The following is a 109,673-nucleotide window of genomic DNA, read 5'->3' as shown; positions in this document are numbered from 1 at the left end:
AACCGCGCGCTGTGGTTCCTGGTCAGCGGCGAGGGCAAGGCCGAGGCCGTGGCCCGCGCGCTGGCCGGGCGGACCGGCGCCGGCGGCGAGGCCGCCGACGTCCACGACGTGCCGGCCGTGGGCGTCACCGGCGGCGAGGAGACCATCTGGTTCCTCGACCGCGCCTCGGCCTCGCGCCTGTAGCCGGCCACCCAAGGACAACGTCCTCGGCCCGCACCGCGGACCGAGGACGTTGTGCACTCAGAGACCAAGTCCCAGAGACGGACCTTCAGAAGATGAGGTCGCCCGACTTCCGGCGCGACCGCAGCAGCTGCAGCGCCTCGTCGAGGATGTCGGCCGCCTCCTTGTCGGAGCGCCGCTCCTTCACGTAGGCCAGGTGGGTCTTGTAGGGCTCGATCTTCGGCGCCGGCGGCGGGTTGTCGGAGTCGACACTCGCCGGCAGGCCGCACTTCGGGCAGTCCCACGACTCGGGGACGGTCGCCTCGACGGAGAACGTCACCACCGAGCGGTGGGCGTTGGAGCAGAAGTAGGTGATCGCCTGACGAGGCGCGGCCTCGCCACGCTCGGCCTCGCCCATCGGGCCAGCACCGACCCGACTCCCGCGAATCGCGTTTCCTCCACCAGCCACGTGCGTACTCCCTTTCCGGAGCTTCTAACCCTGGTAGGCCAAGAGAAGGCCCAGGGCGATGACGGTCGCGAACCAGATCACACCGATGCCGACGGTGAGGCGGTCGAGGTTGCGCTCGGCGACGGACGAACCGCCCAGCGAGCTGGAGACGCCACCACCGAACATGTCGGACAGACCGCCGCCACGACCCTTGTGCAGGAGCACGAGGAGGATCATCAGGGCGCTCGTGAGCATGAGGATGACGGTGAAGAGGAGTTCCACGGCTGGGATCCTACGTCAACGGCTGCCGGTCACAGGACCGGCATGTCGTAGAAGCGGCAGATCCCGGCGAACTCCTCGGCCTGCAGGCTAGCCCCGCCGACCAGGCAGCCGTCCACGTCGGGCTGCGTCATGATCCCGGCGACGTTGGCCGCCTTGACCGAACCGCCGTAGAGCACGCGGACGCCGTCGGCCGCCTCGTCGCCCAACGAGCCGCGGATGCTGGCACGGATCGCCGCGCAGACCTCCTGGGCGTCGTCCGGCGTGGCGACCTCGCCGGTGCCGATCGCCCAGACCGGCTCGTAGGCGACGACCAGGCCGGCGACCTGCTCGGCGGTGAAGCCCGCGAGCGAGCCGGTGACCTGGGCGACGCAGTGCTCGACCTGCTGGCCGGCCTGGCGGACCTCCAGGCCCTCCCCGACGCACACGATCGGCGTCATGCCGGCCGCGAGCGCCCGGTGGGCCTTGGTGTTGACGACCGCGTCGGTCTCGGCGTGGTACTCGCGCCGCTCGGAGTGACCGACGACGACGTAGGAGCAGCCGAGCTTGGCCAGCATCCCGGCGGAGATCTCGCCGGTGTAGGCGCCGGACTCGTGGACCGAGACGTCCTGGGCGCCGTACTTGATCGAGAGCCGGTCGCCGTCGACCAGGGTCTGCACCGACCGGAGGTCGGTGAAGGGCGGGACCACGACGACCTCGGCCTTGGCGTAGTCGTGGCGCTTGTCCGAGAGCGTCCACACGAGCTTCTGGACCAGCACCACCGCTTCCTGGTGGTTGAGGTTCATCTTCCAGTTCCCCGCCATCAGCGGGGTGCGCTTGGCTGCCATCACTCGTCGTCCTCCAGGACCTGGATGCCGGGCAGCACCTTGCCCTCGAGGTACTCGAGGCTGGCGCCACCGCCGGTGGAGATGTGACCGAAGGCGGCCTCGTCGAACCCGAGGGTGCGCACCGCGGCCGCGGAGTCGCCGCCGCCGACGACGGACAGGCCGCCCTCCGCGGTGACCTCGGTCAGCGCCTGGGCGACCGCCCGGGTGCCGTCGGCGAACGCGGCCACCTCGAAGACGCCCATCGGGCCGTTCCAGAAGACCGTGCGGGCGCCGACCAGCGCGCCGGCGAAGGCGCGGGCGGAGTCCGGCCCGATGTCGAGGCCGAGGGCGTCGGAGGGGATCTCCGAGGCGGCCACGACCCGCGGCTCGGGCGTCCGGTCCCCGGAGGGGAACGCGGTGTCGACGACGACGTCGGTCGGGAGGATCAGCTGGACGCCGCTCTCGGCGGCGCGCTGGAGGTACTCCCGGCACACGTCGACCTGGTCCTCCTCGAGCAGGCTCTTGCCGACCTCGTAGCCCTGGGCCTTGAGGAAGGTGAAGACCATGCCGCCGCCGATGAGCAGCTTGTCGGCCTTGCCGAGCAGGTTGTCGATGACGCCGAGCTTGTCGGAGACCTTCGACCCGCCGAGCACGACCACGTAGGGCCGCTCGGGCTCCTCGGTCAGCCGCCGCAGCACGTCGACCTCGGCCTGCACGAGCCCACCGAGGGCGTGCGGCAGCCGCTGCGCCACGTCGTACACCGAAGCCTGCTTGCGGTGCACGACGCCGAAGCCGTCGGAGACGAACGCGTCGCCGAGCGCCGCGAGCCGGTCGGCGAACGCACCCCGCTCCGCGTCGTCCTTGCTGGTCTCCCCCGCGTTGAAGCGGACGTTCTCGAGGACCGCGACCTGACCGTCCTCGAGGGCCTGCACGGTCTCGTGGGCCGACTCGCCGACGGTGTCGCCGGCGAAGGCGACCTCCTGGCCGAGCAGCTCACCGAGGCGCGCGGCCACCGGACGCAGGGAGTACGCCGGGTCCGGGGCGCCCTTGGGACGCCCGAGGTGGGCGGTCACGACCACCCGCGCGCCGGCCTCGGCCAGCGTGCGGATGGTCGGGACGCTGGCGCGGATGCGCCCGTCGTCGGTGATCGTGCTGCCGTCGAGGGGGACGTTGAGGTCCGAGCGGACGAGCACCCGCTTGCCCGCGACCCCCTGCGCGACGAGGTCGGCCAGGGTGGTGTAGCGCGCCACGGTCAAAGGGTCTCGCCGACGTAGGAGATGAGGTCCGCGAGGCGGTTGGAGTAGCCCCACTCGTTGTCGTACCAGCCGAGCACCTTGACCTGGTTGCCGATGACCTTGGTCAGCGGGGCGTCGAAGATGCAGGACGCCGGGTCGGTGACGATGTCGGTGGAGACCAGCGGGTCGGTGGAGTACTTGAGGAACTTGCCGTCCGCGGCGGCCTTGACGATCTCGTTGACCTCCTCGACCGAGGTCTCGCGGGAGGCCTCGAAGGTGAGGTCGGTGGCCGAGCCGGTGGGCACGGGGACGCGCATGGCGTACCCGTCGAGCTTGCCCTTGAGCTCGGGCAGCACCAGGCCGATGGCCTTGGCGGCACCGGTGGAGGTCGGGACCATGTTGAGCGCGGCGGCCCGGGCGCGGCGCGGGTCCTTGTGGATGTTGTCCTGGAGGTTCTGGTCCGCGGTGTAGGCGTGGATCGTCGTCATCAGGCCCTTGTTGATGCCGAGGCCCTCGTGCAGCGCCTTGGCCATCGGGGCGAGGCAGTTGGTGGTGCAGGAGGCGTTGGAGATGACGGTGTGCGCCGCGGGGTCGTAGGACTCGTGGTTGACGCCCATGACGACCGTGACGTCCTCGTTGGAGGCCGGCGCGGAGATGATGACCTTCTTGGCACCGCCGGCGTCGACGTGCGCGCGGGCCTTGGTGGCGTCGGTGAAGAAGCCGGTGGACTCCACGACGACGTCGACACCCAGGTCGGCCCAGCGCAGGTTGGCGGGGTCGCGCTCAGCGAAGGTCTTGATGACCTGGTCCCCGACGCGGATCTCGTCCGCGGAGGCCGTCACGTCGGCGTCCAGCCGGCCCAGGATCGAGTCGAACTTCAGCAGCGGGGCGAGCGACGTGTTGTCGGTCAGGTCGTTGACGGCGACGATCTCGATGTCGAGACCGGACGCCCGTACGGCGCGGAAGAAGTTGCGGCCGATCCGGCCGAACCCGTTGATGCCTACGCGAACAGTCACTGCGGTTGCTCCTGTTTCCTCGGGTGTGCGGTGTGACCGAGCCTACCGAAGCGGGCCGGTGCCGGGACCGCCGCGTCCGTCGTACGACGCGGCCCGCGGCCGGGGTGCGGCCGCGGCCCCGGCTCAGACCTCCTCGGCCAGCATGTCCGGGGTCAGCGAGGACTCCGTGTCGGGGATGCCGAGCTCCTCGGCGCGCTTGTCGGCCATCGCCAGCAGGCGGCGGATCCGCCCCGCGATGGCGTCCTTGGTGAGCACCGGGTCGTGCAGCTGGCCGAGCTCCTCGAGCGAGGCCTGCTTGTGCTCCAGGCGCAGCGCGCCGGCCATCTTCAGGTGGTCGGGGACCTCGTCGCCGAGGATCTCCATCGCCCGCTCGACCCGGGCGCCCGCGGCGACCGCGGCGCGGGCCGAGCGGCGCAGGTTGGCGTCGTCGAAGTTCGCCAGCCGATTGGCGGTGGCCCGGACCTCGCGCCGCATCCGGCGCTCCTCCCAGGCCATGAGCGACTCGTGCGCGCCGAGGCGGGTCAGCAGCTGGCCGATCGCGTCGCCGTCGCGGATGACCACGCGGTCGACGCCGCGCACCTCGCGCGCCTTGGCCTGGATGCCGAGCCGGCGGGCCACGCCCACGATCGCCAGGGCCGCTTCGGGGCCCGGGCAGGTCACCTCGAGGGCAGAGGAGCGGCCGGGCTCGGTGAGCGAGCCGTGCGCGAGGAACGCCCCGCGCCAGGCCGCGACCGCGTCGCAGCCACCACCGGAGACGACGGCCGGCGGGAGCCCGCGCACGGGCCGGCCGCGCTGGTCGAGCAGGCCGGTCTGGCGGGCCAGGGACTCCCCGTCACGCACGATGCGCACGAGGTACCGGCTGCCCTTGCGGATGCCGTTGCCCTGGACCATCACCACGTCGGACTGGTGGCCGTAGACCTCGGCGACGTCCTTGCGCAGCCGGCGGGCGGCGGCGCCGGTGTCGAGCTCGGCCTCCACGACGATCCGCCCGCTCACGATGTGCAGGCCGCCGGCGAAGCGGAGCATCGAGGCGACCTCCGCCTTGCGACAACAGGTCTTCGTGATCTGGGTGTTCGCCAGCTCAGCCTTCACCTGTGCCGTCATCGCCATGGGCGCATCCTCCCACGCGGGTCAACGACCGCAGGCGGCAACCGCCTCACCCGGCGGCGAAGATCCGCTCGTAGGCCGCGGCCAGCTTCGCCGGGTCGTGCCGCGGCGTGCCGTCGCCGACCGCGACGTCGTCGACGACCAGCTTCGCGCCGTGCGCGGCGACGACGTGCTCGAGCTCCTCGAGGCCGTCGCCGACGCCGGCGCGGTCGGCCAGGACGGTGTGGACGACCAGCTCGGGGGCGTGCTCGGCGAGCACCGCGAGGTGGTCGGCCGGGCCGAAGCCACCGGTCTCCCCCGCCTGCTCGGCGAGGTTGAGGTTGACCACGACCCGGGCCCGCGTCCGCACGAGTGCCTCGCGCAGGGCCGGGACCATCAGGTGCGGGATGACCGAGGTGAACCAGGACCCCGGCCCGAGCAGCACCCAGTCGGCGGCCTCCACGGCGGCGACCGCCTCGGGGCAGGCCAGCGGGTCGGCCGGGTCGAGCCGGATGGAGTCGATGACCCCGTCGGTGGTCGCGACCTCCACCTGGCCCCGCACCGTGGTCAGCGCGTCGGGGTCGCCGGGGCGCAGCCCCCGCACCTCCGCGGTGATGTCCATCGGGGTGAGCGCCATCGGCAGCACCCGGCCCTTGGCCTCCAGCAGCCGGCCGACCCAGTCGAGCGCGTCGACGTGGTCGCCGAGCAGCTCCCAGAGGCCGACGATGAGCAGGTTCCCGACGACGTGGCCGCGCATCTCGCCGTTGCCGGCGAACCGGTGCTGCAGCACCCGCGCCCAGGTGTCGCCCCACTCGTCCTCGCCGCACAGGGCCGCCAGCGCCATCCGCAGGTCGCCCGGGGGCAGCACCCCGAACTCACCGCGCAGCCGGCCGGAGGAGCCGCCGTTGTCGGCGACGGTCACCACCGCGGTCAGCTCGTCGACGGTGAGGTCGTCGACGAGCCGCCGCAGCGCGCTCAGCGACGCGTGCAGCCCGTGCCCGCCGCCGAGCGCCACGACGGCCTGGGCGCGGTCGGTCGACGACGGGTCGACCGGGACGCCCGCCGGAGTGCTCACTCGCGCCCCAGGTCGCGGTGGATCGCCCGGGCGTCGTACCCCAGCTCGCACATGCGGCGGGTGATCTCCTCGGTCATCGCGACGCTGCGGTGCTTGCCGCCGGTGCAGCCGATCGCCACCCGCATGAAGCGCTTGCCCTCGCGCAGGTAGCCCTTGGCGACCCCGGCGAGCACGGGCACGTAGCCGTCGAGGAACTGCTCGGCGCCGTCCCGGGTCATCACGTAGTCGGCGACGTCGGCGTCGCGGCCGGTGTGGGGCCGCAGCTCGGGGATCCAGTGCGGGTTGGGCAGGAAGCGCATGTCGGCGACGAAGTCGGCGTCGATGGGGATGCCGTACTTGAAGCCGAAGCTGATCACCGCGACGCTCAGCCGCACCTTGTCGGCCTTGCCGAAGGAGCTGGCGATGGCCCGGGTGAGCTGGTGGACGTTGAGGGCGCTGGTGTCGATGACCAGGTCCGCGCCGCTGCGGAGGTCGGCGAGCACCTTCCGCTCGCGCTGCAGGCCGTCGAGGAGGCGGCCGGTGCCCTGGAGCGGGTGCGGCCGCCGGACGGCCTCCTGCCGGCGGACCAGCACCTCGTCGTTGGCGTCGAGGAAGATCAGCGTGGCGTGCCGCCCGGTCGCCCCCTGGGCGAGGTTGGCCTGGAGGGTCTGGAAGAACGACCCGGAGCGCACGTCGACGACGACCGCGATCGGCTGACCGGGCCCGGAGCTCTCGTCGACCAGCCGGACCACGTCGCGCAGCAGGCTCGGGGGCAGGTTGTCGACGACGTAGAAGCCGAGGTCCTCCAGCTCCTTGGCCGCGGTGCTCCGGCCCGCGCCGGTCATCCCGGTCACGACGACCAGCTCACCCGGTGGGGTCTGCTCGCTCATGCGTCCTCCTCGGTGATCTCGCCGGTCGCGGTGTTCACGCTCATGGTGGCCCCTGCCGCGCGTCCGGAGCCGGACGCCGCGACGGCGTCCTTGATCGAGGTCGCGGTCCGCTGGCCGATGCCCGGCACGGTCGCGATCTCCTCGACGGTCGCCTCGCGGAGCTTCTTGAGCGAGCCGAAGTGCTTCATCAGGGTCTTGCGGCGCACCTCGCCGAGACCGGGGACGTCGTCGAGGACGCTCTCGACCATCGACTTCGACCGGCGCGAGCGGTGGTGGGTGATGGCGAAGCGGTGCGCCTCGTCGCGGATCCGCTGGAGCAGGTAGAGGCCCTCGGAGGACCGGGCCAGGATGACGGGGTCCTCCTGCCCGGGCAGCCAGACCTCCTCCAGGCGCTTGGCCAGCCCGCAGACCGGTACGTCGTCGATGCCGAGCTCGTCGAGCGCGCGCTGCGCGGCCGCGACCTGCGGCGGGCCGCCGTCGACGACCACGAGGCCCGGGGCGTAGGCGAACTTCCGCGGCCGGCCGGTATCGGGGTCGACCAGCATCGGGCCGCTCGTCCCGTCGCCGGGACGCAGCTCGGAGCGGGCCTGCTCGTCGAGCAGCCGGCGGAAGCGGCGGGTGATCACCTCGTGCATCGAGGCGACGTCGTTCTGTCCGTCGACGCCGCGGATGACGAACCGGCGGTACTCCCCCTTGCGCGCCAGGCCGTCCTCGAAGACCACCATCGACGCCACGACCTCGGTGCCCTGGAGGTTGGAGACGTCGTAGCACTCGATGCGCAGCGGGACCTCGTCGAGCTCCAGGGCCTGCTGGATCTCCTCCAGCGCCCGGTTGCGGGTCGTGAGGTCGCTGGCGCGCTTGGTCTTGTGCAGCGCGAGCGCCTGGGAGGCGTTGCGCGCCACGGTCTCCTGGAGCGTCTTCTTGTCGCCGCGCTGCGGCACCCGGATGGCGACCTTGGCGCCGCGCAGGTCGGAGAGGAGCTCCTCGAAGATCTCCACGTCCGGCGGCAGGGCCGGCACGAGGATCTCCCGGGGCACCGACTCCGGGTCGCCGGCGTAGAGCTGGAGCAGGAAGTCCGAGACGAGCTCGGGGGTGTCGCCCTCGTCGACGCGGTCGGCGACCCAGCCGCGCTGGCCGCGGATCCGACCGCCGCGGACGTAGAAGATCTGCACCGCCACCTCGAGCGGGTCCTCGGCCAGCGCGATCACGTCGGCGTCCGCACCGTCGCCGAGCACCACGGCCTGCTTCTCCAGCGCGCGCTGCATCGCCCCGAGGTCGTCGCGCAGCCGCGCGGCCTTCTCGAAGTCCATCGCGTCGGACGCGGCGTACATCTCCTTCTCGATGCGGCGCATGAACGGGCGGGTCTGGCCGCCCATGAAGTCGCAGAAGTCCTCGACGATGCGGCGGTGCTCCTCGGCGCTGACGTTGCCCACGCACGGCGCCGCGCACTTGTCGATGTAGCCGAGCAGGCAGGGCCGGCCGATCTGCGCGGAGCGCTTGAAGACGCCGTTGCTGCACGAGCGCATCGGGAAGACCCGGAGCAGCACGTCGACGGTCTCGCGGATCGCCCACGCGTGGCTGTAGGGGCCGAAGTAGCGGGTGCCCTTCCGCTTCGCGCCGCGCCCGACCATCACGCGGGGGTATTCCTCCCCCACGGTCACCGCCAGCCACGGGTAGGACTTGTCGTCGCGGTACTTGACGTTGAAGCGCGGGTCGTACTCCTTGATCCAGGAGTACTCCAGCTGGAGCGCCTCGACCTCGGTGTTGACCACCGTCCACTCCACGCTCGCGGCGGTGGTGACCATGGTGGCGGTGCGCTGGTGGAGGTTCCCGATGTCCTGGAAGTACGACGACAGGCGGGACCGCAGGTTCTTGGCCTTGCCGACGTAGATCACGCGGCCGCGGGAGTCGCGGAACCGGTAGACGCCGGGCTGGGTCGGGATGGAGCCGGGCTCGGGACGGTAGGACAACGGCCCGCGGGCGGAGCGTGGGGATGGAGCGGCAGGCACCCCACAACCCTACGGTCCGGGACCGACAGCACCGGTCCCGGCGCGTCCGGCCTGTCCGTTCTGAGTCGACTGGAATACTCTGCTTTCATGCCGGTCCGCGACACCCATGGGCACGCGCTCGCCACCTCCTCCGTCGCCGCGGAGGCCTACACCCGTGGCGTGGGCCGGGTGCTGCGCCTCCAGCCGGGTGCCCCCGAGGCGGTCGCCGAGGCGCTCGCCCACGACCCGACCTTCGCGCTCGCGCACGCGGCGCTGGCCCTGCTGGGCCACGAGCAGTGCGCCGAGGTCGACGTCGCCGCGCGTCTGCGCGATGCCCGGTTGCACGCCGCGCGCGCCACCGAGCGCGAGCGCAGCCACGTCCACGCGGTGGCCCGCCACGTCGCCGGCGACAGCGCCCCGCTGGTCCGGCACCTCGAGGACTGGCCGACCGACGCCCTGCTGCTGGCCACCGCCGTGCCGACGATCGCCTTCGCGGGCGTCAGCGAGGTGCCCGCGGATGCCTGGCGGATCGTGGAGCGGGCGGCGCCGGCGTACGGCACGGACTGGTGGGCGACCGGGCTGCTCGCCTTCGTCCGCCAGGAGCAGCACCGCTTCGAGGAGGCGATGGAGCTCTCCTGCCGGGCGCTGGCGATCGAGCCGTCCGCCGGCCACGCCGCCCACGCGCGGGCGCACGCCCACTACGAGACCGGCGACCACGCCGACGGGCTCGGGTGGATGGACTCCTGGCTCGCCGGGCCCGGCGCGGGCAACGACGGCCGCAGCCACTTCGTCTGGCACGCGGCGCTGCACGAGCTGTCGATGGGCGACCTGGACGCGGTGCGCGCCCGCTACGAGGCGCAGCTGCTGCCGGCTCCCGCGCTCGGCTGTCGCGCGCTCGTCGACACCGGGTCGCTGCTCCACCGCTGGGCGCTCACGCCCGGCGCGACCGACGTGCCCGCGCTCGACCCGGTGGTCGCGGTGGTGGGCCGGCGGACCCTGGAGGAGCCGGCGACGCCGTTCGTCGCGATGCACGCCGCCGTGGTGCTGCTCGCCACGGGCGACGGCCCGGGCCTGCGTCGTCTGGCCGAGCGCTCGGCCCGCCACGACCACCCCACGCACCGCGAGGTCGTCGCCCCGCTGGCGCGGGCGCTGGCGCAGATGCACGCCGGCCGGTGCTCGGCCGCCGCCGACGCGCTCGCCGCACTCGAGTCGTGCCTGTGGCGGCTCGGCGGGTCCGACGCCCAGCGCGAGGTCGTCGAGGAGACGCGGATCGCCGCCCTCCTCCGCGCCGGGAGGTACGACGAGGCGCGGGCGCTCCTCGACCGCCGGCTGGACCGGCGGCCGGCCGAGCGCGACCGCCGCTGGCGGGCGACGGCCGTGCCGCGACCCGCGGCCCTCGCCTAGGCGCTCGCCTGGGCCCTCGCCAAGTCGCTTGCCTAGAGGAGCGTGATCTGGCCGTCCTCGACGCTGATCGCGCGCTCCTGCAGCGGCGCCGTGGCCGGTCCGGTCTGCGGGGAGCCGTCGCTGATCGAGAAGATGCTGTTGTGGCAGGGGCACACGATGCCGTCCTCGGAGACCTCCGAGACCGCGCAGCCCTGGTGGCTGCACACGATCGAGAAGGCCTTGAACTCCCCCTCGCTCGGCTGGGTGACCACGACCTCCTCGTTGGGGTAGATCGCACCGCGGCCGACCTCGATGTCGCCCGTGGCCGCCAGTGCCTCGGCGCCGCCGCCCGTGTCGCCGGACCCGGCACCGGCTCCGCCTGAGCCCGAGGACCCCTTGCTCGCCGGGTCGGTGGCGGTCGCACCCTCGTCGTCACCGCCGCAGGCGGCGAGCACGGGCAGGGCGATGCCGATCCCCGCGGCGCCGGTGAGCGCGCGGCGGCGGGTCAGCGGGTCGAGCGGGAGCTTCTCGGACACGAGGTCGTCCTTCCGAGGCAGGAGTCTGGTTGAACACGACACTAGCCAGCGCCGCCTGTGCCCGCCCCCGGCCCTCCCTGTGGAGTCGCTGAGAATCGACTCCCCCGGCGGGATAGTCCGACACGCATGCGCCCTTCCGAGCGTCCGAAAGGGCGCAGGTGTGGCGGACTACCCCGGTTCGGCAGGGTCGTGTGCCCCAGCACGCGCTCGAGCGCGTCCTCAGGCACACGACCCGCGAGCCGGACCGGACGGACCGGACCGGACCGGACGGAGGAGGACCTCCTAGGCGGAGGTCTTCGAGGCACTCGCCTTCTTGGCCGGCTTCTTCGCGGCCGCCTTCTTGGCCGCGGTGGCTGCCTTCTTCGCCGCGGCCCGGGCTGCGGTGGCGTCGGCCTTGGCCTTGGCGGCCGCCTCGCCACGGCTCAACGGCGCGGAGGAGGCCGGCGCGCGGCCCTTGGGCTGCTCGGCCTCCTTGCCCTCGAGCAGCGGGGCGAGGTACTGGCCGGTGTAGCTCTCCGGCACGGCGGCAACCTGCTCGGGGGTGCCCTCGGCGACGACCGTGCCGCCTCGGGAGCCGCCCTCGGGGCCCATGTCGACGATCCAGTCGGCGGTCTTGATCACGTCGAGGTTGTGCTCGATGACCAGGACGCTGTTGCCCTGGTCCACGAGCCGCCCCAGCACGAGCAGCAGCTTGCGGATGTCCTCGAAGTGCAGGCCCGTGGTCGGCTCGTCGAGCACGTAGAGGGTGCGGCCGGCCGAGCGCTTCTGGAGCTCCGCGGCGAGCTTGACCCGCTGCGCCTCGCCACCGGAGAGGGTGGTCGCGGGCTGGCCGAGGCGGACGTACCCGAGGCCGACCTCGACCAGGGTCTTCAGGTGCCGGTTGATCGCGGGGACGGCGGCGAAGAAGTCCACCGCCTCCTCGATCGGCATGTCGAGGACCTCGGCGATGGTCTTGCCCTTGTAGTGCACCTCGAGCGTCTCGCGGTTGTAGCGCGCGCCGTGGCAGACCTCGCACGGGACGTAGACGTCCGGCAGGAAGTTCATCTCGATCTTGATCGTGCCGTCGCCCGAGCACGCCTCGCAGCGACCGCCCTTGACGTTGAAGGAGAACCGCCCCTGCAGGTAGCCGCGCATCTTGGCCTCGGGGGTCTGCGCGAACAGCTTGCGGACGTGGTCGAAGACCCCGGTGTACGTCGCCGGGTTGGACCGGGGGGTCCGGCCGATCGGCGACTGGTCAACGTGGATCACCTTGTCGATGTGCTCGAGCCCGGTGATCTTGCGGTGCCGGCCGGGGACCGTGCGGGCGCGGTAGAGGTGCTTGGCCAGCGAGGTGTAGAGGATGTCGTTGACCAGCGTCGACTTGCCCGACCCGGAGACGCCGGTGACCGCGACGAACAGCCCGAGCGGGAAGGTGACGTCGACGTCGCGCAGGTTGTGCTCGCGGGCGCCGACGACGGTGAGCTCGCGGCCCACGGTCCGCGGGCGGCGTACGGCCGGGACCGGGATCTCGCGGCGACCGGAGAGGTACTGGCCGGTCAGCGAGTCGGGGTGGGCGTAGAGGTCCGCGACCGTGCCGGCGTGGACCACCTGGCCGCCGTGCTCGCCGGCGCCCGGGCCGATGTCGACGACCCAGTCGGCGACCTTGATCGTGTCCTCGTCGTGCTCGACGACGATGAGGGTGTTGCCGAGGTCCTTGAGCCGGATGAGGGTCTCGATCAGCCGCTGGTTGTCGCGCTGGTGCAGCCCGATGGACGGCTCGTCGAGGACGTAGAGGACGCCGACCAGGCCGGCGCCGATCTGGGTCGCGAGCCGGATCCGCTGCGCCTCGCCGCCCGACAGCGAGCCCGAGGGCCGGTCGAGGGAGAGGTAGTCGAGGCCGACGTCGAGCAGGAAGCGGAGCCGCTCCTGGATCTCCTTGAGCACCTGCTCGGCGATCTGCCGCTCGCGGGTGCTGAGCTCGAGGCCGCGCAGGAACTCCGCGGTCTCGTTGATCGGCATCGCGCAGACCTCGGCGATGTTCTTCCCGCCGCCGTCCTTGGAGCCGAGGGTGACCGCCATCGACACCGGCTTGAGCCGGCTGCCGGCGCACGCGGGGCAGGGCACCTCGCGCATGAAGCCCTCGAACCGCTCGCGGCTGGTGTCGGACTCCGCCTCGCGGTGGCGGCGCTCGACGTAGGTCCGCACGCCCTCGAACTCCGCGTAGTAGGCGCGCTCGCGGCCGTAGCGGTTGCGGGTGACGACGTGGACCTTGGTGGAGTGCCCGTCGAGGAGCGACTTCTGCGCCTTCGGGGTCAGGTCACGCCACGGGGTGTTGAGGTCGAAGCCGAGCTCCTTGCCGAGCGCCCCCATCAGCCGCAGGAAGTAGTCGGCGACGTGCGCCTGGCTCCACGGCTGGATCGCGCCCTCGCCGAGGGTCGCGGAGGTGTCGGGGACGACCAGCTCGGGGTCGACCTCCATCCGGGTGCCGATGCCGTGGCACTTGGGGCAGGCGCCGAACGGGGAGTTGAAGGAGAACGACCGCGGCTCGAGCTCGTCGACGTCGATCGGGTGCTCGTTGGGGCAGGCCATCTTCTCGCTGAACCGCATCTCGCGGCCGGGGTCCTTGGCGTCGAGGTCGACGAAGTCGAGCAGGACGAGGCCGCCGGAGAGGTTCAGCGCGGTCTCCACCGAGTCGGTCAGGCGCCGCTTGGAGGACTCCTTGACCGCGAGCCGGTCGACGACCACCTCGATGGTGTGCTTCTTCTGCTTGTCCAGCTTCGGCACGTCGTCGAGGGCATGGGTCTCGCCGTCGACACGGGCGCGGGAGAAGCCCTGCGTCTGGAGCTGGCGGAACAGCTCGACGTACTCGCCCTTGCGGGCCCGGATCACCGGCGCGAGCACCTGGAACCGGCGCCCCTCCTCGAGGGCGAGCACGCGGTCGACGATCTGCTGCGGGGTCTGCCGCTCGATCGGCGCGCCGCAGGTCGGGCAGTGCGGCCGCCCGGCCCGCGCGTAGAGCAGGCGGAGGTAGTCGTAGACCTCGGTGATGGTGCCGACGGTCGAGCGCGGGTTCTTCGAGGTCGACTTCTGGTCGATCGAGACGGCCGGCGAGAGGCCCTCGATGAAGTCGACGTCGGGCTTGTCCATCTGGCCGAGGAACTGACGGGCGTACGCCGAGAGCGACTCGACGTAGCGGCGCTGGCCCTCGGCGAAGATCGTGTCGAACGCCAGCGAGGACTTGCCGGACCCGGAGAGCCCGGTGAACACGATCAGGGAGTCACGCGGCAGGTCCAGCGAGACGTCCTTGAGGTTGTGCTCCCGGGCGCCCCGGATGATGAGCTGGTCAGCCACGAATGTTCCCTCGGGTGTCGGCAGTGGTCGTTCGAACACGCGTTCGTCGATGGTAGCGGTCGTGCGGCGGACCGCGCGGGTCCGGGCGCCGGTGCTGGCGCCGGTGCTGGCGGCCCGACCGGTGACCGGCTTGGATGACAACCATGCCGGACCCCCGAACCTTCCCCGCCGAGCCGGCCCCGAGGGACCCGCTCGCCGAGGCCACCGCCCGCCTCATCCGCACCGTGGACGCCATGGGTGAGGACGACTGGCGCGCACCCAGCCTGCTGCCCGGCTGGTCGCGGGCGCACGTCGTCGCGCACCTCACGCTCAACGCCGAGGCCCTCACCGGTGTCCTCGACGCCGCCGGCCGCGACGAGCCGGCGGCGATGTACGTCTCGCCGGAACGACGCGACGCCGACATCGACCAGCTGGCCGCCGCGGGCACCACCGAGCTCCGCGACCGCTTCCTCGCCTCGACCACGACGTACGCCGACGCCGTCGCCGGGCACCCGGAGGAGGGCTGGCGCGGCACGTTCGACCGCACCCCGGGTCTGCTCCCCCGTCCCCTCGCCGACGTGCCGGCGATGCGGCTGCGCGAGGTGGAGATCCACCACGTCGACCTCGGCCTCGGCGCGACGCCGGCCGACTGGCCCCGGCCGTTCGCCACCGCGCTCGTGGAGACGTTGACCGCCCGCGCACCGGGCGGGCGGCCGCTGCGCCTGGTGGCGACCGACGCCGACCTGACGTGGGACACCGAGCCGGATGCCCCGACCACCCCGGCCGCCGCGACGACCGTGCGGGGCAGCATCGCCGACCTGGCGTGGTGGCTGACCGGACGCCCGCCGCTGGCGGGCACCGAGGGACCGACGACCGACGACGGCGACCTGCCGAGGATCGAGGAGCTGTGAACGACTACACGGGCCAGGTGCGCACCGGCGGGCCCGCCGACGTACGTGAGCTGGCAGGCCTGCGCATCGCGAAGGTCGCCGTCGACGAGAAGATGTCGAACAACTGCTACCTGCTGACCTGCCGCGCCACCGGCGAGCAGCTGCTGGTCGACGCCGCGGACGACGCGGGGACGCTCCTGGCGCTCGCCGGCGAGGCCGGCCTGGCGACGGTCGTCACGACCCACCAGCACTGGGACCACCACCGGGCGCTCGCCGAGGTCGTGGCCGCCACCGGCGCCGCGGTGCTCGCCGGGGAGCCCGACGCCGCCGCCGTCACCGAGCAGACCGGCGTCGAGGTCACCCGCCCCCTGCGGCACGGCGACACCGTCGCCGTCGGCGACTGCACCCTCGAGGTGATCGCCCTGGCCGGGCACACGCCCGGCTCGGTCGCCCTGCTGTACGACGACCCGGCCGGCCACCCGCACCTGTGGACCGGCGACTCGCTGTTCCCCGGGGGCGTCGGCAACACCTTCGGCGACTCGGACGCCTTCCGGCAGCTGCTGGACGAGGTCTCCACGAAGGTCTTCGACCGGCTCCCCGACGACACCTGGTTCTACCCCGGCCACGGGAACGACTCGACCCTCGGCGCCGAGCGCCCGCACCTGCCGGAGTGGCGCGAGCGGGGCTGGTAGCCGGCGCCGCGCGGGCTCAGGAGCCGGCGGGGCCGACGGGGGCGACGGGGGCGCCGCTGCGCGCGCCGAGCTCGCCGGCCAGGGAGGCCGTGAGGAGGACGAACCCCGCGGCGACCCCGGTCGCCGCGGGGGCACCGGTGAGCCCGGCCACGACCCCGGTCGCCCCCGCCAGCGCGACGAGGACCAGCGCGGCCGCGAGCCGGGCGAAGACGGGTGCGGCGAAGACCCGGGCGAAGGGCCAGAAGTGCAGGCCCACGACGCCCACCACCCACGGCAGGGTCAGCTCGGACCGGTCGACGAGCGCCAGCAGGCGCGCCCCCAGCACGATGCCGAGCACCATCAGCACCACGCACCAGCCGTAGGTGCGCACGGCCGCACGCGTCGGCGGCGGCACGTCGCTCCGGGACCGGATCCCCGCGACGAGCGTGGCCACGGCCAGGGCCACGGCGAGGACCACCGCGACCGCGCGCAACGGCCAGGCGCCGGCCAGGCCGGCGGCGTTCACGAGGACGAAGGCCAGTCCCCCGGCCGCGCCCACCAGGCTGCCCACCGTCCGTCGCCGCATGCGGGTCGGCTCAGCCGTGGGACCAGGTGCGGGTGAAGCCGTCGAGGTACTGCCGGACGGTCTCCCGCTCGCTGACGACGAGGCTCACCCCGTCGCCGGACAGCGCGCGGTCGGACCAGGCCGGGCCGCCGACCCAGGCCTTCTGCACGTTCCTGCGCTTGCCGAAGCGGCCGTCGATGACGACCAGGTTGCCGGCGACCTTCACGTTGCGGGTGGCGACGCCACCGCGGTCCAGCGTGCGCCGGACGCCACTGAGGACGTGGGGGCCGAGGAGCGCGGCCACGTCGCAGCCGCGCTTGCGGAGGTCGACCAGCCGCTGGGCGATCCGCTTGCCCCGGGCGCCGGCCCAGGACCGGACCATGACCCGGACGTTGGTGCGGCCGTCGCCGGTGCGCAGGCCGTCGGCGTTCTTGCAGCCGACCGCGGCGAGACCGCGGAGGACGGGGTCGCGGCGGGGCACGTCGGGCACGGGGTAGAGCTGGGCGACGTACCGGCCCCAGCCCAGGACGCGGGTCCGCGTGGTGTCGGTGCCGTCGGTGGCGAGCCGGGTGAAGATCCGGCCGTAGCCGGCGTACAGGGCGGGGTCGGAGGAGACGTAGGTGCTCGACCACTGCCGGCGGCCGGCCTGGACCATCGAGCCGGAGCCCACCATGGTCAGGTCGGTGGTGCCGCCGGCGCGGCTGACGAGCAGGACGTTGGTCTCCATCCGGCCGGAGCCGCCCAGGCAGCTGTCCTGGCAGCGGACGACCCACGACGGCGCGGAGCGGTCGGTGCCGACGGCCGCGGCGAGGCGGCGCTCGCCGTCGGTGCCGGCGCCGTCGCCGAGGACGACCTGCACCCGCACGCCCTCCTCGACCGCGCCGACCAGGGCCGTGCCGAGCGCCGGCTCGTCGAGCCGGGCGGTCGCGAGCCGGACCAGGTCGCCGGGCTCGGCGTTCATCACGGCGCGCGCCTGCCGGTCGCCGATCCGCTTGCGGTCGGCGCCGGTGCCGTCGACGGGGCGGTTGTGCAGCGCGCCGGTCGCGAACAGGTCGGTGGTCCGGTAGCTGAGCACGACGGCGTCGTGGTCGGAGTTGAACCCGCGGACGACCGTGGCACCGGAGCGGGTGTAGCCGCTGCCCTTGCGCAGCGTCATCGCGTAGTCGAGCAGCGAGCCCGGCCCGCGGGAGCCGGTCAGCGGCATGTCGAAGCTCACCAGGTCGCCCAGGGCGTCGGTGGGCAGGCCGGGCAGCCGGCGCCGGCGGTCGGCGAGGTAGTTGACGTTCAGGTCACCCGCGGCGAAGACGTGCTCGGTCATCGACGCGAGCCGCTTGATCTCCTGCCGGAGCATCCGCAGGTGCTTGCGCAGCCGCGGGATCCGGTTCATGTTCGACAGCTGGGCGTCGCGGGAGGCCTGAGCGATCGTGTGGGTGTTGATGAACCCGAAGACCTTGCCGGTGGCCAGCTCGCGCAGCCGGACGGTGTTGATGTAGCGAGCGGGGGTCACGCGGTTCTGCGGGCCGTGGGTCATCACCGAGCGGCCGTCGATCATCCGGAAGCGCTGCCGGTCCCAGACGATCGGGATGGCGACGCCGGCGCCGGTGGGCATGTACCAGCCCCAGTCCTGGGCGGTCAGCAGCTTGATCAGGTTCTGCCGGTCCTCGAGCTGGGAGAACTCCTGCAGCCCGCCGGCGTCACCGAGGGTCAGCACCCGGCGGACGTCGGCCATCGCCTTCTTGGGGCCCAGGCAGTGGCAGACGTTGAGGGTGAAGGTGCGGTACGTCGCGCTCGGCACCGCGGCCGCGGCCGGGACCAGTGCCGGCGCGACCGTCGTCGCGGCGGGCGGACCGTCCGGCACCCCGGCCCGGGGGCCGGCCAGCGCCAGGCCGAGCCCGAGGACGAGCACGCCGACGAGGGTCGTCGCGAGCGTGCGACGCACGACGTGCGCGACCGCGGTCGGGACTCCCACGCGAGCTCCTCGGGACGATGTTCGGGCGCGCCCACGGGGCGGGCGCGAGGGAATCACATCAGCCACATGAGTCACACGCAACGCTTCTGCGACAACTACAGAACTGTAATTCTCCCCGCCCCGCCTGGCCGCCCGGCCACGGGGTCACCCGGTGGACCCGAGATGCCCTCAGCTGTAGGTGGCGCGCACCGTGTCGGTCACCGGCACCGACTGGCAGGCCAGCCGGATGCCGTCGGCGAGGTCGTCGTCGTCGAGCACGTCGTTGTGGAGCATCTCCACCTCGCCCTCGAGCAGCCGGACCGCGCACGCCGAGCACTCCCCCTCGCGGCAGGAGTACGGCGCCTTGACCCCCTTGGCCTCGAGGTGGTCGAGCATCCGGGTGCCCGGCGCCCAGTCGTCGAAGGCGTGGGTCTGTCCGTCGAGCTCGACCTCCAGCCGCACCGGCCCGGCGGGCCCGCCGCCGTGGCTGGCCGGCTCCAGCGCGGCGTCGTCCTCCTCGTGCTCGGCCGCGTCGATCTCCTGCTCGGCCACCTCGACGTCGTGGAGGTCACCGAACGGGTTGCCGCCCAGCGACACGAACTTCTCCTGGTGGCGCCGCTCGCGGGGGAACTCCAGCTCCTTGAGCGCCGCGACCGTCATCTTCATGAACGGCGCGGGACCGCAGACGAACGCGTCGTACGACGGGTAGCCGGCGGCGAACGCCTTGACCTGCTCCTGGGTCGGCAGGCCCTGCACCGACTCCAGCCAGTGCACGACGACGAGCCGGTCGGGGTGCTCGGCGGCGAGCCGGGCCAGCTCGCCGGCGAAGATGACCGACCGCTCGTCGCGGTTGGCGTAGAACAGCACGATCCGGCCCGTCCCCTGCGCCAGCGCGGTGCGGGTGATCGACATGACCGGGGTGATCCCGCTGCCGCCCGCGAACAGCAGCAGGTCGGCGCTGAGGGAGGCCGGGGTGAAGATGCCGCCCGGCGGGAGCACGCGCAGGGAGTCGCCCGGGGCGAGGTTGTCGCAGATCCAGTTCGAGGCGTACCCGCCGTCGGTCCGCTTGACGGTGATCGTCAGCGGTCCGCCGCCCACCGGGCTGCTGCACAGGGAGTAGCAGCGCGCCGCGACTCCCGTCTGGTCGCTCGGCACGGCCACGGTGAGGAACTGGCCGGGCTTGTAGGCGAAGTGCTCCTCGGCGCCGGGGGGCACCTCGAAGCTGAGGGAGCGGGCATCGGCCGTCTCCTCGACGATGTCGAGGATCTTGAGCTCGAAGGAGTCGGTGTCCACGGGGTCTCTCTGGTCGGGGGTCAGGAGGGAGCGGCTCAGTATCCGTCCTCGGCACCGATGGGCACCGTGCCCTCCCGCACAGCGGTCTCGATGCTGGCCAGCATCCGCGGGCAGCCGACGTGGCTCTCCCGGCCGCCGGCGCGCCGGGTGAGCTCGGGGCAGTGCGCCCGCGCGTCGGTGCTCCACTGGATCGAGGTGTGGTGCTCGCTGTTCTTCTTCACCCCCACCTGCGCCAGGCAGTCCAGGCAGGCGACGTCGGTCAGCCGGGCGGAGGTGTAGAGCCGCTGGTCCTCGAGGGTGTCGGCGCGCAGGGGGACGAACGAGGCCACCTCAGGTGCCCGTCATGATCTGGGGCTTGCCCTCGGCCTCGGGGTCGGCGACGCCCGCGGCGGCCGCGTCGTCCTCTGCCGCCTTGCGGGCGAGGTTCTCGGCGACCTCGGCCTGCCAGAACTCGTTGGCCTTGGTGGTGTCGACCTCGAACTCGAACCGGTCGACCATCTCGGGGGCGACGTCGGCGACGTCGACGTAGAACTGCTCGTACCAGCGACGCAGCTGGTAGACCGGCCCGTCCTCCTCGCACAGCAGCGGGTTCTGCACCGGCACCTTGTTCTTCCAGATGTGCACGTCCTGGAGGAAGCCCTCGCCGAACATCGTGGCGTACTTCCGCGCGATGTACTGCGCGGTCTTCTCGTCGAGGCCCTCGGGCTTCTTGACCGCGATGCCGTACTGCAACGTGAAGGAGTCGGGGCCCGTGGGCAGGTGGCAGTTGATGAGGACGACCTCGGTGACGAAGCCCTTGTAGTCGACCTCGAGCCAGTTGATCATGTACGACGGCCCGTAGTAGGTGGCCTCGGACTTCAGGAACATCTCGGCGTCGCCGTAGCCGCCGGTCACGTCGGGCCGGCCCTTGGAGCCCATGTACTGCGTGGCCCGGGTGCCCTCGAAGACGTTGCGGAAGCTGGTCGGGAAGGACAGGTGCACGTAGTAGAAGTGCGCCATGTCGACGACGTTGTCGATCAGCTCGCGGCAGTTCGACCCCTCGATCGGCACGACCTCCCAGAACCAGTCGGTCCACGCGTCGGTGCCGATGCCGGGCAGCTCGGGCGGGAGGATGTCGTGGTCCGGCGCGCCGCCCTCGACGTCGTGCCAGATCAGCACCTGGCCGTTGCGGATGACGACCGGGTAGCGCTGGGTGCGGGCGCGCAGCGGGACGCGGCGGGCGTAGGGGATCTGCTTGCACTTGCCGTCGCCGCCCCAGCGCCAGTCGTGGAACGGGCAGGCGACCTCGTCGCCCTTGACCGACCCCTGGGTGAGGTCGCCGCCCATGTGCCGGCAGTAGCCGTCCAGGACGTTGATGGCGCCCTGGGTGTCCTGCCAGACGACGAGCTTGGTCCCGAAGGCCTCGATGCCGTGGGGCTTGCCGTCGGCGAACGCCGACGCCAGACCCAGGCAGTGCCAGCCGCGCGCGAAGCGCTCCGGAGGCCTGCCCTGGTCCAGGATCCGCGTGCTGGAACCGGTGTCACTCATCGCGTGCCTCCACTCGTCGATGGCCGAACCGCGAGCCGGTGGACCAAAACAAGAACAGGTTATAGTTTTCCCACCGGTCTTTCCACCACTAGCCGCCACTAGCCGCCACTCGGCAGGAGTCCGTCCATGCACCTTGCACTGTCCGAGGCGGAGCTGCGGCTGCGCGAGGAGCTCCGCGAGTACTTCGCCGCACTGGTCACCCCGGAGGTTCGGGCCGGTCTCGCGGCCTCGACCGGGGAGTTCGGCGAGGCGGGTGTCTACAAGGACGTGATCCGCCGCCTCGGCAGCGACGGCTGGCTCGGCATCGGCTGGCCTGAGGAGTACGGCGGCCAGGCCCGCTCCATGGTGGAGCAGCTGATCTTCACCGACGTCGCCGCCGACCACGGCGTACCGATCCCCTACCTGACGCTCAACACCGTCGGGCCGACGATCATGCGCTACGGCACCGCGGAGCAGAAGGACCACTTCCTGCCCCGGATCCTCGCCGGCGACCTGCACTTCTCGATCGGCTACTCCGAGCCCGGCTCCGGCACCGACCTGGCCTCGCTGCGCACGCGTGCGGTCCGCGAGGGCGACGAGTGGGTGATCAACGGGCAGAAGATGTGGACCTCGCTCATCCAGTACGCCGACTGGGTCTGGCTGGCCTGCCGCACCGACCCCGACCTCCCGCGGCACAAGGGGCTCTCGATGATCCTGGTGCCGACCGACGCGCCGGGCTTCTCCTACACCCCGGTCCACACCGTCGCCGGGGTCGGCACGAGCGCGACCTACTACGAGGACGTGCGGGTCCCGGCCTCGAACCTGGTCGGGGAGCTGAACGGCGGCTGGTCGCTGATGACCAACCAGCTCAACCACGAGCGGGTCGCGCTGACCTCCTCCGCGCCGCTGACCCAGTCGCTGCGGCTGGTGCGGGCCTGGGCCCAGGAGACCAAGACGGCCACCGGCGAGCGGGTGATCGACACCGAGTGGGTCCAGATCGCGCTCGGCCGCGCCCACGCGCGCATCGAGATGCTCACCCAGCTGAACTGGAAGCTCGCCTCCGACGCCGACCACGGGGTCGACCTCTCCCCCGCCGAGGCCTCGGCCACCAAGATCTACGGCTCGGAGCTGGCGACCGAGGTCTACCGCTCGCTCATGGAGGTCGTCGGCCCGAACGCCGCGCTCCCGGGCTCCACCGAGGGCGCCGTCCTCGCCGGCCGGCTCGAGCGGATGTACCGCTCCTCGCTGGTGATGACCTTCGGCGGCGGCACCAACGAGATCCAGCGCGACATCATCGGCTACGTGGGCCTCGGGCTGCCCGCGGCGAAGAGGTAGGGCACCGGCATGGACTTCTCCTTCACCCCCGAGCAGGACGAGGCCGCCGAGCTGGCCGCCCGGATCCTCACCGACCGGGCGACGCCCGAGCGGATGCGCGCGGTCGAGCAGGCCGGCGACCGGTTCGACCGCGACCTCTGGCGCGACCTCGGCGAGGCCGGGCTGCTGGGCCTGGCGCTGCCCGAGGAGCACGGCGGCGCGGGGCTCGGCATCCTCGAGCTGTGCCGCGTGCTCGTCGAGGTCGGCCGCACGGTCGCGCCCGTCCCGTTGGCCTTCCACGGCCCGGCCGCCCGCCTGCTCGCCGAGCACGGCTCGCCCGACCAGCAGGCCGCCTGGCTCCCCGGCGCCGCGACCGGGTCGTCGGTGCTGAGCGCCGCCGTCGCCGAGGACCGCTCCTTCGCCCCCGAGCGGCCGACCACGGTGGCCTCCGCCGACGGGTCCGGCTGGCTCCTCACCGGCGCGAAGGCGGTCGTCCCGGCCGGTGCGTACGCCGACCTGCTGCTCGTCCCGGCCGACACCCCCGACGGGGTCGGGGTGTTCCTCGTCCGGCCCGACGACGCGGGGGTCACGCTGACCCCGCAGCGCTTCACCGACGGCGACTCGGTCGCGCGGCTCGAGCTCGACGGGGCCCCGCTGGCCGCGGACCGGCTGCTGGGCCCGCCCGACGGCTCGGTCGACCGTCGGCTGCGGCAGCTGCTCGTGCTCGCCGCGGCCGCCGAGCAGCTGGGCGTCACGGAGGGCGCGCTGGCGCTCACGGCGGCGTACGCGAAGGTGCGCGAGCAGTTCGGCCGCCCGATCGGCACCTTCCAGGCGGTCTCGCAGCGGCTGGCCGACGGCTACATCGACATCCTCGGCCAGCGGCTCACCCTGTGGCACGCGGCCTGGCGGCTGGCCGAGGGGCTGCCGGCCGAGACCGAGGTCGCGATCGCGAAGCTGTGGGCGGCCGACGCCGGGCACCGCCTCGCGCACACCACCATCCACGTCCACGGCGGGGTGGGGATCGACCTCGACGGCGAGGCGCACCGCTACTTCACCACCGCCAAGCGCTTCGAGTTCCTGCACGGCGGCGCCACCGAGCAGGCGCTGCTCATCGGCCGTCGCCTGGCGGCCGAGCCCGCCTGACCCACCCCCCACCCCGCCGAGTCGGCACTTCTGACCCGCCGAGTCGGCACTTCTGACCCGCCGAGTCGGCACTTGCGGTCGGGCGTCCCCACAACTGCGTACTCGGCGCGCCACAAGTGAGCACTCGGCACGCCCGAAGTGAGCACTCGGCGTGCTCAAAGTGCCGATTCGGCGAGCAGGAAGTGAGCACTCGGCGGGGTGGCGGGGATCCTCCGATCGGTCAGACCTGGCCCGAGCGGCGGCGCGATCGGCCGGGGGGCGCCTAGCCTCGCCCCCATGTCCCCCCGGCCGCCGCTGCTCCCGCTGCTGCCTGCTCTCGCGGTGGCGCTCCTGCTCGCCCTGGTCCCGGCCGCGCCGGCGGGGTCCTCCTCGGCCGGCTCCGCTGCCGCGCGCTCGTCGGAGGCCGCGGCGGGCGACAACCCGCTCGCCGGTGGCACCTGGGGCGTCTACCGCGGCGGCGCGGAGATGGCGTGGGCTCCCTACGAGCGCGCGAGCGGCCGCAAGCGCGACCTGCTCGGTCGGATCGCGCACGCACCGAAGGCGAAGTGGTTCGGCGACTGGATCGCCGACCGCGACATCGCCGCGAAGGTGCGGGAGTACGTCGCGAACGCCCAGGGCGGCGACCGGGACGCGCTGGTGCAGCTGACCGTCTTCCGGATGGTCCCCTGGGAGCACGAGGCGTGCACCCGGCTGCCCACGGCGGCCGAGAAGGCGTCGTACAAGCGGTGGATCCGCAGCTTCGCCGGCGCCCTCGGCGACACCCGCGCCGCGGTCGTCCTCCAGCCCGACGGGCCGTTCGCGCTGTGCGCGCCGCGCGGGTCGACCCAGCTCTCCCGGCTGGTGGGGTACGCCGCGCGCACCCTGGCCGCGCTCCCCCGCACCAGCGTCTACATCGAGGTCGGCTCGGCCGGGTGGAACCACCTCGACCCGCAGCTGGCCGTCACCCAGCTCGTCCGCGCCGGGATCCGCAAGGTCCGCGGGTTCCACCTCAACACCACGCACTACGAGACGACCGCCCGCCAGGTCCGGTTCGGCGCCCGGGTCGTCGAGGCGCTGGCGGCGCGCGGAATCACCGGCAAGCACTTCACCGTCGACACCGCGCAGAACGGCCGCGGCTTCACCTGGGAGTACAACCGCAAGCACCACGGCGGCCGGTTCGACCACGCGCCGGCCTGCCGGACCGCGAAGCAGCGCCGCTGCGTCACCCTCGGCATCCCGCCGACCTGGCGGGTCGCCGACGAGCGCTGGGGCCTGCCCGACGACGTACGCCGCCTGGCGGCCGAGCACGTCGACGGCTACCTCTGGGCCGGCCGCCCGTGGCTGCGCCGCCAGGCCAAGCCGTTCGACCTCGGGCGGGCGCTCGCGGTCGCCCGCACCACGCCGTACCCCGCCGGCTGACCCTGGCTGGAGCTAGCCGCCCAGGCCGTCGAGCCGCTTGACGGTCGCCTCGAACTCCGCGACCAGGTCGGCCATCACCTCGGCGACCGGGCGGACCTCGTTCATCCGGCCGACGATCTGGCCGACCGGCATCGAGATGACGTCGGGGTCGTTGGAGGCGACGATCCGGTTGTGCGCCTCGGCGACGAGGAGGTTCTGCAGCGGCATCGGCAGCGGCTGCGGGGCGCCCTCCTCGGCCCACGCCTCGACCCACTTGGTCTTCAGCAGCCGCGCGGGCTTGCCGGTGTAGACGCGGGTGCGGACGGTGTCGCTGGAGGTGGCGCGGGTGAACGCGGTCTCCCAGGCGGAGTGGTTGGCCGAGAGGTTGCGGTACTCCTCGGTGCCGAGCCAGATCGACCCGGTCCACACGCCCTGCGCGCCGAGCGCGAGCGACGCGGCGACCTGGCGGCCCGAGCCGATCCCGCCGGCGCCGAGCACCGGGACGTCCGGCCCGACCGCGTCGACGATGTCGGGGGTCAGCACCATGCTGGCGACCTCGCCGGTGTGGCCGCCGGCCTCGTAGCCCTGCGCGATGATGATGTCGACGCCGTTGGTGACGTGGCTGAGCGCGTGCTTGGCCGCGCCGGCGAGCGCGGCGACCTTCACGCCGTGCTCGTGGCACTTGTCGATGACGTCCTTGGGCGGGGAGCCGAGCGCGTTGGCGATGAGCACCGGGCGGTGCTGGAGCGCCACGTCGAGGTGGCTGCGCGCGACCGAGTGCAGCCAGCCGAGCACGCCCTCGCGGCCCTCGCCCTCGGGCAGCGGCGGGACGCCGAGCTTGAGCAGCGTCTGGTCGACGAACTGCTTGTGCTCCTCGGGGATCATCGAGGAGACGTCGAGCCCCTTGACCTCGTCCGGCACCTTCATCGGCATGACGATGTCGACGCCGTACGGCTTGCCGTCGGTGTTCTCGTCGAGCCAGCTCAGCGTCCGCTCGAGCTCCTCGGTCTCGTTGAACCGGACGCAGCCGAGGACGCCGAGCCCGCCGGCGCGCGAGACCGCGGCCGCGACGTGCTCGGAGGGGGTGAAGGCGAAGATCGGGTAGTCGATGCCGAAGGCGTCGCAGAGGGGGGTACGCATCAGGTGCTCAGGCTCCCGTGGGTGCGGTGGACGTCGGGGTGGACGTCGGGGCGGACGTCGGGGTTGACGGGGTGGCGGAGGTGGCCAGCGCCAGCTCCTTGGCCTTGGGGTACTGCGCCTTGCCGGTGGCGTTGCGCGGCACCCGGTCGACGAGGGTGAGCGCGCGGGGCAGCTTGTAGCCCGACAGGTGGGCGCGCAGGTAGGAGCGCAGGTCCTCCAGCTCCAGGGCGTGGCCCTCGCGGAGCTCGACCACCGCGGCGACCGCTTGGCCGTAGCGCTCGTCGGGCACGCCGACCACGAGCACGTCGTACACCGCCGGGTGGCCCTTGATCGCCATCTCCACCTCCTCGGGGTAGACCTTCTCCCCGCCGGTGTTGACGCAGTTCGAGCCGCGGCCGAGGAGCGTGACCTTGCCGCCCTCCTCGATCCGGGCGTTGTCGCCGGGCACGGAGTAGCGCTCGCCATCGATGGTCAGGAAGGTCGCGGCGGACTTGGCCTCGTCCTTGTAGTAGCCGACCGGGACGTGCCCGCCGCGGCCGAGGCGGCCGACCTTGCCGATGTCCTGGGCGACGTCGAGCAGGCGGTTGTCCTCGTCGATGACCACGCTGGCCGGGCCGAGCGCGACGACGGGGCCGTCGGGGCTGATGTTGTCCTTCTCCTGCATCCCCATGCCCTGGAAGCCGGTCTCCGAGGCGCCGATGGAGTCGGTGAAGACGGCGTTGGGGAAGGCGTCCATCCACCGCTTCTTGACCGGCGGGCTGAAGATCGCGGCGCTGCTGGAGATCGCGAACAGGCTGGAGCCGTCGAAGTCGCCGGCCTCGTAGGCCTCGATCAGCGGGCGGGCCATCGCGTCGCCGGTCATGAAGATCAGCTGGACCTTCTCGCGGTCGATGATCTCCCAGGTCCGCACGGGGTCGAACTTGGGCTCGAGGATCGTCAGGTGGCCGGCGAAGAGGTGCATGAGCAGGCCGGCCTGCGCGCCGCCGTGCATGAGCGGGCTGAGCGGGAAGGTGACCATCCGCGGGTCCGTGGCCTGCTTGGACTGGTCGTACTCGTCGAGCCGGGCGCCGCTGTAGAAGTCGATGCCGCCGCCGAGCACCCGCCAGAAGTCCTCGTGGCGCCACATGACGCCCTTGGGGAAGCCGGTCGTGCCGCCGGTGTAGATGATGTGGAGGTCGTCGCCGCGGCGTTCGCCGAAGTCGCGATCGGCGGACTGCCCCGCCAGCGCGTCCGCCCACAGGACGCCGCCGTACGACGAGACGTCGCTGGTGTCGTCGGCGTCGATCGCGTCGGGCATCACCACGGCCACCCGCAGGTTCTCGTGCTTCGGGAAGCACGCGGCGACGAGGTCGGCGTAGGGGCGCTCGTGGATCAGCGCGACCACGTCGGCGTTGTCGAAGAGGTAGTTCAGCTCGCCCTCGACGTACCGGTAGTTCACGTTGATGTTGACCGCGCGGATCTTCACCACTGCCAGCACCGCCACGACGTGCTCGATGCTGTTCTTGGCGTAGATGCCGACGTGGTCGCCGGGGCCGATGCCCTGCGTCTGCAGGTAGTGGGCCAGCTTGTTCGACTCGGCCTCGAGGTCGGCGTACGTGGCGACCCGGTCCCCCACCTTCACGGCGAGGTTGTCGGGCGCGGCGTCGACCGCGTGCTCGAAGAGGTCAGCGATGTTGTGAGCCACGGCCCGGAGACTAGAACACGTTCTCGTTTTTGGCTAGCATCCCGCCATGACCAGCACGGACGCCCCCCAGCCCACCTCGTCGGCCGCCGCGGAGGAGCCGCACTGCCTCGTCGAGCAGGACGGTCACAAGCTGGTGGTGACCATGAATCGGCCGGCCTCGCGCAACGCGTTGTCGGGCGAGATGCTGGCGATCATGGAGCAGGCCTGGGACCGGGTGAACTCCGATCCCGAGATCCGGGTGTGCATCCTCACCGGCGCGGGCGGCTACTTCTGCGCCGGCGCGGACCTGAAGTCGATGTCGAAGCGGCCGCCGTCGGAGAGCTTTGAGTCCGGTGAGTACGACCCGACCGTGATCAAGGGGCTGCTCAAGGGCTTCCGGCTCACCAAGCCGCTGATCGCCGCCGTCGAGGGGCCCGCGATCGCCGGCGGGACCGAGATCCTCCAGGGCACCGACATCCGCGTGGCCGGGGAGTCGGCGAAGTTCGGCATTTCCGAGGCCCGCTGGAGCCTCTACCCGATGGGCGGCTCCGCAGTGCGGCTCGTGCGGCAGATCCCGTACACCGTCGCCGCCGACCTGCTCCTGACCGGCCGGCACATCAAGGCCCCCGAGGCCAAGGAGATCGGCCTGGTCGGACACGTCGTCCCCGACGGCCAGGCGCTCGCCAAGGCACACGAGATCGCGGACATGATCGCCGCCAACGGCCCGCTCGCCGTCCAGGCCATCCTGCGCACGATGCGCGAGTCCGAGGGCAAGCACGAGGACGAGGCCTGGCGCGACGACGCCCGGGTCGGCGCCGCCGTCTTCGCCTCGAACGACGCCAAGGAGGGCCCGCGCGCGTTCGCCGAGAAGCGCCCGCCGCAGTTCACCGCCTCCTGAGGCTCCGTCGCCTGCCTCCGCCCGAGCCCACCGCATCTGATCCGCGGCTCGCGACCTTGTGGCTCGTGGCCAGTGGCCGGGCGCGCCTCTACCCCGGCGGCTCGTTGCTCCGGCGGATCGCCAGGCGCTGACCCGACAGGCGGCGGTGCGCCGGCGCGCGCTACGGGCGTGCCTGCGCCCCGCCAGCTGGTTGCTCCGGCGGGGACGTGGCGGTGGGGCTATCGGAGGGGCGCTTCGTGCGGCTGGGGTGGTGGTTCGGGCCCCAGGTCGTGGGTGCCGTGGTGGTCGACCCGGTACGTCAGTCCGGTGGGGCTGCGCCACTCGAACGTTCCTGGCGACGGTGAATGCTGCGACCAGCCGGCGTGGGTCTTGGCGCGGTGGTGGCGTCGGCACAGGGGCGCGATGTTCTCGGTCGCGGTCGGTCCGCCGCGGCTGTGCGGTGTCACGTGGTCGTCGTCGACCCGGCTGTTCGCGTGGGCGGGGCGGGTGCACCAGGGGAAGACGCAGTGGTGGTCCCGGAGCCGGGTCTGGGTCGAGAGGCGGTCGGGGACCTCGTAGGCCTCGACGTGGATCCGCTCGCTCAGGTCGATGACCGGCTTCACGATGATCGTGTTCGCCGCGGTGCTGCGGGCGGCGCGGGTGCACCAGTCCGCGAGCTGGCTGGTGAGGACGAACCCGCGGACGTTCTCCACGCGCGTGATGTCGTCCAGCGTCCCGTCGGGGTGCTGGTGCACGTGCACGACCAGGGGCTTGGGGTCGGTGTCGAACTCCAGGCTCAGCTGCCGCCGCGCCATGTCGCCGAGCGCCACGGAGCGGCGGGCGTCGAGGGTGTCGGCGCACCCGAGGGCCTCGAGCCTCGCCGCGCCCTTGGTCAGGGCGTCGTCGAGGTCGAGCGCGTCGGCCAGGTCGAGGGTCGCCCACACGTCCACGTGCCCGTCGAAGGAGACCTGGCGGGACTGGATGGTCACGTGCCGGGCCTCGGCCCGTTCGGTGGCGACACGTTGGGCTTCGTCGGGGTCGAACCGGACCAGCGCTTCCTCCAGCAACCGCTCCAGAGCCGCCGGCCCGATGGTGGATGCGACGGGTGCGAGGTGGGTGTCGACGAACGCCGCGCCCTTCTTCGGCAGGTGCAGCGTCCGACGCGCCAGGGAACGTGCCTTCCAGGCCGGCAGATCCAGGGAGGTCACCTTGGCCCAGAGCTTCGGGAGCCGGTACCGCAGCTCGAGCGCCTCGGCGAGATAGGCCCGGCCGGCGTCCTCCGACTTCCCCAGCCCGGCCGCGAACTCGACCACCGCGAACTCCGTCACGAACGGAGCACCCTCACCCGCCAGGCAGACCGGCTTGTCACCGAACCCGCGGAACACCGACCACGTCGCCGCATCGTCCAACGACTCGGCAGGGTGCAGCACGCACCACTGGACCGCCGCTTCGAGGAGCTCGGCCTCGGCCGCGTTGGCCGCACGCTGCTTGGCCCGCGCGAGGCTCAGCACGTCGGCTGGGGTGTCCAGCGGGTGCTCGAGCGTCGCGATCAAGGCCATGCCTCATTCTAGTCGAACATCTGCTCGAATGAAAGAGGTGCGCCCGAAGATCTTGTCGAACTGGTCGGACGCGCCAGACCGGAGTGGCGGCCGGTGAGCCGGCGACGCCGCGCAACCCACGACGTACCTCGCCCCGTAACTGCCAAGGACCACGACCACCCACGGCCCCCGGGCCGAAGTCCACCTCACGGGGCCTCGACACGTCGGCGCCAGGGCGCCTCCTGCTCGACCAGCGGAAGGCGACGACCAGAGACCCGGCAGCGAACCGCAACCCACGACGTACCCGGTCCCATAACTGCCAGAACCGCAACCACCCGCTGCCCGCAGGCCGAAGGCCGGCTCACGGGGCCTCGACACGTCGGCGCCAGGGCGCCGGCGGGGGCCCGCAGGCCGAAGCTCGGCTGGCGGGGGCCTCGACACGTCGGCGCCAGGGCGCCTCCTGCTCGACCAGCGGGCGGGCCCGAAGGCCGAAGCTCGGCTCACGGGGCCTCGACACGTCGGCGCCAGGGCGCCTCCTGGTCGACCAACAGCGGCGTCCGTGGCGCTGACCCGAGGCCACTGACCCCGAGGCACTGTGTGACGGGACTCGCGTCGCCGTCGGCTTCGCGGTGAGGGAGGGGCTCGGCGCAGGATGGATGACGCGCCGATGTTGCCCGCCCCGGGACCCCCGAGGTCCTCGGTCCCCGGGCCCGTGCGCCGTGGGTCGTCCCCGGAACGACCTCCGCTCCCCCACCCGTACGGCCGTCGAGCCGTGCCCAGCCTCCGTCTGTGTCTTTCGTCTTGCTCTCTGCTGCTGCCTTCTGTTCCGTCGCCATCACCCTCTCCCTGCTCACCCAGCTCCCCCAGGTCCTCCGGTCGCTCCGCACCCGCGCGACCGAGGGGCTCTCGACCGGCACGGTCGCTCTCTCGCTGCTGTGCTGCGCGTCGTGGTGCGCCTACGGGCTCGCCGTCCTCGACGTCGCCCAGGTCGCCAACAACGTCGTGAACCTCGCCCTGCTCGCGGTCCTCGCCCACGCCCTCGTCCTCGCCGGTGCGCTGCGCCCGTGGCAGGGCGTCGCGCTGGTGGCCGGCGCGATCGGCATCGCGACCGCGGTCGTCGGGCTGACCTCGCCGTTCGCGGCCGCCACGCTCGCGGCGGTCATCGGCTTCGGCGCGAAGGTGCCCCAGGTCCGGGTCGCGCTCTCGGGTGCGCCGTTGGGAGGCCTGGCGCCGCTCAGCGTCGTCCTCGGCTTCGTCAGCCCCACACTGTGGGCCGGTTACGGCCTGGCCGTCGGCGACCCGGTCGTGCTCGTCGCCAGCGTCGTCTCCGGCGCGCTGTCGGCGGTCATCCTCTGGCGCCGCCTGCCCCCGCGCCGCACCCTCGGCTCGCTGTCGGCCGGCCGCCTCGGCCCCCGGGTCGCCCGGGTGGTGGTCGCGGTCGACACCCGTCTCCCGCAGGCCTGGCGCGTCGCCACCGCCTGACACCGCCCGCCGCCCCACCACGGGCGTGCGGTTGCCCACAGCGGATGGGGCCGTTGCCGACGCGGCGGTCGGGTACCAGCCCGGCATGACCAGCGACATGGAAGCAACGACCGACGACCTGCAGAACACGATCCGCGCGCTGTGGCAGCAGGCCCAGGGCGGCGCCGGCGAGGAGCTCGCCCCGCCGGACGGCTTCGGCCAGTCGGTGACCTCGGTCAAGGACACCGAGATCGCCGAGGCGTCCGGGCTCGACCTGGAGCCGGTGCGGGAGTACCTCGAGAACGCCGACGGCACGCTCTTCGTCGTCGGCCGCGACGGCGAGAGCCGCTCGGTGCAGGGCCTGCTCTAGCCAGCAGCCGGGGGTACGGCGCCGTCGACCAGCGCCTGGACGGCGGCGCCGTACCACCGCACCAGCTGCTCCCCCGGCGCGCCCAGGACCACCGGGTCCTCGAGGATCGCGACCGCCTCCAGCAGGCCGCCGACCTGCGCGGCCACGAGCCGCGCGCGGAGCGCGACGTCCGGGCCCGACAGCCGCTCGGCCAGCGGTGCCGCCAGGGTCGCGTCCATCGCGGCCAGCAGGTGCGCGCGGACCTGGTCGCTGTCAGTGGCCCGGATCATCGCGCGGTACGTCGTGCGGAACACCCGCCCGAGCCGGTCGTCGAGCACCAGGGCGACGAGCCGCTCCCCCAGCCGGTCCAACGGACCGTCCAGCGCCTGCTCGAAGGCGCCCTCGACGTCGACGGTCTCGAGGAAGAGCTGCTCCTTGGAGCCGAAGTGCCGGATGACCAGCGCGGCGTCGACCCCGGCGTCGGCCGCGACCGCACGCACCGACGTGGCGGCGTACCCCCCGGCCTGGAACCGGCGCCGCGCCGCCTCCGCGATCGCCGCGCGCGTGCTGGTGCCGGTCACGCGCCGCAGGCTAGTGCCTCAGCCGACGGCGCGGTCCCCGGTCCAGTACTGCGCGCGCAGCGCCTTCTTGTCCGGCTTGCCCAGTGCGGTCAACGGGAGCGCGTCGGCGACGACGACCTGCTTGGGCGACTGCACCGAGCCCTTGCGCTCCTTGACCATCTCCTGGATCTCGGCGGTCATCCGGGCGACCGACTCCTCGTCGCGCGGCGCGTCCTCGCGCAGGACGACGATCGCGGTGACCGCCTCGCCGAACTTCTCGTGCGGGGTCCCGATGACGCCGACCTGCGCGACCGCCGGGTGCTCGGCCACGACGTCCTCGACCTCGCGGGGGAAGACGTTGAAGCCGCCGGTGACGATCATGTCCTTGGTCCGGTCGACGATGTACCAGAAGCCGTCCTCGTCCTCGCGGGCCACGTCGCCGGTGTGCATCCACCCGTCGCGGAAGGTCTCCGCGGTCGGCTCGGGGAGCTTCCAGTAGCCGCCGGCCAGCAGCGGCCCGGCCACGCAGATCTCCCCCGGCTCACCGGGGGGCACCGGCTGCCCGTCCTCGCCGAGCAGCGCGGCGCGCAGGAACGCCGAGGGCCGCCCGCAGGAGGAGAGCCGACGGTCCCCGCCGGACACGTGGTCCTCCTTGCCGAGGTAGGAGATGACCATCGGCGCCTCGGACTGGCCGTAGTACTGGGCGAAGATCGGCCCGAACCGGTCGATCGCCTCGCGCAGCCGCACCGGGTTGATCGCCGAGGCGCCGTAGTAGACGGTCTCCAGCGAGGACAGGTCGCGGGTGCGCGAGTCCGGGTGGTCCATCAGCGCGTAGAGCATCGAGGGCACGAGCATCGTCGCGGTGATCCGCTGCTCCTCGATCGTGCGCAGCACCTCGGCCGGGTCGAACTTCGCGAGCACGTAGAGGCAGCCGCCCTTGAGCACGGTCGGCACGAAGAACGCGGCGCCGGCGTGCGAGAGCGGGGTGCACATGAGGAAGCGGGGCGACTCGGGCCACTCCCACTCCGACATCTGGATCTGGGTCATCGTGTTCATCTGCCGCGCGGTGCCGATGACGCCCTTGGGCTTGCCGGTCGTGCCGCCGGTGTAGGTGATCGAGACGACGTGGTCGTGCGGCAGCGGCACGGCCTCGAGGGGCCGCGGGTCGAACTCCGCGGCCTTCGCGGTGAGGTCGGCGACCTCCGCGCGGGTCGAGGCGAGCGCCTCCGGGACCGGCCCGAGGGTGAGCACCGTGGTCAGCTCGGGGCAGCGCTCGAGCAGGCCGAGCGCCCGCTCGACGAACATCGGGTTGGGGTCGATGACCAGCGTGGTGATCTCGGCGTCGTTGATGACGTAGGCGTGGTCCTCCAGCGAGCCGAGCGGGTGCAGCGACGTACGCCGGTAGCCCTGCGTCTGCCCCGCGCCGAGGACGAAGAGCACCTCGGGCCGGTTGAGCGCGAGCAGCGCGCCCGCGGTGCCGCGGCCGGCGCCGAGCGCCTCGAACGCCTGGACGTACTGGCTGATCCGATCGGCCACTTGGCCGCCCACCAACGTCTCGGCAAATCCCTCGCCAGACGACGGTGACAACATCATGACGGGCTTGGTGCGGTGCTTCTTCAGCGCCGCGACCATGAGGTGGCCGTTGTGGGTGCCGAGACGCAGGAGGTCCTCGGTGGCCGGGGCGTCGATCGTCGGGGCGCTCATGCGAGCACCTCGGCGACGCGGCGGACCTCGTCCGCGGAACGGCAGCTGAGCAGCAGGGTGGTCACTCCGGTCTCCTCCCACTGGGCGACGCGCTCGCGCACCTCGCCCGCGGTTCCGATGATGTGCATGTCGTCGACGAGGTCGTCGGGGATGAGCGCGGTGGCCCGGTCCTTCTCCCCGGCGAGGTAGAGCTCCTGCACCTCGTCGGCCAGGGCGGCGTGGCCCATCCGCTCGAAGACCTGCTTGTGGAAGTTCTGGTCCTTGGCGCCCATGCCGCCCATGTAGAGCGCGACGAACGGCTTCATCGCGTCGATCACGGCCTGCTTGCCGGCGGCGTCCTCGACGATCTCGAGGTGGCAGGTCGCGGCGATCTCGAAGTCGGCCCGGGTACGCCGCGCGCCGGGTCGTGCGAAGCCCTCGTCGAGCCAGGGCTGGTACATCCCCGCCGAGCGGGGCGTGTAGAAGATCGGGATCCAGCCGTCGGCGATCTCGGCGGTCTGCGCGACGTTCTTGGGTCCCTCGGCGCCGAGCCAGATGGGGATGTCGGCCCGCAGCGGGTGCACGATCGGCTTGAGCGGCTTGCCGAGGCCGGTCGCCCCAGGTCCGGCGTACGGCATGGGGTGGTGCGGCCCGTCGTTGGTCACCGGCGCCTCGCGGGCGAGGACCTGGCGGATGATGTCGACGACCTCACGGGTGCGGGCCAGCGGCTTCGCGAACGGCTGGCCGTACCAGCCCTCGACCACCTGCGGCCCGCTGACGCCCATGCCGAGCACCACGCGGCCGCCGCTGAGGTGGTCCAGGGTCAGCGCGTGCATGGCGATCGAGGTGGGCGTGCGGCCCGACATCTGCACGATCGAGGTGCCGAGCCGCAGGCGCGTCGTCTCCCGCCCCCACCAGGCCAGCGGGGTGAACGCGTCGGATCCCCACGCCTCGGCGGTGAACACGGCGTCGAAGCCGGCGTCCTCGGCCGCCGCGACGAGCTCCGCGACCCCCGTGGGCGGCTGGGCACCCCAGTAGCCGAGCTGCAGTCCGAGTTTCATGTCCGCCACCCTGGCAGACCCTTGCCGCGATTTCTAGAACGTGTTTCACTTCCGGACCATGTCCCGAACCTTGTCCGCTCCGGTCACGGTCGCCTTCGACTACACCCGGTCCACCGGCCCCGTCCTGGGTCGGTTCCTCACCGGGCTGCGCGACCAGCGCGTCGTCGGCGGCCGCACCTCCGAGGGCCGCGTCGTGGTCCCCCCGCCCGAGTTCGACCCCGTCACCCACCGACAGCTCGACGACTTCGTCGAGGTCGCCGACACCGGCACCGTCACCTCGTGGACCTGGGTCCCCGAGCCGGTCGCCGGCCAGCCGCTGGACCGGCCGTTCGCCTTCGTCCTGGTCACCCTCGACGGCGCCGACGCCCCGCTGGTGCACGCGCTCGACGTCACCTCCCCCGACCAGGTCCGCACCGGCATGCGCGTGCGGATCCGCTGGGCCCCCGAGCGGGTCGGCGCGATCACCGACATCGCCTGCTTCGAGCCCGTCGTCGAGCTCGACGAAGTCGAGATCGGCGCCGGCGGGCCAGATCGAGCGCGACCGCAGCCGAGGGACGAGGCTGCGACGGAGCAGTCGAGATCCGGTGACGGGCCCGCCGCCGTGACCACAGTCATCACCCCCGTCGAGCTCGACTACCTCTACGCCGCCTCCCCGGAGGAGTCCGCGTTCTACCGCGCGCTCGCCGAGGGCCGGATCATCGGCCAGCGCTGCCCCACCTGCGGCAAGGTCTACGTGCCGCCGCGCAGCGCCTGCCCCGCGGACGGGACGCCGACCACCGACGAGGTCGAGCTCTCCCAGACCGGCACCGTGACGACGTTCTGCGTGGTCAACGTGCCCTTCCTGGGCCAGCGGATCAAGCCGCCGTACGTGTCGGCGTACGTGCTGCTCGACGGCGCCGACATCGCCTTCCTCCACCTGATCCTCGACATCCCGGCCGAGGAGGTCCGGATGGGCATGCGGGTCGAGGCGGTCTGGAAGCCCCGCGAGGAGTGGGGCACCACGATCGAGAACATCAGCCACTTCCGTCCCACCGGCGAGCCGGACGCGGACTTCGACACCTACAAGCAGCATTTGTGACCCACCTCACGCCGTTGCTCGCTGGCGCTCGCAAGCGCCGCGGGGACCCCGGAAGCCCCAAGGAGTTGTCTTGAGAGAAGTTGCCGTCGTCGGGTTCGCCCAGCGGCAGATGGAGGAGTTCGACGGGTCGCCCACGTGCGTGGAGCTGCTCGTCCCGCTCTTCGCGGAGTGCTACGAGCAGACCGGGTGGACCCGGCGCGACATCGGCTTCTGGTGCTCGGGGTCCTCCGACTACCTGGCCGGCAGGTCCTTCTCCTTCGTCCAGGCCGTCGACGCCATCGGCGTGATCCCGCCGGTCAACGAGTCGCACGTGGAGATGGATGCCGCGTGGGCGCTCTACGAGGCCTGGCTGAAGATCCAGACCGGCGAGGTCGACACCGCGCTGGTCTACGGCTTCGGCAAGAGCTCCGCAGGCGTGCTGCGCCGCACGCTCGCGCTCCAGCTCGACCCGTACACGATGACGCCGCTGTGGCCCGACACCGTCTCCCTCGCCGGCCTGCAGGCCCGCGCCGGCATCGACGCCGGGCTGTGGGACGAGCGGGCGATGGCCGAGGTCGTCAACCGCTCGCTCACCGACGCCGAGAAGAACGAGTACGCCGTGCGCAAGGGCGGCTCCTCGGTCGAGGAGCTGCTGGCGCGACCGGTCTACGCCGACCCGCTGCGCAAGCACGACTGCGCGCCGGTCACCGACGGGGCGGCCGCGATCGTGCTCGCCGCCGACGACCGGGCCCGCGAGGTCTGCGACCGGCCCGCCTGGATCACCGGCCTGAGCCACTACGTGGACCCGATCAGCATGGGCACCCGCGACCTGACCCGCTCCCCCTCGGCCGCCCGCGCGGGCGCCGGTGTCGACCTCGGCGGGGTCGAGGTGGCCGAGCTGCACGCGCCGTTCAGCCACCAGGAGCTGGTGCTGCGCCGCGAGCTCGGCCTGCCCGCCGACGTCGCGGTGAACCCCTCGGGCGGCGCGCTCGCGGGCAACCCCATGTTCACCGGCGGCCTGATCCGCTTCGGCGAGGCGGCCCGCAAGGTCTGGCAGGGCGAGGCGACCAAGGTCCTCGGCCACGCCACCAGCGGCCCGGCCCTGCAGCAGAACATCGTGTGCACCATGGAGGGCAGGAACTGATGGCCAAGCAGCCAGCCGCGATCGTCGGCGTCGGCCAGACCCACCACCGCGCCAAGCGCGAGGACGTCTCGATGGCCGGCCTGTGCCGCGAGGCCATCGACCGGGCCCTCGAGGACGCGAACCTGTCCCTGGACGACATCGACGCGATCGTCGTGGGCAAGGCGCCGGACCTGTTCGAGGGCGTGATGATGCCCGAGCTCTTCCTCGCCGAGTCGCTCGGCGCGGCGGGCAAGCCGCTCCTGCGCGTGCACACCGCCGGCTCGGTCGGCGGCTCGACGGCGATCGTGGCCGCCTCACTCGTCCAGGCCGGCGTGCACCAGCGCGTGCTCACCGTGGCCTACGAGAAGCAGTCGGAGTCGAACGCCATGTGGGCGCTCTCGGTGCCGGTGCCGTTCAACATGCCCGTCCACGCCGGCGCGGGCGGCTACTTCGCCCCGCACGTGCGCTCCTACATCCGGCGCTCCAACGCCCCCACCCACGTGGGCGCGGTCGTCGCGGCCAAGGACCGGCAGAACGCCCTGAAGAACCCCTACGCCCACCTGCGCAACCCCGACACCACCGTCGAGTCGGTGCTGGCCTCGCAGATGCTGTGGGACCCGATCCGGTACGACGAGACCTGCCCCTCCTCCGACGGGGCCTGCGCGATGGTGATCGTCGACGAGGACACCGCGGCCGCCTCGCCGAACCCGGCCTGGATCCACGGCACGGTGATGCGCTCGGAGGCCACCACGGCGGCCGAGCGGGACCAGGTCAACCCCCAGGCCGGCCGCGACGCCGCGGCGTACCTGTGGAAGCAGGCGGGGATCACCGACCCGCTGCGGGAGATCGACGCCGCCGAGATCTACGTGCCGTTCTCCTGGTTCGAGCCGATGTGGCTGGAGAACCTCGGTTTCACCGCCGAGGGCGAGGGGTGGAAGCTCACCGAGTCCGGCGGGACCGCGATGGACGGCACGCTGCCGGTCAACTGCTCGGGCGGCGTGCTCTCCTCCAACCCGATCGGCGCCTCGGGGATGCTCCGCTTCGGCGAGGCCGCCCTGCAGGTCCGCGGCGCGGCCGGCGAGCACCAGGTCGACGGGGCGCGGCGCGCGCTGGGCCACGCGTACGGCGGCGGGTCGCAGTTCTTCGCGATGTGGGTCGTCGGCGCGGACAAGCCGACGAGCTGACCCCGCACCGTGCCCGACGTGGAGCGACCCGCCTGCGGAGATCGTCCGAGCACCGCCCGGGGCCACCGCGCGCCCCGGGCGGTCCGGCGCCCGCGGGCCGTCTAGGCTCGGACCCGTGATCGAGCTCCGCACCCCTGCCCAGATCGAGGAGATGCGCGCCGCCGGGCGCTTCGTCGCCGATGTCGTGACCGCGCTCGCCGAGGCCGCCGACGTGGGGGTCAACCTGCTCGAGCTCGACGCCCTCGCGCACCAGATGATCCGCGAGCGCGGCGCGGAGTCGTGCTACATCGACTACCACCCGTCCTTCGGCGCCTCGCCCTTCGGCAAGGTGCTGTGCACCTCGGTCAACGACGCGGTCCTGCACGGGCTCCCCCGCGACTACGTGCTCCAGGACGGCGACCTGCTCAGCGTCGACTTCGCCGCGAGCGTCGACGGCTGGGTCTCGGACTCGGCGTACTCCCTGGTCGTGGGCACCGCCCGACCCGAGGACCTCGCGCTCATCAACACCACCCAGCGCGCGCTCGAGGCCGGCATCTCCGCCGCCCAGCCGGGCGCGAAGGTCGGCGACATCTCCCACGCCATCGCCTCGGTCGCGCGCGAGGCGGGGCTGCGGATCAACACCCAGTTCGGCGGGCACGGCGTGGGCCGGACGATGCACGGCGACCCGCACATCCCCAACGACGGTCGGCCCGGGCGCGGCTTCACGCTGAAGCCGGGGCTCGTCATCGCGATCGAGCCGTGGTTCCTGCACACCACCGACGAGATCTTCACCGACGCCGACGGCTGGACGATCCGCAGCCTCGACGGCTCCCGCGGCGCCCACATGGAGCACACCATCGCGATCACCGCCGACGGCCCGCTCGTGCTGACCGCGCGCGAGCGCGAGCCCGTCCTCAAGGGCGGGCTCGCGCCGGCTCAGGCGTAGCGGACTCCGCCCGAGCAGCTCGGGCGGATCGCCTCAGGCGTAGCGGACCGGGAGGTCCTTGAGCCCGTTGATCCAGGAGTGGCGCAGCCGTCGCGGCTCGCGCTCCTTGGCGATGTCGGGCGCGTGGTCGGCCAGGGCGTCGAAGATGACCCGGATCTCCTGGCGGGCCAGGTTCGCGCCGAGGCAGTAGTGCGCGCCGTGGCCGCCGAACCCGAGCTGCGGGTTGGGGTCGCGGGTGATGTCGAAGCGGAACGGGTCGGCGAAGACGTCCTCGTCGAAGTTGGCGCTGGCGTAGAACAGCCCGACCCGCTGGCCACGGGTCACGGTGACGCCGCCGATCTCGACGTCGCGCACCGCGGTGCGCTGGAAGACCGTGACCGGGGTGCCCCAGCGGACCACCTCGTCGATCATCGTCGCCGGCCGCTCGGCCTTCCACAGCTCCCACTGGTCGGGGTTGTCGAGGAAGGCGTTCATGCCGTGCGAGATCGCGTTGCGGGTGGTCTCGTTGCCGGCGACGGCGAGCAGGATGACGAAGTAGCCGAACTCGTCGTCGGTGAGCCCGCGCTCGCCCTTGTGGGCGTTGAGCAGGCGGGTGATCAGGTCGTCGCGCGGGTTGGCCTGTCGTTCGGCGGCCATCGTCATCGCGTAGCCGAGGATCTCGGCGGCCGCGACGTCCGGGTCGCCCGGGTAGTCGGGGTCGTCGGAGGCGAGCATCTGGTTGGACCAGTCGAAGAGCTTGAACCGGTCCTCCTGCGGGACGCCGATGAGGTCGGCGATCGCCTGGAGCGGCAGCTCCGCGGCCACCTCCTCGACGAAGTCGCCGGTCCCGCGCTCGACCGCCCCGCGCACGATCGTCTCCGCGCGCTGGCGCATGAGGTCCTCGAGCTCGTTGATCGAGCGCGGGGTGAAGGCGCGCGAGACGATCTGGCGGGTCGTCGGGTGCTCGGGGGCGTCCTGGTTGAGCATGATCACCCGCTGCATCTCGACCTGCTCGCGGAGCATGCCCTCGGAGAACCGGATGATCGCGCCGTTCTCGGCGTTGGACCAGTCCTTGGAGTTCTTCGAGACGGTGGAGACGTCGGCGTGCCGGGTGACGGCCCAGTAGCCGTTCCCGGACTCGGGGGCCATGCCGTCGTACGTTCCGGGCGCCTGCTCGACCCAGGTGAGCGGCCCGGCCTGGCGCATCGCGCGGAACTGCTCGTGCGGGACGGCCGTCTCGTTCACGAGGGGGTCGGTGGGGTCGAAGCCCTCGACGAGGACGTCGGATGCGGTCACTGCGTTCTCCCTAACCTGAGTGGTCGAGCCGGCCCCGAGGACGTCACCGGTAGGCGACGCGCAGCTCCTTGACCCCGTTGATCCACGAGCTGCGCAGCTTGCGCGGCTCGGACAGCTGGGTGAGGTCCACGCCCCGGTCGGCCAGGGCGCGGAAGATGAGGTCGACCTCCAGCCGGGCCAGGTTGGCGCCGATGCAGTAGTGCGCGCCGTGCCCACCGAAGGCCTGGTGGGGGTTGTGGTCCCGCATGATGTCGAAGCGGAACGGGTCCTCGAAGACGTCCTCGTCGAAGTTGGCGCTCGCGTAGAGCAGCCCGACCCGGTCACCCTTGGCGATGGCCTGGCCGCCGATCTCGACGTCGTTGATCGCGGTGCGCTGGAAGACCGTGACCGGCGTGGCCCAGCGGATGATCTCGTCGACCGCGGTCGCGGGGCGCTCGCGCTTGTAGAGCTCCCACTGGTCGGGGTTCTGCAGGAAGGCGTGCATGCCCCAGGTGATCGCGTTGCGGGTGGTCTCGTTGCCGGCGACCGCGAGCAGGATCATGAAGAACCCGAACTCGTCGTCGGTCAGGCCGCGCCCCTCCTCGGTGCCGACCTTGACGTCGGCGGTGACCAGGCGGGTGAGGATGTCGTCCTGCGGGTTGGTGCGGCGCTCGTCGGCCAGCGCCATGGAGTAGGCGAGGATCTCCATGAACGCCGTCATCTGGTCGCCCTCGACCTCGGGGTCGTCGTAGGACAGCATCTGGTTGGACCACTCGAAGAGCTTGCCGCGGTCGGCCTGCGGCACGCCGAGCAGCTCGGCGATGGCCTGCAGCGGCAGCTCCGCGGCGACGTCCTCGACGAAGTTGCCCTCGCCCTTGGCGACCGCGTCGTCGACGATCTGCTCCGCGCGCGCCTTGAGCCCGTCGTGCAGCGCGTTGATCGCGCGGGGGGTGAAGGCGCGGGAGACGATCTGGCGCAGCTTGGTGTGGTCGGGGGCGTCGTGGTTGATGAGCAGGAAGCCGGTCTGCTCGACCTCCTCGCGGGTCATCTCCGGGGCGAACCGGATGATCACGCCGTTCTCCCGGGTGGAGAAGTTGACCTGGTCCTTCGACACCGCGGCGACGTCGGCGTGGCGGCTCAGCGCCCAGTAGCCCTCGTGGTCCGGGAACCCGGCGCGGGCCGCCTCGTCCTGGGCGATCCACGAGACCGGCGACGTACGCCGCAGCGCGAGCAGCTCCTCGTGCGGCAGGCGCTCCGCCATCACGTCGGGGTCGGTGGGGTCGAACACCGGGAGGGCGAGAGAGGTCACGGGCGGTCCTTTGCGGGTCGGCACTAGTGGAACACGTTCTAGTGGTGGAGGTTACATACTCTCGGTACGGAAGGGAAGGACTGTCCGCGTCTCCACGGCCAGGTCTCCCGCGGAACGAGAACCTGTTCTAGTCTGCCCGCATGGGCACTCCCGTGATCATCGACGCCGTCCGCACCCCCCTCGGCAAGAGGAAGGGGTGGCTGGCCGGCGTGCACCCGGCCGTCCTGCTCGGGTTCGCCCAGCGGGAGGTGCTGGCCCGCGCCGGCCTCGACCCCGAGCTGGTCGAGCAGGTCGTCGGCGGCTGCGTCACCCAGGCCGGGGAGCAGTCCAACGACATGGTCCGCCGGGCGTGGCTGCACGCCGGGCTCCCCCAGCACACCGGCGCGACCGCGATCGACGCGCAGTGCGGCTCGGGGCAGCAGTCGGCCCACCTGGTCCACGACATGGTCGCCGCCGGCACCATCGACGTCGGCATCGCCTGCGGCGTCGAGTCGATGTCGCGGATCCCGCTCGGCAGCAACGTGCCGCCCGGGCTGGGCGACCCGCGGCCCGACGACTGGACCATCGACATGCCCAACCAGTTCGAGGCCGCCGACCGGATCGCCCGCAACCGTGGCCTCAGCCGCTCCGACCTCGACGCGTTCGGCCTCGCCTCGCAGCAGAAGGCTCGCGTGGCCGTCGACGAGGGCCGCTTCAAGCGGGAGATCGCCCCGATCGAGGCGCCGGTCCTGGACGAGGACGGCTCCCCCACCGGCGAGACCCGCCTCGTCGAGCGCGACCAGGGCCTGCGCGACACCACTTCCGAGGGCCTCGCGTCGCTGCGTACCGTCCTCCCCGACGGCCTGCACACCGCCGGCACGTCCTCCCAGATCAGCGACGGCGCCTCGGCCGTGCTGATCATGGACGAGGACAAGGCCCGCTCCCTCGGGCTCACCCCCCGCGCCCGGATCGTCACGCACTGCCTGGTCGGCTCCGACCCGTACTACCACCTCGACGGGCCGATCGAGGCCACCTCCCGCGCGCTCTCCCGCGCCGGCATGTCGATCTCCGACCTCGACCTGTTCGAAATCAACGAGGCCTTCGCCTCCGTCGCGCTGTCCTGGGCCGGCCAGCACTCGGTCGACATGGACCGCGTCAACGTCAACGGCGGCGCCATCGCCCTCGGCCACCCCGTCGGCTCCACCGGCACCCGGCTCATCACCACCGCCCTGCACGAGCTCGAGCGTCGCGACGCCGCCACCGCTCTCGTCTCCATGTGCGCCGGCGGCGCCATGGCGACCGGCACGATCCTCGAGCGGGTCTGATCCTCGCGGGCTGCTGGGGGCGGCCGGCCGGCCGGAGTTTCATCAAGGTATGCAGGGAACCCGCCACTCCCCCGTGTGAACTCACGCTGGGGAGTGGCGCTTGCTCAAGGTATGCAGCCGAACCGACGCTTCGATCCGCCACGGATCCCCGCGCCGGACGGCCCGGACGGCGCCGGACGGCCCGGACGGCTGGTGCTCAGCCGGACAGACGCAGCGCACGACGCACGCGAGCGACCGTGAGGGCCGGCCGGTCGTAGTCCGACCAGACCAGCCGCACCATCCCCATCCCGCTCACCTCGCGGGCGAGGTCCTCACGCTGCTTCTCCGCGAAGACGACGGAGCCGGCGTCCTGGCCGGGCCGCAGAAGGCGGCCGTACTTCAGCTGGCCGTCGAACTCCCCGAGCAACCCGTGCTCGGGCCAGCCCCAGTCGCTCGTGGCCACGACGGCACCCTTGGAGTCGCGGACGGCGTACTGCAGCTGAGGCACGGGCAAGCCGTGACTCCAGAAGAGGTAGCGACCACGTGACTCGCCCACCGACTCCGCCCGCCCGTCGGCCATGCGGACGGCGAGATGGAGGTGCTGCACGAAGGGCCAGCGGGCCATCAGCTCGAACTGGGCGAAGAGCTCCCCGTGCTCGACCAGACCTCGATGGAGCAGGGAATCCATCATCACCAGGGCCCGCTCGTTGTCGGTCCGCGAGCCCGCTTCGACGACGCACCTCTCGGGCGGAAGCACCCGTCGGCCATCTCGTTCGACGACCTCGCCCGCGCCGCAGAACCCCTCGTGGTGGACGACATCTCCCTCGATCCGGCCGGGTCCGCCGTCGAGCCGCGTGACGTGCACGCGGGACAGGTCCAGGCCCCACACGTCGACCCCGTGCTCGATCACGCCGGACACGTGGCTCAAGGCGACGCGGTCGCCGAGGGAATCGATCACCGCGCGGCTGCGGATCCGGTGCTGGTCGACGGGGTCGGCGATCCGCCAGAGGTCGCCGAAGGTGTAGTAGCCGCGGCGGATCCGGCGCCACAAGCCCTGCCGGACGGCGCGGGTGACGTCACGATCGGCGTACCCGGCATCACGGGCCTGAGCACGCGTGAAGAAGCCGATCTCCTCGGCGAGCACTCGTAGGGGGTCCATGGTCCGACCGTCGGCGGACGGACCCCCGGCGCGCCCCGTCCCGGGCGGACCCTGGGGACAGCACGGGCGGCAACGTGCCTGTGGAGGCTGGGTGGGCGGTTCGGCGGTTCGGCGTCGGTTCGCCTGCATACCTTGATGAACCATCACTCCCCGGGGTGAGTTCACCGAGGGATGTGACGGTTCGCCTGCATACCTTGATGAAACGACAGACGCCGCGCGAGCCGCCTACGCCCCGTACACCGGCTCGGGAGCAGGCGCGGAGGCGATCAGGTCGCGGACGACGGGGCCGAGGTCGGTGGCCGACCAGCGGGTGCCGTTGTCGCGGGAGGGGCCGTGGGCCCAGGCGTTCTCGAGGGTGATCGTGCCGCCCTCGATCTCGATGACGCGGCCGGTGACGTCGCCGGCGTCCTCGGAGGCCAGCCAGGCGACGAGGGGCGAGTTGTCCTCGGGCTCGGGCATGGCGGAGGTGTCGAAGGCGCCCTCGGTCATCCGGGTGCGGGCGACGGGGGCGATGGCGTTGACGGTGACGCCGTACCGGCCGAGCTCGGCCGCGGCGACGAGGGTGAGGCCGGCGATCCCCGCCTTCGCCGCGGAGTACGTCGCCTGGCCGATCGACCCCTGCAGGCCGGCGCCGGAGGAGGTGTTGACGACCCGCGCGGCGCGCGTGCGACCCGCCTTGGCCTCGGCCCGCCAGTACGCGCCGGCGTGCCGCAGCGGCGCGAAGTGGCCCTTGAGGTGCACCCGGATGACGGCGTCCCACTCCTCCTCGGAGGTGTTGACGAGCATCCGGTCGCGGACGAAGCCGGCGTTGTTGACCAGGATGTCGAGACCGCCGAAGACCTCGACGGCCTGGTGGACCATCGCCTCCGCCGCGGCGAAGTCGGCCACGTCGGCGGCGTTGGCGACCGCCTGCCCGCCCATCGCCTCGATCTCGGCGACGACCGACTCCGCGGGGGTCTCCCCCGTGCCCTCGCCGGAGAGGGAGACGCCGTAGTCGTTGACCACGACGCTCGCGCCGTGCCGGGCCAGCTCGAGCGCGTGCGCGCGGCCGATGCCGCGGCCGGCGCCGGTGACGATGGCGACGCGGCCGTCGAGGAGGGTGCTCATCGGTTCTGCTCCTGGGTCGAGGGGGTCGAGGGGGTCGAGGGGGTCGAGGGGGTCGAGGGGGCCGGGGAAGTCAGGGCGGACAGGAAGACGGGCGGCTCGCCGCCGCCGTGGCACTCCAGGCGGGCGCCGGAGACGTAGGAGGCGAGGTCGCTGGCGAGGAAGACCGCCACGTGGCCGACCTCCTCGGGCCGCGCCATCCGCCCCAGCGGGATGGTTCGCTCGATGGCGGCGACCCCGGCGTCGCCGCCGTAGTGGTCGTCGGTGTGCTCGGTGCGGCACAGCCCCACGTCGATGGAGTTCACCCGCACGCGCGGCGCCCACTCGACGGCCAGCGACCGAGTCAGGGAGTCCAGGCCGGCCTTCGCCGCGCCGTACGCCGCCGTCCCCGGCGAGGGCCGGGTGGCCGAGACCGAGGAGACGTTGACAATGGCGCCGCCGCCGGGCTGGCCCTGCATCACTCGGTTCGCCGCCTGCGCGGCGACCAGCGGAGCCATCAGGTTCAGCCCGACGACCTTGTCGTGGAAGCGCGGGGAGGCCTCCGAGGCCAGCGCGTACGGCGCCCCGCCGGCGTTGTTCACCAGCACGTCGAGCCGCCCGTGGGCGGCCACCACCGCGTCGACGAGCCCGGTGACCGCCTCGGCGTCGCGGACGTCGCACACGTGGTGGGTCGTGCCGGCGAGCGGCTCGACGGCCGACCGCGAGCAGGTCACCACCGTGGCGCCGGCGGCGAGGAAGGACCGGGTGATGCCGAGCCCGATGCCCTGCGTACCACCGGTCACCAGGGCGACGCGGCCGGACAGATCGAGGGCGAGCGACATGGGTGCGACCCTACCAAGCAAATGCTAGGTTGGCACCCATGCCGATCACCTCGGAGCTCCGCGCGGACGGGATCCGCGTCGTCACGATGGACCACCCACCGGTCAACGCCCTCACGGTCCAAGGCTGGTTCGACGTGGCCGCCGCGCTCGACGAGGCCGGCCGCGACCAGGCCACCCACGTCGTCGTCCTGCGGGCCGAGGGCCGCGGCTTCAACGCCGGGGTGGACATCAAGGAGATGCAGCACAGCAGCGGCTTCGGCGCGCTGATCGGGGCCAACAAGGGCTGCTACGCGGCGTTCAAGGCCGTCTACGAGTGCGCGGTGCCCGTCGTCGCGGCGGTGAACGGCTTCTGCCTCGGCGGCGGCGTCGGCCTGGTCGGCAACGCCGACTGCGTCATCGCCAGCGACGACGCCTACTTCGGCGTCCCCGAGGTCAACCAGGGCGCGCTCGGCGCCGCCACGCACATGGCCCGGCTGGTGCCCCAGCACATGATGCGCACCCTCTACTTCACCGCCCGCACGATCCCCGCGAAGGACCTCGTCCAGTTCGGCAGCGTGCTGGAGGTCGTCCCGCGCGCCGAGCTCGACGACGCCGCGATGGCCCTCGCCGCGGAGATCGCCGCGAAGGACACCCGGGTCGTCCGCGCCGCCAAGGAGGCGCTCAACGGCATCGACCCGATCGACGTCAACAAGAGCTACCGGTTCGAGCAGGGCTTCACCTTCGAGCTCAACCTCGCCGGCGTCAGCGACGAGCTCCGCGATGACTTCGCCGGCACCGAGAAGGCGGCCACGCGATGACCAAGGGACCCCGCGACAAGCGGATGAGCATCGACGAGGTCGTCGGCGAGCTGCGCGACGGCATGACCATCGGCATCGGCGGCTGGGGCCCGCGGCGCAAGCCGATGGCGCTGGTCCGCGCGATCCTGCGCAGCGACCTGAAGGACCTGACCATCGTCAGCTGGGGCGGCGCCGACGTCGGCCTGCTCGCGCGCGCCGGCAAGATCCGCAAGCTGGTCTTCGCCTTCGTCTCCCTCGACAGCGTCCCGCTGGAGCCCAACTTCCAGCGGGCCCGCCAGGACGGCACGATCCCCGAGCTCGTCGAGCTCGACGAGGGCATGTTCCAGACCGGGCTGAGCGCCGCCGCCCAGCGGCTGCCGTTCCTGCCGATGCGCGCCGGCCTCGGCTCCGACGTCCTGGTCAACCAGCCGTGGATCTCGACCGTCACCAGCCCGTACGCCGCCGCCGACGGCACCCACGAGGAGCTGGTCGCGGTGCCGGCGCTCCACCTCGACGTCGCCCTGGTCCACCTCAACCGCGCCGACAAGCACGGCAACGCGACGTACCTCGGGCCCGACCCGTACTTCGACGACCTCTTCTGCATGGCCGCCGACCGCGCGTTCGTCTCCTGCGAGCAGGTCGTCGACACCGCCGGCCTGACCGTCGACACCCCCGTCCAGCGGCTGCTGCTGAGCCGGATGCTCGTCGACGGCGTCGTCGAGACCCCCAACGGCGCGCACTTCACGACCTGCACCCCCGACTACGAGCGCGACGAGCGCTTCCAGCGGGCGTACGCCGCCGCGGCCGGCGGGTCGGCCGAGGACTGGACGGCCTTCGAGCAGCGGTTCCTGTCCGGGGACGAGGACGCCTACCAGGCCGCCGTCGCCGCGTTCACCGAGGAGGGCAAGTGAGCAGCACAGGTAGCACCGGCAGCACTGGCAGCACCGGCAGCACCGGGACCACCCGCGCCGACCTGTGCGCGGCGGCGATCGCCGACGCGTTCCGCGACGACGGGGAGATCTTCGCCAGCCCGATGGGCCTGCTGCCGATGCTGGGCGTGCGCCTGGCGAAGCTCACGAGCAACCCGGACCTGGTGATCAGCGACGGCGAGTCGCTGTTCCTCGCCGGCGTCCCGCCGCTGTTCGCGAAGGCGGACGTGGTCGAGGGCTGGATCCCGTTCCGGAAGGTCTTCGACGTCGTCGCCCACGGCCCGCGCCACGTGATGATGGGCGCGACCCAGGTCGACCGGCACGGCAACCAGAACATCTCCGCCATCGGCGACTGGGCCCGCCCCAAGCGCCAGCTGCTCGGCTCGCGGGGCGCGCCGGGCAACACGGTCAACAACCGGACGTCGTACTGGGTGCCCAAGCACTCCCCCCGCGTCTTCGTCGAGGCCGTCGACATCGTCACCGGCGTCGGCCCGAAGAGGGCGATGGAGGCCGGACCGGCCGCGGCGAGGTACAACGACATCCACCGCATCGTCACCAACCTCGCCGTCCTCGACGTGAAGGGCGCGGGCGACACGGTGCGGCTGCTCAGCGTCCACCCCGGCGTCGACGTCGAGGCGGTCCGCGAGGCGACCGGCTTCGAGCTCGAGGTGCCGGCCGAGGTGCCGACCACCCGCGAGCCGACCGCGGAGGAGCTGGTGATCATCCGGGAGGTGCTCGACCCCAAGGGGCTGCGCTTCAAGGAGGTCCCGCAGGAGGCACCGCAAGAGCGCTCACAGAAGGTGGCCGGCCGGTGATCGAGCAGCTGCTGCGGACCCCGCTCACCGACCTCACCGGTGTCCGCCACCCGGTCGTGCAGACCGGCATGGGCTGGGTCTCCGGCCCGCGCCTGGTCAGCGGCACCGCGAACGCCGGCGGGCTGGGCATCCTGGCCAGCGCCACCATGACCTTCGCCGAGCTCGAGGCGGCGATCGTGGAGGTCAAGGGCCGCACCGACCAGCCGTTCGGGGTCAACCTCCGCGCCGACGCCGCGGACGCACCGGACCGGTGCCGGCTGCTCGTCGAGCACGGCGTGAAGGTCGCCTCCTTCGCGCTCGCCCCCAAGCCCGAGCTGATCGCGATGCTCAAGGAGAACGGCGTCGTGGTGATGCCGTCGATCGGCGCGGCCAAGCACGCGGTCAAGGTCGCCTCGTGGGGCGCCGACGCGGTGATGGTCCAGGGCGGCGAGGGCGGCGGCCACACCGGCCCGGTGCCGACCACGCTGCTCCTGCCCAGCGTGCTGGACGCGCTCCGCGGGGCCGGCAGCGAGATCCCGGTCGTCGCCGCCGGAGGGTTCTTCGACGGCCGCGGCCTCGCGGCCGCACTGTCGTACGGCGCCGCCGGGGTCGGCATGGGCACCCGCTTCCTGCTCACCTCGGACAGCGCCGTCCCCGACGCGGTCAAGCGGCTCTACCTCGAGCGCGGGCTCACCGACACGGTCGTGACCGCGAAGGTCGACGGCATGCCGCACCGGATGCTCCGCACCGACCTGGTCGCCGAGCTCGAGGAGACCGGCACGCTCCGGCGGCTCGCCCCGACCGCGCGCCGGACGCTGGAGTTCAAGCGCGACAGCGGCATGGGCTGGCTCGCGCTGGCCCGCGACGGCCGCTCGATGCGCCGCGCCCAGGGCCGCACGCTGGGGCAGATGGCGCTGGCCGCCAACACCCCGACGATGCTCAAGGCCGGCCTCGTCGAGGGCGACACGTCCGCGGGCGTCCTGGCCAGCGGGCAGGTCGTCGGCCTCATCGACGACCTCCCCAGCTGCGAGGACCTGATCGACCGGATCGTCACCGGCGCCGCCGCCGAGCTGCGCCGCGCCGCGTCGTACGTCGGGTGAGTCGGCGCGTCCGGTCGGGGCCTCCGGCGGGGCACGGGGCGTCCTTCGGCGGGATAGTCCGCCACAGGCGCGCCCTTTGGCGGCCGACCAAGGGCGCTGGCGTGTCGGACTACCCCGCCGCCGCCACGCTCACGGGGGCGCGCCGACGGGCCCTAGGGTGACCGGCGTGGACCGCGCCGTGCTGCTGTGGATGGTCCCGGTGAACCTGCTGCTGGTCGCCTGGGTCTGGATCGGCCGGATGCTCTTCGGGGTGGGCGGCTGGATGGTGCTCGTCTACCTGATCAGCATCGTGCCGGTGCTGCTCCTCGCCCTGCTGGTCACCAGCGTCCTGGCGCTCACCCAGCGGCCGGGACCCGACGGCCGGCGCGCGCTGACCCGCCCGCAGACGCAGGCCCAGCTCTTCGTGTGGGCGGCGATGCTCGTCTTCGGTGCGTTCTCCTTCGACTTCGGGGACGTCGAGGACAGCGACACCGCCCTGCTGGTGAAGGTCCTGGGCGACCACGAGGCCGTCTGGGCGGCGACGATGACGATCATGGTGGTCGCGGCGCTGACGACGGTCGTGGCCTGGATCGCTCTCGTGGCCACCCTGACGGGAGCACGCCGACGCGCCGCCGTACCCTCAGAGGCATGAGCGCGCCGACGCCCCCGCCCCGCCGGGCCCGTCACCTGCTGGACCCCGACAACCCCAGCGCTCCCCGACCGACCCGTGCCCGTGCCCGGTCCCGGAGCACCCAGAAGTCGATGAGCATCGACACCGTGCAGCGCTACGTGCTCTCGGTCCTCGCGGCCACGACGATCCTGCACATGTCGGTCGGCCTGGTGCTCGCCGGGCTGATCATCGACGACGAGCACCGGGTCTCCCAGGTAGGGCTCTGCGTGCTCGGCGGCGCCTTCGGCGTGCTGGCGGTCGCCGCCGCGCTGGCCATCCACCGCAAGAACGCGCTCTCCCCCTGGCTGCTGCTCGGCACGATCCCCGGCATCGTCGGGGTCTGGCTCGTCCTGACCTGAGCGGGCTCGGTGGGCTCGCGCGGCCGACGTTTCATCGGCCGGCCGATGAACCTGGCGGTTGGCCGCTGAAGTTTCATCGGCCAACCGGGAGTTTCATCGGCCGGCCGACAAACCTCCCGGCCAGCCGATGCGAATCGAGCCCAGAAGCCCCAGGAGCCCCAGAAGCTCAGAGCCGTTCGATGATCGTGACGTTGGCCTGGCCGCCGCCCTCGCACATGGTCTGCAGGCCGTAGCGGCCGCCGGTGCGCTCGAGCTCGTGGAGCAGGGTGGTCATCAGCCGGGTGCCGGTGGCGCCGATGGGGTGGCCCAGGGCGATGCCGCCGCCGTTGACGTTGACCTTCTCGTGGGGGACGCCGATCTCCTCCATCCAGGCCAGCACGACGGGGGCGAACGCCTCGTTGCACTCGAACAGGTCGATGTCGTCGACCGAGAGGCCGCTGCGCTCGAGGGCGTGCCGGGTGGCGCGGATCGGGCCGGTGAGCATCCAGACCGGGTCGTCGCCGCGGACCGAGAGGTGGTGGACCCGCGCCCGCGGGGTCAGCCCGTGGTCGGCGACGGCCTGCTCGGAGGCGATGAGCACCGCGGAGGAGGCGTCGCAGATCTGGGAGGCGACGGCGGCGGTGATCCGGCCGCCGGGGGCCAGCGGCTGAAGGGAGGCCATCTTCTCCAGGGAGGTCTGCCGGGGGCACTGGTCGGTCGCGAAGACCGAGCCGTCGGCGAGCGGGACCGGGACGACCTCGCGGTCGAAGCGGCCCTCGGCGATCGCGGTCAGCGCCCGCTCGTGGGAGGCGAGGGCGTAGGCCTCGAGCTGCTCGCGGGTGTGGCCCCACTTCTCCGCGATCATCTCCGCGGAGCGGAACTGGCTGACCTCCTGGTCGCCGAAGCGCTTCTGCCAGCCCGGGGACTCCGCGAACGGCGTGGAGAAGCCGTACTGCTGGCCGACGAGCATCGCCGCCGAGATCGGGATCGCGCTCATGTTCTGCACCCCTCCGGCGACCACGAGGTCCTGGGTGCCGGACATGACGGCCTGGGCGGCGAAGTGGACGGCCTGCTGGGAGGAGCCGCACTGCCGGTCGATGGTCACGCCCGGGACGTGGTCGGGCAGCCCCGCGGCCAGCCACGCCGTCCGCGCGACGTCGCCGGCCTGGGAGCCGATCGTGTCGCAGCAGCCGAGGATGACGTCGTCGACCGCGCCCGGGTCCACGCCGGTGCGGTCGACGAGCGCGGTGATCGAGTGGGCGGCGAGGTCCGCGGAGTGCATCGCGGCGAGCGCGCCGCCGCGCTTGCCGGTCGGGGTGCGGACTGCGTCGACGATGAAGGCTTCAGGCATGGGCGATCCCGTCCAGGAGGATGGTGAGGTACTGGTCGGCCACGGCGGTGTGGCTGAGCTTGCCGCCGGGGCGGTACCACCGGACCGCGACCCAGACGGTGTCGCGGATGAAGCGGTAGGTCAGCTCGATGTCGAGGTCCGCGCGCAGCGCGCCGGACCGGACCCCGTCGTCGAGGAGGGTGATCCAGACGGCGCGGGACTCGGCGTTGCGCTCGGCGAGGTAGGCGAAGCGTTCCTGCTGGCCGAGGAAGTCGGCCTCGTTCTGGAAGATCGCGACCTCGTGCCGGCGCCGGTCGATCGCCTCGAAGGAGAGGCGCACCGCGCGCTCGATCTTGGTCCGCGCGTCGTCGTCGCTGCGCAGGACCTCGTCGTACGCCGCGAACAGCTCGGCCTGGAAGGAGGAGAGGATCTCGTCGACCATCGACTCCTTGGAGTCGAAGTGGTGGTAGAGGCTGCCGGAGAGGATGCCGGCGGCGTCGGCGATGTCGCGGACGGTGGTGTTCTTGAACCCCTTGTCCGCGAACAGCTCGGCCGCGATCGACAGCAGCTCGCGACGGCGGTCGGTGCCCTCGGTGCGGGTCTGCGCGCTCATGGGGCCATCCTCCCCGACCCCCTGCTCATGCCTGCTGGCTGGAGACGGCGACGACCTCGCCGGTCATGTACGACGCGTAGTCGCTGGCCAGGAAGACCATCACGTTCGCGACCTCCCACGGCTCGGCGGCCCGGCCGAAGGCCTCCTTGGCCTTGAGCTCGGCGAGCAGGTCGTCGGAGGTGACCTTGGCGAGGAAGGGGTGCATCGCCAGGCTGGGGCTGACCGCGTTGACCCGGATGCCGTGCGGGGCGAGGTCGATCGCCGAGCAGCGGGTCAGCGCCATCACGCCGGCCTTGGCCGCGGCGTAGTGCGCCTGGCCCTCCTGGGCGCGCCAGCCGATCACCGAGGCGTTGTTGACGATGACGCCCTTGGTGCCGGCGGCGACCATCCGCTGACCGGCGGCCCGCACGCAGCGGAAGGTGCCGGTCAGGGTGATGTCGAGGACGCGCAGCCACTGCTCGTCGGTCATCTCCAGCACGCTGGCGGTGCCACCGAGACCGGCGTTGTTGACCATCACGTCGACCCCGCCGAGCTCGTCGGCGACGTCGAGCAGCGCGCCGACCTGCGCCTCGTCGGTCACGTCGCAGACCCGCTGCCGGACCCGGTCGGCACCGAACTCGGCGGCCAGCGCCTCCTCGGCCTCGGCCAGGCGGCGCTCGTGGGTGTCGCTGAAGACGACCGCCCGCGCCCCCTCCTCCAGCACGCGGCGCACCACCGCGGCGCCGATGCCGGCGCCGGCCGCGGCGGTCACGACGACCACCTTGCCGGCCAGCAGGTCGTGGCCGGGCACGTAGGCGGGGGCCGGCTGCTCGGGACGGTGGGTGGTCATTCAGACGCCTTTCGGTTCACGCGGGAGGCCGAGCACGCGCTCGGCCAGGATGTTGCGCTGGACCTCGTCGCTGCCGCCGTAGATGGAGTCGGCGCGGGCGAAGAGGAAGAGTCGTTGCCACTCGTCGAGGTCGTACGGCGCGGCGCGGGCGGTCAGCCCGGCGGCGCCGAGGACCTCCATCGCGACCTCGCCGAGCCGCTTGTGCCACGCGGCCCAGACGAGCTTGAAGATCGACGCCGCTCCCCCGCCGGCCGCGGAGTCCTCGCCGCCGGTGACCGCCGCGAGCCCGCGCAGCGCGTTGAACCGCATGACCTCCAGCTCGACGGCGAGGTCGGCGAGCCGGTCCCGGACCAGCGGGTCGTCGATCGCACCGTTGGCCCGGGCCAGGTCGACCACGCCGCGCAGCTCGCGGGCGAAGCCGACGACCTGGCCGAGCACCGAGACGCCGCGCTCGAAGCCGAGCAGGCCCATCGCCACCCGCCAGCCCTGCCCGGGCTCCCCGACGACGAGGTCGGCGTCGGTGCGGGCGCCGGTGAGGAAGACCTCGTTGAACTCCGAGCCCCCGGTCAGCTGCTCGATGGGGCGGGCCTCGACGCCCTCCTGGTCCAGCGGGACGAGCAGGAAGGAGAGTCCGTGGTGGCGCTGGGAGCCGGGCTCGGTGCGCGCGAGGACGAAGACCCACTGGGAGAAGTGCGCGTTGGAGGTCCACACCTTCTGCCCGTCGATGACCCACTGCGGCCCCTCGGGGCCGTCCTCGAGCCGGGCCCGGGTCTGCACGTTGGCGAGGTCGGAGCCGGCGCCGGGCTCGGAGTAGCCCTGGGCCCACAGCTCCTCGACCGCCCGGATCCGGGGCAGGAAGCGCTGCTGCTGCTCGGGGGTGCCGAAGGCGATCAGCGTGGGCCCGAGCAGCTCCTCGCCGAGGTGGTTGAGCCGCGCGGGAGCATCGGCGCGGGCGTACTCCTCGTGGAAGATCACCTGCTGGCTCAGGCTCAGCCCGCGGCCACCGTGCTCGGTCGGCCAGCCCACGCAGGTCCAGCCGTGCTCGGCGAGGTGCCGGTTCCAGGCCAGCCGCTCCTCGACCGCCTCGTGGTCGCGGCCGGGCCCACCGAGCCCCCGGAGCTCGGCGAAGTCACCGCGCAGCGCCTCCTCGAGGAATGCGCGCACCTCGGCACGGAAGGCCTCGTCCTCGGCCGAGTAGCTCAGGTCCACGAGTGCTACAGTACCAAGCAATTGCTTGGTTGGGCAGATTGACCCCGGTGGAGGTGACGTGGAGCAGACGATCCCGGCCGCGCTCGGCGCGGCGGCGGACCGCTTCGGCGACCACCCGGCGTACGTCCAGGACGGCGAGAGCGTCTCGTTCCTCGAGCTGCTGCGCCGGGTCCGCCGCGCCGCCCGGGGGTACGTCGCCGCCGGGCTGCGCCCCGGCGACCGGGTGTGCCTGTGGGCGCCCAACAGCATCGACTGGGTCGTCGCCGGCCTCGCGACGTCGTACGCCGGCGGCGTGCTCGTGCCGGTCAACTCCCGCTACACCGCCCACGAGGTGGCCGACGTCGTCGACCGCACCGCCGCGCGGCTGGTGGTCCTCGCCGACGGGTTCCTGGGACGCACCCAGCTCGCCGACCTGCGCGCGACCGGCGAGCACCCGTCCGTCGCGGCGATGGTCGACCTGGCCGAGCTCGCGGGCCTCGACACCGGCGCGGTGACCACCGCGGAGGTCGACGCGATCGCGGAGTCGGTCTCCCCCGACGACGTCGCCGACATCCTGTTCACCTCCGGCACCACCGGGCGCAGCAAGGGCGCGATGTCCGCGCACCGGCAGACGGTCGGCGTGGCCCGCACGTGGGCCGAGCTCGGCGGCGTGACCGGCCAGGACCGCTACCTGGTGGTCAACCCGTTCTTCCACTCCTTCGGCTACAAGGTCGGCATCGTGACCGGCCTGGTCACCGGCGCCACGCTCTACCCGCTGGCGACCTTTGACCTCGAGGCGACCATGGACCTCGTCGAGCGGGAGCGGATCACGGTGCTCCCGGGCGCCCCGACGATCTACCAGTCGCTGCTGGGCGCCCCGGGCCGCGAGCGGCGCGACCTCTCCTCGCTGCGGCTCGCGGTCACCGGCGCCGCGGTTGTCCCGGTCGTGCTCATCGAGCGGATGCGGCAGCCGGCGCCCGCGGGGCTGGGCATCGACCAGGTCGTCACCGCCTTCGGGATGACCGAGGCGGTCGTCGCGACGATGGCGCGCGCGGGCGACCCCGCCGAGCTGGTGGCCACCACCTGCGGCCGCGCGGTCCCCGGCATGGAGACCCGCATCGACGCCGCCCCCGGCGAGGCCGGCGAGCTGCTGCTGCGCGGTGACTTCGTCATGCTCGGCTACCTCGACGACCCGGCCGCCACGTCCGCCGCGGTCGACGCGGACGGCTGGCTGCACACCGGCGACGTCGGCACGCTCGACGCGGCCGGCAACCTGCGGATCACCGACCGGCTCAAGGACATGTACATCTCCGGCGGCTTCAACGTCTACCCCGCCGAGGTCGAGCAGGCGCTCGCCCGGCTCGAGGGTGTCGCCGACGTCGCGGTCGTCGGGGTCCCCGACGAGCGGATGGGCGAGGTGGGCGCGGCGTACGTCGTCCGCGCGGCCGGCCCCGCGGGCGAGGCGCTCACCGCCGAGGACGTCACGGCGTACTGCAAGGAGCGGCTGGCGAACTTCAAGGTCCCGCGGCGCGTGGCGTTCCTCGACGCCCTCCCGCGGAACCTGTCCGGCAAGGTGCTCAAGACCGACCTGCGAGACCAGCCCAGGAGCGAGTGAATGGACCTGACCCTGTCCGAGTCCGAGCGGGCCTTCCAGGCCGAGGCCCGCGCCTGGCTGGCCGCGAACGTGCCGGCCGAGCCGCTGCCGTCGATGGACACCGAGGCCGGGTGGGCGGCGCACCAGGCGTGGGAGGCGCGGCTGGCCGAGGCCCGCTGGTCGGTCGTGTCCTGGCCGGAGGCCTACCACGGGCGCGACGCCTCGCTGGTGGAGTGGGTGGTCTTCGAGGAGGAGTACTACCGCGCCGGCGCGCCGGGCCGGGTCTCCCAGAACGGGATCTTCCTGCTGGCGCCGATCATCTTCGACCACGGCACCCCCGAGCAGCAGGACCGCTTCCTGCCCTCGATGGCGACCGGCGAGCAGATCTGGGCGCAGTGCTGGTCCGAGCCCGAGGCCGGCTCCGACCTGGCCTCGCTGCGCTCGACCGCGCGCCGCGACGACGAGCGCGGCGGGTGGGTGCTCAACGGGCAGAAGACCTGGTCCTCGCGGGCGGCGTTCGCCCACTGGGGCTTCGGGCTGTTCCGCTCCGACCCCGAGGCGCAGCGGCACGCGGGGCTGACCTACTTCCTCTTCCCCCTCGACGCCCCCGGCATCACCGTGCGCCCGATCGCCCAGCTCGACGGCGAGGCCGGCTTCGCGGAGGTCTTCTTCGAGGACGTCTTCGTCCCCGACGCCGACGTGCTCGGCGCGCCCGGCGACGGGTGGCGGGTCGCCATGTCGACAGCCGGCAACGAGCGCGGGCTCTCGCTGCGCTCCCCCGGCCGGTTCTGCGCCGCCGCCGACCGGCTGGTCGACCTGCACCGGCGCACCCCGCACCCGCCCGCGGCCGCCGCCGACCGCGTCGTCGACGCGTGGATCAAGGCGCAGGCCTACCGGCTCTACACCTGGGGCACCGTCACCCGGCTCGCCGCCGGCGGCGACATGGGCGCGGCCGGCTCGGTCAACAAGGTCTTCTGGTCCGAGCTCGACATCGCCCTCCACGAGACCGCCCTGGACCTGCTCGGCCCCGAGGCCGAGGTCGCCTCGCCGTGGCTCGACGGCTACACCTTCTCGCTGTCCGGGCCGATCTACGCCGGCACCAACGAGATCCAGCGCAACATCGTCGCCGAGCGGATCCTCGGCCTGCCGCGGGAGGTCCGTCCGTGAGGTTCGTTCTCGACGAGGACCAGCGCGACTTCGCGGCCGCGCTGCAGTCCCTGCTCGCCGGCAGCGACCCGGTCCGAGCCGCCCGCGCCTGGGCCGAGGGCGACCACGCCCCCGGGCTGGACCTGTGGAAGCGGCTGGCCGACCTCGGCGTGCTCTCGCTGGCCACCGAGGCCACTCCGGTCGAGGTCGCGATCGCCTTCGAGGCGCTGGGCCGGCACGCGGTCCCCGGGCCGTGGATCGAGTCCGCGGCGTACCTCCCCGTCGCGCTGGGGCGCGCCGTCGAGGGCGTCGCGACGGTGGCGCTGCCCCCGCACGTGCCGCACGCGCTGGACGCCGACGTCGCCGACGAGGTGTACGTCGGCAGCGCGCTCATCACCGAGGTCGGCGAGCAGCTGATCTCCGTCGACCCCACGCGGCGGCTCTTCCGGGTCGCCGGGGCGGCCGGCGGGGCCGGCGACGGGCCGGTCGACCTCGACGGCCCAGCCCGCGAGGCGTTCGACCTGGCCGTGCTCGCCACCGCCGCGGAGCTGCTCGGGGCGGGCGAGCGGGTGCTGGACGACGCGGTCACCTACGTCAAGCAGCGCAAGCAGTTCGGCCGGCAGATCGGGTCCTACCAGGCGATCAAGCACGCCCTGGCCGACGTGCGGATCGCCCTGGACTTCGCCCGCCCGCTGGTCCACGGCGCCGCGCTCGGCGAGGTCGACGTCTCGGCGGCGAAGGTCGCGTGCGGCGACGCGGCGTACCTCGCCTCCCGCACGGGCCTGCAGGTGCACGGCGCGATCGGCTACACCCAGGAGTTCGACCTGAGCCTGTGGCTGACCCGGATCCGGGCGCTGGTGACCGCCTGGGGCACGCCGGACTTCCACCGCGGCCGCCTGCTCGCCTCGCTGGTCGAGCCGGCCGGGCCAGCCCGGGCGGTCGAGGCCGGGGCACGCTGATGGACTTCGCGCTCTCCGAGGAGCAGCAGGAGCTCGCCGCGATCGTCCGCGCCGCGCTGGCCAAGCGGGCCGACCCGCGGGTGGAGACCTACGACGAGGAGCTGTGGCAGCTGCTGGTCGAGCAGGTCGGCGTGCCGGCGCTGGGCATCCCCGAGGAGCACGGCGGCGCCGGGTTCACCCTCTTCGAGGCGCTGGTCGCCCTCGAGGAGGTCGGCCGCGCGCTGGTCCCCTCGCCGCTGCTGTCCTCGCTGGTCACCTCCGAGGCACTGCTCGCCGGCGCCACCGAGGAGGCCCGGGGCGCGCTGCTCCCCCGGCTGGCCGCCGGCGAGGTGGCTGCGTTCGTCGACGCCACCGGCGGGGCCGGCCCCGTGGTCGCCGACGTGCTCGACGGGGACCTCGCGACCGTGCTGGTCGCCGCGACCGACGACGGCCTGTGGGCGCTGGACCCCGACGTCACGACGCGGGCGTGGACCGCGTCGATGGACCAGACCCTCCGGCTGGCGCGGGTCGAGGTCGAGGTCGCCTCGGCGACCCGGATCGGCGAGGGCCCGCCCGCGGCCACCCGGGCCGCCCTGGTCGGCGCCGTCGGCGTGGCCGCCCTGCAGACCGGCACGGCGGCCCGCGCCCTGGAGATGACGGTCCGCTACACCCAGGAGCGGGTCCAGTTCGGCCGGCCGATCGGCTCCTTCCAGGCGCTCAAGCACCGGATGGCCGACATGCTGGTCCGGCTGGAGATGTCCCGCTCGGCGTCCTGGGCGGCGGCGTACGCCGTCTCGAGCGGGGCCGCGGACGGCGAGCGCCTCGCGCACGTGGCCAAGGCGTACTGCTCCGAGGCGCTGGCCGCGATCGCCGCCGAGACCGTCCAGCTGCACGGCGGGATCGCGATCACCTGGGAGCACGACGCCCACCTCGTGCTCAAGCGGGCGCACTCCCTGGGCCAGCTGTTCGGGACCGCGCGGGCCCACCGGGCGGCCGTGCCCCTCGGCGACCCCGCCGCTCGCTGAGCCCCGCCGGGCACGTGCAGCAGCTGTGAGGAAACCCACCGCACCGGACCCGGCCCGCGAGCGTCTGCCGAGTCCCTGACCTGGGAGGACGAGGTCTAGATTATGCCCATGACCATCGACTCCGACCTCACCCAGATCGACCAGCCGACTGCCGTAGCCGACGCGGCCACGGCCTCCGGTGCGGCCCAGGAGCAGGACGACTTCCCGATCGGCATGCTCGCCAACCCGATCCGCACCCGCATCTAGGGTTCGCCTCCCGGCTCGGCCGGGGCCTGTCGACGGCGTCCAGTGGCGGTTGTCGGCTCGCCGAGGCTCGGTGAGAATCCGGCGATGAGCCCCCACGACATCGGCCGGTGGCGCTTGGCCTGCCAGCGGCTCTCGGCGCCGTACGCCGGCTCGGCCGCCGACGTGGTCAGCCACCTGCTGGCCGTGCAGGCCGAGAACCCCGGCCAGTCCGCCTGGGCGGTGGCCACCCGGACGACCCGCCGCGACGCCGCCGACCTGGCCGGGCTGCTCGCCAGCGGCGAGGTCGTGCGCACCCACGTCCTGCGGCCGACCTGGCACCTCGTGGCCGCGGCCGACCTCACCTGGCTGATCGACCTGACCGCACCGCGGGTCCGGCCCACCTTCGAGCGGCAGCTCACCGCCGGCGGCTGGAGCGCCGCGGACGTCGACCGCGCGTGGGGTGCCGTGCTCGACGCGCTGGCCGCGCGTCCCGACCTGACCCGCGAGGAGCTCGCCGCGGAGCTCGCGGCCCGCGGCACCACGGCCACCGGGCACGAGCTGATGCTGCTCCTGGGGTACGCCGAGCTGGAGCGGCTCGTGTGCAGCGGCCGGCCGACCGCTGAGGGCACGCACACCTACGCGACGTACGACGCCCGCGTCCCGCCCACGCCCCAACCGGACCGGGACGAGGCCCTCGCCCGGCTGGCCCGGCGCTACCTCGCCGGCCACGGGCCGGCGACCGAGCGGGACCTGGCGTACTGGGCCACGCTCACCCTCGGCGACGTGCGCCGCGGCCTGGCCGGGGCCGCGGACGACCTGGCCTCCTTCGAGCACGACGGCCGCACGTTCTGGCACGCCGCCGGCGACGGCCCGCCCGCCGGCGGCCCGGATCCCGCCGGGCACCTGCTGCAGATCCTCGACGAGACCTACCGCGGCTACCAGGACTCCCGGATGCTCCTCGACGCAGCCGGCCTCGCCCCGGCCGGCCGGGAGACCGCGATCGGGATGGCGGTCGTCGACGCCCAGCTCGTCGGCAGCATGCGGCGCACGCTCGGGGCGCGCGCCCGCTTCGACGTCGCGCCCTACCGGCCGCTCGCCACGCGGGAGGTCGCTGCCCTCCACGACGCCGCCGAGCGGTACGCCGCGTTCCTCGGCCTCGAGGCCGACCTGCGGCTCGCGGACGGCTGAGCGGGCAGGCCGCCGGACCGAGCCGTTCGCCCCTGGTGAGCCCTCGCGGGGCTGCCGAGACTCGGGGGGACCTGCCCGACCCGGCCACCCCCGGCGACCCTGCGGAGGACCCCACCCGTGAGTGACACCTACGAGTCCGTCGTCGTCCTCTCCCGCGCGCTCGACCAGTCCGGGGACGCCATCGCCGCCGTGCACCCCGACCAGCTGCACCTGCGGACCCCGTGCGCGGAGTGGGACGTCGCGCAGCTGATGGCCCACCTCGTCGAGGCGCCCGCGAAGTTCCTCCGCGGGATCGAGGGCGGCGCGGTCGACTGGGCCGCGCCGGCGCCGCCGACGACGCCGACGGCCGGCGCCGCCGACTTCCGGGCCCGCGCGGACGACCTCATCCACCACTGGCACCGCGTCGGCGCGGCCGCCGACCCGGGACGCGTGGACTGGCAGACCACCGAGATCGTCCTGCACACCTGGGACCTCGCCCACGCGATCGACTGGGAGGAGCCCTTGGTCCCCGAGGCGGCCGAGCGCGCGCTGGCGTTCCTCACCGCCCAGCTGCCCGCGGCCAGCCGCGGCACCGCCTTCGCCCCCGCGGTGGACCTGCTCGACGACGCGCCGGTCCACGACCGGCTGGCCGCCTTCGCCGGCCGCGACCCCCGCCTCTGACCCACGCCCGGACCGACGACGAAGCGGCGTGCGCCGGCCGGTCCGCGTTCCGCTACGCGTCCTCCGCCGAGGCCTCGCGCCCCAGCAGGTCGATGAGCTCGTCGGCCATCGCGAGGTGGCGCACGAGCCGGGCCCGGCGCTCGACGCCGTCCTCCCGCACCTGCTCGAGCCGCTGCCGGGCGCCCGTCCGCTCCTCCGCCCGCGCTGCGGTGTCGCGGAGCACCTCGATGTCCTCCATGACCGCGCGCATCTGCTCGAGGGTGAACCCCAGCGGTTTCATCCGGCGGATGACGAGGATCTTCTCCACGTCCTCCTCGGTGTAGAGCCGGAAACCGCCGTCGCTGCGCCCGGACGGCCGCAGCAGGCCGACCTCCTCCCAGTGGCGCAGGCTGCGCAACGAGAGCTCCGTGCGCGCCGCGACCTCGCCGATGTGCATCGGGGCGGCCCGGTCGGCGGCGTCGGTCCGGCCTCCGTGGTCGACATGGCCTGCCTGGTCGGTCACGTGGTCGGCCCCTCTCGCCAAGGATGCGAACCCTTCCGTAACGGAAGAGTAGCCTGCCCCCTCGTGTCCGGATCCTCTCCCGCCGCGCCGTCCCCCACCGGCACCGACAGCGCCGATCACGCCGTGCACACCGTCCGCGCCGCGCTCCGGTCGCCGCGGGCGCTGCGCACCGAGGTGCTGGCCGGCCTGGTGGTCGCGCTGGCGCTCATCCCCGAGGCGATCTCGTTCTCGATCATCGCCGGGGTCGACCCGCGCGTCGGGCTCTTCGCGTCGTTCACCATGGCGGTGACGATCTCGTTCCTCGGCGGACGGCCGGCGATGATCTCGGCCGCGACCGGGGCGATCGCCCTGGTCGTCGCCCCGGTCATGCGCGACCACGGGTACGACTACCTCATCGCGACCGTGCTGCTCGGCGGCGCGATCCAGGTGGTGCTCGCGCTCGCGGGCGTCGCCCGGCTGATGCGCTTCGTGCCGCGCTCGGTGATGGTCGGCTTCGTCAACGCGCTGGCGATCCTGATCTTCGAGGCCCAGATCGACCACCTCGTCGACGTGCCGTGGGCGGTCTACCCGATGATCGCCGTCGGGATCGCCGTGATCGTGGGCTTCCCCCGGATCAACCGCGTGGTCCCTGCGCCGCTGGTCGCCATCGTCGCGCTCACCGCCTTCGTCCTGGTCGCCGGGCTGGACGTGCCGGACGTCGGCGACGAGGGCGACCTGCCCGACAGCCTGCCGGCGTGGTTCGTGCCGGACGTGCCGTTCACCCTCGACACGCTCCAGGTCATCGCGCCGTACGCCCTCGCCATGGCCGTGGTCGGCATCCTGGAGTCCCTGCTGACGGCCAAGCTCGTCGACGACATCACCGACACCCGCTCGGACAAGACGCGGGAGACGTGGGGTCAGGGCGTCGCGAACATCGTCACCGGCTGCTTCGGCGGCATGGGCGGCTGCGCGATGATCGGCCAGACGATGATCAACGTGAAGGTCTCCGGAGCCCGCACCCGGATCTCGACCTTCCTCGCCGGTGTCCTGCTGCTCGTCCTCGTGGTCGGCTTCGGCGACGTGGTCGCGCTGATCCCGATGGCCGCCCTGGTCGCGGTGATGGTGATGGTCGCGGTCGGCACCTTCGACTGGCACTCCGTCCACCCGGCCACGCTGCGCCGGATGCCGCGGTCGGAGACGGTCGTCATGGTCGCGACCGTGGTCGTCACCGTCTTCACCCACAACCTCGCGATCGGCGTGGGCGTCGGCGTGCTGGTGGCGATGGTGCTCTTCGCCCGCCGGGTCGCCCACCTCACCGCGGTCGAGCGCACCCTGGTCGAGGACGAGCACGGCGCAAGGACCGCGGTCTACCGCGTGACCGGCGAGCTGTTCTTCGCCTCGAGCAACGACCTCTACACGCAGTTCGACTACGCAAACGACCCCGGCCGCGTGGTCATCGACCTCTCGGCCTCGCACGTCTGGGACGCCTCGACGGTCGCCGCCCTCGACGCGATCACCACCAAGTACGCCCGCCGCGGCACGACGGTCGAGATCGTCGGGCTGGACGACGCCAGCGCCGCGCGGCACGCCCGGCTCACCGGGCGGCTCGACCCGCACTGAGCACCACTGAGCCGCACCGAGCCGCCGGCGGTCAGCGCGGGTGCGGGTCGTGCGGGTGGGCGGGGTCCGCGGCGAACGCGCGCTCGTAGATGTCGTAGACCAGCCAGGCCTTGTGGTTGTTGTAGTCCATCGCGTCGGTGAAGCCGTGCTCGTCGGCGATCCGCCGCTTGTGCTCGCCGTAGGCCCGGCGGTCCGGCTCGTGGGAGCGCAGGTGGTCGCGGAACAGCACGTGCCGGCGCGGTTCGCGGGCCCCGGGACCGAAGACGTGGACGTTGCTGGCCAGGCCGCGCAGCGGGTCGGAGCCGCGAAGCATCCGGTGCTCCTCATGGTCCGGCTCGCGCACCCGCAGCGCGAACCCCGCCGCCTCGAGGTCGGGCAGCCAGGCCGGCTCGTCGGCGGGGTCGGCCACGACGAGGTCCACGTCGATGACCGGCTTGGCCGGCAGGCCGGGCACCGCGGTCGACCCGACGTGCTCCACGGCGAGCGCCCGCTCCCCCAGCGCCTCGCGCAGCCGCCGCGCCACCGCGTCGTACGCCGCCGGCCAGGCCGGGTCGGGATCGACCACCACCACCGGCGGGGACGACTCCCTGACGATCCGCACCGCGGCGACCTGGTCGAGGTCGGCGAGCTCGAAGGGTCGCCAGAGCGGGTGGGTGGCGGGCGGCCGCGGGCCGGTCACCGGGTGGTGCGGTAGCTGCCCCGGTAGAACACCAGGGGGTCGGCGTGGCTCGACGGGTCCGCGGGATCGGCGGCAGCGTCGGCGGCCGGGTCCTCCTCGGCGGTGGCCAGGTGCAGCACCTGCCCGATGACGATCCAGTGGTCGCCGGCCTCGTGGACGGCGTGCACCGAGCAGTCGACGTGGGCGAGCGTGCCCTCGAGGACCGGCGAGCCGGTCGCCTCGGAGGGGTGCCAGGCGACGCCGGCGAACTTCTCGCTCCCCCGGCTGGCCATCTGGTTGGACAGCTCGGCCTGGCCGTCGGCGAGGAAGTTCACGCAGAACCGGCCGGACCGCTGGATGAGCGGCCACGCCCGGGAGGTCTTCGCCGGCACGAACAGCACCAGCGGCGGGTCGAGAGAGACGCTGGAGAAGGACTGGCAGGTCATCCCGACCGGCTCGCCGCCGCTCATCGCGGTCACCACGGTGACCCCGGAGGCGAAGCGGCCGAGCACGTCGCGGAAGTGGCGCGCCTGGGCCTGCCGGGCCGGGTCGTCGGTGGGGACCGGGGCGCCCTCGCCCGGGCCGAGCGGCTCGAGCTCGTAGGCCTCGCTGCCCAACCAGGACGCGATCAGCTCGGGGCTCGGCCAGGTCTCGGCGGCATCGGGGTTCATGCCCTCCGGAACGTCCGGAGCGCCCCCCGGGTGGGCGGACATGGACCCCACGCTAGTCACCGCTGGCCGCCGCCGAAGTCGTGGCCCCAGTACGACACCGCGGTCGACTCGCGGGCCACCCACTTCTGGTCCTCGACCTGCAGGCCGTCGGTGCCGAACTCCACGTCGAAGCCGCCCGGCGAGCGGACGTAGAAGGAGACCATCTCGTCGTTCATGTGCCGCCCGAGCGTCGCCGAGAGGGGCGCCTGGTGCTTGCGGACCCGCTCCAGCGCGCGGCCCACGTGGTCGAGCTGGTCGACCTCGAGCATGATGTGGACGCACTTCGCGGGGTTCGGCATCGGCAGGAACGCCAGCGAGTGGTGGCGCGGGTTGACGCCGAGGAAGCGCAGCCAGACCTTCGAGCCCGGCTCCTTGCCGACGAACTCGCCGGGCATGCTCATCGAGTCGCGGAGCCGGAAGCCGAGGACGTCGGTGTAGAACCGCAGCGCCTCGACGTCGTCGAGCACCGGGATCACGATGTGGCCCATGCCCTGGTCGCCGGTGACGAAGGTGGCGGCGTACGGCGTGACGAGGGGGCGGGCCTCGTAGGTGATGCCGTGGAAGAGCTCGAAGACGTTCTCCCACGGGTCGGTGAAGCGGATCATCTCCTGGACCCGGCGCTCGTCGAGCTCTTCCTTGGTCGCCTCCTCGAAGACGACGCCGGCCTTCGCCAGGTGCTCGCGCGCCTCCTGGAGGGCCCGGTGGTCGGCGAGCTCCCAGCCGGTCGCCTCGAGCTCGTCGCGCTCGGCGGGGACGACGACGAGCCGGGCGGAGACCTGGTCGATGCGCCAGTACTGGTGGGCGGGGTTCGGCCCGCGGCCCTCGGCCAGGCCGAGGACCTTGCCGGCGAAGACCTTCCACTGCTCGGGGTCGGTCGAGGACACGCGGACGTACCCCATGGACTTGATGTCGATGGTCATCAGGTGGCCTTCCGGGAGCGTTCCACGTGGCGGGCGAGGAAGGCGGTGGTGACCTCGGCGAACTCCTCGGCCGCCTCGATCTGTGCCCAGTGCCCGCAGTTCGGGAACACGTGGAGCTGCGCCTTCGGGATCAGCTTGAGCGCCACCATCGCGCCGTCGAGCGGGTTGACCCGGTCCTCGCGGCCCCAGGTGAGCAGGGTGTGCTTGCGCAGCCGGTGGGCCTCGCGCCAGAGCATGCCGTCCTCGGCGGTCTCGGGGTTCCAGAAGGACATCCCCATCGAGCGCATCGCGTCCTGCGCGCCGGGCGCGGTCGCGTCGGCGAAGCGCTGCTCGACCAGCTCGTCGGTGACCAGCGACTGGTCGACGACCATGGTGGAGATGAACGCCCGGAGCTTCTCCCGGGTCGGCTCGGCGCCGAAGTCCATCAGCCGCTGGACGCCCTCGGTGGGGTCGGCGTGGAAGAGGTTGAGCGAGAGCCCGCCGGGCCCCATGAGCACCAGGCGCCCGACCCGGTCGGGGTGGGTGAGCGCGAGGCGCATCGCCGTACCGCCGCCGAGGCTGTTGCCGAGCAGGTGCACGCGCTCGATGCCGAGCTCGTCGAGGAGCCGGACGACGTGGTCGGCGGCGAAGCGGTAGTAGTTGCCGACCACCGGCGGCTTGTCGGAGCCCCCGAAGCCCGGCTGGTCGACCAGCAGGGTGCGGAAGTGCTGGGCGAAGTGCGGCAGGGCCGGGCCGAAGTTCGACCACGCCGAGGCGCCGGGGCCGCCGCCGTGCAGCATGACCAGCGGCAGCCCGCCGCCGACCTGGGTCGACCCGCCGGTCGAGCCCGACGAGACCTCGGGCGCGGCCTCGTAGTAGTTCAGCGTGAGGTCGCCGGCCTTGGCCGAGCGGCGGACGCTGTCCTGGGCGAACCTGCCCTCGATCTCGGCCATCTCAGTACATCCCCGGGTCGACCTTGTGGCCGAACTCGTGGGCGCCGAACATCTGCAGCGCGCGCTCGGGGTCGTTCGCGGCGTGCACCCGACCGGCGTGGGCGTCGCGCCAGGCGCGCTGGAGGTAGGTGCCCTCGGCCAGCGCCCGGCCGCCGGAGGCCTCGAAGAGCGCGTCGATCGCGTCGATGGCGCGCTGGCTGCCGAGCACCTGGTCGCGGCGCACCCGCAGCCGCAGGCCGAGCGGGATCTTCTCGCCCTTGGCGACGTGGTCCATCTCCTCGCGGATGTTGGCCACCAGCAGCGCCCAGGCGGCGTCGATCTCGCTGCTCGCCTTGGCGATGCGGACCGCCGCGAACGGGTCGAGCGAGGCCTTCTCACCGAGGTAGGCCGCGCGGGTGCGCTTCTGCTGCATCTCGACGTGCTCGGCGTACGCACCGCGCGCCATGCCGATGATCGGCGTGGTGATGGTACCGGTGAAGATCGAGTGGAAGGGCAGCTTGTAGAGGTCGGCGGTGTTCTGCTCCTGGCCCGGGCCCTTGCACTGGCCGGTCTGGCTCATCGAGAGCGTGAACGCCTCGGGGATGAACACGTCCTCGACGAGGATGTCGTTGGAGCCGGTGCCGCGCAGGCCGACCATGTGCCAGACGTCGATGATCTGGTACTTCTCCCGCGGGACCATGAAGGTCTTGAAGTCCACGACCTGGCCCTCGGCGTTGTACACCAGGCCGCCGAGCAGCACCCAGCTGCAGTGGTCGCAGCCGGAGGAGAAGCTCCACTTGCCCGAGAGCAGGTAGCCGCCGTCGGTGACGGTGGCCTTGCCGGTCGGGGCGTAGGAGGAGCTGAGCCGGGTGCTGGTGTCCTGGCCCCAGACCGTCTGCTGGGCCTCGTCGTCGAAGAGTGCGACCTGCCAGGGGTGCACGCCCACGACGCTGGAGACCCAGCCGGTCGAGCCGCACGCCGAGGCGATGTCGCGGACCGCGGTGTAGAAGGTCACGGGGTCGGCCTCGAAGCCGTCGAAGCGTCGCGGTTGCAGCAGCCGGAAGAACCCGACCTCCTCCAGCTCCTTGATGCTCGCCTCCGGCACGACGCGCAGGCGCTCGGCCTCGTCGGCCCGCTCGCGGAACGTGGGAAGCAGGTCGCGGACGCCGTCGAGAACAGCCTGGGACATCGGGAGCTCCTGTCGTGGTGGGACGCGACCGATACTAGAACACGTTCTTGTTTTGGACCAGAACACGTTCTCGGTATCGGCGCGTCCGACCGCTCAGGAGCTCGGCTCGTACCGCCGGAGCACGCAGAACTCGTTGCCCTCGGGGTCGGCCAGCACCGCCCACCCCTTCTCGCCGTCGCGCCGGTCGTCGACCAGCGTGGCGCCGAGGCCGAGCACCCGCTCGACCTCCTCGTCGCGGCTGCGATCGGTGGGGCGCAGGCACAGGTGCATGCGGTTCTTCACCGTCTTCGGCTCCGGGACCTTGAGGAAGAGGAGGAACCGGTCGTCCGGGCCGTCGAGCCCGCACTCCTCCTCGCCGGGCTCGTTGGCCCACTCGCCGGTGGGCAGGGTGAAGTCCTCGAGGACGTCGGCCCACCACATCGCCTGGGCGTACGGGTCGTGGGCGTCGATGCAGAAGTTGGATGCGCGGGATGCCATGGCGCATCTGTACCCCGCTGCGGCCGTGCCGTCGACCGGTTTCTCGCCGGGCCGGTCGTCTCGGGCCGGCTGAGGGTGTTGGTTCATCAAGGTATGCAGGCGAACCGTCACTCCCCCGGGTGAACTCACCCAGGGAAGTGACGGTTCAGCGACATACCTTGATGAACCGCCCGGCGACCTGCTCACCGGCGGATCGGCGGATCGGTCAGGCGTTCGCGGCGGCCTTGTCCTGCTCGGCCTTGAGCATCAGCGCGATGTCGATGAGCTGGTCCTCCTGGCCGCCGATCAGCTTGCGGCGGCCGGCCTCGAGCAGGATCTTCGCGCCGGGGACGCCGTAGCGCTCAGCGGCGTTGCCGGCGTGCTTGAGGAAGGAGGAGTAGACCCCGGCGTACCCCATCATCAGGGTCATCCGGTCGAGCTGGCACTCCTCGGGCATGGCCGGCTTGATGACGTCCTCGGAGGCGTCGACGATCTGGAGGAAGTCCACGCCGGTGCGCCAGCCGAGCTTGTCGCAGACGCCGATGAACGCCTCGAGCGGGGTGTTGCCGGCGCCGGCGCCGAAGCGGCGGACCGAGCCGTCGATCTGGGTGGCGCCCGCGCGGGCGGCGATGACGGTGTTGGCGACGCCGAGGCCGAGGTTCTCGTGGCCGTGGAAGCCGACGTCGGCCTGCGAGCCGATCTCGGCGACGACGGCGGAGACCCGGTCGGCGGTCTGCTCCATGACCAGGGCGCCGGCGGAGTCGACGACGTAGACGCACTGGCAGCCGGCGTCGACCATGATCCGCGCCTGCTTGGCCAGCACCTCGGGCGGCTGGGTGTGGCTCATCATGAGGAACCCGACGGTCTCCAGGCCGAGCTCGCGAGCGAGCCCGAAGTGCTGGATCGAGGTGTCGGCCTCGGTGCAGTGGGTGGCGATCCGGCAGATCTGGCCGCCGTTGTCCTGGGCCGCGCGGATGTCGTCCTTGGTGCCGACGCCGGGGAGCATGAGGAAGGCGATCCGGGCGGTCCGCGCGGTCTCCGCCGCGATCCGGATCAGCTCCTGCTCGGGGGTGCGGGAGAAGCCGTAGTTGAACGAGGAGCCGCCCAGCCCGTCGCCATGGGTCACCTCGATCACCGGGATGCCGGAGGTGTCCAGGGCCTCGACGATGTCGTGGACCTCCTGGGCGGTGAACTGGTGGCGCTTGTGGTGCGACCCGTCGCGCAGGCAGGTGTCGGTCAGCCGCAGGTCGAGGTCGCCGCCGTGGGCGTCCTTCCAGGTGCGGGCCAGGGTGTCGCGGTTCGTCGAGGTCATCTCAGGCCTTCCCGGCGAGGATCGAGCGGGCGATGTTGTCGCCGACCTGGGTCGCGGCGGCGGTCATGATGTCGAGGTTGCCGGAGTACGGCGGGAGGTAGTCGCCGGCGCCCTCGACCTCGACGAAGATCGAGACCTTCACCTGGCCCTGGGTCGCGGCCGACGGCTCGTCGATCTGGGGCTCCTGGAGCAGGCGGTAGCCCGGGACGTACTCCTGGACCGCCTTCTCCATCGCGATGACCGACTGCACGATCGCGTCGCGGTCGGCGTCGGGCGGGACGGCGCAGAAGATCGTGTCGCGCATGATCATCGGCGGCTCGGCCGGGTTGAGAATGATGATCGCCTTGCCGCGCTCGGCGCCGCCGATCTTCTCGACGCCCGCCGCGGTGGTGCGGGTGAACTCGTCGATGTTGGCCCGGGTGCCCGGGCCGGCGGAGACGCTGGAGACCGAGGCGACGATCTCGGCGTACGGCACCGTCGCGACCCGCGAGACCGCGGCGACCATCGGGATGGTGGCCTGGCCGCCGCAGGTGATCATGTTGACGTTCATCGCGCCGAGGTGCTCCTGGCCGTTGACCGGCGGGATGACGGCCGGCCCGACCGAGGCGGGCGTCAGGTCGACCGCGCGGATGCCGGCCTCCTCGTAGCGCGGGGCGTACTCGCGGTGCACGTAGGCCGAGGTGGCCTCGAAGATCAGGTCGGGCAGCTCGTCCTGCTTGAGCAGCCAGTCCACGCCCTCGTGGGAGGCCTCGAGACCCTGCTCGGCGGCGAGCCGGAGCCCCTCGGAGGTCGGGTCGACGCCGATCATCCAGCGCGGCTCGACGCTCCCGCCGTTCGCGGCGGAGCGCAGCAGCTTGTACATCAGGTCGGTGCCGATGTTGCCCGGCCCGACGATGGCCGCGGTCAGCTTGGTCATGTCTGGACCTCTCAGAGGGGGGGTCGGACGACAGGACGCCATGCTAGAACCTGTTACAGTTTTGCGCCATGACGGGGTCACCGCACGCCACCTCCACCGGATCACCGACCGACCTGCCGAGCGAGGTGGACGTCGTCGTCGTGGGCGCCGGCGCGGCCGGCATGAGCGCCGCGCTCGCCGCCGCCGATCGCGGCCTCGACACGATCCTGCTGGAGAAGAGCGCCTACTTCGGCGGGTCCACGGCCCGCAGCGGCGGCGGCGTCTGGATCCCGGGCAACTACGCGCTCAAGGCCGCCGGCCAGGACGATCCGCTGGAGAACTCCAAGCTCTACCTCGACTCGATCGTCGGCGACGTCGTCCCCAAGGTCCGCCGCGACACCTACGTCGACCGCGGCGCGGAGGTCATGGACTTCCTCAAGGCCCGCACGCCGGTGCGGTTCACCTGGGTCCCCGACTACGCCGACTACCACCCCGAGCAGCCCGGAGGGCGGCCGAAGGGCCGGACCGTCGAGCCGGTCCCGCTGGACGCCAGCTTCCTGGGCGCCGAGCTCGAGCGGCTGCACCCGCCGTACACCAAGGCGCCGGCCAACATGATCGTCACCCAGGCCGACTTCCGGAAGATCAGCCTCGGCATGCGCACGCTGCGCGGGCCGCTGACGATGGTCAAGGTGACCCTCAAGCGGATCCTCGCGGGCCTGCTGCGGCGACGGATGTACGCCATGGGCAACGCGATCGCGATCGGGCTGCGCCAGGGCCTGGCCGACGCCCGCGTGCCGCTGCACTACGAGACCGAGCTGCGCGACCTCGTCGTCCAGGACGGCCGGGTCACCGGCGTGCGCGTGCTGCGCGACGGCGTCGAGCAGGTCGTCCGCGCCCGCCGCGGCGTGGTCCTCGGCAGCGGCGGCTTCGAGCGCAACGCCGAGCTGCGCGAGAAGTACCTGCCCCGGCCGACCTCGGTGGAGTGGACGACCGGCTCGCAGAACAACACCGGCGCCGGGCTCGTCGCCGGCATGGGCGCCGGGGCGAGCACCGACCTGATGGACGACGGTTGGTGGGGCCCGACGATCCCGCTGCCGGGGCGCCCGTGGTTCTGCCTGGCCGAGCGCAACCTGCCCGGGTCGATCATCGTCAACCAGGCCGGCGAGCGGTACATGAACGAGGCGCTCCCCTACGTCGAGGCCGTCCACGAGATCTACCGCGGCGAGCAGACCGGCGTCGGGCACGTGCCGTCGTGGATGGTCCTCGACCAGCGCTACCGCAACCGCTACGTCTTCGCCGGCCTCATGCCGCGCCAGCCCTTCCCCGGCCGGTGGTACAAGGAGGGCGTGGTCAAGAAGGCCGACACCCTCGCCGGCCTCGCCGCCGAGATCGGCGTCCCCGCCGCGACCCTGGAGCGGACCGTCGAGCGGTTCAACGGCTTCGCGCGGACCGGCGTCGACGCCGACTTCCACCGCGGCGAGTCGGCCTACGACAAGTACTACTCCGACCCCACGGTCAAGCCGAACCCCTCGCTGCACACCATCGACGAGGGCCCCTTCTACGCCGTCCAGATCGTCCCCGGCGACCTCGGCACCAAGGGCGGCCTGGTCACCGACGAGCGGGCCCGGGTGCTGCGCGAGGACGGCTCGGTGCTCGAGGGCCTGTACGCCGCCGGCAACGTCTCCTCCGCCGTGATGGGCCACACCTACCCCGGTCCCGGTGGCACGATCGGCCCGGCGCTCGTCTTCGGCTACCTCGCCGCCGAGGACCTCGCCGCGGCCGCCGCCCGGCCCGCAGCCACCCCCGCAACCACCAGCCAGGAGGAGACCGCCTGATGCCCATCGACCCGTCCGTGGCGATCGGCGCCGACCTCGGCTCCCGCGAGTTCAGCTGGGCCGAGAGCGACGTCCTGCTCTACCACCTCGGCATCGGCGCAGGTTCGCGCGCCGGCGACAACCTCTCCCCCGCCGCACTGCGCTACACCCTCGACGGCCCGAGCCTCCAGGTGCTGCCGTCCTTCGGCGTGGTCGCGCCGACCTTCCACGCCACCGACCCGCCGCCGCTGGACCTGCCGGGCTGCGAGATCGACCTGGCCCAGGTCGTCCATGGCTCGCAGGCGATCACCGTGACCGGCGGACCGCTGCCCACCAGCGGCACGGCCACCATCGCCACCACGCTCACCGACGTCTGGGACAAGGGCAAGGCCGCGGTCATCTGGCAGGAGGGCGTCGCGACCTCCCCGGAGGGCCGCGAGCTGTGGCGGGTGCGGTCCTCGATCTTCGTGCGCGGCGAGGGCGGCTTCGGCGGTGAGCGCGGGTCCTCGACCCCGGTGGCCCTGCCCGACCGCGCGCCCGACACCGAGGCGTCGTACGACGTCACCCCGCAGCAGGCGCTGCTCTACCGGCTCTGCGGCGACCGGAACCCGCTCCACGCCGACCCGGCCTTCGCCGCGGCCGCCGGCTTCCCGGCGCCGATCCTGCACGGGCTGTGCTCCTACGGGATCGTGCTGCGCACGCTGACCGACGCGCTGCTCGACGGGGACGCGGCGAAGGTCGCCGGGTTCGCAGCGAAGTTCGCCGGTGTCGTGTTCCCCGGCGAGACCATCCGCACCCGCGGGTGGTGCGAGGACGGGCGGGTCCTGGCCTCGGCCGAGATCGCCGGCGGCGACCGCGACGGCTCCCCGGTGCTCGGCGACGTGGTGCTCGACCTGGCCTGATCAGGCGGGCCGAGGCGTGAGCCGGCTCACGCGAGGCGGGGGCATGGCCCCGGGCAGGGCCGTGTTGGGCAGGAGTCCCTTCCGAAAGGTCCTGCCATGTCGAACCCCTCGGCCCTGCGCGTCGTGCGCAGGGTCCCGTTCTGGGCCCAGATCGTCGCCGGTCTGGTCCTCGGTGTGCTGCTGGGCCTCCTCGCCCGCACCACCGGGACCGAGTGGCTGACGACGACGCTCGCCACCATCGGCGACGTCTTCGTCGGCCTGCTCAAGGCCGCCGTCCCGCCGCTGGTGCTCACCGCGATCATCGTCAGCATCGCCAACCTGCGCCAGGTCACCAACGCCGCCCGTCTGGCCACGCAGACCCTGCTGTGGTTCATGGTGACCTCGCTGGTCGCCGTGGGCGTCGGCCTGGGGCTCGGCATCCTGACCGACCCCGGCAAGGCGGCCGACGTCGTGCCGGAGGGCGCGTCGTACGACGGCGGCACCGGCTCGTGGCTGGACTTCCTCACCGGCCTGGTCCCCGCGAACTTCCTCGGCCTCTCCGCGGGCGACGGCGGGGTGTCGTTCAACGTGCTGCAGCTGGTCGTCGTCGCCCTCGTGGTCGGCGCGGCCGCGCTCAAGGCCGGCGAGGCCGCCGAGCCGTTCCTGGGCTTCATGCGCTCCGCGCTCGCGGTCATCCAGCAGGTCCTGTGGTGGATCATCAAGCTCGCGCCGCTCGGCACGCTCGGCCTGATCGGCACCGCGGTCGCGACCTACGGCTGGGACCTGGTCGGCCCGCTGGCCACGTTCACCATCGACGTCTACGTCGGCTGCCTGATCGTGATGCTGGTCGTCTACCCGGTCATCCTGCGGCTCAACGGGCTCTCGCCGGTCAAGTTCTTCACCGGGGCCTGGCCGGCCATCCAGCTCGCGTTCGTCTCGCGCTCGTCGGTGGGCACCATGCCGCTCACCCAGCGCGTGACGACGCGGAACCTCGGCGTCCCGGAGGAGTACGCCTCCTTCGCGGTCCCCTTCGGCGCGACCACCAAGATGGACGGCTGCGCGGCCATCTACCCGGCGCTGGCCGCGATCACCGTGGCGCAGATCTTCGGGATCCCCCTGGGCATCCAGGACTACCTGCTCATCGCGTTCGTCTCGGTGATCGGCTCGGCCGCGACCGCCGGGCTGACCGGCGCGGTGGTCATGCTGACCCTGACGCTGTCCACGCTCGGCCTGCCCGTCGAGGGCGTGGCGCTGCTGCTCGCGATCGACCCCATCCTCGACATGATCCGGACCGCGACCAACGTCGCCGGCCAGGCGCTCGTGCCGACGATCGTGGCCAAGCGCGAGGGCCTGCTCGACCAGGCGGCGTACGACGCTCCCCGCGGTGACGCGCTCGGCGAGGAGCCGGTCGTCGAGCGGGCGGAGGTCGCGGCCTAGGCCCCCGGCCGGGTCGCCAGCACGTAGAGCCGCTCGGTCGTCTCGCCCCGCGAGGCGACCGGGCCGCGCCGGTACCACTCGACGTCGCCGAGCCCGGCCGCCTCCACGGCGGCGCGGACCTCGGCGACGTCGTGCATCACCACGTCGAGGTCGACCGGGTGGCCGAGCCACTCCTCGACGTGCCGCACCCGCTGCGGGCCGCCGCTGTGGAGCGCGAGGACGAGCCGGCCGCCGGGGGCGAGCGGACGAGCCAGCGCGGCCACCGCGTCCGGCAGCTCCGCGGGCGCGAGGTGGATGAGCGAGTACCACCCCAGCACCGCGGCCCAGCCGTCCGCGGCCGGCGGCCGCACCAGGCGCCGCAGGTCGCCGACGTCGTACGTCGCGTCGGGGAAGCGGGCCCGCGCCTGCTCCACCATCTCGGGGCTGAGGTCGAGGCCGGTGGCGTCCGCCCCGGCCGCGGCGAGGTACGCCGTCACGTGGCCCGGCCCGCAGCCCACCTCGACCACCGGCCGGCCGGCGGCGACCGCGTCCGCGGCGACGCGGTCGAGCAGCCACCGCTCGAACGGCAGGTCGCCCAGCTCGTCCGCGAATCGGTCGGCGTAGTCGGCCGCGATCGTGCCGTAGGCCGCCCGCACCCGGTCGTCGCGGTCCGCGGGCAGCACGACCGGGCCGTCGGCCGCGGCCTCGGCCACCGGCTCCTCGGTCCCGCCGAGCAGGTGGCGCCAGCGTGCGTCGCGGTCGCCGCGGCGCCGGGGCAGCTCCTCGACCAGCCCGCGCCCGGCCATCCGCCGCAGGGTGTCCTCGGCGGCCTGCCGGTCGGCGAAGGCGTGCAGCCGCTCCGAGCGGGTGCGCATCTCCCCCGGCGCTTGGGGGCCGCGCAGCAGCAGGACGGTCAGCAGCGCGCGCTCGTCGTCGGCGAGGCCGAGCACGTCGTCGAGCACCTGGTGGTACTTCAACGTCCGCCGGCCGGTGTCGGACCAGACGATCCGCACCAGGCCGCGGTCCTTGAGCCGCCGGCCGACCTGCTCGACCGCCTGCTCCTCGTACGCCGTGACCGGCTCGCGGCTGCTGGTCTGGTTGCAGGCGGTGCGCAGGCCGCTGAGCGTCATCGGGTACGACGCGGGGACCGTCACCTGCTTCTCCAGCAGCGCGCCCAGGACGCGCTGCTCCTCGTCGGTGAGCGGCTCGCGCAGCTCCGCGGGCAGGGACGTGAGCGGGGTCTCGGTCACGCGGGAACCATAGATGCCGGGCTGCGGATCGGCACGGGGTGGCTTCTGGATGTTTCATCGGCCGGCCGCTGAAGCTGGCGCCTGGCCGATGAAGTTTCAGCGGCCCACCGGGAGTTTCGTCGGCCGGCCGATAGAGCTCGCGCTTGGCCGATGAAGTTTCAGCGGCCCACCGGCAGTTTCATCGGCCGGCCGATAGAGCTCGCGCTTGGCCGATGAAGTTTCATCGGCCCACCGGCAGTTTCGTCGGCCGGCCGATGAAACGTCGGTGCGCGCCACCGTCGACCACGTCGCGGATGTGGGGCCTGGCGCCCAGCGGTGCTACGGTTACGTCAGTTGAAGGGGGTTTTTCCCCAACCTGGCGGCCTTGCGGTCGCCGAGCTCATCGCTTGTCCTTGGTCTTCTTCGTTTCGTACGTCGGCATCAGGCGCCTCGCTTTGCTTCAGCCCCGCAGCGGGCAACAGGTCGCCCGCTGCTACCGACACGAAGGATCAGCATCATGACTAACGGCACTGTTAAGTGGTTCAGCGACGACAAGGGTTTCGGCTTCATCGCCCAGGAGGGCGGCGGCGCTGACGTGTTCGTCCACCACAGCAACATCCAGGGCAACGGCTACAAGTCCCTCAAGGACGACCAGCGCGTCGAGTTCGACGTCGTCGCCGGCCCCAAGGGCCCGCAGGCCGAGAACGTCCGGGCTGTCTGAGCCCCACCGCACTCCGTCCGACGGCGGCTCCCGATCACGCATCGGGAGTCGCCGTTCGGCGATTTCGGGGTAGTTGAGTCACCGCCCCCGCCGACGGCTCACCAGCCGGCGACGGTCGTGACCCGCCCGGTGTCGGGGTCCCACCGACGCAGCCGGGTGAAGGTGAGCACCACGTCCTCGTGACCGAGGGCGTCGACCGCCCGCTGGGCGTCCTCGCGCGGCAGGCGCCGGGCGAGGGTCACGTGCGGCAACCAGCCGAGGTGGGCGCGGTCGGGCACCTGGACCCGCACGGCGAGCACGCGTCGTACGACGTCGTCGTCGATGTCGACCGCGCGGGCGACGGTCAGCCGCTCCCCGCCGAGCAGCAGCAGTCCGGCCGACCGGGCGCGGAACGGCAGCAGCGAGCCCAGCCGCGCCGAGGCCACGTCGATCGCGGCGTCGGGCAGCTCGGCCGCGGAGACCACCGTCAGGTGCGGCGCGTTGGTGGGGCCCCGGTGGTCCAGCTGCGAGGGCAGCCCGGCCTCGCGGAGCTTCTCCCAGTCGTGGCGGACCGCCTCCTGACCGGCCTCGTCGGGCACCAGCTCGAGCGCGTGCAGCGGCATCAGGCCAGCATTCCTCACACCAGCCACGGCTTCGCGCGCCGGGTGTGGCCGGCCGAGGTCTCGACCACCTCGACGTCGCGGCCGGCCGCGCGCAACCGGCCGGCGAAGCGGCGCATCGAGGCGCGGTGGAGGACGAGCTTCTGGGTGTGGAAGCGGTACTGGCGGAAGAGCAGGTCGTGCTCGACGAGCACGTACGTCGTGCCCGGCGGCGCGTCGAGGTGGTCCAGGAAGAGCTGGTGGGGCATCACCAGCTGGACACGCCGTTCCGTCACGGGCCGGCCGGTACCCATACTCGCGACCATGGCGCTCCTCGACACCTGGACCCGCGGCGAGCACGTCGACGCCGCCGGCACCGGCCACCCGACGTACCGCAAGGGCGAGGGGCCCGGCGTCGTGCTGATCCACGAGATCCCGGGCATCTCCCCGGAGGTGATCCGGTACGCCGACGAGCTGGTCGTCGCGGGCCACACCGTGGTGATGCCCGAGCTGTTCGGCCGGGCCGAGGCGCCCGTCGGCCCGGCCTCGGTGGCGCGCGCGATGGCGCAGATCTGCATCAGCCGGGAGATGTCGATGCTCGCCGCCGGCGAGACGACGCCCGTCGCGGGCTGGCTGCGGTCGCTGGCCCGCGCGCTCCACGCGGATGTCGGCGGGCCCGGCGTCGGGGCGCTCGGCATGTGCTTCACCGGCGGCTTCGCACTGGCGATGATGGTCGACGACGCGGTCGCCGCGCCGGTCCTGGCGCAGCCCTCGACGCCGTTCCCGCTCGGCCGACGGCGGGCCGCCGACCTCCAGCTCTCCCCCGCCGACCTCGACGTCGTACGGTCCCGGGCGGCCGCCGGCTGCCAGGTGCTCGGGCTGCGCTACCGCGGCGACCGGATGGTCGGCCGCCGCTTCGACACGCTCACCCGCGAGCTCGGCGACGCGTTCCTCCGCGTCGACCTGCCCGGCTCGAAGCACTCCACCCTCACCCTCCACCGCCACCAGGACGCCGCCGACGCCGTGCTGGCGTTCTTCGCCGAGCGGTTGCGAGGGTAGGAAGCTTCATCGGCCGGCCGATGGAACTGGCGGCGAGGACGAGCAGGACGGCGGCGCCCAGCGCGGAACCGAGCCCGAGACGGTAGGCGGTGCGCGAGGTCATCTCTCGACGGCAGCGCCGCCTGCGCGAAGGAGGTGTCGAGGAGACGGGGCGGGTCAGTCCTCCCGTGGCGCCCCGGGGTGGGGGTCGAGCTTGGTGTCGAGGTGCTCCCCCGCAACCCCGTCGTGCAGGCGTTCGGACTCCTTGGTGGTGGCGCGGGTGCTGGCGAGCACGTAGCCGAGGGCGAGCGCGACGAGCACCAGGCCGAGGACGATCAAGTCGGTCATGGGGAGGCCGGTTCCGCGGCCGGCGGGTCGTCATACCCGGTGCGGCCGAGCGGGGAGGCCTACCGTCGAAGGACCCGGCAACCGGCCGGGCCGTGAGGAGAGGAGCCGACCATGGCCGCGGAGAAGGACGACGGGTTCAGCCCCGAGGAGCGGGCCGCGATGAAGGAGCGCGCCGCCGAGCTGCGCGCGGAGGGCCGCAAGGGCGCGAAGAAGGCCGACGGGCTCAAGGCCGTGCTGGACCGGATCGCGCAGATGACCCCGGATGACCGCGCCCTGGCCGAGCGGGTCCATGTGGTGGTCACGACGACGGCGCCGCAGCTGGCGCCGAAGACGTGGTACGGCATGCCGGCGTACGCCGACGAGTCCGGGAAGGCGGTGGTGTTCTTCCAGGACGCGGGGAAGTTCAAGGCCCGCTACGCCACGCTCGGCTTCCAGGACAACGCGACCCTCGACGAGGGGGTGATGTGGCCGGTCTCCTACGCCCTGACCAGCTGGGACGACCACGTCGAGGAGCGGGTCACCGCGCTGGTCCGCGCCGCCGCCGGCGGCTGAGCCAGGTCAGGCCCCGGGTCACGCCCGGGTCACGCCCGGGTCACACCCGGGTCATCCCAGAGCCGACACCAGCAGGCAGAACGGGTGGCCGGTGGGGTCGGCGAGCACGTAGAGCGGCTCCTCGGCGTCGTACGTGCGGTCCAGCAGCAGCGTCGCGCCGAGCTCCTCGGCGCGACGCCGGTGCCGCTCGAGCGCGGCCACGTCGGGCACCGCGAAGTCGAGGTGCAGCTGCGCCGGCACCGAGTGCTCGGGCCAGTCGGGCCGCTTGATCGAGGGCACGTCCTGCACCGCGAGCACCCGCCGGCCGGCGTCGTCGAGGAGCACCAGCCAGTCGGCGTCGTCGGGCGAGCCGTCGGTCGGCGGCTCGTCGCCGGGGCGGTACCTCAGGCCGAGCAGCTCGCGGTAGAACTCCGCCAGCGGCCGGCACTCCAGCGCGTCCACGACGGTGTGCATGAGCGCGGGGTGGTCGGACACGCCCCGGGGCCCTCAGCGCTCGAGCGGCCGGTTCGGGTCGGCGGTCCAGGCGTTCATCGACCCGTCGTAGACCGCCACGTCGTCGCGGCCGAGCTCCATGAGCGCGAGCGCGGCGGCCGTCGCGGCGATCCCGCCGCCGCAGTACGTCACCGGCCGCTTGCCGGCGTCGAGCGCGCCGACGGACTCGAAGAGCTCGCGCAGCTCCTCCACGGGGCGCATCCGCCCGTCGGGGCCGACCAGCTCACCGAACGGCACGTTGACGCTGCCGGGGATCCGCCCGCGCTCGAACTCCTCGCGGCCCAGGGCGTTGACCAGCAGCACGTCCGGGTCGGCGACGGCCGCCTCGACGTCCGCGGTGGAGGTGATCCGCTCGGGGCGGCGGCGCGCGGTGAAGGTCGTGGGCGGGTAGGTCTCGGTGCCGGTGGTGGTCTCGTAGCCGGCTGCCCGCCACGCGTCGAGCCCGCCGTCGAGCACCGAGACCCGGTCGTTGCCCTCGAGGCCGAACTGCCACCACAGGCGGGTCGCCCAGATGCCGTTGACCGAGTCGTAGACGACGACGTGGTGCTCGTCCCCGACGCCGGCCGCACCCACGACCGCGGCGAAGCGGTCGGTGTCGACCGCGGCGAACGGCGCCTCGCCGCCCGGGTCGCTGAGCGAGGTGAGCTGGTCGACGAACGCCGCGCCCGGCACGTGGCCCCGCTCGTAGGACTCCCGGCCCGACGCGACGTGCGCGCCGTCCTCGTCGAAGGACAAGTGCACGGTCGCGTCGAGGACGCGGACCGTGGGGTCGGCGAGGTGCTCGTGGAGCCACTCGACGGACACGTGGCGGGGTACGGCGCTCATGGGCCGACGGTACCCGCCGCCGCCCGGGAGACCCGCGCCGCGTTGCTAGCCTGGGTCCCGGACCACGAACGGTCCACCGGACGAGGGAGCCGTACCCGGACAGCGACAAGACGGCCGCGAGGAGTCGTCGTGGCGTGGTTGGTGCTGATCCTCTCCGGTGCTCTCGAGGCGGTGTGGGCGGTCGCGCTCGGCCGCTCGGACGGCTTCTCCCGGGTCACCCCGACGGTGGTCTTCGCCGTCGCGCTGACCGCGAGCATGGCCGGCCTCGCCTACGCCATGCGCACCCTCCCGGTCGGCACGGCGTACGCCGTGTGGGTCGGGATCGGCGCCGCCCTCACCGTCGTGCACGGCATGGCCACCGGCGCCGAGCCGGTCAACCTGGCCCGCGTCCTGCTGCTCGCCGGGCTCGTCGGCTGCGTCATCGGGCTGAAGCTGACCCACTGAGACCCCGCCCGCGCGGGTCATGCTCCGTCGAGGACCGACGGCGGCAGCTCGAGGTCGGGCACGAGCTCGGCGAGCAGGTCGCGGACCCGCGCGTCGAGGTCGGCGACGATGCGGCGGACGGTGGCCGGGTCCTGCCCGCCAGGGTCGTCGACCGGCCAGTCGCGGTAGGTGACGCCGGGGACGTAGGGGCACTCCTCCCCGCAGCCGAGCGTGATCGCGAGGTCGCTGGCCGCCACCATCTCGGTCGTGAGGTGCTGCGGCCGCTCGCGGGACGTGTCGATCCCGAGCCGCTCGAGGGCGTCGGCGACCTCGGGGTGGATCTGCTCCCCGGGCCGGGTGCCGGCGGAGAGCGCGAGGACCCTCCCGCCGGCGTAGTGCTCGGCGAGCACCCGCGCGGCGACCGAGCGGCCGCCGTTGCGGACGCACGCGAAGACGACCTGCGGAACGCGGCCGGTGGTGGGCTCGGTCATGACGGTGCTCCAGGTGGGGAGTCGGGGAAGAAGCGTCGCGCCCAGAGGCTGACGTAGACGAGGCCGACAAGGACCGGCACCTCGATCAGCGGCCCGACGACGCCGGCGAGCGCCTGGCCGCTGGTGACGCCGAAGACCGCGATCGCGACGGCGATGGCGAGCTCGAAGTTGTTGCCGGCGGCGGTGAAGGCGACGGTCGTGGCGCGGGCGTACCCGAGTCCGGCGCGGCGGGCCACCAGCAGCGACCCGGCCCACATCAGCGCGAAGTAGACGACCAGCGGGAGGGCGATCCGGGCGACGTCGAGCGGCCGGCTGGTGATCGTCTCGCCTTGGAGGGCGAAGAGGACCACGATGGTGAAGAGCAGGCCGTACAACGCCCAGGGCCCGATCCGTGGCAGGAACCGCTGCTCGTACCAGTCGCGGCCCCGGCGCCGCTCCCCCAGCCGGCGGGTGAGGTAGCCCGCGACCAGCGGGACGCCGAGGAAGACGACCACGCTGCCGGCGACCACCCACGGCGAGACCTCGAGGCCGGTCGAGGAGAGCCCGAGCCAGCCCGGGAGCAGATCGAGATAGAACCAGCCGAGCAGCGCGAAGGCGAGCACCTGGAAGACCGAGTTGACGGCCACGAGCACCGCGGCGGCCTCCCGGTCGCCGCAGGCCAGGTCGTTCCAGATGATCACCATGGCGATGCAGCGGGCGAGGCCGACGATGATCAGCCCGGTGCGGTACTCGGGCAGGTCGGGCAGGAAGATCCAGGCCAGCGCGAACATCAGCGCCGGGCCGACCAACCAGTTGAGCACCAGCGAGAGCACCATCATCCGGGTGTCGCGGGCGACCGTGCCGACCTCGTCGTAGCGCACCTTCGCCAGCACCGGGTACATCATCACGAGCAGGCCGAGCGCGATCGGGAGCGAGACCGACCCGACGGTGACGGCGTCGAGGGCCTCGGCGATGCCGGGCACCCAGCGGCCCGCCAGCAGGCCGGCGGCCATCGCCAGGCCGATCCACACCGGGAGGTACCGGTCCAGGCGCGGCAGTCGCTGCGCGACGGGGGCGTCGGGCGTGAGGGAGCTGGTCATGCTCCGGGCTTCGTCGCGCGGACGATCGCCCCGTGCATGCCGGGGACGGCCTCGTGGGTGAGCTCGACGGTGGCGTCGACGAAACCGGCGCCGGCCAGGCCGTCCAGGTACTCCGAGTGCGAGAGCGCGCCGGCGATGCACCCGACGTACGAGCCGCGCTCGGCCCGGTCCGCGACGGTGAGGTGGTCCTCGGCCACGACGTCGGAGATCCCGATCCGGCCGCCCGGCACCAGCACGCGGTGCATCTCGGCCATCACGCGCGGCTTGTCCGCGGAGAGGTTGATGACGCAGTTGGAGATCACCACGTCGACCGAGGCGTCCGGGAGCGGGACGTCCTCGATGGTGCCGCGCAGGAACTCCACGTTCGTGGCGCCGGCCCGGGCGGCGTTCGCGCGGGCGAGGTCGAGCATCTCCTCGGTCATGTCCACCCCGTAGGCGAAACCGGTCTCCCCGACGCGGCGTGCCGAGAGCAGCACGTCGATGCCACCACCGGACCCGAGGTCGAGGACCCGCTCGCCGGGGCGGAGGTCCGCGACCGCGAGCGGGTTCCCGCAGCCGAGGCTGGCCGCGACGGCGTCGGCCGGCAGCCCGTCGCGGTCCTCGGCGGCGTACAGCCCCGCGCCGAAGGCCTCCCCCACGGTCACCTCGCCGCCGCCGCAGCACGACGCCGCGGCGCCGGTGTCGTCGACGACCTGGAGGGCGTCGTTGAGGTCGGTGTTGGTCGCGCCGCGGGTCACCGCGACGGCGGCCTCGGCGTACCGGCTGCGGACCTCCTCGCGCAGCTGGTCGTCGGTCGGGGGCGTGCTCGGCGTGCTCATGCATCGAGCCTCGTCGATACATCGACGGATGTCAATCCGTCTGGCAGACTGCCGCCATGGCCTCCCCCAGCGCTCCGACCGCCGTCGCGCCCGGCACCGCGTGCTGCTCGACCGTCACCGGCGGCGCCCTGGAGGCCGAGGACGCGCAGCGGCTCGCGCGGATGTTCAAGGCGCTCGGCGACCCCACCCGGGTCCGCCTGCTGTCGCTCATCGCCGCCCACCCCGAGCGCGAGGCCTGCATCTGCGACCTCACCGAGCCCGTCGGGCTCTCCCAGCCGACCGTCTCCCACCACATGAAGCAGCTGGTCGACGCCGGCCTGGTCGTCCGCGAGCAGCGGGGGCGCTGGGCGTTCTACCGCCTCGTCGAGGACACCCTGGCCGCGCTCAGCGACGCGCTCCGGCCCTAGCCGCATGCGACCCCGGCCCACCGCGGCCAGCGTCCGCGACACGTCGATCGCGGCGTGCCCACGGACGTACCGAAGTTGATCCAGAGCCCCCCGCCAGGCGGGACCTCGGCCCGCTGGGAGGACTTCGGTACGTCCGGCGGTCGCGGGTCAGGCCGAGAGCACGAGCCCACTGGTCGGCACGCCGGTGCCTGCGGTGACCAGGGCGTGCTCGGCGCCGGCGACCTGGTTGACCGACGTGCCACGCACCTGGCGCACCCCCTCGGCGATGCCGTTCATCCCGTGGATGTAGGCCTCGCCGAGCTGGCCGCCGTGAGTGTTGACCGGCAGCCGTCCGCCGAGCTCGATCGCCCCGTCGGCCACGAACCCCGGCGCCTCGCCGCGGCCGCAGAAGCCGAGCTCCTCCAGCTGCATGAGGACGTACGGCGTGAAGTGGTCGTAGAGGATCGCCACCGGCATGTCGTCGGGCCGCAGGCCGGACTGGCGCCACAGCTCCCGCCCGACGACGCCCATCTCGGGGATGCCGATGTCCTCGCGGTAGTAGGACGTCATCACGAACTGGTCCTGGCCGCTCCCCTGCGCCGCCGCGGCGACGTATGCCGGCTTCTGGGGCAGATCCCGGGCCCGCTCGGCCGAGACGACGACGAGCGCCACCGCCCCGTCGGACTCCTGGCAGCAGTCGAGCAGGTGCAGCGGGTCGGCGATCATCCGCGAGGCCTGGTGGTCCTCCAGCGTGATCGGCCGCTGGTAGAAGAACGCGTCCGGGTTGGTCGCGGCGTGCCGGCGGTCCGCGACGGCGACCCGGCCGAAGTCGGCCGAGGTGGCGCCGTACTCGTGCATGTAGCGCCGCGCCTGCATCGCCACCGTCGCCGCGGGCGTGCCGAGGCCCATCGGGTAGGTCCAGGCGTTGTCGAGGCCGTTCGTGTTGACCTGGGTGGCCGCGGCCACCGAGACCTGGCCGAAGCGGCTGCCCGAGCGCTCGTTGAACCCGCGGTAGCAGACCACGACGTCCGCGACGCCGGTCGCGACCGCCATCGCGGCCTGCTGGACGGTCGCGCAGGCCGCACCGCCGCCGTAGTTGATCCGCGAGAAGAACCGAAGCTCGGGCACGCCGAGCTCGCGGGCGACCGCGATCTCCGAGGAGGTGTCCATGGTGAACGTGGTCAGGCCGTCGACGTCCGCGGGGGTGAGCCCGCAGTCGGCGAGCGCGGCGAGGACCGCCTCGACCGAGAGCTGGAGCTCCGAGCGGCCGGACTCCTTGGAGAACTCGGTGGCGCCGATGCCGACGATCGCGGCCCGGCGCGAGAGGCCGGCGCTCACAGGGCCACCTTCACGGTGCCGGTGACGTGGTCGCCGAGCGGGACCGACCCGGTGACCCGCAGCGTGGCGACGCCGTCCTCGACCGACTCGACCGTGCCGGAGAAGGTGAGCGTGTCGTAGGGGTAGGCCGGGGCGCCGAGCCGGATGGCGATGCCGCGCACCTCGGCGTCCCAGCCGCCGGTGAGCGCGTGGGCCCAGTCGGTGACGTAGCGCTCCACCAGCGCGGTGGAGGTCAGGATGTTGACGAAGATGTCCTTGGACCCGGCCGCCTGGGCGATGTCGCGGTCGTGGTGGACGTCCTGGAAGTCGCGGGTCGAGATCGCCGTGCTCACCACGAGGGTGGGCGTGATCGGCAGCTCCCAGGCCGGGAGGGTGTCCCCCGCGGTCAGGGTCGTGGTCGTCGTTGTCATCTCAGGCCTTCCGCCAGATCGGGAGGGTCAGCTCGTCGTCGACGCGGCGGAAGTCGACACGCAGCCGCATGCCGATCTCGATGTCCTCGGGGCCGCCACCGTCGGGCACCGCGTCGACGACCTCGCCGACCATGCGGACGCCCTCGTCGAGGTCGATGAGCGCGAGGACGATCGGCAGCTCCTTGCCGGGCACGGGCGGATGCCGGTGCACGACGTAGGAGAAGACGGTGCCGGTGCCGGCCGCGACGACGTGGGACTGGTCGAAGGCGTGGCAGCGCGGGCAGGACGGGCCCGGCGGGAAGCGCAGCGCCCCGCAGGCGGGGCAGCACTGGATCCGCAGCTCCCCCGCGGCCGTGCCCTCCCAGAAGAACGCGCTGTCGCGGCCGACCATCGGCCGGATGATCCCGGGGGTCGCCGCGCTCACGAGGCCGCCCCCTTCGGGACGAACTTCAGGACGCGGAAGAGCATCGTGGCCACGACCTCGCTCTGCCCGTCGGGGTGGGCGACGTACCAGGTGTTGCGGGAGGTGACGAAGTAGCCCTCCCCCATGCCGGTGCGCTTCGGGCCGACGACGGAGTCCAGGGCGGTGGTGACGCGGACCTGCTCGCCGACCCGGAGGGTACGGCGGTACTCCTGCTCACAGTTGGTCCCCAGCACCGCGGTGCAGCCCTCGTCGGTGAGCACCTTCATCATCCCGTGCAGCGGGTCGTCGGCCGGCGGGCGGCCGCCGAGGCCGTACATCGTCCACACCTGCGCCATCGACGGCGGCGCCTCGCCGGCCCGCCACCGCGGGTTGTCGTTGCCCATCGCCTCGAGCCAGTTGTTGATCGTGGGCTGGTTGACCGGGTCGCGGGCCTCGCGCTCGGCGGCCTCGCCGAGCGCCTTGATCCGCTCGGCCTCGGCCATGATCCGCTCGTGCGCGGCGGGGTCGATCACGCTCGTGGGGTGATTCATCGCGGCACCCTCGGCAGCCCGAGGCCGAACATCGCGATCAGCTCGCGCTGCACCTCCTGGACCCCACCACCGAAGGTGAGGACGAGGTTCCGCTTGGCCTGGGCGTCGAGGTACTCCACCAGGTGCCGGGTCTCGGCCTCCGCCGGGTCGCCGTAGCGGTGCACGATGCGGGTCAGGTCGTCGGCGAGGTGCTGGACCTGGTCGGCGGCGAAGACCTTCGAGGAGGAGGCGTCGCCGACGGAGATCTCGCCGGTGGCCGCGGCGCGCGCGACCTCCCAGTTGAGCAGCTCGTTGACCCGGAGGACCGCGGTCACGCGCCCCATCACCTCCACGACGTCGGGGTGGTCGGCGACGCCGGCCTTGGTCGCCCAGTCCAGGACCCGGTCGCGCAGCCCCTCGATCCGGCCGGCCGGGCCGAGCATGACCCGCTCGTGGTTGAGCTGGGTGGTGATCAGCTTCCAGCCCTGGTTCTCCTCGCCGACCAGCATGTCGACCGGCACCCGCACGTCGTTGTAGTACGTCGCGTTGACGTGGTGGCTGCCGTCGGCGGTGATGATCGGGGTGAAGGAGTAGCCCGGGTCGGTGGTGTCGACGATGAGGATCGAGATCCCCTTGTGCTTGGGCGCGTCGGGGTCGGTGCGCACCGCGAGCCACACGTAGTCGGCCTGGTGGCCGCCGGTGGTCCACAGCTTCTGCCCGTTGACGACGTAGTGGTCGCCGTCGCGGCGGGCGGTGGTGCGCAGCGAGGCGAGGTCGGTGCCGGCGTCGGGCTCGGAGTAGCCGATCGCGAAGTGCACGTCGCCGGCGAGGATCCGCTTGAGGAACAGGTCCTTCTGCTTCTCGGTGCCGTAGCGGATCAGGGTCGGCCCGACGGTCTGCAGCGTCACGGCCGGCAGGTGCACGTCGGCGCGCTGGGCCTCGTTGGCGAAGATCGTCTGCTCGATCTCGCCGAGCCCGTGGCCGCCGTACTCCTGCGGCCAGCCGACGCCCATCCAGCCGTCGGTGCCCATCTGCCGCACCACCCGCTGGTAGGTCGGGCCGTGCCGGTCGCGGCCCATGTCGACGTGCGCGTCCTGGTCGGCGAGGCCGGTGAAGTAGGTCCGCAGCTCGGCCTTGAGCGCGCGCTGGTCGGCGCTGAGCTCGAGGTTCTTGGTCGTGGGGTCCTCGACGTGGACGTCCTCAGGGCGGGCGTCGAGGAGGCGGACGATGTCGGTGACCCACGAGAAGTAGTGGTGCATCGGGTAGGTCTCGTCGACGCCCATCCCGCCGTGCAGGTGGTGGCAGGTGCGCATCGCGCGCGGCGCCTCCGCGCAGGTCCAGTACGCCGCGACGGCGAGGTCGTCGGTCACGTCCAGGCGCTGCTCGACGCGCCAGGCGGCGTTGGCCGCGGCGAGGTCGGCCAGCCGCGAGGTGATGTAGACGTCGGCGACCTGCATCGCGACCGCCTGGAACTGAGCGAGCGAGCGGCCGAACTGCGTGCGGCTCTTGACGTACGCCGCGGTCAGGTCGCGCGCGCCGGCCACGAGGCCCGCGGCGGTGAGCGCCAGGCCGGCCACGGCGTGCTCGCGCAGCGACCGCGCAGCGTCCGCGCCGCCACCCGGCCCACCGACCGGCTCTGCTGGCGCGCCGTCGAGCACGACGGTGTGCTCGGTGATCCGGGCCGAGGAGGGCGACTCGTGCAGCTCGACGCCCGGGCCCTGGGGGTCGACGAGCACGAGCACCGGCTCGCCGTCGGACCCGGTCGCGGTGACGAGCAGGCGGGCGGCCGCGTCGGCGTACGTCACGCCGACCTTGCGGCCGGACACCGTGCCGCCGTCGTACCGCGTGGCGGGCGGAGCGGAGGTGAGCCCGGAGGTGAGCCCCGCCCCGACCTCGCGGATCGCGGGGGTGAGCAGCAGGTCGCCGGCGGCGACGCCGGGCAGGAGCGCCTGCCGTTGCTCCTCGGTGCCGTGCGCGGCCAGGACGAGCGCGCCGCAGCACAGCGTCTCCCACACCGGCAGGTGGCGTGCGCGGGCGCCGGTCTCGCGGAGCAGGACCGCGACCTCGGCCAGGCCGAGCCCCTCTCCCCCGTGCTCGGCCGGCACCGGCAGCGCGGTCAGGCCGTCGGCCGCAAGCGCCGCCCAGTCAGTCCGCCAGTCGCCGCCGCCGCGCTCGAGCGCCTCGGTGATGACCGAGCGGACCGCGTCGAGCGACTCCGCCCGCTCCGCGTCCGCCTCGGTGTAGCCGTCCGTGTCCACGCCCGTCTCCTCGTCCTCGGTTCCCCGCCCGAAACTGTAACGTGTTCTAGCACAGGTCGACCGAGTCGTGAGGAGGCGATCCCTGTGGCCCTGCCCTCGCCGCGCAGTGCGCTCCGCCGCGTGTACCTGCCGTGGGCCCGGATCCCCGAGGGACGGCTCGTCGAGCTGCCCGGGCGTGGGACGACGTACGTCACCGACACGCCCGGCCCGTCGGCGCGGGCGACGCCGCTGGTGCTGCTGCACGCCCTGGGCTGCACCGGCCTGCTCACGTGGTACCCCGCGATCGAGGCGCTCGCCCGCCGGTTCCGGGTCATCACGCTGGACCAGCGCTGGCACGGCCAGGGCATCCGCAGCGAGGACTTCTCCCTGCGCGACTGCGCCGACGACGTGGCCGCGCTCTGCGACGTGCTGGGTCTGGACAGGGTGCTGGTCGGCGGCTACTCGATGGGCGGCGTGGTCGCCCAGCGGGTCTGGCGCCAGCACCCCGATCGCGTGGCGGGGCTGGTGCTGGCCTCGACGAGCGACCGGTTCCGCAACAACCCCGTCGAGCAGGGGTTCTTCGCCGGGATGGGCGCCACGATGCTCGCCGCCCGTGGGATCTCGCGCTCGCGCACGGCCGTCCGCGCCGCCCGCACCGCGACCGGGCTGCGACCGAGCGACATGCACGACTGGGCGCTGCGCGAGCTGCGCAGCACCAGCCCCTGGGCGGTCGGCCAGGCGCTCAGCGCGCTCGGCGCCCACCACTCTCAGCCCTGGCTGGGCCGCATCGACGTCCCCACCGCGGTCGTGGTCACGCTCGGCGACCGGGTCATTCCCGCCGGGCGCCAGCTCGCGCTCGCCCGGCGGATCCCCGGCGCCACCGTCCACGACGTCCCGACCGGCCACGCCGGCTGCGTGCTCCAGGCCGAGGTGTTCGTGCCGCGGTTCCTCGAGGCGGCCGCCACCGTCGACGCCCGTCGGCGGGACTTCTCCCGGTGACGGTGACCGCCCCTGCCGCGGGACGGCATCCGGACGTCATACGGGCCGAGCACCCGCTTGCTCCGTCCGCATGACGTCCGCGGGTCCAGTACGCCGCGCGCCGGCCCCGGCCTGCTGCTCATCGAGAGCACCGAGCACCTGTCCGCGGTCTACCACGCGCTGAAGTGGTCCCTGCCCGACGATGCCGCGCTCGTCGTCGTCCCTCTCCACGAGACGCCCAAGCTGCGCGGACTCGCCCCCGGTACGACGACGTGGTTGCGCCGGCGGACGGTCCGACCTCCGCGGACATGAGGCGCGAAACCTCATCCGTACCTCTTCGCCACCTGCGCGCCACCTCAGCGCCACCTGCGCGCCACCTCAGCGCCACGCGATGTCGGTTCCATGGGGCGCCCCCCACCATGGAGGGGTCGGAGACACCCGGCAATCCCCCACCGAACGGAGCCATCCCATGACGAACGTCCGCACCGCCGCCGCCGTCCTCGGCGCGACTTCCCTGCTCGCCGCCCCGCTCTCCCTCGTCGCCGCGCCCGCGCACGCCGACGGCCCGGAGAAGGAGCGCAGCTTCCGCGTCGCGGGCGCGGACGTCGACTTCCACGTCGAGAAGGAGGACGGCCGCTTCGACGTCGACGTCGACGTGGACGACGCCAAGCCGGGCAGCAAGTGGCGGATCGTGCTGCGCCACGACGGCAAGGTCTTCCACAACAAGGTCCACCGCGCCGACTCCGACGGCGACATCGACGTCGACAAGCGCCGCGCCGACACCAAGGGCGCCGACGTGTTCAAGGTGACCGTCAAGAAGGTCGGCGGCAAGGGCAAGTCGAGCACCATCCGGATGCGCTGACCCCCTGCCTGTCATGCTCCGCCGCCCGGTGCCCCCGCGCCGGGCGGCGGTGGCATTTCAGCGGCGAACGTCGGCGACGATCTTGGTGATCCCGTTGCCGTAGGTCTCGCTCTCGCGCACGTCGAGCATCGTCTTGTCCCGGTCGGCCTCGCTGAAGAGCCGCTTGCCGGCGCCGAGGAGCACCGGGAAGACCAGCAGGTGGTAGCGGTCGACGAGGCCGGCCTCGGCCAGACCGTGGCCGAGAGTGGCGCTGCCGTGGACGATGAGCGGCCCGCCCTCGGTCTCCTTGAGAGCGGCCACGTCGTCCAGCGAGCGCAGGATCCTCGCCGGCCAGCGCGGGTCGTCCTCGGCGAGGGTGGTGGAGACGACGTACCGCGGCATCGCGTTGTAGCCCGCGAAGTCCTCGGTCATCGTCGGCCAGACCGGCGCGAACGCCTCGTAGCTGCGCCGGCCCAGCAGCATCGCGCCGGCCTCGTCCTGCTCGCGGCCCTTGAGCTCGTAGACCGCCGGGTCGTGCTCGATGTCCCGGACGGTCCACCCGGTGCTGCGGTGGCCGGGCTCCCCGCCGGGCGCCTCCATGACGCCGTCGAGGGACATGAAGGCGGTGATGACGAGGGTGCGCACGGCTGGCTCCTGGGTGGGTGCGGGGGCGGGTCAGCGGGACCGACCCGGCCCGGGGCCGATCCTCATCGGTCCGGTCCGCCGAGCACGTCAGGCGCGTCCAGCGCCGGACGGCCGCTGGCCGGCCCGGTCCACGACCGCGCGCTCGAGGACGGCCGTGGCGCCGTAGAGCACCGCCTTCCCGTCGGGGCCGATCATGTGGTCGCGCGTGCCGAGCAGCCGGCCGGTGGCCGGGTCGAGGACCCACACCGTCCGGGTGCGGAACCGCTCGTCGGTGCGGCTGATGCCGACCCCGCGCCGGCCGATCGCGTCCTGCGCGCCAGGCTCGAGGACCACTCCGGGGATCAGCCGGGCGGCGCGCATCAGCGCACCCGCGAGGTCCGGCGGCAGGAACGTCTCGCGGACCAGGCCGGTCATCAGGTCGAAGACGGCCTGCTCCGGCTCCTGCCCGTCGACCGGCACCGCCAGCGGTTCGAGCTCGTCGAGCAGCCGGTCGGGGTCGGTGGGCAGCGCGGCGAGCCAGGCGTACGTCGGCCGGCGGGCGCCCGCGGGGTCGGGGCCGTAGGTGACGATCGGCCAGTCCTGGCCGAGCTCGCGGATGAGGTTCGCGTCGCCCCCGCGAACGCCGGGGTCCTGGCCGAACCACACCTCGCGCTCGTGCACCTCCCCCAGCACCGGTGCCTCGCCGAAGCGGCCCTCGTTGGCGAGGACGGCGCTGCGCACGTAGATGAACTGGTCCTGCCCGACCACCGGCGCGGCGCGCCGGCTGGCCGTCTCGGCGATGCTCAGCAGCCGGGAGGCCGCGGCCGGAGCCGCCGCGACCGGGCGCGGGTCGGGCTCGGTCGACGGCGACGTACCTCCGGGCAGGGCGGTGGCCAGCAGCGCCACGACCGTGGCCGCGCACGCGGCGACGAGGGCCAGCGGGGCGACCGTGCCGACCGCGGCGCGGCGGCGGTCCGAGCGGAGGATCGCGGTCCGTGTCCGGTGCTCGAGCGAGCGTCGGTGCGCCTCGGAGAGCGTGATCGGCCGCGGCGGCGGGAGCTGGTCGCGGAGCTCGCGCAGGTCGGTGTCGTGGTGGTTCATCGCCGGGCTCCTCGAATGGCTCGCAGGTGGTCGGGGTCGGAGGTGGCGCCGGGTGGCTCGCTCAGCTCGCGCAGCCGGGCTCGGGCGCGGGAGAGCCGGGAGCGCACGGTGCCGACCGGTACGCCGAGGGCGTCGGCCGCCTCGGCGTAGCTGAGCCCCGACCAGACGCAGAGGCCCAGCACCGTCGCCTCGTGGGCGGGCAGCAGCCGCACGGCCTCGGCGGCCCGGGCGAGGGTGGCGGCGTCGTCGAGCCGGCTGACGGCCTCGTCGGCGAAGTCCTCGACCACGCCCGGGCCCGGGCGGCGGGCGAGGAACCCGAGCCGACGCCGCGCACCGCGTCGTACGTTCATCGCCTGGTGGGCGGCGATGCCCAGCAGCCAGGGCCGCAGCGGCCGGTCGTCGTCGGCGATCCGCGCCCGCCCTCGCCACGCGGCGAGGAAGGTCTCGGAGGTGACGTCCTCCGCTGCAGCCCAGCTGCCGGTCAGCCGGTGGGCCAGGGTGAAGACGGCGTCGGCGTGGCCGCGGAACAGCTCCGCGAACGCGTCCTGGTCCCCCGCCCGGAGGGCGCCGCGCACCAGCCGTGCGCCGGGATCCGACGCCTCGGGTTCATCGCTCATGACCTGTACCTGTCCGCGGCCGCCCGGGGGTTCCCGGTGACCTTGCTGACGAGGATCGCCGAATCCGCCTGGCGGCGGGACGTCATACGGACGGAGCCATTTACGGCTCCCTCCGCATGACGTCCCGGGCGGCGAGGTGGGCGCGGACGGCGTCGAGCAGCGCGTCGGCGTCGACCGGCCCGCTCGTGTCGACGGTGACGAGCGGCGCGCCGTCGATCCGCAGCGGCCCGCGGTAGGACTCTCGGAGCCGCCGGATGCCCGCTGCGTGCTCCTCGGGCGTCCGGAGCCGGTCGAGGTGGCCCGGGTGTCGTCGCCGGGCCGCGAACCGGGCCGCGGCCTCCTCGACCGGACAGTCGCAGAACACCTCGACCACCCGGTCGGCGGCCGAGGCCAGCCGGGCGGGGGCGGTCTCGTGGTCCCACCAGTTCACCAGCACGGCCCGGCCGGACGTCTCGGCGAGGCGCAGGAGCACCTCGTCGCTGGCGCGGCTCAGCCGGTGCCGCTGCTCCCGGTCCGCGCAGCCCAGGGTGTCGAAGAGCGCCTCGGATGTCGTCCTTGTCGATCAGCGGCAGGGAGAGGCCGGCGCTGAGCAGACACCCGACCGTCGTCTTCCCGCTCGCCGCCAGGCCGGAGACGACGACGAGCACGGAGTCGGTCACGCGGCCGATCGTGTCAGCAGAAGGACTCCCCCCGCACGGCCGGCCAGGACACGCAGGGCGGCCGGCCCTGCCACGGGCGACCGCGGACTCAGGCGAGGGCGAGGAAGAGCTTCTCCATCTTCTTGACGTCGACGCCGTCGAGGCCGTCGTCGGTGTCGGTCAGGCACTGCTGCAGGCCGGTGGCGACGATGGCGTACCCGGCCCGGGACAGCGCCTTGTTGACCGCGGCGAGCTGGGTGAGGACCGACTCGCAGTCCGAGCCCTCCTCCATCATCTTGATGACGCTGGCCAGGTGCCCGTTGGCGCGCTTCATCCGCGTGATGATCGGCTTGATGTCGGTGGGCTCGAGGTCCATCGGCGTGCTCCTTCCAGGGCGGCGTGAGCCGCGGTGAGGCGTCGACGGGAGGTCGTGCCCCGTCCGAGTCGCTAACTGTACAACCCCCCAGGGGGTTCTGTTAGGTTCGATCCGATAACCCCCCAGGGGGTTAGAACCGGAACGTCGGAAGGACACCCCCATCATGCGCGAGATCGACATCGACCAGGCAGCAGCGGCCCTCGAGGAGGGCGCCGTCGTCATCGACGTCCGCGAGCCCGACGAGTACCGCGAGGGCCACCTCCCCGGCGCGATCAACATCCCGATGACCCGGCTGACGGCGCGTCTGGACGAGCTCGACCCCAGCCGTCCGGTCCACGTCGTGTGCGCCTCGGGCAACCGCAGCAGCGCCATGACCGACGTCCTGGTCGCGGCCGGCTTCGACGCCGTCAACGTCGCCGGCGGCACCGCCGCCTGGGTCCGGTCCGGCCGGCCGACCGAGAAGTGAGGAGGAGATGACCCACCCCATGGACCAGCACCAGACCGCCGCCGCGGGCACTGCTCCCCTGACGGTCCGCACCATCGAGACCCCGTCGCTGGGCGACCGCAGCTACCTCGTCCACGACGGCGAGGTCGCCTTCGTGGTCGACCCGCAGCGCGACATCGACCGCGTCCTGCAGGTCCTGGAGGACGACGGTGTGCGCCTGACCCACGTCCTCGAGACCCACCTCCACAACGACTACGTCACCGGCGGCCTGGCCCTGGCCGAGGCGACCGGTGCGGCGTACCTGGTCAACGGCGCGGACGAGGTCTCCTTCGACCGCACCCCGATCGGCGACAACGACGTGGTCGAGGTCGGCCCGCGGATGCGGGTGCGGGCGATCGCCACCCCCGGCCACACCTTCACCCATCTCTCCTACGCGCTGTCCACCGTCGTGGACGGAGCCGAGCAGCCGTACGCCGTCTTCACCGGCGGCTCCCTGCTGTACGGCGCCACCGGCCGCCCCGACCTGCTCGGCGACCAGCACACCGACGCCCTGGTGCGCCACCAGCACGCCTCGGCGCACCGGCTGGCCAGCGAGCTCCCCGACGACGCCGCGGTCTTCCCGACCCACGGCTTCGGCTCGTTCTGCTCGGCCACCCAGTCCGACGCCACCAGCTCCACCATCGGCCGGGAGAAGCGGTCGAACCCCGTCCTCACCCAGGACGAGGAGACCTACGTCCGCGAGCTGCTCGCGGGCCTGGTCGCCTGGCCGGCCTACTACGCCCACATGGGCCCGGCCAACGCCGCCGGCCCCGCCGCGCCCGACCTGTCCCCGGTCCGCGAGGCCGACGCCGCCGAGCTGCGCCGACGCATCGAGGCCGGCGAGTGGGTCGTGGACCTGCGCACCCGCACCGCGTTCGCCGCCGGGCACGCCCCCGGCACGCTCAACTTCGGCCTCGACGGCCCGTTCTCGACGTACCTGGGCTGGCTCATCGAGTGGGGCACGCCCCTCACGCTGCTCGGCGAGACCCCCGGGGACGTCGCCACCGCCCAGCGCGAGCTGGTCCGGATCGGGATCGACCGGCCCGCCGCCCAGGCGACCGGCGGCCCCGAGCAGTGGACCGAGGACGGCACGCTCGGGAGCTTCCCGACCGCGACCTTCGCCGACCTCGCGCAGGTGCGCCACCACCGCGAGGTGGTCGTCCTCGACGTCCGGCGCGCCGACGAGCACGCCGCGGGCGCCCTGGACGGCGCGCTGAACATCCCCCTGCACGAGCTCCCCCGCCGCGTCGCGGAGGTCCCGACCGGCGAGGTGTGGGTGCACTGCGCGGGCGGCTACCGCGCCGCGGTCGCCGCCTCGTTCATCGCCGCCGCCGGTGGCCGGATGCCGGTCGCGGTCGACGACTCCCTCGACCACGCCGCGCCGGCCGGGCTCCGGCTCGTCGCACCGGACGGACCCCGGGACGCCGGCTGAGATGACGCTGGTCCTCGCGCTCCTGGCCGGTGCGCTGATCGGGCTGTCCCTCGGGGCGCTCGGTGGCGGCGGCTCGATCCTGGCGGTGCCGGTCCTGGTCTACCTGTTGGACCAGTCCCCGGCCCAGGCGACCACCGGCTCGCTCGTGGTCGTCGGGGTCACCTCGCTGGTCGCGGCGGTCACCGCCCACCGCGCCGGCCGCGCGTTGGTCGCGCGCGGTGTCGTGTTCGGCCTCGTCGCCACCGGCGGCGCGGTCGCCGGCGCCAAGGCCGCCGCCCACGTCGACGAGGACGTGCTGCTCGCCGCGTTCGCCGCCCTGATGCTGCTCGTCGGCGGCCTGATGGCCACCCGGCAGCTCCGCCACCGGCGCGGCACGGGGCCGGCGGAGCCCGACGCCCCGGCCCCGCAGCTCGACGACCCGATCATCACCTTCCGACCGACCTTCGCCTGCGCGTGCCCCCGGGCGCTCAAGGTGCTGGTGACCGCCACCGTCGTGGGAGCGCTGACCGGGTTCCTCGGGGTCGGCGGCGGCTTCCTCGTCGTCCCCGCGCTGCTCCTCGCGCTCGCGCTGCCGATGGACAAGGCGGCCGGCACCTCGCTGGTCGTCATCACCATCACCAGCGCCACCGCGCTGGCCGTCCGCGCGGGCTCCGGGCCCGCCCCCGACTGGACCGCCGTGCTCGCACTGACCGGCGCCTCGGCCGCCACCGCCGTCCTCGGGGCCCGCCTCGCCGGCCGGATCGGGACCAGGCGGCTCCAGACCGGCTTCACCGTCCTCGTCCTGCTCGTCGCGCTCTACACCGCGACCCGCGCGGTCCTCGCGCTCACCTGACCCACGCACCACCAGCCCCACACCGGGCCCCCACCGGGCCCCACGAAGGAGAACCCCATGTGCCGACCCACCACCTGCCGTACCTGCCGCAAGACCACCTGGGCCGGCTGCGGCCAGCACGTCGCCCAGGTCAAGGCCTCCGTCCCCGCCGGCCAGTGGTGCCCGGGCCACCCCAAGGCCGAGCGCAGCAGCAGCGGCGGCTGGCTCAGCCGGCTGCTCGGCCGCTGAGCCCAGCGCAGACCGCCGGGACCGTCAGGTCCGCAGCACCCGGTCGAGCGCCTTGCCGCGGGCGAGCTCGTCGACGAGCTTGTCGAGGTAGCGGATCCGCCGCATGAGCGGGTCCTCGACCTCCTGCACCTTCACCCCGCAGACCGAGCCCGTGATCTGCGCGGCGAGCGGGTTCAGCCGGGCGGCCGCGAAGAAGTCCTCGAACGTCGTCCCGGCCTCGAGGTGGTGGGCCAGCTGTTCCCGGTCGAAGCCGGTCAGCCAGGTGATCACCTCGTCGAGCTCGGCTCGGGTCCGGCCCTTGCGCTCGAGCTTGGCGACGTACAGCGGGTAGACCGACGCCACGCTCGTCGTGAAGATCCGGTGCATCCGGCGAGGGTACGCCGCCGGCGACCCGCTCAGGCGCCCGTCGGTCGCCAGATGCCGAGCGCCCGGCCGATCGGCTCGGCGAGCTGCTCGGAGTACGCGGTCGTGACGTGCCCGAGGTCGCGCATGGTGATCGTCGCGCCGACGACCGCGGGGCAGACCCCGCCGGCGCAGAACCACCGCTGCGTGTCGACGAAGTCCGCGCCGGCCCCACGAGCGGCGTCGCGGGCGGCGAGCGTCACCCGGCGCGCGGCCTCGGACGGCCGGTCGAGGCAGTCCTCGAGCGTGGCGCCGCGACGGCCCAGGCAGTCGGCCGGCTCGCGCTCGCGCTTGGGCGCGTCGCCCAGGACGGCGACGCGCTCCGCGTGGGGCTGGACGTCGGCGACCAGGTCGGCGAAGCCGCGCTCCATCGCGGGCAGGATCCGGTCGCGGTCCTTGACGACCTCCTCGTCCACGACGATGCCGCGCGGCGCGGAGCCGGCGATGACGACCAGGTCGGGCTGGAGCTTCTCGACGCGCTTCTGCGCCCAGCGGTTGAAGGAGGTGCACTCGTCGAACGGCTCGTCCAGCTTCGGGTGCAGCGACTCGACGCGGGCGGGGGTGCAGGCGGACTTCACCAGGTAGTAGGTCCGCCAGCCGGCGTGCTCGGCGATCCGCTCGAAGGCAGGCACCCAGTGCCGGCCGTGGGAGTTGCCGAGCAGCACCAGCGTCCGCTCGGCGTCGGTGTCGCCGCGGGCGCACAGCCGCCACGGCGCGGCGCCGTACTCGCACTCCCCCAGGTCGGCCTTGTCGCCCTTGAGGTCGAGCAGGCCCGGCTCGAGCTCGGAGGGCACGGGGTCGCCCTCGCGCGCCGCCCGCGCGCTGGCCTGCACCAGCGCGACCGTGGGGTCCTCGGAGAACCGCTCGCCGGACGGGCCGCCGTCCTGGGAGGCGACGGTGATCGGCGGGGCGTCGTCCTGGACCAGGGAGCGCTCGACGACGAAGCCGGCCACGAGGCTGGCCGCCACCACGACGCCCAGCGAGGCCGGGTAGAGCTGGAGCGTGCGCCGCGTCGACCACGACAGCGTGCGGAACGGCGTCTCGACGAAGCGGTAGGAGGCCCAGGACAGCGCGAAGGTGACCAGCACCGCGAAGGCCGTCCCGCGCAGGCTCAGGTCGCGCCCGAGGTACTGGGTGGCGATGAGGAAGACCGGCCAGTGCCACAGGTAGAGGGAGTACGACGCGTCGCCGACCCACCGAAGCGGGCGGATGCCGAGCATGCGCTGCACGAGCGGCGGGCGGCCGGACCACTCGGCGCCGGCGAGCATGATCGCGCCCGTGCCGAGGACCGGCAGCAGCGCGACGTACCCGGGGAACGCGGTCTCCTCGGTGACGGTGAAGCAGGCGACGACCACCGCGGCCAGGCCGGTCGCGGCGAGCAGGCTGCGGTCGCGCGCGCCGAGCGGGCGCACCAGCCACGGCGCGATGATCGCGAGCAGCGCGCCGACGCCGAACTCCCAGGTGCGGGTGAAGGTGGAGAAGTACGCCGTCTCCGGGCTCACCTCCGAGGCGTGCACCGACCAGGCGAAGCTGGCCACCGTCATCGTGCCCAGCACGACCGCGGCCCGCGAGCGGACCGAGCCGCCCCGGCGGCCGCGGGTCGCCCACCACGCGGCGAGGACGACCAGCAGCGGCAGCACGAGGTAGAACTGCTCCTCGACCGCCAGCGACCAGTAGTGCTGGAACGGCGAGGCGGCGGTGTCCTGGGCGAAGTAGTCGGTCTGCTCGCTGGCGAAGCGGATGTTGGCCGCGAAGAACGCCGTCCACAGCGCGTCGGTCGCGGCGTCCTTGGCCTCGACGACGCCGAGCCACAGCGCGGAGGCCACCAGCGTGGCGACGGTGACGACGGTCGCGGCGGGCAGGATGCGGCGGGCGCGGCGGGCGTAGAACCTCACCAGCGAGACCGAGCCGTCGCGGTCGACCTCCTTGAGCAGGAGGTGGGTGATGAGGAAGCCCGAGACCACGAAGAAGACGTCGAGGGTGACGAAGCCGCCCGGGTAGGGGCTCAGCCCCGCGTGGTACAGCATGATCGCGAGCACCGCGAGGGCGCGCACGCCCTGGATGTCGTCGCGGAAGCCGCGCCGGCTCGCGTCCGGCGGTCGCTGGCCCCGAGAGGTCGGTGCCGACGGGGACGGACGCTGCGGAGAGGGCACGCGGACCTTTCGGGGCGGAGCGGGGTGGTCTGGACGGGCGACGGGCCTGACGTTAACAAGGTCGGCCGGCGCCCCCGGTGAGCGGTCAGGGGCGCTTCGGTGCCGCCGTCGCCTGCGCGCCGTCCTGAGCGCCGTCCTGCGAGCTGGCCTGCGGGGCGTCGCGCTCGCCCGGGTCGTCGTCGCGGAGGAAGAGGTACCAGTAGGACGTCGAGACGAAGACGACCGCGCCGACCAGGTTGCCGACCCCGGCGATCAGCCAGTTGAGCAGCACGTCGCCCCAGCCGAGGTCGGGCACCCCGGCGAACATGGCGGCGGGCAGGAAGAACATGTTGGCGACGACGTGGTCGAAGCCCATCGCCACGAACGCCATGATCGGGAAGAAGATCGCCAGGATCTTGCTGCCCACCGAACTGGCCGCCATCGACATCCAGACCGCCAGGCAGACCAGCCAGTTGCAGCCGACCGCCCGCAGGAACGTCTCCCACACCGAGTGGTCGCTCGCCTTGCCGTGGGCGATGCCGGCCAACCGGTCGAAGGTCATCGCCGCCGCGCTGCCCGGGTCGGCCGAGGAGCTGCCGATCACGCCGCTCTGCACGGCCAGGAAGAACGCGACGAACAGCGCGCCGAGCAGGTTGCCGACCAGGACCAGGGTCAGGTTGCGGGCCACGTCGCCCAACGAGAGCCGGCCCTCCAGCGCGCCCAGCGGCACGAGCATCATGTTGCCGGTGGCCAGGTCCGAGCCGGCGATGACGACGAGGATCAGGCCGAGGGTGAAGGCGGCCCCGGTGAACAGCGTCGGGAGCGTGCCCCACGTGGCCGGGTCCAGGCCGGAGGACACGCTGATCGCGACCATCCCGCCGAAGGCGATGTAGGCGCCGGCGAGGAAGGAGCTCACCAGGACCCGGTCCCAGGACCGGCGGACCTTCTTCACCCCGGCCGCCGCGGCGACGGTCGCGGTCTCCTGCGGATCGCGAGCGGACATCGTGCACCTCCGGGGACGGGGGTCGGCGGTGGCGTCCCTCGGTGGGGGCAGTACCCGGCCGGGCGGAGGGGATGCCCGCGACCTCACGGCCCGCCCAGGACCACCAGCTCCCGGGTCGCGCGGGTCATGGCGACGTACCGGTCCACGGCGGCGGCGAGCCCGCCCTCCCCCGCCCCGAACCGGTCCGGCTCGACCAGCACCACGAGGTCGAACTCCAGGCCCTTGGCCAGGGTCGGGGTGAGGTGGCGGACGCGGGGGCTGTCGAGCACGTCGGGTACGCCGGGCCGCTCGCCGTCGGCGGTGACGACGCAGGCGGTCCCCTCGGCGTGCGCGGCGAGCCAGCCCGCCAGGACCGCCGGGAGGTCGGCGACCCGCGCGTGCCGCACCGGGCGGCCGCCGGTGCGCACCGAGATCGGGACGTTGGCGTCCGGCAGCACGGCGCGGATGACCGGCTCCGCGGCCGCCATCACCTCCGCCGGGGTGCGGTAGTTGATCCTCAGCGAGGCGACCTGCACGTGCTCGAGCCCGACGCGGGCGAGCCGCTCGGGCCACGGCTCGGCGAACCCGTGCCGGGCCTGGGCCCGGTCGCCGACGACGGTGAGGCTGCGCGCGGGGCAGCGGCGCAGGAGCATCTGCCACTGGGCGTCGTCGAGCTCCTGGGCCTCGTCGACGACGACGTGGGCGAACGGCCCGGCCAGGCGGTCCGCCTGCGACCCACCGGGGACAGGGTCGAGGTCGGGCTCGGGGTCGGGGTCGGCCAGGGACTCCTGGAGATCCGCGCCGCGGAGCATCGACATCACCCGCATGTCGGAGTCGTCGATCGCCACCAGGTGGTCGACCACGTCGGCCATCCGGGCCCGCTGGGCGGCGGTCGCGGCCTCCTGCCGGCGTCGGCGCCGGGAGGCGGCAGGGTCGCCGAGGCGGTGGCGGGCGGCGTCGAGGAGCGGCAGGTCCGCGACCGTCCAGGCCCGCGGGTCCTCGCGCCGGAGCAGACGGACCTCCGCGGGGGTCAGCGAGGGCGCGCAGTGCCGGAGGTAGGCCGGCACGGTCCAGAGGTCGCCGACCAGGTCCTCGGCCTCGATCAGCGGCCAGGCCCGGTCGAAGGCCTCGCGCAGCTCGGGGTCGCGCGCCAGGGCGCGGCGTACCTGCTCCGGCGTCGGGTCGGGGTCGTCCTCGTCGAGGTCGTGCTTGTCCACCAGCATCGCCAGCAGCTCCTCCCAGACCTGGTCGCGGGCCTCGTTGTGCGGCGTGCCGGGGTCGGCCGACCCGAACGCCTCGGCCCACTCCGCGGCGCTGAGCCACACCTCGGACCACGGGGTCTGCACGGCCAGGCCCTCGGTCGGCGGCTCCTCGTAGAGCGCGACCGCCGGCTCGATCGCGGCCACCAGGGCGGCGTCGGCCTTGAGCCGGGCGACCTCGGGGTCGGGCTCCGGGACGGCGGTGGCGCCCTCGGGGACCAGGTCGCGCAGCGTGCAGGTCGCCACGCCGTCCTCCCCGAGGCTGGGGAGCACGTCGGCGACGTAGGAGAGGTAGGGCTGGTGCGGGCCGACGACGAGCACTCCCCCGCGCCGGCGGCCGAGCCGCGGGTCGGCGTGGAGCAGGTACGCCGCGCGGTGCAGCGCGACGACCGTCTTGCCGGTGCCGGGGCCGCCGTCGACGACCAGCACGCCGCGGGAGCCGGCGCGGATGATCGCGTCCTGGTCGGCCTGGATGGTGGCCAGCACGTCGCGCATCCGCTCGCTCCGGCTGCCGCCGAGGCTGGCGAGGAACGCCGACTGGTCGTCCAGGGCGGCGTGCCCCGCGAGCCCGTCGGCGGTGAACACCTCGTCCCAGTAGTCGCTGATCCGGCCGAGCGTCCACCGGTACCGCCGCCGGCTGAGGAGCCCCCGCGGGTCCGCGTGGGTCGCGCCGAAGAACGGCTCGGCCGCCGGCGAGCGCCAGTCCACCAGCAGCCGGCGGCCCGTCCGGTCGGTCAGGCCGAGGCGGCCCACGTAGACCGGCTCGCCCTCCGCCGGCACCATCCGCCCCAGGCACAGGTCGAGCCCGAACCGGCGCAGCGTCCTGATCCGGGCGGTCAGCCGGTGCACCTCCTGGTCCCGGTCGAGCGCCGCCTGCCCGTGCCGGCCACCCTCCCGACGTACGACGTCGAGCCGGTCGGCCAGGTCGGCCAGGCTCTGCTCGATCGTCCGCGCGATCGCCGCGAAGTGCTCATCGTCGGCCGCCACCAGCGCCGGGTCGGCCTTCGCCGCCAGCCGGTCGTCGAGGTCGAAGACCCCTCTGCTCCTCATCACGGCGGGCGATTCTGGGTCCGCCCGGGGGTCTTGCCGCAAGCCCCCCGACGCGCTATACCTTGGACATGGCGAGGGGTTCACCCCTCGCCTTTCGTGTGCCCGGAGCCGGTGCGTCGTCCCGCCCGGGCGCCCTCGTCGCGGGTCGTGTGCCTCAGGACGCGCGGGACCGCGACGTCAAGCACACGACCCCGCAGGGCGAGGCCGGGCGGCGCGGCTCGGGCGAACATGGGGCCCGAGCCGCGCACGCGCGCTCCGCCGGGCCGAGCCCCCGCGGCCGCTCGGCGGCGCACGCAGGTCCTTCGGTGCCGGGCGCCGAACGGATGGGTCACCCCGGCGGGCGGCCGCCGGCGGGTCCCCCTCGCCGGCTCGACGCATGGTGGCCGCGCAGCCACCACAGCGCGACCAGGCGGTCGTGGGCGGCGGCGGCCGGGAGGTGCGGGCACGCGGCGAGCGGCACCCCCGCGCGGGCGGCGAGCACACCCTCGTGCCAGGCCTCGAGCACGGCCTGCCGCATGTCCCGGAGCGGGTGGTGGTCCTCCGCGGTCATCGCTCCACGCCCGCCCCGACCGGGCCGGACCCGCCGGAGCCGGTCCCGCCGGGACCGGACCGACGCAGGACGGCAGCCGCGGCCACGAGCAGCAGCACGCCGGCGAGCGCGTCGAGCCACCAGTGGTTGGCGGTGACGACGACGATCGCGGTGGTGAGGACCGCGTGGCCGACCGCCAGCACGCCGAGCGGGCGCGGCCCGGTGCGCACGACGACGTAGGCGATCAGCACGGCCCAGCCGACGTGGAGGCTCGGCATGGCGGCAAGCTGGTTGGCCAGGGCGCCGCCCGCGCCGTCGTACGGCGAGGGGCCGTAGCGCGTCATGGTGTCCACGAACCCCCACTCGGGGAACATCCGCGGCGGCGCGAGCGGGAAGGCCACGTGCACGACGAGCGCGGCGCCGGTCTGCAGGACCACCAGGTTGCGGGCCCAGCGGTACTCCGCCACCGGCCGCCACAGGAAGCCCCAGACCAGGAAGACGACCATGAGCGGGAAGTGCACGCCCGTGTAGTAGACGTTGGCGACGCGGAGCAGGGCCTCGCCGTGGGCCAGCGCGTGGACCGCAGCCTGGAGCGCGGCCTCCGACGGCAGGCCGAGCAGGTCCTGGACCTCGCGCACCCACCGGGCGTTGCGGAACGCGACCAGCTCCCCGTCGTCCACCAGCGCCCGACCGAGCGTGTAGATCCCGAACAGCACCGAGACCAGGGCGAGCTCCGCCGCGGCCCGTCCGGCCACCCGCGGTGCGGGCGGCCGGACGGGCCGGGCGGTGGTGGTCATCCGAGGGTGAGCGGTACGGCGATCAGCCCGCCCGGCTCGCGCCGGCCAACGCCTGGCCGTCGGCGCCACCGTCGGTGTCGGTGTCGGTGTCGGCGGACTTCGCCGGCCGCTCGGGCCGGTAGCGCGGGCCCATCGGCGCGTGCGGAGCCGCACCCGGCCGGTTCAGCCAGCGGTCGACGACCAGGAAGTTCAGCGCGAGGCCGACGATGCCCCAGATCGCGATGACCAGGAGGTCGCCGCCGACGCCGGTGCCGTCGAGGTAGACGAGCGAGCGCGCCAGGTCGACCGCGGCCGGGAGCGGCAGGATGTCGGCCAGCGGGCGGAAGAACTCCGGGACCATGTAGATCGACAGGCCGCCGCCGGAGGCGGGCACGCCGGCCAGCATGACCACGATCATCACCGGGACCAGGGCGCCCAGGCCGCCGACCCGGATCAGGGTGGCGCTCGCCCAGGCGACCGCGAAGACGGTCAGGGTGCCGTACCCGATCAGCTCCAGCGCGTGCCCGTTGACCGCGCCGATGAGCACGTCGTAGAGGAACCACAGCCACACCGAGATCCCGACGGACCACCCGGCGACCAGCGGCAGCAGCTGGCGCGTGCGGGTCAGGTCGGGCGCCCCGCCGCGCATGACGGCGAAGAACAGGAAGCCGGCCATGATCCAGCCCATCCCGACGTACATGCTGTTGCTGCCGCCGGTGTCGTCCTCGGTCAGCGGGGCGATGTCCTCGGTCGCGAGCTCGCCCCCGCCCTCGGCGGCGACCGCCGCGAACATCTGGGTGACCGCGGACTGCTGGCTGGCCCCGGCACCGCCGGCAGTGACGAGCGTCGGGCTCTCGCCCGCGCCGCCCGGGAGGACGTACGCCGCCACGACGTCCTGGCTGCGGATGAGGTCGGTCGCCTCCTCCTGGGAGCCGACCACCTGGAGGTCCAGGTAGTCACCGAGCGCAGGCTCGAGCTGGTCGACGACCTGGCCCGCGGCGTCGGCCGGGCCGACCACCGCGACCGGCATGTCGCGGATGTCGGGCTGGTGCATCGAGAGGCTCATCAGGGTCACGACGGTGACCACGATGCTCAGCGGGAACAGCGCGACCGCGACCAGCCGGCGCCGGTACGGCGCGACCGGCCCGCCCGACAGCGCCGGCAGGGGCGCGTCGGGCTCGGTGTAGAGCGGCCCACCGACGATCAGGTCACCCGAGCGGCGCTCCTTGAGCACGGCCAGGCCCAGGCCCACGACCAGCCAGAGGGCGAGGGTGAGCACGTGGCCCCAGAAGCCGGCGCCGTCGAAGTAGACCGCCGAACGGATCGCCTCGCCGGCCGCGGGCAGCGGCAGCACCCCGTGGAGCCACTGGAGGAAGCCGGGCATGGCGTGGACGGAGAGGGCGAGGTTGGAGGAGGGCACACCGAAGACGACCCACAGCAGCATGCCGAGGAGCACCGCGAACGGGCCGAGCACCTTGGTGAACAGCAGCTGGGCCGAGGCGACCGCGGTGACGGCCAGCGTCCCGACGCCCAGGAACAGCGGGTAGTGCCCGTCGACGGCGCCGACGAGCGGACCGAGGACCAGCCAGACCAGCGAGCTGGTCAGCGCGCCCCAGCCGACCGCGATCGGCAGGAAGCGGCGCACGCGCAGCAGGTTCGGCGTGCCGAGCAGCATGCCGCTCAGCGGCACGTAGCCGGCGAGCATCATGCCCATCGCGGCGAACAGCGCCATCGTCCCCGACCCGTCGCCCTCGGGCAGCGGCACGACGTCGACGGTCTCCACCTGCCAGGACTCCGCGATCGCCGCCGCACCGAGGGTGCGGTCGACCAGCGTCGCCTGGGAGGCACCCGAGGCCATGGCGCGGTAGACCGTCGCCGTCTGGCCCTCGGCGGGGACCGCGATCGCACCGGCGACCTCCTGGTCGCGGACCAGGTCCTCGGCCTCGGCCACGTCGGCCACGCGGCGTACCTCGAGGGCACCGTCGGACCCGGCCTCGAGCTCCTCGGCGAACCGATCGGCCGCGGCACCCGCGCCGACCACGGCGACCGGGAGGTCACGGGGCTGCGGGTCGTGCATGGTGCCCATGTACGTCGCGTACATCATCGTGACGATGAGGAACGGCATGACGAACAGCGCGATCATGCGTCCCTTGCGCTCCACCGGGGTCTCCGGCGGGGGCGGCGGGTACTTCTCGGCGCTCGCGGCGGGGTTCCCGGTCGCGTCGTCGGGGTGGTTCGTGGACAAGTGCTGGTCCCCTCGCGCGCGGGCGGCCGCCGCGGCTGTGCTCGTCGTCGTCGCCCCGGACGAGGCGTCGGGGCGATAGTACGCCGCATGACTTAAAACGCTGAAACGATAGGCTGGCGGCTGCTCCACCCGCCGACGAGAGGGAGTCATGCCGCGTCCGGATGTCCGGCTGCCGCTCCTGGACGCCGCCGAACGACTCTTCGCCGAGCGCGGTATCGCGACCGTCTCCGACCGGCAGGTCGCCGAGGCCGCCGGCAACAGCAACCACTCGGCGGTGCACTACTACTTCGGCGGGCGGGTCGGCCTGCTCGAGGCGCTGGTCGAGCGGCACCACGCCGAGGTGGAGCCCGCCCAGGAGCGGATGTTCGAGCGGTCCGACTCGCTGCTCGGCGACGTCCGCGCGCTGGTCATCCCGCTCACCGACGTCTTCGCCGCCCAGCCCACGCCGTCGTGGCGCGCGCGCTTCCTGCAGCAGGTGATGACCGACCCGGCGACCGCGGACCTGATGCGCTCCGGCGCCGGCCGGCACCCGACCTCGACCCGCATCGTCGCCTCCGTGGCGCAGCGGCTCAGCCACCTCGACCCCCGCACGGTCGAGGCCCGCGGCCGGCTGACCCTGCACCTGGTCATCAGCGCGTGCGCCGAGATCGAGGAACGCGCCCAGGCCTCCGGCGAGCCGGCCCGGTGGGCCGAGGCCGGCGCCTTCCTCTGCGACGCGGTCGGCGGCCTGCTCCAGGCGCCGGTGACCAGCCCGCTCACCGCCCCCGCCGCGGACTGACCAGCCGGACTGACCAGCCGGGCCGGCCGTCGGGGCCGGCTTGCGGGTGCCGGCCCCGTCGTGTCGCTCCGCCACGACGGGCGCCCGCTGCGCCAGGATGTCCGCGGCCCGCCGCACGGAGCGCCGGTCACGACGCGACGGAAGGCACGGCATGCGGGCGATCCTGCTGGGCAGCGGGCTGGCGGTGGTCCTCTCGCTCCTGGGCACGCGGGTGGCAATCGGGTGGTTCATCCGGCACGGCTTCGGCCAGCCGATCCGGGACGACGGCCCCACGACCCACCACGTCAAGCGCGGGACGCCGACCATGGGCGGGCTGGTCATCATCGCCAGCGCGGTGGCGGCGTACCTCCTCGCGACGCTGGTGACTGGGTCACGCCCCACCGCCAGCGGCTGGTTGCTGCTCCTGCTGCTCCTCGGCTGTGGGGCGGTCGGCTTCCTCGACGACTTCATCAAGGTCTACACCCAGCACAACCAGGGCCTCAGCAGCCGCGCCAAGATGGCCGGCCAGACGTTGGTCGCGCTGGTCTTCGGGCTCCTGGCCACCCAGCTCTTCGCCGACGAGCGTGGCGTGCGGCCGGCCTCGCAGTACCTCTCCACCACCCACGACTGGGGGATCAAGCTGCCCCTGGTCGTGGCCCTGCTGCTGATCTGGTTCATCGTGACCGCCTCCTCCAACGGCGCGAACCTCGCCGACGGCGCCGACGGGCTGCTCGCGGGGACGGCGGCGATGGTCTTCGGGGCGTACGCCGTCGTGAACTTCTGGCAGAACAACCACCGTTGCGGCTCCCCCGACGTGGGGGCGTCGTGCTATGAGGTGCGCGACCCGCTGGACCTCGCGGTCGCCTCGGCGGCGATCGCCGCGGCGTGCATCGGCTTCCTGTGGTGGAACGCCAAGCCGGCGCAGATCATCATGGGCGACGTCGGCTCGCTCGCCCTCGGCGGCGCCCTGGCCGGGCTGGCGATCATGTCCCGGACCGAGCTGCTGATGGCCGTCATCGCCGGGCTGTTCGTGCTCGAGACGCTCTCGGTGCTGCTGCAGATGAGCTGGTTCAAGCTCACCCGGCGCGTCACCGGCACCGGGCGCCGGATCTTCCGGATCGCGCCCATCCACCACCACTTCGAGCACCTCGGCTGGGACGAGGTCACCGTCGTCATCCGGTTCTGGATCATCGCCGGGCTCTGCGTCGTGGCCGGCCTCGGCATCTTCTACGCCGACTGGCTCGGCTGACCCGCGTCGGCGCCGCCGCCAGGGTCAACCGCCAGAGAGTCAACCGCCAGGGTCAGCCGCCCGGGTCAGCCGTCGGTGAGCTCCTTGACCACGCGGGCGGGATTGCCGACGGCGACCACGTTGGCGGGCAGGTCCTTGGTGACGACCGCGCCGGCGCCGACGACGGTGTTCTCGCCGATCGTGACCCCCGGCAGCACGATCGCCCCGCCGCCCAGCCAGACGTTGTCGCCGATGGTGATCGGCGAGGCCGCCTCCCACTTGTCCCGCCGCGGCCCGGGCTCGAGCGGGTGGGTGGGGGTGAGCAGCTGGACGTTCGGCCCGATCTGCACGTCGTCGCCGATGGTGATCGCGGCGACGTCGAGCGCCACCAGGCCGAAGTTGGCGAAGCAGCGGGCCCCGATCGTGATGTTCGAGCCGTAGTCGACGTGGATCGGCGGCCGCAGCTCGGTGCCCTCCCCGATCGAGCCCAGGAGCTGCTCGAGGAGCAGGCGGCGCAGCGGCGCCTGCCGCACCGAGGTGGCGTTGTACGCCGCCATCAGGTCCAGCGCCACGGCGCTCGCCTCGCCGATCTCGGGGTCGTCGGCGACGTACAGCTCGCCGGCCTCCATCCGCTCGCGCATCGAGCGGGTGTCGGTCGCCTCCCCGGCGGTCACCGCAGTCCCTCGGCGAGCTCGGTGAGCGCGGCGTCGAGGGTGACCGCAGGCGACCAGCCCCAGCCGCGGGCGCGGTCGGCCACGATCCGGCCGGTCCACACCGGCTCCTCGACCCACTCCGGCTCGACGCCGACGGCCTCCGCGACGGTCCCGAAGTAGTCGCGGGCCCGGGCCGGCTCGGCGGCGAGGTTGACCGGCGTGCACTCCCCCGCGACCGGGCCGCGGGCCGGGTCCTCGGCGTCGGGCACGGCGCCGGTCGCCACGTCGGCGAGGAACGTCGCGAGGTCGGTGACGTGGACCCACGCGAACGACCGGTCCGGGGCGGTACGCCGCGCGGCCGGGTTCTCGCGGATGGCGCCGGGGCGCAGGGTGTTCCACACCGAGGTCGCCCCCGGCCCGAGGATCGCCGGCGGCCGGACGAGCACCCGCGTGATCGCCTCGACGGCGGCCAGCGAGGCGTCGGTGTCGCGCTTGGTGACGCCGTAGTCGCCCGCGTCCTCACCGACCAGCGCGGAGGACTCGTCCACGTCGTCCGCCCCGGGCGAGCGGTCGTAGACG

At 73.2% G+C, this 109,673-nt stretch carries 114 protein-coding genes and 1 riboswitch (2 of these 115 running past the window's edge); of the genes, 46 read left to right on the top strand and 68 right to left on the bottom strand.

Annotated features, from left to right (window positions below):
- Positions 1–183: the end of a 6-phosphogluconolactonase gene (pgl, locus tag HPC71_RS09835; RefSeq protein ID WP_154614426.1), read on the top strand. It extends 582 nt beyond the left edge of the window; the window shows 183 of its 765 coding nt (coding positions 583–765); the start codon falls outside the window, past its left edge; it ends in the stop codon at positions 181–183.
- Positions 184–268: 85 nt separating this feature from the next.
- On the opposite strand, the gene HPC71_RS09830 is transcribed toward pgl, so the two are convergent.
- The 9 genes from HPC71_RS09830 to uvrC all read right to left on the bottom strand — a co-directional run bounded on the left by HPC71_RS09830 (position 269) and on the right by uvrC (position 8,982).
- Complete coding sequence (locus HPC71_RS09830; protein WP_171896628.1) at positions 269–628, bottom strand: RNA polymerase-binding protein RbpA; 360 nt, start codon at positions 626–628, stop codon at positions 269–271.
- Between the two features lie 24 nt (positions 629–652).
- Positions 653–889 (bottom strand): preprotein translocase subunit SecG, encoded by a 237-nt coding sequence (gene secG / locus HPC71_RS09825; RefSeq protein ID WP_171896627.1) that lies wholly within the window; start codon positions 887–889, stop codon positions 653–655.
- Positions 890–918: 29 nt separating this feature from the next.
- The gene (gene tpiA / locus HPC71_RS09820; protein WP_154611720.1) at positions 919–1,713 is read right to left on the bottom strand and encodes a triose-phosphate isomerase; all 795 of its coding nucleotides are present in this window, start codon (positions 1,711–1,713) and stop codon (positions 919–921) included.
- Positions 1,713–2,924 (bottom strand): phosphoglycerate kinase, encoded by a 1,212-nt coding sequence (locus HPC71_RS09815; RefSeq protein WP_154614587.1) that lies wholly within the window; start codon positions 2,922–2,924, stop codon positions 1,713–1,715. The genes tpiA and HPC71_RS09815 overlap by 1 nt, the downstream gene beginning before the upstream one ends.
- 20 nt (positions 2,925–2,944) lie before the next feature.
- Positions 2,945–3,943, bottom strand: a complete 999-nt coding sequence (gene gap, locus HPC71_RS09810; protein ID WP_171896626.1) for a type I glyceraldehyde-3-phosphate dehydrogenase — start codon at positions 3,941–3,943, stop codon at positions 2,945–2,947.
- A gap of 123 nt (positions 3,944–4,066) precedes the next feature.
- A complete protein-coding gene (whiA, locus tag HPC71_RS09805) occupies positions 4,067–5,053 on the bottom strand; it encodes a DNA-binding protein WhiA (RefSeq protein ID WP_154611721.1) in 987 nt (328 codons plus the stop codon).
- A gap of 46 nt (positions 5,054–5,099) precedes the next feature.
- Positions 5,100–6,104 (bottom strand): gluconeogenesis factor YvcK family protein, encoded by a 1,005-nt coding sequence (locus HPC71_RS09800; RefSeq protein ID WP_253943979.1) that lies wholly within the window; start codon positions 6,102–6,104, stop codon positions 5,100–5,102.
- On the bottom strand, positions 6,101–6,973 hold the full coding sequence (rapZ, locus tag HPC71_RS09795; protein ID WP_154611723.1) for an RNase adapter RapZ: 873 nt from the start codon (positions 6,971–6,973) through the stop codon (positions 6,101–6,103). Before rapZ ends, HPC71_RS09800 begins: the two co-directional genes overlap by 4 nt.
- Positions 6,970–8,982, bottom strand: a complete 2,013-nt coding sequence (gene uvrC / locus HPC71_RS09790) for an excinuclease ABC subunit UvrC (protein ID WP_171896625.1) — start codon at positions 8,980–8,982, stop codon at positions 6,970–6,972. The genes rapZ and uvrC overlap by 4 nt, the downstream gene beginning before the upstream one ends.
- 87 nt (positions 8,983–9,069) lie before the next feature.
- Here uvrC and HPC71_RS09785 point away from each other — a divergent pair, with 87 nt between their 5' ends.
- Complete coding sequence (locus HPC71_RS09785) at positions 9,070–10,365, top strand: tetratricopeptide repeat protein (protein WP_154614428.1); 1,296 nt, start codon at positions 9,070–9,072, stop codon at positions 10,363–10,365.
- 32 nt (positions 10,366–10,397) lie between these two features.
- On the opposite strand, the gene HPC71_RS09780 is transcribed toward HPC71_RS09785, so the two are convergent.
- Together HPC71_RS09780 and uvrA are read right to left on the bottom strand one after the other, a co-directional pair.
- Entirely contained in the window at positions 10,398–10,880 is a 483-nt protein-coding gene (locus HPC71_RS09780) for a Rieske (2Fe-2S) protein (RefSeq protein WP_171896624.1), read from the bottom strand.
- 282 nt (positions 10,881–11,162) lie between these two features.
- Positions 11,163–14,210: an excinuclease ABC subunit UvrA gene (gene uvrA, locus HPC71_RS09775; protein WP_171896623.1), complete on the bottom strand. Its 3,048-nt coding sequence runs from the start codon at positions 14,208–14,210 to the stop codon at positions 11,163–11,165.
- A 143-nt stretch (positions 14,211–14,353) separates the two neighbouring features.
- On the opposite strand from uvrA, the gene HPC71_RS09770 reads away from it, so the two are divergent.
- Both HPC71_RS09770 and HPC71_RS09765 read left to right on the top strand, forming a co-directional pair.
- Complete coding sequence (locus tag HPC71_RS09770; RefSeq protein WP_171896622.1) at positions 14,354–15,100, top strand: maleylpyruvate isomerase family mycothiol-dependent enzyme; 747 nt, start codon at positions 14,354–14,356, stop codon at positions 15,098–15,100.
- Positions 15,097–15,771, top strand: a complete 675-nt coding sequence (locus tag HPC71_RS09765; RefSeq protein ID WP_253943978.1) for an MBL fold metallo-hydrolase — start codon at positions 15,097–15,099, stop codon at positions 15,769–15,771. The genes HPC71_RS09770 and HPC71_RS09765 overlap by 4 nt, the downstream gene beginning before the upstream one ends.
- A 16-nt stretch (positions 15,772–15,787) precedes the next feature.
- On the opposite strand, the gene HPC71_RS09760 is transcribed toward HPC71_RS09765, so the two are convergent.
- The 5 genes from HPC71_RS09760 to HPC71_RS09740 all read right to left on the bottom strand — a co-directional run bounded on the left by HPC71_RS09760 (position 15,788) and on the right by HPC71_RS09740 (position 21,083).
- Entirely contained in the window at positions 15,788–16,336 is a 549-nt protein-coding gene (locus tag HPC71_RS09760; protein WP_154614430.1) for a hypothetical protein, read from the bottom strand.
- Positions 16,337–16,346: 10 nt separating this feature from the next.
- Positions 16,347–18,284 carry an endonuclease/exonuclease/phosphatase family protein gene (locus tag HPC71_RS09755; protein ID WP_154614431.1) on the bottom strand — a complete coding sequence of 646 codons (1,938 nt, stop codon included), beginning with the start codon at positions 18,282–18,284 and terminating at the stop codon, positions 16,347–16,349.
- A gap of 168 nt (positions 18,285–18,452) precedes the next feature.
- On the bottom strand, positions 18,453–19,556 hold the full coding sequence (locus HPC71_RS09750; protein WP_171896621.1) for a ferredoxin--NADP reductase: 1,104 nt from the start codon (positions 19,554–19,556) through the stop codon (positions 18,453–18,455).
- Positions 19,557–19,591: 35 nt separating this feature from the next.
- On the bottom strand, positions 19,592–19,885 hold the full coding sequence (locus HPC71_RS09745; protein ID WP_171896620.1) for a hypothetical protein: 294 nt from the start codon (positions 19,883–19,885) through the stop codon (positions 19,592–19,594).
- Position 19,886: 1 nt separating this feature from the next.
- Entirely contained in the window at positions 19,887–21,083 is a 1,197-nt protein-coding gene (locus HPC71_RS09740) for a 3-ketosteroid-9-alpha-monooxygenase, oxygenase component (RefSeq protein WP_154614432.1), read from the bottom strand.
- Between the two features lie 126 nt (positions 21,084–21,209).
- Between HPC71_RS09740 and HPC71_RS09735 the strand changes: the two genes are divergently transcribed.
- From HPC71_RS09735 to HPC71_RS09725, 3 genes are all read left to right on the top strand, one after another.
- Complete coding sequence (locus tag HPC71_RS09735; protein ID WP_154614433.1) at positions 21,210–22,397, top strand: acyl-CoA dehydrogenase family protein; 1,188 nt, start codon at positions 21,210–21,212, stop codon at positions 22,395–22,397.
- Between the two features lie 9 nt (positions 22,398–22,406).
- A complete protein-coding gene (locus HPC71_RS09730) occupies positions 22,407–23,519 on the top strand; it encodes an acyl-CoA dehydrogenase family protein (protein WP_154614434.1) in 1,113 nt (370 codons plus the stop codon).
- A 276-nt stretch (positions 23,520–23,795) separates the two neighbouring features.
- Positions 23,796–24,917 (top strand): glycoside hydrolase family 6 protein, encoded by a 1,122-nt coding sequence (locus HPC71_RS09725; RefSeq protein ID WP_154614435.1) that lies wholly within the window; start codon positions 23,796–23,798, stop codon positions 24,915–24,917.
- A gap of 12 nt (positions 24,918–24,929) precedes the next feature.
- Here HPC71_RS09725 and HPC71_RS09720 read toward each other — a convergent pair whose 3' ends face one another.
- Both HPC71_RS09720 and HPC71_RS09715 read right to left on the bottom strand, forming a co-directional pair.
- The gene (locus tag HPC71_RS09720; RefSeq protein ID WP_154611732.1) at positions 24,930–26,036 is read right to left on the bottom strand and encodes an NAD(P)H-dependent flavin oxidoreductase; all 1,107 of its coding nucleotides are present in this window, start codon (positions 26,034–26,036) and stop codon (positions 24,930–24,932) included.
- A gap of 7 nt (positions 26,037–26,043) precedes the next feature.
- Entirely contained in the window at positions 26,044–27,720 is a 1,677-nt protein-coding gene (locus HPC71_RS09715; protein ID WP_171896619.1) for an acyl-CoA synthetase, read from the bottom strand.
- 46 nt (positions 27,721–27,766) lie between these two features.
- Between HPC71_RS09715 and HPC71_RS09710 the strand changes: the two genes are divergently transcribed.
- Positions 27,767–28,597 (top strand): crotonase/enoyl-CoA hydratase family protein, encoded by an 831-nt coding sequence (locus HPC71_RS09710; protein ID WP_154614436.1) that lies wholly within the window; start codon positions 27,767–27,769, stop codon positions 28,595–28,597.
- A gap of 218 nt (positions 28,598–28,815) precedes the next feature.
- Here the strand turns inward: HPC71_RS09710 and HPC71_RS21080 are convergent, their stop codons facing one another.
- Positions 28,816–30,135, bottom strand: coding sequence for an HNH endonuclease signature motif containing protein (locus tag HPC71_RS21080; RefSeq protein ID WP_154614437.1), 1,320 nt, complete (start codon positions 30,133–30,135; stop codon positions 28,816–28,818).
- A 768-nt stretch (positions 30,136–30,903) separates the two neighbouring features.
- Here HPC71_RS21080 and HPC71_RS09700 point away from each other — a divergent pair.
- Positions 30,904–31,596 carry a PQ-loop repeat-containing protein gene (locus HPC71_RS09700; protein WP_154614438.1) on the top strand — a complete coding sequence of 231 codons (693 nt, stop codon included), beginning with the start codon at positions 30,904–30,906 and terminating at the stop codon, positions 31,594–31,596.
- An 85-nt stretch (positions 31,597–31,681) separates the two neighbouring features.
- Positions 31,682–31,945, top strand: coding sequence for a hypothetical protein (locus HPC71_RS09695; RefSeq protein WP_154614439.1), 264 nt, complete (start codon positions 31,682–31,684; stop codon positions 31,943–31,945).
- Here HPC71_RS09695 and HPC71_RS21075 read toward each other — a convergent pair.
- The 3 genes from HPC71_RS21075 to HPC71_RS09680 are packed head-to-tail and all read right to left on the bottom strand — an operon-like array spanning position 31,942 to position 35,228.
- Positions 31,942–32,505, bottom strand: a complete 564-nt coding sequence (locus HPC71_RS21075; protein ID WP_253943977.1) for a TetR/AcrR family transcriptional regulator — start codon at positions 32,503–32,505, stop codon at positions 31,942–31,944. The two genes, HPC71_RS09695 and HPC71_RS21075, sit on opposite strands and share 4 nt — an antisense overlap.
- 18 nt (positions 32,506–32,523) lie before the next feature.
- Positions 32,524–34,188: a fatty-acid--CoA ligase FadD8 gene (fadD8, locus tag HPC71_RS09685; protein WP_154614441.1), complete on the bottom strand. Its 1,665-nt coding sequence runs from the start codon at positions 34,186–34,188 to the stop codon at positions 32,524–32,526.
- Positions 34,185–35,228: an LLM class F420-dependent oxidoreductase gene (locus HPC71_RS09680; RefSeq protein ID WP_154614442.1), complete on the bottom strand. Its 1,044-nt coding sequence runs from the start codon at positions 35,226–35,228 to the stop codon at positions 34,185–34,187. Before HPC71_RS09680 ends, fadD8 begins: the two co-directional genes overlap by 4 nt.
- A gap of 58 nt (positions 35,229–35,286) precedes the next feature.
- Here HPC71_RS09680 and HPC71_RS09675 point away from each other — a divergent pair, with 58 nt between their 5' ends.
- The 4 genes from HPC71_RS09675 to map all read left to right on the top strand — a co-directional run bounded on the left by HPC71_RS09675 (position 35,287) and on the right by map (position 39,517).
- Positions 35,287–36,306: a Zn-ribbon domain-containing OB-fold protein gene (locus tag HPC71_RS09675; RefSeq protein WP_154614443.1), complete on the top strand. Its 1,020-nt coding sequence runs from the start codon at positions 35,287–35,289 to the stop codon at positions 36,304–36,306.
- Positions 36,307–36,376: 70 nt separating this feature from the next.
- On the top strand, positions 36,377–37,429 hold the full coding sequence (locus HPC71_RS09670) for a thiolase family protein (RefSeq protein WP_154614444.1): 1,053 nt from the start codon (positions 36,377–36,379) through the stop codon (positions 37,427–37,429).
- Positions 37,429–38,592, top strand: a complete 1,164-nt coding sequence (locus HPC71_RS09665; protein ID WP_154614445.1) for a thiolase family protein — start codon at positions 37,429–37,431, stop codon at positions 38,590–38,592. Before HPC71_RS09670 ends, HPC71_RS09665 begins: the two co-directional genes overlap by 1 nt.
- A 115-nt stretch (positions 38,593–38,707) precedes the next feature.
- Entirely contained in the window at positions 38,708–39,517 is an 810-nt protein-coding gene (gene map / locus HPC71_RS09660) for a type I methionyl aminopeptidase (RefSeq protein WP_171896618.1), read from the top strand.
- A 33-nt stretch (positions 39,518–39,550) separates the two neighbouring features.
- Here the strand turns inward: map and HPC71_RS09655 are convergent, their stop codons facing one another.
- Positions 39,551–40,792 carry a cytochrome P450 gene (locus HPC71_RS09655; protein ID WP_253943976.1) on the bottom strand — a complete coding sequence of 414 codons (1,242 nt, stop codon included), beginning with the start codon at positions 40,790–40,792 and terminating at the stop codon, positions 39,551–39,553.
- 43 nt (positions 40,793–40,835) lie between these two features.
- Entirely contained in the window at positions 40,836–42,080 is a 1,245-nt protein-coding gene (locus tag HPC71_RS09650; RefSeq protein ID WP_253943975.1) for a cytochrome P450, read from the bottom strand.
- 140 nt (positions 42,081–42,220) lie between these two features.
- Here HPC71_RS09650 and HPC71_RS09645 point away from each other — a divergent pair, with 140 nt between their 5' ends.
- Positions 42,221–43,384, top strand: a complete 1,164-nt coding sequence (locus HPC71_RS09645) for a steroid 3-ketoacyl-CoA thiolase (protein WP_154614446.1) — start codon at positions 42,221–42,223, stop codon at positions 43,382–43,384.
- 196 nt (positions 43,385–43,580) lie between these two features.
- Here HPC71_RS09645 and HPC71_RS09640 read toward each other — a convergent pair whose 3' ends face one another.
- The 3 genes from HPC71_RS09640 to HPC71_RS09630 all read right to left on the bottom strand — a co-directional run bounded on the left by HPC71_RS09640 (position 43,581) and on the right by HPC71_RS09630 (position 46,447).
- Positions 43,581–44,522 (bottom strand): type IV toxin-antitoxin system AbiEi family antitoxin domain-containing protein, encoded by a 942-nt coding sequence (locus tag HPC71_RS09640; protein WP_171896617.1) that lies wholly within the window; start codon positions 44,520–44,522, stop codon positions 43,581–43,583.
- Between the two features lie 225 nt (positions 44,523–44,747).
- On the bottom strand, positions 44,748–45,629 hold the full coding sequence (locus HPC71_RS09635; protein ID WP_154614448.1) for an SDR family oxidoreductase: 882 nt from the start codon (positions 45,627–45,629) through the stop codon (positions 44,748–44,750).
- Positions 45,626–46,447 (bottom strand): SDR family oxidoreductase, encoded by an 822-nt coding sequence (locus tag HPC71_RS09630; protein WP_154614449.1) that lies wholly within the window; start codon positions 46,445–46,447, stop codon positions 45,626–45,628. The genes HPC71_RS09635 and HPC71_RS09630 overlap by 4 nt, the downstream gene beginning before the upstream one ends.
- Before the next feature lie 38 nt (positions 46,448–46,485).
- Here HPC71_RS09630 and HPC71_RS09625 point away from each other — a divergent pair, with 38 nt between their 5' ends.
- The 6 genes from HPC71_RS09625 to HPC71_RS09600 all read left to right on the top strand — a co-directional run bounded on the left by HPC71_RS09625 (position 46,486) and on the right by HPC71_RS09600 (position 51,054).
- Positions 46,486–47,244 (top strand): enoyl-CoA hydratase family protein, encoded by a 759-nt coding sequence (locus HPC71_RS09625; protein WP_154614450.1) that lies wholly within the window; start codon positions 46,486–46,488, stop codon positions 47,242–47,244.
- Positions 47,241–48,134, top strand: a complete 894-nt coding sequence (locus HPC71_RS09620; protein WP_154614451.1) for a CoA transferase subunit A — start codon at positions 47,241–47,243, stop codon at positions 48,132–48,134. The genes HPC71_RS09625 and HPC71_RS09620 overlap by 4 nt, the downstream gene beginning before the upstream one ends.
- Positions 48,131–48,967 (top strand): CoA-transferase subunit beta, encoded by an 837-nt coding sequence (locus tag HPC71_RS09615; RefSeq protein ID WP_171896616.1) that lies wholly within the window; start codon positions 48,131–48,133, stop codon positions 48,965–48,967. The genes HPC71_RS09620 and HPC71_RS09615 overlap by 4 nt, the downstream gene beginning before the upstream one ends.
- Positions 48,964–50,046 carry an NAD(P)H-dependent flavin oxidoreductase gene (locus tag HPC71_RS09610; RefSeq protein ID WP_171896615.1) on the top strand — a complete coding sequence of 361 codons (1,083 nt, stop codon included), beginning with the start codon at positions 48,964–48,966 and terminating at the stop codon, positions 50,044–50,046. Before HPC71_RS09615 ends, HPC71_RS09610 begins: the two co-directional genes overlap by 4 nt.
- Positions 50,047–50,212: 166 nt before the next feature.
- The gene (locus HPC71_RS09605) at positions 50,213–50,677 is read left to right on the top strand and encodes a hypothetical protein (RefSeq protein ID WP_154611749.1); all 465 of its coding nucleotides are present in this window, start codon (positions 50,213–50,215) and stop codon (positions 50,675–50,677) included.
- Entirely contained in the window at positions 50,674–51,054 is a 381-nt protein-coding gene (locus tag HPC71_RS09600) for a hypothetical protein (RefSeq protein ID WP_154614452.1), read from the top strand. The genes HPC71_RS09605 and HPC71_RS09600 overlap by 4 nt, the downstream gene beginning before the upstream one ends.
- A gap of 166 nt (positions 51,055–51,220) precedes the next feature.
- On the opposite strand, the gene HPC71_RS09595 is transcribed toward HPC71_RS09600, so the two are convergent.
- The 4 genes from HPC71_RS09595 to HPC71_RS09580 are packed head-to-tail and all read right to left on the bottom strand — an operon-like array spanning position 51,221 to position 55,014.
- On the bottom strand, positions 51,221–52,384 hold the full coding sequence (locus HPC71_RS09595) for an acetyl-CoA C-acetyltransferase (protein WP_154614453.1): 1,164 nt from the start codon (positions 52,382–52,384) through the stop codon (positions 51,221–51,223).
- Positions 52,377–52,976, bottom strand: a complete 600-nt coding sequence (locus HPC71_RS09590; RefSeq protein WP_154614454.1) for a TetR/AcrR family transcriptional regulator — start codon at positions 52,974–52,976, stop codon at positions 52,377–52,379. Before HPC71_RS09590 ends, HPC71_RS09595 begins: the two co-directional genes overlap by 8 nt.
- Before the next feature lie 25 nt (positions 52,977–53,001).
- Entirely contained in the window at positions 53,002–53,805 is an 804-nt protein-coding gene (locus HPC71_RS09585) for an SDR family oxidoreductase (protein ID WP_154611753.1), read from the bottom strand.
- Positions 53,806–55,014 carry an acyl-CoA dehydrogenase family protein gene (locus HPC71_RS09580; RefSeq protein ID WP_171896614.1) on the bottom strand — a complete coding sequence of 403 codons (1,209 nt, stop codon included), beginning with the start codon at positions 55,012–55,014 and terminating at the stop codon, positions 53,806–53,808.
- Positions 55,015–55,072: 58 nt separating this feature from the next.
- Between HPC71_RS09580 and HPC71_RS09575 the strand changes: the two genes are divergently transcribed.
- The 7 genes from HPC71_RS09575 (at position 55,073) to HPC71_RS09545 (ending at position 61,769) form a co-directional block, all read left to right on the top strand.
- Entirely contained in the window at positions 55,073–56,608 is a 1,536-nt protein-coding gene (locus HPC71_RS09575) for a FadD3 family acyl-CoA ligase (RefSeq protein WP_171896613.1), read from the top strand.
- Entirely contained in the window at positions 56,609–57,754 is a 1,146-nt protein-coding gene (locus tag HPC71_RS09570; RefSeq protein ID WP_154614457.1) for an acyl-CoA dehydrogenase family protein, read from the top strand.
- Positions 57,751–58,692 carry an acyl-CoA dehydrogenase family protein gene (locus HPC71_RS09565; RefSeq protein ID WP_171896612.1) on the top strand — a complete coding sequence of 314 codons (942 nt, stop codon included), beginning with the start codon at positions 57,751–57,753 and terminating at the stop codon, positions 58,690–58,692. The genes HPC71_RS09570 and HPC71_RS09565 overlap by 4 nt, the downstream gene beginning before the upstream one ends.
- A complete protein-coding gene (locus HPC71_RS09560) occupies positions 58,692–59,696 on the top strand; it encodes an acyl-CoA dehydrogenase family protein (protein WP_154614458.1) in 1,005 nt (334 codons plus the stop codon). The genes HPC71_RS09565 and HPC71_RS09560 overlap by 1 nt, the downstream gene beginning before the upstream one ends.
- A gap of 108 nt (positions 59,697–59,804) precedes the next feature.
- A complete protein-coding gene (locus HPC71_RS09555) occupies positions 59,805–59,942 on the top strand; it encodes a hypothetical protein (RefSeq protein ID WP_154611758.1) in 138 nt (45 codons plus the stop codon).
- Positions 59,943–60,026: 84 nt separating this feature from the next.
- Entirely contained in the window at positions 60,027–61,109 is a 1,083-nt protein-coding gene (locus tag HPC71_RS09550) for a winged helix DNA-binding domain-containing protein (RefSeq protein ID WP_154614459.1), read from the top strand.
- Between the two features lie 117 nt (positions 61,110–61,226).
- A complete protein-coding gene (locus tag HPC71_RS09545; protein WP_171896611.1) occupies positions 61,227–61,769 on the top strand; it encodes a maleylpyruvate isomerase N-terminal domain-containing protein in 543 nt (180 codons plus the stop codon).
- Positions 61,770–61,821: 52 nt separating this feature from the next.
- Here HPC71_RS09545 and HPC71_RS09540 read toward each other — a convergent pair whose 3' ends face one another.
- Positions 61,822–62,271, bottom strand: coding sequence for a MerR family transcriptional regulator (locus tag HPC71_RS09540; RefSeq protein WP_216656584.1), 450 nt, complete (start codon positions 62,269–62,271; stop codon positions 61,822–61,824).
- Between the two features lie 63 nt (positions 62,272–62,334).
- Between HPC71_RS09540 and HPC71_RS09535 the strand changes: the two genes are divergently transcribed.
- Positions 62,335–63,870 carry a SulP family inorganic anion transporter gene (locus tag HPC71_RS09535; protein WP_253943974.1) on the top strand — a complete coding sequence of 512 codons (1,536 nt, stop codon included), beginning with the start codon at positions 62,335–62,337 and terminating at the stop codon, positions 63,868–63,870.
- Positions 63,871–63,901: 31 nt separating this feature from the next.
- On the opposite strand, the gene HPC71_RS09530 is transcribed toward HPC71_RS09535, so the two are convergent.
- The 8 genes from HPC71_RS09530 to HPC71_RS09495 all read right to left on the bottom strand — a co-directional run bounded on the left by HPC71_RS09530 (position 63,902) and on the right by HPC71_RS09495 (position 70,942).
- Entirely contained in the window at positions 63,902–64,549 is a 648-nt protein-coding gene (locus HPC71_RS09530; protein WP_171896610.1) for a GrpB family protein, read from the bottom strand.
- Positions 64,546–65,241, bottom strand: coding sequence for a flavin reductase family protein (locus HPC71_RS09525; RefSeq protein WP_230084116.1), 696 nt, complete (start codon positions 65,239–65,241; stop codon positions 64,546–64,548). Before HPC71_RS09525 ends, HPC71_RS09530 begins: the two co-directional genes overlap by 4 nt.
- A gap of 14 nt (positions 65,242–65,255) precedes the next feature.
- Positions 65,256–66,158, bottom strand: coding sequence for an iron-dependent extradiol dioxygenase HsaC (gene hsaC, locus HPC71_RS09520; RefSeq protein ID WP_154611761.1), 903 nt, complete (start codon positions 66,156–66,158; stop codon positions 65,256–65,258).
- Positions 66,158–67,090 (bottom strand): 4,5:9,10-diseco-3-hydroxy-5,9,17-trioxoandrosta-1(10),2-diene-4-oate hydrolase, encoded by a 933-nt coding sequence (gene hsaD, locus HPC71_RS09515; protein ID WP_154614462.1) that lies wholly within the window; start codon positions 67,088–67,090, stop codon positions 66,158–66,160. Before hsaD ends, hsaC begins: the two co-directional genes overlap by 1 nt.
- Position 67,091: 1 nt before the next feature.
- Positions 67,092–68,258 carry a 3-hydroxy-9,10-secoandrosta-1,3,5(10)-triene-9,17-dione monooxygenase oxygenase subunit gene (gene hsaA / locus HPC71_RS09510; protein ID WP_154614463.1) on the bottom strand — a complete coding sequence of 389 codons (1,167 nt, stop codon included), beginning with the start codon at positions 68,256–68,258 and terminating at the stop codon, positions 67,092–67,094.
- A gap of 93 nt (positions 68,259–68,351) precedes the next feature.
- Positions 68,352–68,735 (bottom strand): VOC family protein, encoded by a 384-nt coding sequence (locus HPC71_RS09505; protein ID WP_154614464.1) that lies wholly within the window; start codon positions 68,733–68,735, stop codon positions 68,352–68,354.
- Between the two features lie 205 nt (positions 68,736–68,940).
- Complete coding sequence (gene dmpG / locus HPC71_RS09500; protein ID WP_154614465.1) at positions 68,941–70,026, bottom strand: 4-hydroxy-2-oxovalerate aldolase; 1,086 nt, start codon at positions 70,024–70,026, stop codon at positions 68,941–68,943.
- Position 70,027: 1 nt separating this feature from the next.
- On the bottom strand, positions 70,028–70,942 hold the full coding sequence (locus tag HPC71_RS09495; protein WP_154614466.1) for an acetaldehyde dehydrogenase (acetylating): 915 nt from the start codon (positions 70,940–70,942) through the stop codon (positions 70,028–70,030).
- Between the two features lie 68 nt (positions 70,943–71,010).
- Here HPC71_RS09495 and kstD point away from each other — a divergent pair, with 68 nt between their 5' ends.
- From kstD to HPC71_RS09480, 3 genes are all read left to right on the top strand, one after another.
- The gene (gene kstD, locus HPC71_RS09490) at positions 71,011–72,756 is read left to right on the top strand and encodes a 3-oxosteroid 1-dehydrogenase (protein WP_171896609.1); all 1,746 of its coding nucleotides are present in this window, start codon (positions 71,011–71,013) and stop codon (positions 72,754–72,756) included.
- Entirely contained in the window at positions 72,756–73,637 is an 882-nt protein-coding gene (locus HPC71_RS09485; protein ID WP_154614467.1) for a MaoC/PaaZ C-terminal domain-containing protein, read from the top strand. The genes kstD and HPC71_RS09485 overlap by 1 nt, the downstream gene beginning before the upstream one ends.
- Positions 73,638–73,733: 96 nt before the next feature.
- Positions 73,734–75,053, top strand: coding sequence for a dicarboxylate/amino acid:cation symporter (locus HPC71_RS09480; RefSeq protein ID WP_154614468.1), 1,320 nt, complete (start codon positions 73,734–73,736; stop codon positions 75,051–75,053).
- On the opposite strand, the gene HPC71_RS09475 is transcribed toward HPC71_RS09480, so the two are convergent.
- Positions 75,050–76,282 (bottom strand): DUF480 domain-containing protein, encoded by a 1,233-nt coding sequence (locus HPC71_RS09475; RefSeq protein ID WP_253943973.1) that lies wholly within the window; start codon positions 76,280–76,282, stop codon positions 75,050–75,052. The genes HPC71_RS09480 and HPC71_RS09475 overlap by 4 nt on opposite strands.
- A 496-nt stretch (positions 76,283–76,778) precedes the next feature.
- On the opposite strand from HPC71_RS09475, the gene HPC71_RS09470 reads away from it, so the two are divergent.
- Entirely contained in the window at positions 76,779–76,982 is a 204-nt protein-coding gene (locus HPC71_RS09470; RefSeq protein WP_154611769.1) for a cold-shock protein, read from the top strand.
- Positions 76,983–77,080: 98 nt separating this feature from the next.
- Here the strand turns inward: HPC71_RS09470 and HPC71_RS09465 are convergent, their stop codons facing one another.
- A complete protein-coding gene (locus tag HPC71_RS09465) occupies positions 77,081–77,584 on the bottom strand; it encodes a 2'-5' RNA ligase family protein (protein WP_154614469.1) in 504 nt (167 codons plus the stop codon).
- A gap of 14 nt (positions 77,585–77,598) precedes the next feature.
- Positions 77,599–77,856: a cryptochrome/photolyase family protein gene (locus tag HPC71_RS09460; RefSeq protein ID WP_216656583.1), complete on the bottom strand. Its 258-nt coding sequence runs from the start codon at positions 77,854–77,856 to the stop codon at positions 77,599–77,601.
- Positions 77,857–77,884: 28 nt separating this feature from the next.
- On the opposite strand from HPC71_RS09460, the gene HPC71_RS09455 reads away from it, so the two are divergent.
- Complete coding sequence (locus HPC71_RS09455; protein WP_154614471.1) at positions 77,885–78,619, top strand: dienelactone hydrolase family protein; 735 nt, start codon at positions 77,885–77,887, stop codon at positions 78,617–78,619.
- Positions 78,620–78,775: 156 nt separating this feature from the next.
- On the opposite strand, the gene HPC71_RS09450 is transcribed toward HPC71_RS09455, so the two are convergent.
- Positions 78,776–78,946 carry a hypothetical protein gene (locus HPC71_RS09450; protein WP_154614472.1) on the bottom strand — a complete coding sequence of 57 codons (171 nt, stop codon included), beginning with the start codon at positions 78,944–78,946 and terminating at the stop codon, positions 78,776–78,778.
- Between the two features lie 111 nt (positions 78,947–79,057).
- On the opposite strand from HPC71_RS09450, the gene HPC71_RS09445 reads away from it, so the two are divergent.
- Positions 79,058–79,498 (top strand): iron chaperone, encoded by a 441-nt coding sequence (locus HPC71_RS09445; protein WP_154611774.1) that lies wholly within the window; start codon positions 79,058–79,060, stop codon positions 79,496–79,498.
- A 51-nt stretch (positions 79,499–79,549) separates the two neighbouring features.
- On the opposite strand, the gene HPC71_RS09440 is transcribed toward HPC71_RS09445, so the two are convergent.
- Together HPC71_RS09440 and HPC71_RS09435 are read right to left on the bottom strand one after the other, a co-directional pair.
- Positions 79,550–79,972, bottom strand: a complete 423-nt coding sequence (locus tag HPC71_RS09440; protein ID WP_171896608.1) for a VOC family protein — start codon at positions 79,970–79,972, stop codon at positions 79,550–79,552.
- A gap of 12 nt (positions 79,973–79,984) precedes the next feature.
- Positions 79,985–80,815, bottom strand: coding sequence for a sulfurtransferase (locus HPC71_RS09435; RefSeq protein ID WP_154614474.1), 831 nt, complete (start codon positions 80,813–80,815; stop codon positions 79,985–79,987).
- 55 nt (positions 80,816–80,870) lie between these two features.
- Positions 80,871–80,934: riboswitch (guanidine-III (ykkC-III) riboswitch) on the top strand.
- 10 nt (positions 80,935–80,944) lie between these two features.
- On the opposite strand from HPC71_RS09435, the gene HPC71_RS09430 reads away from it, so the two are divergent.
- Positions 80,945–81,259 carry a DMT family transporter gene (locus HPC71_RS09430; RefSeq protein WP_171896607.1) on the top strand — a complete coding sequence of 105 codons (315 nt, stop codon included), beginning with the start codon at positions 80,945–80,947 and terminating at the stop codon, positions 81,257–81,259.
- Between the two features lie 17 nt (positions 81,260–81,276).
- Here HPC71_RS09430 and HPC71_RS09425 read toward each other — a convergent pair whose 3' ends face one another.
- The 3 genes from HPC71_RS09425 to arsM are packed head-to-tail and all read right to left on the bottom strand — an operon-like array spanning position 81,277 to position 83,626.
- A complete protein-coding gene (locus HPC71_RS09425; RefSeq protein ID WP_154614476.1) occupies positions 81,277–81,729 on the bottom strand; it encodes an arsenate-mycothiol transferase ArsC in 453 nt (150 codons plus the stop codon).
- Positions 81,726–82,808: an ACR3 family arsenite efflux transporter gene (gene arsB / locus HPC71_RS09420; protein WP_154614477.1), complete on the bottom strand. Its 1,083-nt coding sequence runs from the start codon at positions 82,806–82,808 to the stop codon at positions 81,726–81,728. The genes HPC71_RS09425 and arsB overlap by 4 nt, the downstream gene beginning before the upstream one ends.
- Entirely contained in the window at positions 82,805–83,626 is an 822-nt protein-coding gene (arsM, locus tag HPC71_RS09415) for an arsenite methyltransferase (RefSeq protein WP_154614478.1), read from the bottom strand. Before arsM ends, arsB begins: the two co-directional genes overlap by 4 nt.
- Before the next feature lie 56 nt (positions 83,627–83,682).
- Here arsM and HPC71_RS09410 point away from each other — a divergent pair, with 56 nt between their 5' ends.
- Complete coding sequence (locus HPC71_RS09410; RefSeq protein WP_154611779.1) at positions 83,683–84,033, top strand: ArsR/SmtB family transcription factor; 351 nt, start codon at positions 83,683–83,685, stop codon at positions 84,031–84,033.
- 147 nt (positions 84,034–84,180) lie between these two features.
- Here HPC71_RS09410 and HPC71_RS09405 read toward each other — a convergent pair whose 3' ends face one another.
- From HPC71_RS09405 to HPC71_RS09385, 5 genes are read right to left on the bottom strand one after another with little or no spacing between them, the layout of a single operon-like run.
- Entirely contained in the window at positions 84,181–85,350 is a 1,170-nt protein-coding gene (locus HPC71_RS09405) for a lipid-transfer protein (protein ID WP_171896606.1), read from the bottom strand.
- Entirely contained in the window at positions 85,347–85,760 is a 414-nt protein-coding gene (locus HPC71_RS09400; protein WP_154614479.1) for a MaoC family dehydratase, read from the bottom strand. Before HPC71_RS09400 ends, HPC71_RS09405 begins: the two co-directional genes overlap by 4 nt.
- A 1-nt stretch (position 85,761) precedes the next feature.
- Complete coding sequence (locus HPC71_RS09395) at positions 85,762–86,184, bottom strand: Zn-ribbon domain-containing OB-fold protein (RefSeq protein ID WP_253943972.1); 423 nt, start codon at positions 86,182–86,184, stop codon at positions 85,762–85,764.
- On the bottom strand, positions 86,181–86,714 hold the full coding sequence (locus HPC71_RS09390) for an FAS1-like dehydratase domain-containing protein (protein WP_171896605.1): 534 nt from the start codon (positions 86,712–86,714) through the stop codon (positions 86,181–86,183). Before HPC71_RS09390 ends, HPC71_RS09395 begins: the two co-directional genes overlap by 4 nt.
- Positions 86,711–88,951 carry an acyl-CoA dehydrogenase family protein gene (locus HPC71_RS09385; protein WP_171896604.1) on the bottom strand — a complete coding sequence of 747 codons (2,241 nt, stop codon included), beginning with the start codon at positions 88,949–88,951 and terminating at the stop codon, positions 86,711–86,713. Before HPC71_RS09385 ends, HPC71_RS09390 begins: the two co-directional genes overlap by 4 nt.
- Positions 88,952–89,035: 84 nt before the next feature.
- On the opposite strand from HPC71_RS09385, the gene HPC71_RS09380 reads away from it, so the two are divergent.
- The 3 genes from HPC71_RS09380 to HPC71_RS09370 all read left to right on the top strand — a co-directional run bounded on the left by HPC71_RS09380 (position 89,036) and on the right by HPC71_RS09370 (position 90,770).
- Positions 89,036–89,929, top strand: coding sequence for an alpha/beta fold hydrolase (locus HPC71_RS09380; protein WP_171896603.1), 894 nt, complete (start codon positions 89,036–89,038; stop codon positions 89,927–89,929).
- 57 nt (positions 89,930–89,986) lie between these two features.
- A complete protein-coding gene (locus tag HPC71_RS09375) occupies positions 89,987–90,220 on the top strand; it encodes a hypothetical protein (protein ID WP_154614480.1) in 234 nt (77 codons plus the stop codon).
- A 157-nt stretch (positions 90,221–90,377) separates the two neighbouring features.
- Positions 90,378–90,770 carry a hypothetical protein gene (locus HPC71_RS09370; RefSeq protein ID WP_154614481.1) on the top strand — a complete coding sequence of 131 codons (393 nt, stop codon included), beginning with the start codon at positions 90,378–90,380 and terminating at the stop codon, positions 90,768–90,770.
- A gap of 57 nt (positions 90,771–90,827) precedes the next feature.
- Here HPC71_RS09370 and HPC71_RS09365 read toward each other — a convergent pair whose 3' ends face one another.
- The 5 genes from HPC71_RS09365 to HPC71_RS09345 all read right to left on the bottom strand — a co-directional run bounded on the left by HPC71_RS09365 (position 90,828) and on the right by HPC71_RS09345 (position 94,105).
- Positions 90,828–91,394: a dihydrofolate reductase family protein gene (locus HPC71_RS09365; protein ID WP_171896602.1), complete on the bottom strand. Its 567-nt coding sequence runs from the start codon at positions 91,392–91,394 to the stop codon at positions 90,828–90,830.
- An 87-nt stretch (positions 91,395–91,481) separates the two neighbouring features.
- Positions 91,482–92,474 (bottom strand): CU044_5270 family protein, encoded by a 993-nt coding sequence (locus HPC71_RS09360; RefSeq protein ID WP_154614483.1) that lies wholly within the window; start codon positions 92,472–92,474, stop codon positions 91,482–91,484.
- Positions 92,471–93,091: an RNA polymerase sigma factor gene (locus HPC71_RS09355; RefSeq protein WP_154614484.1), complete on the bottom strand. Its 621-nt coding sequence runs from the start codon at positions 93,089–93,091 to the stop codon at positions 92,471–92,473. The genes HPC71_RS09360 and HPC71_RS09355 overlap by 4 nt, the downstream gene beginning before the upstream one ends.
- Positions 93,092–93,191: 100 nt before the next feature.
- Entirely contained in the window at positions 93,192–93,563 is a 372-nt protein-coding gene (locus HPC71_RS09350; protein WP_154614486.1) for a hypothetical protein, read from the bottom strand.
- Positions 93,564–93,838: 275 nt separating this feature from the next.
- Entirely contained in the window at positions 93,839–94,105 is a 267-nt protein-coding gene (locus HPC71_RS09345) for a metal-sensitive transcriptional regulator (protein ID WP_154614488.1), read from the bottom strand.
- Positions 94,106–94,268: 163 nt separating this feature from the next.
- Between HPC71_RS09345 and HPC71_RS09340 the strand changes: the two genes are divergently transcribed.
- From HPC71_RS09340 to HPC71_RS09325, 4 genes are read left to right on the top strand one after another with little or no spacing between them, the layout of a single operon-like run.
- Complete coding sequence (locus HPC71_RS09340) at positions 94,269–94,571, top strand: rhodanese-like domain-containing protein (RefSeq protein ID WP_154614489.1); 303 nt, start codon at positions 94,269–94,271, stop codon at positions 94,569–94,571.
- Positions 94,572–94,578: 7 nt separating this feature from the next.
- The gene (locus HPC71_RS09335; protein ID WP_154614490.1) at positions 94,579–96,021 is read left to right on the top strand and encodes an MBL fold metallo-hydrolase; all 1,443 of its coding nucleotides are present in this window, start codon (positions 94,579–94,581) and stop codon (positions 96,019–96,021) included.
- A gap of 1 nt (position 96,022) precedes the next feature.
- On the top strand, positions 96,023–96,853 hold the full coding sequence (locus tag HPC71_RS09330; RefSeq protein ID WP_154614492.1) for a sulfite exporter TauE/SafE family protein: 831 nt from the start codon (positions 96,023–96,025) through the stop codon (positions 96,851–96,853).
- A gap of 57 nt (positions 96,854–96,910) precedes the next feature.
- Positions 96,911–97,081: a DUF8730 family Cys-rich protein gene (locus tag HPC71_RS09325; protein ID WP_171896601.1), complete on the top strand. Its 171-nt coding sequence runs from the start codon at positions 96,911–96,913 to the stop codon at positions 97,079–97,081.
- A gap of 24 nt (positions 97,082–97,105) precedes the next feature.
- Here the strand turns inward: HPC71_RS09325 and HPC71_RS09320 are convergent, their stop codons facing one another.
- The 7 genes from HPC71_RS09320 to HPC71_RS09290 all read right to left on the bottom strand — a co-directional run bounded on the left by HPC71_RS09320 (position 97,106) and on the right by HPC71_RS09290 (position 106,456).
- Positions 97,106–97,447: a DUF2200 domain-containing protein gene (locus tag HPC71_RS09320; RefSeq protein WP_154614493.1), complete on the bottom strand. Its 342-nt coding sequence runs from the start codon at positions 97,445–97,447 to the stop codon at positions 97,106–97,108.
- 29 nt (positions 97,448–97,476) lie between these two features.
- Complete coding sequence (locus tag HPC71_RS09315) at positions 97,477–99,537, bottom strand: acyltransferase family protein (RefSeq protein WP_154614494.1); 2,061 nt, start codon at positions 99,535–99,537, stop codon at positions 97,477–97,479.
- Between the two features lie 184 nt (positions 99,538–99,721).
- Positions 99,722–100,618, bottom strand: coding sequence for a formate/nitrite transporter family protein (locus tag HPC71_RS09310; RefSeq protein WP_154614495.1), 897 nt, complete (start codon positions 100,616–100,618; stop codon positions 99,722–99,724).
- An 83-nt stretch (positions 100,619–100,701) separates the two neighbouring features.
- Positions 100,702–102,906: an RNA polymerase recycling motor ATPase HelR gene (gene helR / locus HPC71_RS09305; RefSeq protein WP_154614497.1), complete on the bottom strand. Its 2,205-nt coding sequence runs from the start codon at positions 102,904–102,906 to the stop codon at positions 100,702–100,704.
- 328 nt (positions 102,907–103,234) lie between these two features.
- Positions 103,235–103,456, bottom strand: a complete 222-nt coding sequence (locus HPC71_RS09300) for a hypothetical protein (RefSeq protein ID WP_154614499.1) — start codon at positions 103,454–103,456, stop codon at positions 103,235–103,237.
- A complete protein-coding gene (locus HPC71_RS09295) occupies positions 103,453–104,232 on the bottom strand; it encodes a phosphatase PAP2 family protein (RefSeq protein WP_171896600.1) in 780 nt (259 codons plus the stop codon). Before HPC71_RS09295 ends, HPC71_RS09300 begins: the two co-directional genes overlap by 4 nt.
- Before the next feature lie 22 nt (positions 104,233–104,254).
- Positions 104,255–106,456, bottom strand: coding sequence for an ABC transporter permease (locus HPC71_RS09290; protein ID WP_154614506.1), 2,202 nt, complete (start codon positions 106,454–106,456; stop codon positions 104,255–104,257).
- Positions 106,457–106,604: 148 nt separating this feature from the next.
- Between HPC71_RS09290 and HPC71_RS09285 the strand changes: the two genes are divergently transcribed.
- Together HPC71_RS09285 and mraY are read left to right on the top strand one after the other, a co-directional pair.
- Positions 106,605–107,234, top strand: a complete 630-nt coding sequence (locus HPC71_RS09285) for a TetR/AcrR family transcriptional regulator (RefSeq protein ID WP_154614508.1) — start codon at positions 106,605–106,607, stop codon at positions 107,232–107,234.
- A gap of 151 nt (positions 107,235–107,385) precedes the next feature.
- Positions 107,386–108,462, top strand: coding sequence for a phospho-N-acetylmuramoyl-pentapeptide-transferase (gene mraY, locus HPC71_RS09280; protein ID WP_154614509.1), 1,077 nt, complete (start codon positions 107,386–107,388; stop codon positions 108,460–108,462).
- A gap of 65 nt (positions 108,463–108,527) precedes the next feature.
- Here mraY and HPC71_RS09275 read toward each other — a convergent pair whose 3' ends face one another.
- Positions 108,528–109,115 carry a sugar O-acetyltransferase gene (locus tag HPC71_RS09275; protein ID WP_253943971.1) on the bottom strand — a complete coding sequence of 196 codons (588 nt, stop codon included), beginning with the start codon at positions 109,113–109,115 and terminating at the stop codon, positions 108,528–108,530.
- On the bottom strand, positions 109,112–109,673 hold the 3' portion of the coding sequence (locus HPC71_RS09270) for an NAD-dependent epimerase/dehydratase family protein (protein WP_154614510.1). 347 nt of this gene lie beyond the right edge of the window; only the last 562 of its 909 coding nucleotides appear in the window; the start codon falls outside the window, past its right edge; its stop codon occupies positions 109,112–109,114. Before HPC71_RS09270 ends, HPC71_RS09275 begins: the two co-directional genes overlap by 4 nt.

It is taken from the genome of Nocardioides marmotae (genome assembly GCF_013177455.1).
GTDB classification, from domain to species: Bacteria; Actinomycetota; Actinomycetes; order Propionibacteriales; family Nocardioidaceae; genus Nocardioides; species Nocardioides marmotae.
Note: the sequence above shows the minus strand (reverse complement) of the source record. Positions and strands in the feature narration are given on the sequence as shown.

Bases quoted from the DNA above. Each gene is read 5' to 3' on its own strand.
- tpiA (WP_154611720.1), bottom strand. From the start codon at position 1,713: ATGGCAGCCAAGCGCACCCCGCTGATGGCGGGGAACTGGAAGATGAAC.
- whiA (WP_154611721.1), bottom strand. From the start codon at position 5,053: ATGGCGATGACGGCACAGGTGAAGGCTGAGCTGGCGAACACCCAGATC.
- rapZ (WP_154611723.1), bottom strand. From the start codon at position 6,973: ATGAGCGAGCAGACCCCACCGGGTGAGCTGGTCGTCGTGACCGGGATG.
- HPC71_RS09785 (WP_154614428.1), top strand. From the start codon at position 9,070: ATGCCGGTCCGCGACACCCATGGGCACGCGCTCGCCACCTCCTCCGTC.
- HPC71_RS09770 (WP_171896622.1), top strand. From the start codon at position 14,354: ATGCCGGACCCCCGAACCTTCCCCGCCGAGCCGGCCCCGAGGGACCCG.
- HPC71_RS09760 (WP_154614430.1), bottom strand. From the start codon at position 16,336: ATGCGGCGACGGACGGTGGGCAGCCTGGTGGGCGCGGCCGGGGGACTG.
- HPC71_RS09740 (WP_154614432.1), bottom strand. From the start codon at position 21,083: ATGAGTGACACCGGTTCCAGCACGCGGATCCTGGACCAGGGCAGGCCT.
- HPC71_RS09735 (WP_154614433.1), top strand. From the start codon at position 21,210: ATGCACCTTGCACTGTCCGAGGCGGAGCTGCGGCTGCGCGAGGAGCTC.
- HPC71_RS09730 (WP_154614434.1), top strand. From the start codon at position 22,407: ATGGACTTCTCCTTCACCCCCGAGCAGGACGAGGCCGCCGAGCTGGCC.
- HPC71_RS09725 (WP_154614435.1), top strand. From the start codon at position 23,796: ATGTCCCCCCGGCCGCCGCTGCTCCCGCTGCTGCCTGCTCTCGCGGTG.
- HPC71_RS09720 (WP_154611732.1), bottom strand. From the start codon at position 26,036: ATGCGTACCCCCCTCTGCGACGCCTTCGGCATCGACTACCCGATCTTC.
- HPC71_RS09710 (WP_154614436.1), top strand. From the start codon at position 27,767: ATGACCAGCACGGACGCCCCCCAGCCCACCTCGTCGGCCGCCGCGGAG.
- HPC71_RS21080 (WP_154614437.1), bottom strand. From the start codon at position 30,135: ATGGCCTTGATCGCGACGCTCGAGCACCCGCTGGACACCCCAGCCGAC.
- HPC71_RS09695 (WP_154614439.1), top strand. From the start codon at position 31,682: ATGACCAGCGACATGGAAGCAACGACCGACGACCTGCAGAACACGATC.
- fadD8 (WP_154614441.1), bottom strand. From the start codon at position 34,188: ATGAGCGCCCCGACGATCGACGCCCCGGCCACCGAGGACCTCCTGCGT.
- HPC71_RS09680 (WP_154614442.1), bottom strand. From the start codon at position 35,228: ATGAAACTCGGACTGCAGCTCGGCTACTGGGGTGCCCAGCCGCCCACG.
- HPC71_RS09675 (WP_154614443.1), top strand. From the start codon at position 35,287: ATGTCCCGAACCTTGTCCGCTCCGGTCACGGTCGCCTTCGACTACACC.
- HPC71_RS09665 (WP_154614445.1), top strand. From the start codon at position 37,429: ATGGCCAAGCAGCCAGCCGCGATCGTCGGCGTCGGCCAGACCCACCAC.
- HPC71_RS09645 (WP_154614446.1), top strand. From the start codon at position 42,221: ATGGGCACTCCCGTGATCATCGACGCCGTCCGCACCCCCCTCGGCAAG.
- HPC71_RS09640 (WP_171896617.1), bottom strand. From the start codon at position 44,522: ATGGACCCCCTACGAGTGCTCGCCGAGGAGATCGGCTTCTTCACGCGT.
- HPC71_RS09635 (WP_154614448.1), bottom strand. From the start codon at position 45,629: ATGAGCACCCTCCTCGACGGCCGCGTCGCCATCGTCACCGGCGCCGGC.
- HPC71_RS09630 (WP_154614449.1), bottom strand. From the start codon at position 46,447: ATGTCGCTCGCCCTCGATCTGTCCGGCCGCGTCGCCCTGGTGACCGGT.
- HPC71_RS09625 (WP_154614450.1), top strand. From the start codon at position 46,486: ATGCCGATCACCTCGGAGCTCCGCGCGGACGGGATCCGCGTCGTCACG.
- HPC71_RS09620 (WP_154614451.1), top strand. From the start codon at position 47,241: ATGACCAAGGGACCCCGCGACAAGCGGATGAGCATCGACGAGGTCGTC.
- HPC71_RS09600 (WP_154614452.1), top strand. From the start codon at position 50,674: ATGAGCGCGCCGACGCCCCCGCCCCGCCGGGCCCGTCACCTGCTGGAC.
- HPC71_RS09595 (WP_154614453.1), bottom strand. From the start codon at position 52,384: ATGCCTGAAGCCTTCATCGTCGACGCAGTCCGCACCCCGACCGGCAAG.
- HPC71_RS09590 (WP_154614454.1), bottom strand. From the start codon at position 52,976: ATGAGCGCGCAGACCCGCACCGAGGGCACCGACCGCCGTCGCGAGCTG.
- HPC71_RS09585 (WP_154611753.1), bottom strand. From the start codon at position 53,805: ATGACCACCCACCGTCCCGAGCAGCCGGCCCCCGCCTACGTGCCCGGC.
- HPC71_RS09570 (WP_154614457.1), top strand. From the start codon at position 56,609: ATGGACCTGACCCTGTCCGAGTCCGAGCGGGCCTTCCAGGCCGAGGCC.
- HPC71_RS09560 (WP_154614458.1), top strand. From the start codon at position 58,692: ATGGACTTCGCGCTCTCCGAGGAGCAGCAGGAGCTCGCCGCGATCGTC.
- HPC71_RS09555 (WP_154611758.1), top strand. From the start codon at position 59,805: ATGACCATCGACTCCGACCTCACCCAGATCGACCAGCCGACTGCCGTA.
- HPC71_RS09550 (WP_154614459.1), top strand. From the start codon at position 60,027: ATGAGCCCCCACGACATCGGCCGGTGGCGCTTGGCCTGCCAGCGGCTC.
- HPC71_RS09525 (WP_230084116.1), bottom strand. From the start codon at position 65,241: ATGTCCGCCCACCCGGGGGGCGCTCCGGACGTTCCGGAGGGCATGAAC.
- hsaC (WP_154611761.1), bottom strand. From the start codon at position 66,158: ATGACCATCGACATCAAGTCCATGGGGTACGTCCGCGTGTCCTCGACC.
- hsaD (WP_154614462.1), bottom strand. From the start codon at position 67,090: ATGGCCGAGATCGAGGGCAGGTTCGCCCAGGACAGCGTCCGCCGCTCG.
- hsaA (WP_154614463.1), bottom strand. From the start codon at position 68,258: ATGTCCCAGGCTGTTCTCGACGGCGTCCGCGACCTGCTTCCCACGTTC.
- HPC71_RS09505 (WP_154614464.1), bottom strand. From the start codon at position 68,735: ATGGCATCCCGCGCATCCAACTTCTGCATCGACGCCCACGACCCGTAC.
- dmpG (WP_154614465.1), bottom strand. From the start codon at position 70,026: ATGACCTCGACGAACCGCGACACCCTGGCCCGCACCTGGAAGGACGCC.
- HPC71_RS09495 (WP_154614466.1), bottom strand. From the start codon at position 70,942: ATGACCAAGCTGACCGCGGCCATCGTCGGGCCGGGCAACATCGGCACC.
- kstD (WP_171896609.1), top strand. From the start codon at position 71,011: ATGACGGGGTCACCGCACGCCACCTCCACCGGATCACCGACCGACCTG.
- HPC71_RS09485 (WP_154614467.1), top strand. From the start codon at position 72,756: ATGCCCATCGACCCGTCCGTGGCGATCGGCGCCGACCTCGGCTCCCGC.
- HPC71_RS09480 (WP_154614468.1), top strand. From the start codon at position 73,734: ATGTCGAACCCCTCGGCCCTGCGCGTCGTGCGCAGGGTCCCGTTCTGG.
- HPC71_RS09470 (WP_154611769.1), top strand. From the start codon at position 76,779: ATGACTAACGGCACTGTTAAGTGGTTCAGCGACGACAAGGGTTTCGGC.
- HPC71_RS09465 (WP_154614469.1), bottom strand. From the start codon at position 77,584: ATGCCGCTGCACGCGCTCGAGCTGGTGCCCGACGAGGCCGGTCAGGAG.
- HPC71_RS09455 (WP_154614471.1), top strand. From the start codon at position 77,885: ATGGCGCTCCTCGACACCTGGACCCGCGGCGAGCACGTCGACGCCGCC.
- HPC71_RS09450 (WP_154614472.1), bottom strand. From the start codon at position 78,946: ATGACCGACTTGATCGTCCTCGGCCTGGTGCTCGTCGCGCTCGCCCTC.
- HPC71_RS09445 (WP_154611774.1), top strand. From the start codon at position 79,058: ATGGCCGCGGAGAAGGACGACGGGTTCAGCCCCGAGGAGCGGGCCGCG.
- HPC71_RS09435 (WP_154614474.1), bottom strand. From the start codon at position 80,815: ATGAGCGCCGTACCCCGCCACGTGTCCGTCGAGTGGCTCCACGAGCAC.
- HPC71_RS09425 (WP_154614476.1), bottom strand. From the start codon at position 81,729: ATGACCGAGCCCACCACCGGCCGCGTTCCGCAGGTCGTCTTCGCGTGC.
- arsB (WP_154614477.1), bottom strand. From the start codon at position 82,808: ATGACCAGCTCCCTCACGCCCGACGCCCCCGTCGCGCAGCGACTGCCG.
- arsM (WP_154614478.1), bottom strand. From the start codon at position 83,626: ATGAGCACGCCGAGCACGCCCCCGACCGACGACCAGCTGCGCGAGGAG.
- HPC71_RS09410 (WP_154611779.1), top strand. From the start codon at position 83,683: ATGGCCTCCCCCAGCGCTCCGACCGCCGTCGCGCCCGGCACCGCGTGC.
- HPC71_RS09400 (WP_154614479.1), bottom strand. From the start codon at position 85,760: ATGACAACGACGACCACGACCCTGACCGCGGGGGACACCCTCCCGGCC.
- HPC71_RS09390 (WP_171896605.1), bottom strand. From the start codon at position 86,714: ATGAATCACCCCACGAGCGTGATCGACCCCGCCGCGCACGAGCGGATC.
- HPC71_RS09370 (WP_154614481.1), top strand. From the start codon at position 90,378: ATGACGAACGTCCGCACCGCCGCCGCCGTCCTCGGCGCGACTTCCCTG.
- HPC71_RS09360 (WP_154614483.1), bottom strand. From the start codon at position 92,474: ATGAACCACCACGACACCGACCTGCGCGAGCTCCGCGACCAGCTCCCG.
- HPC71_RS09355 (WP_154614484.1), bottom strand. From the start codon at position 93,091: ATGAGCGATGAACCCGAGGCGTCGGATCCCGGCGCACGGCTGGTGCGC.
- HPC71_RS09345 (WP_154614488.1), bottom strand. From the start codon at position 94,105: ATGGACCTCGAGCCCACCGACATCAAGCCGATCATCACGCGGATGAAG.
- HPC71_RS09340 (WP_154614489.1), top strand. From the start codon at position 94,269: ATGCGCGAGATCGACATCGACCAGGCAGCAGCGGCCCTCGAGGAGGGC.
- HPC71_RS09335 (WP_154614490.1), top strand. From the start codon at position 94,579: ATGACCCACCCCATGGACCAGCACCAGACCGCCGCCGCGGGCACTGCT.
- HPC71_RS09330 (WP_154614492.1), top strand. From the start codon at position 96,023: ATGACGCTGGTCCTCGCGCTCCTGGCCGGTGCGCTGATCGGGCTGTCC.
- HPC71_RS09325 (WP_171896601.1), top strand. From the start codon at position 96,911: ATGTGCCGACCCACCACCTGCCGTACCTGCCGCAAGACCACCTGGGCC.
- HPC71_RS09320 (WP_154614493.1), bottom strand. From the start codon at position 97,447: ATGCACCGGATCTTCACGACGAGCGTGGCGTCGGTCTACCCGCTGTAC.
- HPC71_RS09310 (WP_154614495.1), bottom strand. From the start codon at position 100,618: ATGTCCGCTCGCGATCCGCAGGAGACCGCGACCGTCGCCGCGGCGGCC.
- helR (WP_154614497.1), bottom strand. From the start codon at position 102,906: ATGAGGAGCAGAGGGGTCTTCGACCTCGACGACCGGCTGGCGGCGAAG.
- HPC71_RS09300 (WP_154614499.1), bottom strand. From the start codon at position 103,456: ATGACCGCGGAGGACCACCACCCGCTCCGGGACATGCGGCAGGCCGTG.
- HPC71_RS09295 (WP_171896600.1), bottom strand. From the start codon at position 104,232: ATGACCACCACCGCCCGGCCCGTCCGGCCGCCCGCACCGCGGGTGGCC.
- HPC71_RS09285 (WP_154614508.1), top strand. From the start codon at position 106,605: ATGCCGCGTCCGGATGTCCGGCTGCCGCTCCTGGACGCCGCCGAACGA.
- mraY (WP_154614509.1), top strand. From the start codon at position 107,386: ATGCGGGCGATCCTGCTGGGCAGCGGGCTGGCGGTGGTCCTCTCGCTC.